At 29.1% G+C, this 115,343-nt stretch carries 104 protein-coding genes, 1 pseudogene, 1 riboswitch and 1 other annotated feature (2 of these 107 running past the window's edge); of the genes and pseudogenes, 54 read left to right on the top strand and 51 right to left on the bottom strand.

The window, feature by feature from the left end:
• The 13 genes from alsK to T434_RS0100665 all read left to right on the top strand — a co-directional run.
• Positions 1 to 624, top strand: partial view of an allose kinase gene (gene alsK, locus T434_RS0100610; RefSeq protein ID WP_162150557.1) — the 3' portion only. Its footprint begins 267 nt before the window's first position; only the last 624 of its 891 coding nucleotides appear in the window; its start codon lies beyond the left edge, outside the window; the stop codon is at positions 622 to 624.
• Between the two features lie 4 nt (positions 625 to 628).
• Positions 629 to 1,636 (top strand): processive diacylglycerol alpha-glucosyltransferase, encoded by a 1,008-nt coding sequence (dgs, locus tag T434_RS0100615; protein ID WP_026399461.1) that lies wholly within the window; start codon positions 629 to 631, stop codon positions 1,634 to 1,636.
• Positions 1,637 to 1,720: 84 nt separating this feature from the next.
• Positions 1,721 to 2,530, top strand: a complete 810-nt coding sequence (locus tag T434_RS0100620) for an aldo/keto reductase family protein (RefSeq protein ID WP_026399462.1) — start codon at positions 1,721 to 1,723, stop codon at positions 2,528 to 2,530.
• Positions 2,531 to 2,602: 72 nt separating this feature from the next.
• Complete coding sequence (gene tig, locus T434_RS0100625; protein WP_035357886.1) at positions 2,603 to 3,889, top strand: trigger factor; 1,287 nt, start codon at positions 2,603 to 2,605, stop codon at positions 3,887 to 3,889.
• Between the two features lie 156 nt (positions 3,890 to 4,045).
• Positions 4,046 to 6,364: an endopeptidase La gene (gene lon, locus T434_RS0100630; RefSeq protein WP_026399464.1), complete on the top strand. Its 2,319-nt coding sequence runs from the start codon at positions 4,046 to 4,048 to the stop codon at positions 6,362 to 6,364.
• 108 nt (positions 6,365 to 6,472) lie between these two features.
• Complete coding sequence (gene yihA, locus T434_RS0100635) at positions 6,473 to 7,051, top strand: ribosome biogenesis GTP-binding protein YihA/YsxC (protein WP_162150558.1); 579 nt, start codon at positions 6,473 to 6,475, stop codon at positions 7,049 to 7,051.
• The gene (locus T434_RS0100640) at positions 7,048 to 7,899 is read left to right on the top strand and encodes a DegV family protein (protein WP_026399466.1); all 852 of its coding nucleotides are present in this window, start codon (positions 7,048 to 7,050) and stop codon (positions 7,897 to 7,899) included. Before yihA ends, T434_RS0100640 begins: the two co-directional genes overlap by 4 nt.
• Before the next feature lie 27 nt (positions 7,900 to 7,926).
• Entirely contained in the window at positions 7,927 to 8,865 is a 939-nt protein-coding gene (locus T434_RS0100645) for an L-lactate dehydrogenase (RefSeq protein ID WP_162150559.1), read from the top strand.
• A complete protein-coding gene (locus T434_RS0100650) occupies positions 8,862 to 9,494 on the top strand; it encodes an NAD(P)-dependent oxidoreductase (RefSeq protein ID WP_026399468.1) in 633 nt (210 codons plus the stop codon). The genes T434_RS0100645 and T434_RS0100650 overlap by 4 nt, the downstream gene beginning before the upstream one ends.
• 21 nt (positions 9,495 to 9,515) lie before the next feature.
• Positions 9,516 to 9,735, top strand: a binding site (T-box leader).
• 44 nt (positions 9,736 to 9,779) lie between these two features.
• Positions 9,780 to 10,298, top strand: coding sequence for a GNAT family N-acetyltransferase (locus tag T434_RS07605; protein ID WP_162150560.1), 519 nt, complete (start codon positions 9,780 to 9,782; stop codon positions 10,296 to 10,298).
• Entirely contained in the window at positions 10,295 to 12,871 is a 2,577-nt protein-coding gene (locus tag T434_RS0100655; RefSeq protein ID WP_026399469.1) for a valine--tRNA ligase, read from the top strand. Before T434_RS07605 ends, T434_RS0100655 begins: the two co-directional genes overlap by 4 nt.
• Positions 12,864 to 14,087 (top strand): bifunctional folylpolyglutamate synthase/dihydrofolate synthase, encoded by a 1,224-nt coding sequence (locus T434_RS0100660; protein WP_026399470.1) that lies wholly within the window; start codon positions 12,864 to 12,866, stop codon positions 14,085 to 14,087. Before T434_RS0100655 ends, T434_RS0100660 begins: the two co-directional genes overlap by 8 nt.
• Positions 14,088 to 14,100: 13 nt before the next feature.
• Positions 14,101 to 14,877 (top strand): alpha/beta fold hydrolase, encoded by a 777-nt coding sequence (locus T434_RS0100665; protein WP_026399471.1) that lies wholly within the window; start codon positions 14,101 to 14,103, stop codon positions 14,875 to 14,877.
• A gap of 73 nt (positions 14,878 to 14,950) precedes the next feature.
• Here T434_RS0100665 and plsY read toward each other — a convergent pair whose 3' ends face one another.
• Positions 14,951 to 15,625, bottom strand: a complete 675-nt coding sequence (plsY, locus tag T434_RS0100670; protein ID WP_026399472.1) for a glycerol-3-phosphate 1-O-acyltransferase PlsY — start codon at positions 15,623 to 15,625, stop codon at positions 14,951 to 14,953.
• A 160-nt stretch (positions 15,626 to 15,785) separates the two neighbouring features.
• Between plsY and hrcA the strand changes: the two genes are divergently transcribed.
• The 8 genes from hrcA (at position 15,786) to rsmH (ending at position 23,060) form a co-directional block, all read left to right on the top strand.
• A complete protein-coding gene (hrcA, locus tag T434_RS0100675; RefSeq protein ID WP_162150561.1) occupies positions 15,786 to 16,805 on the top strand; it encodes a heat-inducible transcriptional repressor HrcA in 1,020 nt (339 codons plus the stop codon).
• A gap of 5 nt (positions 16,806 to 16,810) precedes the next feature.
• Positions 16,811 to 17,389 (top strand): nucleotide exchange factor GrpE, encoded by a 579-nt coding sequence (grpE, locus tag T434_RS0100680; protein ID WP_051614261.1) that lies wholly within the window; start codon positions 16,811 to 16,813, stop codon positions 17,387 to 17,389.
• On the top strand, positions 17,373 to 19,181 hold the full coding sequence (gene dnaK / locus T434_RS0100685; protein ID WP_026399475.1) for a molecular chaperone DnaK: 1,809 nt from the start codon (positions 17,373 to 17,375) through the stop codon (positions 19,179 to 19,181). The genes grpE and dnaK overlap by 17 nt, the downstream gene beginning before the upstream one ends.
• A gap of 47 nt (positions 19,182 to 19,228) precedes the next feature.
• Complete coding sequence (gene dnaJ, locus T434_RS0100690; protein WP_026399476.1) at positions 19,229 to 20,341, top strand: molecular chaperone DnaJ; 1,113 nt, start codon at positions 19,229 to 19,231, stop codon at positions 20,339 to 20,341.
• Between the two features lie 52 nt (positions 20,342 to 20,393).
• Positions 20,394 to 21,383, top strand: a complete 990-nt coding sequence (gene lplA / locus T434_RS0100695) for a lipoate--protein ligase (protein ID WP_026399477.1) — start codon at positions 20,394 to 20,396, stop codon at positions 21,381 to 21,383.
• 65 nt (positions 21,384 to 21,448) lie between these two features.
• Complete coding sequence (locus T434_RS0100700; protein WP_026399478.1) at positions 21,449 to 21,889, top strand: YceD family protein; 441 nt, start codon at positions 21,449 to 21,451, stop codon at positions 21,887 to 21,889.
• 15 nt (positions 21,890 to 21,904) lie between these two features.
• Positions 21,905 to 22,096 (top strand): 50S ribosomal protein L32, encoded by a 192-nt coding sequence (gene rpmF, locus T434_RS0100705; RefSeq protein ID WP_026399479.1) that lies wholly within the window; start codon positions 21,905 to 21,907, stop codon positions 22,094 to 22,096.
• Positions 22,097 to 22,163: 67 nt separating this feature from the next.
• Positions 22,164 to 23,060, top strand: coding sequence for a 16S rRNA (cytosine(1402)-N(4))-methyltransferase RsmH (rsmH, locus tag T434_RS0100710; RefSeq protein WP_026399480.1), 897 nt, complete (start codon positions 22,164 to 22,166; stop codon positions 23,058 to 23,060).
• Between the two features lie 19 nt (positions 23,061 to 23,079).
• Here the strand turns inward: rsmH and T434_RS0100715 are convergent, their stop codons facing one another.
• Both T434_RS0100715 and T434_RS0100720 read right to left on the bottom strand, forming a co-directional pair.
• Positions 23,080 to 23,484 carry a Fur family transcriptional regulator gene (locus T434_RS0100715; protein ID WP_026399481.1) on the bottom strand — a complete coding sequence of 135 codons (405 nt, stop codon included), beginning with the start codon at positions 23,482 to 23,484 and terminating at the stop codon, positions 23,080 to 23,082.
• Positions 23,474 to 24,244, bottom strand: coding sequence for a lysophospholipid acyltransferase family protein (locus tag T434_RS0100720; RefSeq protein WP_026399482.1), 771 nt, complete (start codon positions 24,242 to 24,244; stop codon positions 23,474 to 23,476). The genes T434_RS0100715 and T434_RS0100720 overlap by 11 nt, the downstream gene beginning before the upstream one ends.
• 138 nt (positions 24,245 to 24,382) lie before the next feature.
• On the opposite strand from T434_RS0100720, the gene nadD reads away from it, so the two are divergent.
• From nadD to recD2, 4 genes are read left to right on the top strand one after another with little or no spacing between them, the layout of a single operon-like run.
• Positions 24,383 to 24,955 carry a nicotinate (nicotinamide) nucleotide adenylyltransferase gene (gene nadD / locus T434_RS0100725; protein ID WP_162150562.1) on the top strand — a complete coding sequence of 191 codons (573 nt, stop codon included), beginning with the start codon at positions 24,383 to 24,385 and terminating at the stop codon, positions 24,953 to 24,955.
• Positions 24,952 to 26,790 (top strand): NAD(+) synthase, encoded by a 1,839-nt coding sequence (locus T434_RS0100730; RefSeq protein WP_026399484.1) that lies wholly within the window; start codon positions 24,952 to 24,954, stop codon positions 26,788 to 26,790. Before nadD ends, T434_RS0100730 begins: the two co-directional genes overlap by 4 nt.
• A gap of 9 nt (positions 26,791 to 26,799) precedes the next feature.
• A complete protein-coding gene (gene mnmA, locus T434_RS0100735; protein ID WP_026399485.1) occupies positions 26,800 to 27,927 on the top strand; it encodes a tRNA 2-thiouridine(34) synthase MnmA in 1,128 nt (375 codons plus the stop codon).
• Entirely contained in the window at positions 27,927 to 30,164 is a 2,238-nt protein-coding gene (gene recD2, locus T434_RS06290; protein ID WP_051614262.1) for an SF1B family DNA helicase RecD2, read from the top strand. The genes mnmA and recD2 overlap by 1 nt, the downstream gene beginning before the upstream one ends.
• 42 nt (positions 30,165 to 30,206) lie before the next feature.
• Here the strand turns inward: recD2 and T434_RS0100745 are convergent, their stop codons facing one another.
• A complete protein-coding gene (locus T434_RS0100745) occupies positions 30,207 to 30,932 on the bottom strand; it encodes a carboxylesterase family protein (protein WP_026399486.1) in 726 nt (241 codons plus the stop codon).
• Position 30,933: 1 nt separating this feature from the next.
• On the bottom strand, positions 30,934 to 31,731 hold the full coding sequence (locus T434_RS0100750) for a prephenate dehydratase (RefSeq protein WP_026399487.1): 798 nt from the start codon (positions 31,729 to 31,731) through the stop codon (positions 30,934 to 30,936).
• 147 nt (positions 31,732 to 31,878) lie between these two features.
• Between T434_RS0100750 and T434_RS0100755 the strand changes: the two genes are divergently transcribed.
• The 11 genes from T434_RS0100755 (at position 31,879) to T434_RS06310 (ending at position 41,264) form a co-directional block, all read left to right on the top strand.
• Positions 31,879 to 32,307: a MarR family winged helix-turn-helix transcriptional regulator gene (locus tag T434_RS0100755; RefSeq protein ID WP_162150563.1), complete on the top strand. Its 429-nt coding sequence runs from the start codon at positions 31,879 to 31,881 to the stop codon at positions 32,305 to 32,307.
• Positions 32,285 to 32,737 (top strand): bis(5'-nucleosyl)-tetraphosphatase, encoded by a 453-nt coding sequence (locus T434_RS06295; protein WP_051614264.1) that lies wholly within the window; start codon positions 32,285 to 32,287, stop codon positions 32,735 to 32,737. The genes T434_RS0100755 and T434_RS06295 overlap by 23 nt, the downstream gene beginning before the upstream one ends.
• Positions 32,721 to 33,887, top strand: coding sequence for a 23S rRNA (uracil(1939)-C(5))-methyltransferase RlmD (rlmD, locus tag T434_RS06300; protein WP_051614265.1), 1,167 nt, complete (start codon positions 32,721 to 32,723; stop codon positions 33,885 to 33,887). Before T434_RS06295 ends, rlmD begins: the two co-directional genes overlap by 17 nt.
• 184 nt (positions 33,888 to 34,071) lie before the next feature.
• Positions 34,072 to 34,437, top strand: a complete 366-nt coding sequence (locus T434_RS0100770) for an ArsR/SmtB family transcription factor (protein WP_025724738.1) — start codon at positions 34,072 to 34,074, stop codon at positions 34,435 to 34,437.
• Positions 34,438 to 34,451: 14 nt separating this feature from the next.
• Entirely contained in the window at positions 34,452 to 36,794 is a 2,343-nt protein-coding gene (locus T434_RS0100775) for a heavy metal translocating P-type ATPase (protein ID WP_026399489.1), read from the top strand.
• Positions 36,795 to 37,290: 496 nt separating this feature from the next.
• Positions 37,291 to 37,379: riboswitch (SAM riboswitch) on the top strand.
• 77 nt (positions 37,380 to 37,456) lie between these two features.
• Positions 37,457 to 37,747 (top strand): hypothetical protein, encoded by a 291-nt coding sequence (locus T434_RS0100780; protein WP_162150564.1) that lies wholly within the window; start codon positions 37,457 to 37,459, stop codon positions 37,745 to 37,747.
• Positions 37,748 to 37,824: 77 nt separating this feature from the next.
• The gene (locus T434_RS0100785; protein ID WP_026399491.1) at positions 37,825 to 38,241 is read left to right on the top strand and encodes an SRPBCC domain-containing protein; all 417 of its coding nucleotides are present in this window, start codon (positions 37,825 to 37,827) and stop codon (positions 38,239 to 38,241) included.
• An 87-nt stretch (positions 38,242 to 38,328) separates the two neighbouring features.
• Positions 38,329 to 38,880, top strand: coding sequence for a DEAD/DEAH box helicase family protein (locus T434_RS0100790; protein ID WP_026399492.1), 552 nt, complete (start codon positions 38,329 to 38,331; stop codon positions 38,878 to 38,880).
• Positions 38,881 to 39,118: 238 nt separating this feature from the next.
• The gene (locus T434_RS0100795) at positions 39,119 to 39,409 is read left to right on the top strand and encodes an HD-GYP domain-containing protein (RefSeq protein WP_245588307.1); all 291 of its coding nucleotides are present in this window, start codon (positions 39,119 to 39,121) and stop codon (positions 39,407 to 39,409) included.
• 72 nt (positions 39,410 to 39,481) lie between these two features.
• Positions 39,482 to 40,426 (top strand): alpha/beta hydrolase, encoded by a 945-nt coding sequence (locus tag T434_RS06305; RefSeq protein ID WP_162150565.1) that lies wholly within the window; start codon positions 39,482 to 39,484, stop codon positions 40,424 to 40,426.
• Between the two features lie 4 nt (positions 40,427 to 40,430).
• Positions 40,431 to 41,264 (top strand): RluA family pseudouridine synthase, encoded by an 834-nt coding sequence (locus T434_RS06310; protein ID WP_162150566.1) that lies wholly within the window; start codon positions 40,431 to 40,433, stop codon positions 41,262 to 41,264.
• Here T434_RS06310 and T434_RS0100810 read toward each other — a convergent pair whose 3' ends face one another.
• Positions 41,265 to 42,041, bottom strand: coding sequence for a pseudouridine synthase (locus T434_RS0100810; RefSeq protein WP_084300991.1), 777 nt, complete (start codon positions 42,039 to 42,041; stop codon positions 41,265 to 41,267).
• A gap of 175 nt (positions 42,042 to 42,216) precedes the next feature.
• Between T434_RS0100810 and T434_RS0100815 the strand changes: the two genes are divergently transcribed.
• Together T434_RS0100815 and T434_RS0100820 are read left to right on the top strand one after the other, a co-directional pair.
• Positions 42,217 to 42,846, top strand: coding sequence for a formate/nitrite transporter family protein (locus T434_RS0100815; protein ID WP_026399495.1), 630 nt, complete (start codon positions 42,217 to 42,219; stop codon positions 42,844 to 42,846).
• A gap of 59 nt (positions 42,847 to 42,905) precedes the next feature.
• Entirely contained in the window at positions 42,906 to 43,718 is an 813-nt protein-coding gene (locus T434_RS0100820) for an oxidoreductase (protein ID WP_026399496.1), read from the top strand.
• A 22-nt stretch (positions 43,719 to 43,740) separates the two neighbouring features.
• Here the strand turns inward: T434_RS0100820 and malQ are convergent, their stop codons facing one another.
• Both malQ and T434_RS06315 read right to left on the bottom strand, forming a co-directional pair.
• A complete protein-coding gene (malQ, locus tag T434_RS0100825; protein WP_026399497.1) occupies positions 43,741 to 45,213 on the bottom strand; it encodes a 4-alpha-glucanotransferase in 1,473 nt (490 codons plus the stop codon).
• A complete protein-coding gene (locus T434_RS06315; RefSeq protein ID WP_162150567.1) occupies positions 45,210 to 46,904 on the bottom strand; it encodes a glycoside hydrolase family 13 protein in 1,695 nt (564 codons plus the stop codon). Before T434_RS06315 ends, malQ begins: the two co-directional genes overlap by 4 nt.
• 126 nt (positions 46,905 to 47,030) lie before the next feature.
• Here T434_RS06315 and T434_RS0100835 point away from each other — a divergent pair, with 126 nt between their 5' ends.
• Positions 47,031 to 48,836 (top strand): glycoside hydrolase family 13 protein, encoded by a 1,806-nt coding sequence (locus tag T434_RS0100835; RefSeq protein ID WP_162150568.1) that lies wholly within the window; start codon positions 47,031 to 47,033, stop codon positions 48,834 to 48,836.
• A gap of 122 nt (positions 48,837 to 48,958) precedes the next feature.
• Here the strand turns inward: T434_RS0100835 and T434_RS0100840 are convergent, their stop codons facing one another.
• From T434_RS0100840 to T434_RS0100860, 5 genes are all read right to left on the bottom strand, one after another.
• Entirely contained in the window at positions 48,959 to 50,236 is a 1,278-nt protein-coding gene (locus tag T434_RS0100840) for an alpha-amylase family glycosyl hydrolase (protein ID WP_026399499.1), read from the bottom strand.
• Between the two features lie 3 nt (positions 50,237 to 50,239).
• Positions 50,240 to 51,625 carry a sugar ABC transporter permease gene (locus T434_RS07340; protein ID WP_051614268.1) on the bottom strand — a complete coding sequence of 462 codons (1,386 nt, stop codon included), beginning with the start codon at positions 51,623 to 51,625 and terminating at the stop codon, positions 50,240 to 50,242.
• Positions 51,626 to 51,628: 3 nt separating this feature from the next.
• A complete protein-coding gene (locus T434_RS07345) occupies positions 51,629 to 54,073 on the bottom strand; it encodes a carbohydrate ABC transporter permease (protein ID WP_051614269.1) in 2,445 nt (814 codons plus the stop codon).
• 84 nt (positions 54,074 to 54,157) lie between these two features.
• A complete protein-coding gene (locus T434_RS0100855; RefSeq protein ID WP_026399501.1) occupies positions 54,158 to 55,513 on the bottom strand; it encodes a sugar ABC transporter substrate-binding protein in 1,356 nt (451 codons plus the stop codon).
• 14 nt (positions 55,514 to 55,527) lie between these two features.
• Entirely contained in the window at positions 55,528 to 57,000 is a 1,473-nt protein-coding gene (locus tag T434_RS0100860; RefSeq protein WP_026399502.1) for a pullulanase-associated domain-containing protein, read from the bottom strand.
• Between the two features lie 183 nt (positions 57,001 to 57,183).
• Between T434_RS0100860 and pulA the strand changes: the two genes are divergently transcribed.
• Positions 57,184 to 60,135 carry a type I pullulanase gene (gene pulA / locus T434_RS0100865; RefSeq protein WP_026399503.1) on the top strand — a complete coding sequence of 984 codons (2,952 nt, stop codon included), beginning with the start codon at positions 57,184 to 57,186 and terminating at the stop codon, positions 60,133 to 60,135.
• A gap of 1 nt (position 60,136) precedes the next feature.
• Positions 60,137 to 60,505 (top strand): hypothetical protein, encoded by a 369-nt coding sequence (locus T434_RS0100870; protein ID WP_026399504.1) that lies wholly within the window; start codon positions 60,137 to 60,139, stop codon positions 60,503 to 60,505.
• Between the two features lie 33 nt (positions 60,506 to 60,538).
• On the opposite strand, the gene T434_RS0100875 is transcribed toward T434_RS0100870, so the two are convergent.
• The 3 genes from T434_RS0100875 to T434_RS0100885 are packed head-to-tail and all read right to left on the bottom strand — an operon-like array spanning position 60,539 to position 63,405.
• On the bottom strand, positions 60,539 to 62,083 hold the full coding sequence (locus T434_RS0100875; protein ID WP_026399505.1) for an alpha-amylase family glycosyl hydrolase: 1,545 nt from the start codon (positions 62,081 to 62,083) through the stop codon (positions 60,539 to 60,541).
• 19 nt (positions 62,084 to 62,102) lie between these two features.
• Positions 62,103 to 62,924 (bottom strand): DUF1189 family protein, encoded by an 822-nt coding sequence (locus tag T434_RS0100880; RefSeq protein WP_026399506.1) that lies wholly within the window; start codon positions 62,922 to 62,924, stop codon positions 62,103 to 62,105.
• Positions 62,925 to 62,934: 10 nt separating this feature from the next.
• Positions 62,935 to 63,405: an RDD family protein gene (locus tag T434_RS0100885; RefSeq protein ID WP_162150569.1), complete on the bottom strand. Its 471-nt coding sequence runs from the start codon at positions 63,403 to 63,405 to the stop codon at positions 62,935 to 62,937.
• A 160-nt stretch (positions 63,406 to 63,565) separates the two neighbouring features.
• On the opposite strand from T434_RS0100885, the gene T434_RS0100890 reads away from it, so the two are divergent.
• The 5 genes from T434_RS0100890 to T434_RS0100910 all read left to right on the top strand — a co-directional run bounded on the left by T434_RS0100890 (position 63,566) and on the right by T434_RS0100910 (position 69,499).
• On the top strand, positions 63,566 to 64,687 hold the full coding sequence (locus T434_RS0100890) for an ABC transporter ATP-binding protein (protein WP_026399508.1): 1,122 nt from the start codon (positions 63,566 to 63,568) through the stop codon (positions 64,685 to 64,687).
• Between the two features lie 68 nt (positions 64,688 to 64,755).
• The gene (locus T434_RS0100895; protein ID WP_026399509.1) at positions 64,756 to 65,262 is read left to right on the top strand and encodes a glutathione peroxidase; all 507 of its coding nucleotides are present in this window, start codon (positions 64,756 to 64,758) and stop codon (positions 65,260 to 65,262) included.
• A 179-nt stretch (positions 65,263 to 65,441) separates the two neighbouring features.
• Positions 65,442 to 66,782 (top strand): hemolysin family protein, encoded by a 1,341-nt coding sequence (locus T434_RS06325; protein ID WP_162150570.1) that lies wholly within the window; start codon positions 65,442 to 65,444, stop codon positions 66,780 to 66,782.
• A gap of 64 nt (positions 66,783 to 66,846) precedes the next feature.
• Positions 66,847 to 68,256 (top strand): glycogen synthase, encoded by a 1,410-nt coding sequence (locus T434_RS06330; RefSeq protein ID WP_162150571.1) that lies wholly within the window; start codon positions 66,847 to 66,849, stop codon positions 68,254 to 68,256.
• Positions 68,257 to 68,275: 19 nt separating this feature from the next.
• A complete protein-coding gene (locus T434_RS0100910) occupies positions 68,276 to 69,499 on the top strand; it encodes a glucose-1-phosphate adenylyltransferase (RefSeq protein WP_026399510.1) in 1,224 nt (407 codons plus the stop codon).
• A gap of 89 nt (positions 69,500 to 69,588) precedes the next feature.
• On the opposite strand, the gene T434_RS0100915 is transcribed toward T434_RS0100910, so the two are convergent.
• Positions 69,589 to 70,545 carry a hypothetical protein gene (locus T434_RS0100915; RefSeq protein ID WP_026399511.1) on the bottom strand — a complete coding sequence of 319 codons (957 nt, stop codon included), beginning with the start codon at positions 70,543 to 70,545 and terminating at the stop codon, positions 69,589 to 69,591.
• Between the two features lie 176 nt (positions 70,546 to 70,721).
• Between T434_RS0100915 and lepA the strand changes: the two genes are divergently transcribed.
• The 5 genes from lepA (at position 70,722) to deoB (ending at position 76,262) form a co-directional block, all read left to right on the top strand.
• Positions 70,722 to 72,545, top strand: a complete 1,824-nt coding sequence (gene lepA, locus T434_RS0100920) for a translation elongation factor 4 (RefSeq protein ID WP_035357891.1) — start codon at positions 70,722 to 70,724, stop codon at positions 72,543 to 72,545.
• Positions 72,546 to 72,805: 260 nt separating this feature from the next.
• Positions 72,806 to 72,970: a hypothetical protein gene (locus T434_RS07785; RefSeq protein WP_156934068.1), complete on the top strand. Its 165-nt coding sequence runs from the start codon at positions 72,806 to 72,808 to the stop codon at positions 72,968 to 72,970.
• A 105-nt stretch (positions 72,971 to 73,075) separates the two neighbouring features.
• Positions 73,076 to 74,167 carry a radical SAM family heme chaperone HemW gene (gene hemW, locus T434_RS0100930; RefSeq protein ID WP_162150572.1) on the top strand — a complete coding sequence of 364 codons (1,092 nt, stop codon included), beginning with the start codon at positions 73,076 to 73,078 and terminating at the stop codon, positions 74,165 to 74,167.
• Positions 74,164 to 75,069 carry a site-specific tyrosine recombinase XerD gene (gene xerD / locus T434_RS0100935; RefSeq protein WP_162150573.1) on the top strand — a complete coding sequence of 302 codons (906 nt, stop codon included), beginning with the start codon at positions 74,164 to 74,166 and terminating at the stop codon, positions 75,067 to 75,069. The genes hemW and xerD overlap by 4 nt, the downstream gene beginning before the upstream one ends.
• On the top strand, positions 75,066 to 76,262 hold the full coding sequence (gene deoB / locus T434_RS0100940; protein WP_026399514.1) for a phosphopentomutase: 1,197 nt from the start codon (positions 75,066 to 75,068) through the stop codon (positions 76,260 to 76,262). Before xerD ends, deoB begins: the two co-directional genes overlap by 4 nt.
• Positions 76,263 to 77,633: 1,371 nt before the next feature.
• Here deoB and T434_RS0100945 read toward each other — a convergent pair.
• The 4 genes from T434_RS0100945 to T434_RS07855 all read right to left on the bottom strand — a co-directional run bounded on the left by T434_RS0100945 (position 77,634) and on the right by T434_RS07855 (position 80,088).
• Positions 77,634 to 77,858, bottom strand: coding sequence for a YneF family protein (locus T434_RS0100945; protein WP_026399515.1), 225 nt, complete (start codon positions 77,856 to 77,858; stop codon positions 77,634 to 77,636).
• A 61-nt stretch (positions 77,859 to 77,919) separates the two neighbouring features.
• Positions 77,920 to 78,465: a 16S rRNA (guanine(966)-N(2))-methyltransferase RsmD gene (gene rsmD, locus T434_RS0100950; RefSeq protein WP_026399516.1), complete on the bottom strand. Its 546-nt coding sequence runs from the start codon at positions 78,463 to 78,465 to the stop codon at positions 77,920 to 77,922.
• Positions 78,462 to 79,763, bottom strand: a complete 1,302-nt coding sequence (locus T434_RS0100955; RefSeq protein WP_162150574.1) for a thymidine phosphorylase — start codon at positions 79,761 to 79,763, stop codon at positions 78,462 to 78,464. Before T434_RS0100955 ends, rsmD begins: the two co-directional genes overlap by 4 nt.
• A gap of 37 nt (positions 79,764 to 79,800) precedes the next feature.
• The gene (locus tag T434_RS07855) at positions 79,801 to 80,088 is read right to left on the bottom strand and encodes a hypothetical protein (protein ID WP_035357895.1); all 288 of its coding nucleotides are present in this window, start codon (positions 80,086 to 80,088) and stop codon (positions 79,801 to 79,803) included.
• A gap of 91 nt (positions 80,089 to 80,179) precedes the next feature.
• Here T434_RS07855 and T434_RS06335 point away from each other — a divergent pair, with 91 nt between their 5' ends.
• Positions 80,180 to 80,749, top strand: coding sequence for a histidine phosphatase family protein (locus tag T434_RS06335; RefSeq protein ID WP_051614273.1), 570 nt, complete (start codon positions 80,180 to 80,182; stop codon positions 80,747 to 80,749).
• A 135-nt stretch (positions 80,750 to 80,884) separates the two neighbouring features.
• On the opposite strand, the gene T434_RS0100970 is transcribed toward T434_RS06335, so the two are convergent.
• The 18 genes from T434_RS0100970 to tgt form a co-directional block, all read right to left on the bottom strand.
• Positions 80,885 to 81,670, bottom strand: coding sequence for a lysophospholipid acyltransferase family protein (locus T434_RS0100970; RefSeq protein ID WP_026399519.1), 786 nt, complete (start codon positions 81,668 to 81,670; stop codon positions 80,885 to 80,887).
• Positions 81,671 to 81,675: 5 nt separating this feature from the next.
• Complete coding sequence (locus tag T434_RS0100975) at positions 81,676 to 82,143, bottom strand: dihydrofolate reductase (protein WP_026399520.1); 468 nt, start codon at positions 82,141 to 82,143, stop codon at positions 81,676 to 81,678.
• Positions 82,140 to 83,006, bottom strand: coding sequence for a thymidylate synthase (gene thyA / locus T434_RS06340; protein WP_035358001.1), 867 nt, complete (start codon positions 83,004 to 83,006; stop codon positions 82,140 to 82,142). Before thyA ends, T434_RS0100975 begins: the two co-directional genes overlap by 4 nt.
• Positions 83,007 to 83,017: 11 nt before the next feature.
• The gene (gene pepV / locus T434_RS0100985; protein WP_051614275.1) at positions 83,018 to 84,391 is read right to left on the bottom strand and encodes a dipeptidase PepV; all 1,374 of its coding nucleotides are present in this window, start codon (positions 84,389 to 84,391) and stop codon (positions 83,018 to 83,020) included.
• Positions 84,392 to 84,437: 46 nt separating this feature from the next.
• A complete protein-coding gene (locus T434_RS0100990) occupies positions 84,438 to 85,163 on the bottom strand; it encodes a hypothetical protein (RefSeq protein WP_162150575.1) in 726 nt (241 codons plus the stop codon).
• A 171-nt stretch (positions 85,164 to 85,334) separates the two neighbouring features.
• The gene (locus T434_RS06345) at positions 85,335 to 85,679 is read right to left on the bottom strand and encodes a single-stranded DNA-binding protein (protein WP_035357896.1); all 345 of its coding nucleotides are present in this window, start codon (positions 85,677 to 85,679) and stop codon (positions 85,335 to 85,337) included.
• 147 nt (positions 85,680 to 85,826) lie between these two features.
• A complete protein-coding gene (locus T434_RS0101000) occupies positions 85,827 to 87,098 on the bottom strand; it encodes a M16 family metallopeptidase (RefSeq protein ID WP_026399523.1) in 1,272 nt (423 codons plus the stop codon).
• Position 87,099: 1 nt separating this feature from the next.
• Positions 87,100 to 88,290, bottom strand: coding sequence for a M16 family metallopeptidase (locus T434_RS0101005; RefSeq protein WP_026399524.1), 1,191 nt, complete (start codon positions 88,288 to 88,290; stop codon positions 87,100 to 87,102).
• A complete protein-coding gene (gene deoD, locus T434_RS0101010; RefSeq protein ID WP_162150576.1) occupies positions 88,287 to 89,000 on the bottom strand; it encodes a purine-nucleoside phosphorylase in 714 nt (237 codons plus the stop codon). Before deoD ends, T434_RS0101005 begins: the two co-directional genes overlap by 4 nt.
• Positions 88,978 to 89,643: a deoxyribose-phosphate aldolase gene (gene deoC / locus T434_RS0101015; protein ID WP_162150577.1), complete on the bottom strand. Its 666-nt coding sequence runs from the start codon at positions 89,641 to 89,643 to the stop codon at positions 88,978 to 88,980. Before deoC ends, deoD begins: the two co-directional genes overlap by 23 nt.
• Positions 89,644 to 89,668: 25 nt before the next feature.
• Positions 89,669 to 90,526 (bottom strand): hypothetical protein, encoded by an 858-nt coding sequence (locus T434_RS0101020; protein ID WP_026399527.1) that lies wholly within the window; start codon positions 90,524 to 90,526, stop codon positions 89,669 to 89,671.
• A 36-nt stretch (positions 90,527 to 90,562) separates the two neighbouring features.
• Positions 90,563 to 91,294, bottom strand: a complete 732-nt coding sequence (gene surE, locus T434_RS0101025; RefSeq protein ID WP_026399528.1) for a 5'/3'-nucleotidase SurE — start codon at positions 91,292 to 91,294, stop codon at positions 90,563 to 90,565.
• Positions 91,291 to 93,978: an isoleucine--tRNA ligase gene (gene ileS, locus T434_RS0101030; protein ID WP_162150578.1), complete on the bottom strand. Its 2,688-nt coding sequence runs from the start codon at positions 93,976 to 93,978 to the stop codon at positions 91,291 to 91,293. The genes surE and ileS overlap by 4 nt, the downstream gene beginning before the upstream one ends.
• A 228-nt stretch (positions 93,979 to 94,206) precedes the next feature.
• Positions 94,207 to 94,530, bottom strand: a complete 324-nt coding sequence (gene sepF, locus T434_RS0101035; protein WP_026399530.1) for a cell division protein SepF — start codon at positions 94,528 to 94,530, stop codon at positions 94,207 to 94,209.
• Between the two features lies 1 nt (position 94,531).
• Positions 94,532 to 95,122 (bottom strand): YggS family pyridoxal phosphate-dependent enzyme, encoded by a 591-nt coding sequence (locus T434_RS06350; protein ID WP_051614277.1) that lies wholly within the window; start codon positions 95,120 to 95,122, stop codon positions 94,532 to 94,534.
• Positions 95,123 to 96,220 carry a redox-regulated ATPase YchF gene (gene ychF / locus T434_RS0101045; RefSeq protein ID WP_026399531.1) on the bottom strand — a complete coding sequence of 366 codons (1,098 nt, stop codon included), beginning with the start codon at positions 96,218 to 96,220 and terminating at the stop codon, positions 95,123 to 95,125. It lies immediately after the preceding gene.
• A 36-nt stretch (positions 96,221 to 96,256) separates the two neighbouring features.
• Positions 96,257 to 97,372 (bottom strand): cell division protein FtsZ, encoded by a 1,116-nt coding sequence (ftsZ, locus tag T434_RS0101050; protein WP_425393896.1) that lies wholly within the window; start codon positions 97,370 to 97,372, stop codon positions 96,257 to 96,259.
• 50 nt (positions 97,373 to 97,422) lie between these two features.
• Positions 97,423 to 98,544, bottom strand: coding sequence for a tRNA guanosine(34) transglycosylase Tgt (gene tgt, locus T434_RS0101055; RefSeq protein WP_035358006.1), 1,122 nt, complete (start codon positions 98,542 to 98,544; stop codon positions 97,423 to 97,425).
• Between the two features lie 104 nt (positions 98,545 to 98,648).
• Between tgt and T434_RS0101060 the strand changes: the two genes are divergently transcribed.
• Complete coding sequence (locus T434_RS0101060; RefSeq protein ID WP_026399534.1) at positions 98,649 to 99,140, top strand: QueT transporter family protein; 492 nt, start codon at positions 98,649 to 98,651, stop codon at positions 99,138 to 99,140.
• Between the two features lie 22 nt (positions 99,141 to 99,162).
• Here the strand turns inward: T434_RS0101060 and mutY are convergent, their stop codons facing one another.
• Complete coding sequence (gene mutY, locus T434_RS0101065; RefSeq protein ID WP_035357899.1) at positions 99,163 to 100,173, bottom strand: A/G-specific adenine glycosylase; 1,011 nt, start codon at positions 100,171 to 100,173, stop codon at positions 99,163 to 99,165.
• Between the two features lie 87 nt (positions 100,174 to 100,260).
• On the opposite strand from mutY, the gene T434_RS0101070 reads away from it, so the two are divergent.
• Complete coding sequence (locus tag T434_RS0101070; RefSeq protein ID WP_026399536.1) at positions 100,261 to 100,866, top strand: nitroreductase family protein; 606 nt, start codon at positions 100,261 to 100,263, stop codon at positions 100,864 to 100,866.
• A 37-nt stretch (positions 100,867 to 100,903) separates the two neighbouring features.
• On the opposite strand, the gene T434_RS07350 is transcribed toward T434_RS0101070, so the two are convergent.
• The 11 genes and pseudogenes from T434_RS07350 to T434_RS0101130 form a co-directional block, all read right to left on the bottom strand.
• Positions 100,904 to 103,138 (bottom strand): ABC transporter ATP-binding protein/permease, encoded by a 2,235-nt coding sequence (locus T434_RS07350; protein ID WP_051614278.1) that lies wholly within the window; start codon positions 103,136 to 103,138, stop codon positions 100,904 to 100,906.
• Positions 103,135 to 105,234, bottom strand: coding sequence for an ABC transporter ATP-binding protein/permease (locus T434_RS07355; RefSeq protein ID WP_162150579.1), 2,100 nt, complete (start codon positions 105,232 to 105,234; stop codon positions 103,135 to 103,137). Before T434_RS07355 ends, T434_RS07350 begins: the two co-directional genes overlap by 4 nt.
• Positions 105,221 to 105,877 (bottom strand): HAD family hydrolase, encoded by a 657-nt coding sequence (locus tag T434_RS06365; RefSeq protein ID WP_051614279.1) that lies wholly within the window; start codon positions 105,875 to 105,877, stop codon positions 105,221 to 105,223. The genes T434_RS07355 and T434_RS06365 overlap by 14 nt, the downstream gene beginning before the upstream one ends.
• A gap of 81 nt (positions 105,878 to 105,958) precedes the next feature.
• On the bottom strand, positions 105,959 to 106,390 hold the full coding sequence (locus T434_RS0101090) for a hypothetical protein (protein ID WP_026399538.1): 432 nt from the start codon (positions 106,388 to 106,390) through the stop codon (positions 105,959 to 105,961).
• Positions 106,391 to 106,461: 71 nt separating this feature from the next.
• Positions 106,462 to 107,067: pseudogene (locus tag T434_RS07360) on the bottom strand (HD-GYP domain-containing protein).
• A 221-nt stretch (positions 107,068 to 107,288) separates the two neighbouring features.
• Positions 107,289 to 110,315, bottom strand: coding sequence for a UvrD-helicase domain-containing protein (locus T434_RS0101105; RefSeq protein ID WP_026399540.1), 3,027 nt, complete (start codon positions 110,313 to 110,315; stop codon positions 107,289 to 107,291).
• Positions 110,308 to 112,608: a PD-(D/E)XK nuclease family protein gene (locus T434_RS0101110; protein WP_026399541.1), complete on the bottom strand. Its 2,301-nt coding sequence runs from the start codon at positions 112,606 to 112,608 to the stop codon at positions 110,308 to 110,310. Before T434_RS0101110 ends, T434_RS0101105 begins: the two co-directional genes overlap by 8 nt.
• Before the next feature lie 71 nt (positions 112,609 to 112,679).
• Positions 112,680 to 113,948 (bottom strand): immunoglobulin-like domain-containing protein, encoded by a 1,269-nt coding sequence (locus tag T434_RS0101115; RefSeq protein ID WP_162150580.1) that lies wholly within the window; start codon positions 113,946 to 113,948, stop codon positions 112,680 to 112,682.
• A 50-nt stretch (positions 113,949 to 113,998) separates the two neighbouring features.
• Complete coding sequence (locus T434_RS0101120; protein ID WP_084301001.1) at positions 113,999 to 114,823, bottom strand: alpha/beta hydrolase fold domain-containing protein; 825 nt, start codon at positions 114,821 to 114,823, stop codon at positions 113,999 to 114,001.
• Between the two features lie 6 nt (positions 114,824 to 114,829).
• Complete coding sequence (locus T434_RS0101125) at positions 114,830 to 115,033, bottom strand: hypothetical protein (protein ID WP_026399544.1); 204 nt, start codon at positions 115,031 to 115,033, stop codon at positions 114,830 to 114,832.
• Positions 115,034 to 115,215: 182 nt separating this feature from the next.
• Positions 115,216 to 115,343: the 3' portion of a GNAT family N-acetyltransferase gene (locus T434_RS0101130; RefSeq protein WP_026399545.1), read on the bottom strand. The gene runs 313 nt beyond the window's last position; the window shows 128 of its 441 coding nt (coding positions 314-441); the start codon falls outside the window, past its right edge — the gene reads right to left on this strand; the stop codon is at positions 115,216 to 115,218.

Consider the following 115,343-nt stretch of genomic DNA (forward strand, 5'->3'; position numbering starts at 1 on the left):
TTGAAGTCATTACAGGATAAATTGAATATTCCAATTTATATTGGAAATGATGTTAATTACTTATTAATGTTTGATGCTAAGTACTTAAATATTCCTGAAGATAAATCAGTTTTAGGATTTTATTTAGGGACAGGTTTTGGTAATGCAATTCGAATAAAAGATACTTTATATGAAGGTGAATTTGGAGCAGCTGGAGAAATTGGACACGTTCCAATGTATTTGAATGGTATATCATATGAAAATAAGCAAAATGATTTAGAATCATTTGTGTCAGGATTTAATCTAATTAAAATTCACGATAAATATTTTAAAGATACACCATTTAATGATTTATTTATAAAACATTTTAATGATCCAATAATTCAAAATTACTTACATATTCTTGCATATTATATCGTAACTGAAATTACAATTTTAGATATATCAACAATAATTCTTGGTGGTGGAGTAATTATGAGTGAAAATTTTCCTAAAGCATATTTAGAAACACTCATTCATAAAAATTTATTCACACAAAAGGCTAAAGAAAATTTAAAAATATATTATGCGCCAAGTCATATAAATTCAGGTATTATAGGAGCAACAATTCAAGCGAAAGTTTTACTTAATAAAGTAAAGAGATGATGACATGAAAGTACTATTATATCGTGGTAGAGAAATATTCAGTAAACGCTCTGGTATTGGTCGAGCCTTTTTACATCAAAAAAAGGCATTAGAAAAAGTTGGAATTGAGTATACTACCGATCCGAAAGACACTTTTGATATTGTCCATGTAAATTTGGGTAATAGTAGTGTTATAAAAAAATTTAAGAAAAAATATCCTGTAATTGTACATGGCCATTCTACTGTAGAAGATTTTAGAAGAAGTTTTGCTTTATGGCGTTTTATTGCACCATTTTTTAGAAAACACCTTCAAAATATATATGGTGTTGCGGATATGATAATCACACCAACAAGATATTCCAAATTTTTAATTGAGTCAATGGCTGTTGTTGATTGTCCAGTCTTAGCTATTTCTAATGGAATTGATTTATCAGAATATGAATTTAAACAAGAACGTGTTGATAAGTTTAGAACATATTTTAATTTAAATGAAAATGATAAAGTCGTTATTGGTGTTGGATTACTTTTTGAACGAAAAGGATTACATGATTTTTTTGAAGTAGCAAGACGTTTACCGGATTATAAATTTATATGGTTTGGTTATTTACATCCTTTACTAAGAACGCATTTTATTAAAAAAGCAATTAAAAGAAAACCAAATAATGTAATAATGCCAGGGTATTTAGATGGTGAAATCATTAAAGGGGCATTTTTAAATGCAAACTGTGTATTTTTCCCAAGTTATGAAGAAACTGAAGGTATTGTTGTTTTAGAAGCTCTAGCAAGCAAAAGCCCATTAGTTATTCGTGATATTCCTGTTTATTATGATTGGTTAGAAGACCAAAAGCATGTTTTAAAGGGTAATAATAATAAGGAGTTTGCACAAATAATTGATTATATTGTAAATCATGATATGTCAAAAATGACAGAGGAAGGCTATAAGATTGCAGAAGCCAGATCAATTGATAAGGTAGCTCTTCAATTAAAAGATGCTTATGAAAAAGTTTTAAAAATTAAAGAAGAAAATAAGTAAGTTCCTGAAACTTACTTTTTTTTAAGTATTTTTCATGAAAATCATGTATAATTTGATTACTCTTTAATAAAGGTGGTACGATTGATGGAATATTTTAAATTAAATAATACATTTAGAATACCTAAAGTTGGTATGGGGACTAATACTTTTGGCAAAGAAAACAATCAATATGATGGTGCATTGAATATGGATATAGAACCATATAAATTAGCATATAAAAATGGATATCGATTATTTGATACAGCTAAAGGGTATAGAAATGAAAAGGTATTACATGCGTTTATTAAGCAAGAAAAAATTAATCGAAGTGAGCTTATCATTCAAACAAAAATTTCTTCTAAAAATGTCGATATAAATGATGAATATAAAGTAAAAGAAATGATTGAAGAATCCATCAATTACTTTTTAGGATATGTTGATGTATATTTTATTCATCACCCATCAACTGATGAAGAAAACTTAATTTTATGGAAATATTTAATTGAATACTATAAAACTGGTCATATTAAAGCATTAGGTGTTTCAAATTTTAGTGTTGAGCAGATTAATTATTTAATCGAAAATACTGGTTTCAAACCACAGATAAATCAAATTGTTTCAAATAATAGCAATTGGAATCATTCATTAATTTTTGATTTACAAAAAATGGATATTTTACCACAAGCTTGGTCTCCACTTCATGTAGATGAAGCATATATAAGTATGATAGAACCAATAGCATCCAAATATAAAAAAACATGGGCTCAAGTATTATTAAAAGCTCAAATATCACGTTATGTATCTGTAATACCTAAAAGTCATAACAACTTAAGACAACAAGAAAATATAGATATTTTTGATTTTCAATTAACTCATGAAGAAATTAACACAATTTTAAATATTATCGATAAATAGAGTGGTTTTTGATTGGTTTTTAATGCCTTCATGTTATAATAGTAAAGGTTAAACGTTTTTTAGGAGGAAATTATGAAATTTGAACGTATTGATAATAATCACGTGAAATTTACTTTTACTATTACACCTGATGAATTTGATCATGCATTACAACATGCTTATCATCATATTCAAGATGAGGTTGAATTAAAAGGCTTTAGAAAAGGTAAAGTATCTTTCAATGTTTATGCACAAAAAGTTGGCTTAGAAGGATTATATCCTGATGCATTAAATCATGCTATTGGACATAAATTTGATGAAGCTTTAATGATTGAAGAATTTGTTATTGTATCTGAACCTTCAAAAGTTGATGTTGATTTTTCAAAAGTATCAAGAACAAATCCATTTGAAGTATCATTTGTTGTAGCAATCAAACCAGAAGTTAAATTAGGACAATATAAAGGTATTGAAATTCCTAATGTAGATACTTTAGTATCTAATGAAGAAATTGATGAAGAAATTAATCGTTTATTAAGTATGAATGCTACAGTAGAACCAAAACAAGAAGGTAATCTTGAAAATGGAGATATTGCTATCTTTGATTTTGAAGGATTTAAAGATGGTGTTCCATTTGAAGGTGGAAAAGCTGAAAACTATGAATTAAAAATTGGATCTAAACAATTTATTCCTGGTTTTGAAGATGGTATGATTGGTATGGCAATGGGCGAAGAAAGAGAAATCAACGTTACATTCCCAGAGAATTATCATTCAGAAGAATTAGCTGGTCAACCTGCTGTATTCAAAGTTAAATTACATGAAATTAAAGTAACTAAGACAAGTGACTTAAATGATGCTTGGGTTGAGACTTTAAATCGTGACAATATTAAAACTGTTGATGAATTAAAAGAATCAATTAAAAACGATATTAAATCACGCAAAGAACAAAATGCTCGTAATGAAAAAATTGAAAATGCTTTAGCTAAAGTTGTTGAAACAGCTACAATTGATGTACCACAAGAAATGTTTGATCAAGAAATTGAAAACTTCAAACGTAGTGTTGAAAACCAAGCTAAACAATATCAATTAGATTTACAAACATTTATTACTTTATCAGGTTTAACTGAAGAAGAATTTGAAAAACAAGCTCAAGAAGCAAGTAAACGACGTGTATTACAATCATTAGTTATTGAAGAAATTGCTAAAGTTGAAGGATTCACTGCGACTGAAGAAGAAATTAACAACAAATATAATGAATTATCAGAAATGTACAAAATGCCAGTTGATGAAATTAAAAAATACATCAATGACCGTTTAGTAATCAATGACATTACATTTGAAAAAGCATTAAATTTTGTTGTTGATAATGCTAAGTTAGTTTAACAATCAATGTCCTAAAACCTCTAGTATGAGTAACTAGAGGTTTTTTTATAAAAATTAAAAATATGGAAAAAATTGGCACTCAAACATTATGATTGCTAATTGACAAAAAACATGTATAATATATAATAGAATTAATTAGAAAAGAGGGATGATTAAATGGAGTTACAAACTAGTTTACCCGCTGTAGTCGTTCGTGGCGTCGTACCAATTCCGAACAATGATTTTCGTATCGAGGTTGGTCGTAAAGTATCCCTAAGAGCAATCGAAGAATCAGAAAGAAGTTTTCAATCTAATTGTTTAATCTTAGTCCAAAAAAATCCGTTAATTGAAAATCCTACACAACAAGATATTGAAGAATATGGGGTTTTAGCTAAGGTTTCAATGAAGATTAAATTACCTAACGAAAATTATAAAGTTAAATTTACAATTTTAAATCGAGTTAAGGTAAAAGAATATTTCTTAACTGATCCATATTTTGTAGCAGATTATGAAGAAGTGAACGTTATTTCAGGTAATATTGATGAAGAAGCGACACTTTTAAAAATGATTACATCTGAAATTGTTCAAAATGGTAATCAATTACTACTAAATGCTCAGCAAGTATCTGATCAGATCCAAAGCGGCTTAACAGCAGAAAAAATTACAGATATTCTTGCATACAATTTACGTATCAATGAAATGGAAAAATATAAGTATCTAGCAGAGAGTAATCTTAATAAACGTTTAAGATTTATTCTTGAAGATATTCAAAGATTAAAGATGATTGCTGATTTGGAACAACGTATTAATGACGATGTTAAAAAAGCAATTGATGAAAATCAAAAAGAATATTATTTAAGAGAAAAAATGCGTGCTATTCAAAATGAATTAGGCGATAAAGCGAAAAAAGAAGAAGAAATTGATGAATTAAGAAATCAAATTAAAAAAGCTAAAATGCCTAAAAATATTGAAGAAAAAGCATTGCAAGAATTATCTAGATACCAATCAACACCAAGTGCAATGGCTGAAAGTCAAATTATTAAAACATATCTTGATTTCTTGGTAGCTTTACCATGGAAAAAAGCAAGTAAAGATAGTAAAGATTTACAACGTGTTCAAGAAGCTTTAGATAAAAACCATTATGGTCTAGAAAAAGTAAAAGAACGTATTATCGAATATCTAGCTGTTAAAATTATGACTGGTAGAAATCCACAAACTATTCTTTGTTTCGCTGGTCCTCCTGGAGTTGGGAAAACATCTTTAGCCATTTCTATTGCAGAGGCATTAGGAAGAAAATTTGTAAAGCAATCATTGGGTGGAGTTAAAGATGAATCTGAAATTCGAGGACATAGACGTACTTATGTTGGAGCAATGCCGGGTAGAATTCTAAAAGGTATGAAAGATGCTGGAACAATTAATCCTGTATTCTTACTTGATGAAATTGATAAGATGGCTTCTGACTATCGTGGAGACCCAGCAAGTGCCATGTTAGAAGTACTCGATCCAGAACAAAATACAAAATTCTCAGATCATTATTTAGAAGAACCATATGATTTAAGTCAAGTACTTTTCATCACAACAGCTAACTATCTTGAAAATGTTCCTGCTCCTTTACGTGATAGAATGGAAATTGTTGAACTTTCAAGTTATACTGAATTTGAAAAGTTACAAATTGCCAAATCACATTTACTACAAAAACAATTAGATGCTCATGGATTAGACCGAAATAAATTCTCAATAGATGATGATACAATTTATTACATTATTCGTCATTACACAAGAGAAGCTGGTGTCCGTGAATTAAACCGTATCATCGGATCACTAATTAGAAAAGCAATTAAAGAAATTCTTATTGAGAAAATTGATCGAATTGATATCAATCTATCAAATATCGAAAGTTATATTGGTAAACCTCGCTTCACACATAATCTTGTTGATGATAAAGAGCAAATTGGTGTTGTCAATGGTTTAGCATATACAGCATTTGGTGGAGATACATTATCAATAGAAGTTACTTTCTATAAAGGTAAAGGCCAATTAGTTTTAACAGGTAAACTTGGAGATGTGATGAAAGAATCTGCAATGACTGCATTGTCATTCCTAAAATCACATGCTTCAGAATATAACATTAATCCTAAAATCTTTGAGGAAAATGATTTCCACGTTCACGTACCAGAAGGGGCTGTTCCAAAAGATGGTCCTTCAGCAGGTGTTACACTTGCAACAGCAATTCTATCAGCAGCAACTAACCAATATGTAAGAAAAGATGTTGGTATGACAGGTGAAATTACATTAAGAGGTTATGTATTACCGATTGGTGGATTAAAAGAAAAAGCAATCGCAGCACATCGTAGTGGATTAAAAACAATTTTAATTCCAAAAGAAAATGCACGTGATATAGAAGATATTCCTGAAGAAGTTAGAAAAGAATTAAAAATTATTCCAGTTGAAACTGTTAAAGAAGTATTTAATGAAGCGATAATCTCTTCAATATAATCAAAAGCATCCCTAGCGGGATGCTTTTTTTGAATAAATTATGTGACATAATTCAAATCAATGTCGGATTAATATGAAAAAATGATACAATAGTTATGGAGGGTGTGTATGATTAAACAAGCTGAATTCGTAACATCAATTGTATCACATAAAAATATCCCAAATGATGGGCGCTCTCATATACTTTTGCTTGGACGTTCTAATGTTGGAAAATCTTCGATGATTAATGCAATAACAAATAGAAAAAGCCTAGCTCGTGTTTCACAAACACCAGGCAAAACAATTACACTGAATTTATATTTAATTAATCAAAGTATTTATTTAGTTGATGCTCCAGGTTATGGATATGCAAAACGTTCAAAAGTATTAACAAAAGATTTTTTAAAAATGATTCGTGATTATATTGAACATCATCAAGAATTGAAAAAAATTTTTTTATTAATGGATTATAATGTTGGTCCAACAGTTGATGATATAGCGGTTTATGATGAATTATTAATTGTTTGTCAACAATTAGGAATTGAGTTAATTGTTGTATTGACAAAATATGATAAATGTAAACCTAGTATGCGTTACAAAAGAGAAAAAGAAATTAAAGAGAAATTGTTACCTAATCAAAAAATATACATAACATCTAGTGAGAAGAAACTAGGTATTAATGAACTAATAAAAGAGGTGCTTGAATGAATAAAATAATTATTACAACAGATTCAACAGCAGATTTACCTAAAGAAATACTTGATTCTATGCAAATTAAAACAATACCATTATATGTTCGTTTTAATGAAGATGTTTATAAAGACGGTGTTGATTTAACTACGGAAATGCTTTACAAGAAAGTTGATGATTTAGGTTATTTACCTCAGACTCAAGCAGCATCACCTGGTGATTTTGTTGAATTTTTCGAACCATTTATAAAAGATGGATATGATGTAATTTATATTGGAATTGGAAGTACAATATCTGGTACACTAAAAAGTGCTATGATAGCGAAAGATATGCTTGAAACTGATAAAATTCATATTATCGATTCATTAAATTTATCAAGTGGTATTGGGTTATTGGTTTTACATGCAGCCAAACTTAGAGATGAAGGTTTAGATGTAAAGCAAATAGTTGAAAAAATTACTTCATATGTACCAATGGTTAGAAGTCAATTTGCAATTAAGACAATGGATTATTTGCATAAAGGTGGGCGTGCAACAGGTCTTCAAGCATTCATGGGGTCTATATTAAAGTTGAAAATAATTATTAAAGTTGAAGATGGTAAACTAGGAGTATATAAGAAAACTGTTGGTAAAATGTCAAAAGCTTTAGATGTTATGATTGATGATTTAAAAGCTATGATTGATCGTGTCGATAAAGAATTTTTATTTATTACACATTCACTTGCTGACAGTTCTTATGAATATATTTATGAACAAATTAAAGATTTAGGTTTTAAACATATTATTAATGGCCACGCGGGTTGTGTTATATCCTCACACTGTGGTGAAGGAACAATTGGTATTTTATACATTGAGAATAAAAACTAATTTAATATAAAAAGGGGATATTTGTAGATGAAAAGAAATAAGATTTCTGTTATTGGTGCTGGGAATGTTGGATCAGCAGTAGCTTTTCATTTAATGATTTCTAAAATTGCATCAGATATTGTATTATATGATATTGACAATAAGAAAGCATTAGGTGAGGCATTAGATATTTATCAAGGTACAAGTTTATTAGCTCCTGTGAATGTATATGCAGGAACGCTAGAAGATACTAAAAATTCAGATATTGTAGTTATTACAGCTGGAGCTAATCAAAAGGTTGGAGAAACGAGATTAGACTTAGTTAATAAAAACATTCAAATTTACCAAACACTTATAAAAGACATCGTAAAGTATAATCCTAATGCGATTTTACTTGTTGTTTCAAATCCGGTTGATATATTAACATATATAACATATAAGATATCAGGGTTTCCTAAATCAAGAGTTATTGGTTCAGGAACAGTGTTAGATACTTCACGTTTTAAAGCTGCATTAGCACGTCGTTTTAATTTAGATTCAAGAAATATTCATGGATATGTAATTGGAGAACATGGCGATTCAGAAATTGCTGTATTTTCCAATCTTCATATTGGTGGTATTACAATTGATGAGTTTTTAAAATTAAAACATATCGAAGACATTAATTTTAAAGAAGATATTGCAAGTGAAATTAAAAATGCAGCATATGAAATTATTAGTCGTAAAGGTTATACAAATTATGCAGTAGCAGTAGCTGTTACAAAAATATGTACTGCAATTTTAAGAGATGAACGTTCAATTATGACTGTTTCAAGTTTTTTAGATGGACAATATGGTGTTTCTGATGTTTATCTTTCTACACCTACAATTGTTGGACGTGAAGGTATCTTAGAAATTTTAGAATTAACTTTATCACATCAAGAACAAATGCGTTTTAGAAAATCAGCCGATGTGATTAAAAACATTATTAAGGAGTCTAATTTATGAATATAGCAGTCATTGGTGCATCAGGTTTTGTTGGGTATGCTGTTACAAAAGAGGCATTAGAAAAAAATCATCATGTAAAAGCAATCTATCGAAGAAATTCAATTCCTGAACATCAAAATTTAGAACAATTTAAAATGACTATTTTTGATCAAGAACAATTCAAACAAGTCATCAAAGATGTTGATGTTGTTATATCTGCATATAATCCAGGATATTATCACGTCGATCAAAAATCACGTTATTTAGACGCATATGAAGTTATTTTTAATACCGTAAAAGCACTGAATAAGAGAATTATTGTAGTTATTGGTGCAACAACTCTCATTCAATATGATGGTGAATTGGTCAAACATGGATTTTATCCAAAACCATGGTTACATGCATTAGAAGGGCCCGATGCTGTATTTGAAAAATATCGTTTTGATAAATCAATTAATGTAACATGGGTTTCACCAGCAGCAGAATTAATTGATGGAAATAAAACAATGAATTACCGATATGATACAGATCATTTAATATATGATCAAAACTTTGAATCAAGAATTTCTGTACAAGATTTAGCTCATGCAATTATTTTAGAAGCTGAATCACCTAAATATGAAAAAATGCGTTTTACAATTGCATATTAAAATAAATTCAATTATAATAAAACAAACGCGATGAAGTGAAGAGTAATTATATATGTTATTTTAGCGACAAGTTGGTTGGTGAAAAACTTGATATGTATATAATGAAGGTCATCATGGAGCGGGTTTAATGAACATTTAGTAGTTAAACACGGGGAATTTAACCTCGTTATAAAAGTCAGAGTGCTATAGTACAAAACTATAGAACTAAGGTGGTACCGCGGATTTTAAATTCGTCCTTAAGATTTTTATCTTAGGGACTTTTTTTATGGATGAGGATATAAAAATATGATTCAAACTTTAAAGGGTGAAAAAGTCATATTAAGACAACCACGTTATGATGATATTTTGAGTTATCATTATTATGCGAGTCATTCAATGGTAGGGCCAAATGCTGGATGGCTACCTCATGAAAATCTTGATGAATCAAAAGCTGCGTTAAAGTTTTTGATTATAGAAAAATTAACATGGGCAATTACAACAAAAGATGATGTTTTAATTGGAACTATCGGATTATATGATTTGAAATTAGATAAAGAAAAATCTTGTTATATTGGATTTTCTTTAAATTATGATTTTTGGAATCAAGGAATAATGACAGAAGCATTAAAGTTAGTTTTGGATTATTTGTTAAATCAACTTAAATTCAATAAAATTTATGCATCATGTTATGAAGATAATTTTAGAAGCCAAAGTTTATTAAAAAAATTTGGGTTCAGTAAAATTAATGAAAGATTAGAATATCAATTAATATTTGAAAAAGAAAAAATGGTATATGATTATATGATCGAAAGGGGTTTATTATGAAAAAAGAACTCGAATCAAAATACGATTTTAGGAAAGTAGAAGAAAATCGTTATAACACATGGTTGAATTTAGATTTGTTTAGAGCAGGAAAGGATAAATCTAGACAACCTTTTACAGTTGTTATACCACCACCAAATGTTACTGGAAAACTACATTTAGGACATGCATGGGATACAACTATTCAAGATATTATTATTCGTCGTAAAAGAATGCAAGGTTATGATGCACTTTATTTGCCAGGTATGGACCATGCTGGTATAGCAACTCAAGCAAAAGTTGATGAAAGACTAAGAGAACAAGGTATATCTCGCTATGATCTTGGAAGAGAAAAATATCTTGAACATGCTTGGGGTTGGAAAGAAGAATACGCTTCTATTATTCGCCAACAATGGGCTAAATTAGGATTATCATTAGATTATTCAAGAGAAAGATTCACACTTGATGATGATTTAAATAAAGCTGTTAATAAAGTGTTCATTACACTTTATAATAAAGGATGGATTTATAGAGGCAACCGTATTATCAATTGGGACCCTGAAGCTAAAACCGCTCTTTCAAATATTGAAGTTGAACATATTGAAACAAAAGGTAAATTATACTATTTTAATTATCCATTAGTTGATGGGAATGGATTTATGACAGTTGCAACAACACGTCCTGAAACGATGTTTGCAGACCAAGCATTAATGGTACATCCTGATGATAATCGTTATCAATCATTTATTGGGAAACACGTTTACATCCCTGGGACAGAAATTCAAATACCGATCATTGCTGATGATTATGTTGATCGTTCATTTGGTTCTGGTGTTGTTAAAGTAACACCTGCTCACGACCCTAATGACTATGAGGTTGCAATTAGACATCATTTAAATATGCCATTATGTATGAATGATGATGGCACAATGAATGAAATGGCTTTTGAATTTAACGGTATGGATCGTTTTGAATGTCGTAAATTATTAGTTGAAAAACTAAAAAATTTAGGATTAGTTCAAAAAATTGAAGAACATATTCATATGGTTGGATATAGTGAAAGAACAGGTGTTATGGTTGAACCAAGATTGTCTTTACAATGGTTTGTAAAGATGGATGGTTTAACAAAACAACTTCTTGAAAATAATCAAGTTGAATTTGTTCCTGAACGTTTCAAAAAGACATTTGAAAATTGGATGAATAATATTCAAGATTGGTGCATCTCACGTCAATTATGGTGGGGTCATCGTATTCCTGCATGGTTTAAGGGTGATGAAGTTAAAGTACAAGTAGAGTGTCCTGGTGAAGGATGGGTACAAGATGAAGATGTATTAGACACATGGTTTTCAAGTGCTTTATGGCCCTTTTCAACATTAGGTTGGCCAAATGAAGAACATCCTGACTTTAAACGATATTATCCAACTGATGTTTTAGTAACTGGATATGATATTATCTTTTTCTGGGTTTCACGTATGATGTTTCAAGGTTATGAATTTACACATAAAGACCCATTTAAAACGGTTTTATTACATGGATTAATCCGTGATAAGGAAGGCCGAAAAATGAGTAAATCTTTAGGTAATGGTGTTGATCCAATGGATGTTATCGATACTTACGGTGCAGATGCCTTAAGATATTTTGTTGTTTCAAACTCAGCACCAGGTATGGATACACGCTATGAAATTGAAAAAGTAGAATATTCATGGAATTTTATTAATAAATTATGGAATATTTCAAGATTTGTCTTCATGAATATTGATGATTATAACGTTGAGATTGATGAGGAAAAATTAACTATTTTTGATCAATGGATTTTAACACGTTTAAGTGAAACGATTGAAACTGTAGATAATTTTTATGATCGATATGAATTCAATGAAGCTTCTCAAACAATGACAAGTTTCATTTGGGATGAATTCGCAAACTGGTATCTTGAAATTTCAAAAGTATCACTACAAAATGAATCATTAAGAAAAAACACACAAGCTGTATTACTTTATGTATTAAAAGACATCATGAAATTATTGCATCCATTTATTCCTTTTGTAACAGAAAAGCTATTCTTAGAAATTTCAGATGAGCCATCTATCATGATTTCTGAATGGCCAAAGAAAAAATATAAATTTCATGATTCAAAACAATTATTTAAAACATTTGAAGATGTTGTTACAAAGATTCGTAATTTAAGAAATGAATATCAAGTTGCATTATCTAAGCCATTAGATATTGTTTTAGATATAGATAATAATGATGTTTTAAATTTTGTTAAAAAGTATGAAATTTACTTTATGAAATTTTTAAATGCTAAGACATTTAAAATCAATGAATATATCGAGAATGCGATTTTAATTACAACTTCATTTATCAATTTACATATTTTAAAGAGTGATTTAATTGATCCAAAAGCTGAATTAGAAGCTTTATTAAAGCAAAAAGATACATTAGAAAAAGAAATTATTCGTTCAAAAAATATGTTAGAAAACGAAAAGTTCTTACAAAAAGCACCAAAAGAAAAAGTATTAGAAGAACGTACAAAATACGATCAATACTTAAAGCAATATGAAGAAATTGTAAAGAGATTGGAAAAACATGTTTAAGAACTTGGATATGGCCATCAATTGGGTTCAATCTCAAACTCGATTTAGACCAAAAGCTAGCTTGACTCACATCGAGCAAGCATTCAAATTGATGAATTTAGATTTATCAGATATTAAAAAAATACATATTACAGGTACTAACGGTAAGGGCTCAGTTTCGATGAATATTACACAAATGCTCATGGAACAAGGCTTTACCGTGGGTACATTTACATCACCTTATTTAGTTAAATTTAATGAAAGAATACAAATTAATAGAAATCCGATTTCTGATGATGATTTGCTGAATTTAATCAATGATATTTATAACTTAAAGGAAGAATATTTAAATATTAGTAATGAATCATTATCTTTTTTTGAATTACTTACACTAGCTGCATTCAAATACTTTTCGTTAAAATATGTTGATTATATGGTTATAGAAGTTGGAATTGGAGGATTATTAGATTCAACCAATATTCTTAATTATGATGTTTCAGTGATTACAAATATTGGTATGGATCATATGAAGCAGTTAGGTGACACAAAAGAAAAAATAGCTATTCAAAAATTAGGTATTTTAAAAGAAAAAGGTGTACTTTTTACAACAGTTGACGAATCGCTTCATTCCTTATTTATAAATACTGCTCAAAAACTTCATGCAAAAATTAATATTATTGATTCTCATGCGATTAAAACAATTTCATATATTCCGCATATCGTAAAATATAAAAATTATACATTTGAATTACCTTTACTTGGTGTTTATCAAAAAGATAATGCTATATTAGCTTATGAAGTTGTTAAATATTTATTACCAAAAACTAAAGATGAAGAATTAATTGAATCTTTAAAACATGTTCAATATGCAGGCAGATTAGAAAATGTGAAAGATAATATATTTATTGATGGCGCGCATAATGAACATGCTATAAATGCTTTAATTGAGAGCATTAAATTATTATTTTCAAATAAAAAAGTGTATATTTTATTCAGTGCTTTAGCAGATAAAGAGCCTGAACATCTTATTGGTAAATTTGAAAATATAGCAGAAGGTATTATTGTAACATCATTTCCAGATGTTCGATTTAAACCATTAAATAATATTGGTTATTTATATATCGAAGATCCTAAAAAAGCATTAAATTTTATTCAAAGTAAAACAACAAAAGATGATGTTATTTTAATTACGGGAAGTATTCATTTTATTGGATATATGAAGGCTCATATATTATAAAAAGAGGTAATTTATGTTAGTAAATGGAATGATGATATTTACTGAATTATATTCGGTAGAAAATCCTAAAGGATTAATAATTTTAACACATGGTATCGCACTACATTCATCATACTATAAAAATTTAGTTAAAATGATTAGTGCTTCTGGATTTGATGTTTTAACATATGATGTTAGAGGACATGGAAAATCACAAGGTAAACGTGGTGATATTGATAACTTTAAAACATTTACGAGTGATTTACACAAAATTGTTGAAACTAATCGTGAAAAATACTCTAAGATTATTTTAATGGGGCATTCAATGGGTGGAATCATTACTAATGCATATAGTGTTCAATATGATGATTATGATGCTTCTATAGTATTATCAGCACCTACCGAACCACATAATTTTGGTATATTTAACTTATTACCATTATGGATGGTTGGTCAGTCCAAGGTAAAAACTAATTTTAAAGATTCAAGACTAAGCCATTTAACACCTTCTGATAATGTGGATCCTTATGCTTTAAAATATTTTACATTTAGATTAATATCTCAAATTACAAGAAAAGCACCACAATTCATAACTAAAAACATTATAAAAATTCAAAAACCAATATTGATACTTCATGGAACCGATGATAAATTAGTTCCGATCTCACAAAGTGATAATTTTTATCACAAGCTAAGTGTTAAAGATAAAACATTTATACCAATAGAAACAGGATATCATAATTTGCATGATGATACAGTTACACCAATTGTTGGAGAAGTAATTGTTGATTGGTTAAATCGTCATTTTTAAAAAGTTCGCCTAACAGCGAACTTTTTTATTGAAATAAAAAAGTTATGCTAATTTGCCAGCATAACTTTAATAATTATTTTTCTATATTTTGGTTTTTCTTTTGACCAATCTTGTTTTCAGTACCGTGATATAATCGAACAAAGTTTTTTCGATGCATAAAGATTATGAGTGATACCATAATTGACACACCGATAAGATTAACGATTTGAGTTAATAAATTATCTTCAATTATTGCAGTAACCCACATACCAACACCAACTAAGAATGTTGCAACTACAGAACCTATTGATACATACTTTGTTGTAAAAGCAACTAAGAAGAAGATAGCAATTCCTAGTAAACCAACGATAGGATTAAGTGCTAGTACTGCACCAACTCCTGTAGCGACAGCTTTACCACCTTTACCACCAATAAATATTGAAAATATATGTCCTATTCCAGCAGCTACACCATAAAGAATTGATATATCAAATGAATTAATATGTGATAATGTATCAGATATTGGTGTGCCAGCGAGTACATAACGCACAATAATGATTGGTAGTGCACCTTTTAAACAATCAAGAAAGAAAACAGGAATACCATATTTTTTTCCAAGTACACGTGTTACGTTTGTAGCACCAACATTTTTTGATCCATGTTCACGGATATCGATGCCTTTAAAAAGTTTAGGGATAACAAACCCATATGGTACTGCACCAAATAAATATGAAATTAATAATGCGATGAGAATATAAACATATTGCATAAAATCTACCTCTTGCAAAGATTATAACATACTTATATAAAATAAGTATGATAAAATTACGATATTTTTTAAAATAGCATTAAAATATTGACAGTGCCAATTCTTTGTTATACAATATATTTGGCACTAGGGAATACAGAGTGCTAAAAGGTGGGATTTGATGCTAACATCAAGACAAAAATTAATTTTAAAAGCAATTATAGATATTTATGCTGAAACTGCTGAACCTGTTGGTTCAAAGACATTGATGAATTTACCATATCTTAATTTTTCAAGTGCAACCTTACGTTATGACATGGCGGCATTAGAAGAATTAGGATATTTAGAAAAGACACACACTTCATCAGGTCGAATTCCATCTGAAAAAGGTTATAGATACTACGTAGAACATTTAGTGACAAGAGATTCAGATGTTCAAAATGTATATCCGCTTGTTGATGAAATTTTTGAAAGAAATCAATTAGCTCGTGAAAAAGCAATCGAAGAAGCGATTAAGTTATTAAGTGATTTAACTAATTACACGGCGGTTGCTGTTGGTCCTGACATTAATGATGCGCGTATTCAAAAAATAGATTTAATTCCGCTTGATGATAAAAATGCTGTCATATTAATAGTTACAGATAAAGGACATGTACAACATCAACAGATACATTTAATTGATGATTTAAGCATTCGCGATGTAAAAGAAGTTATATCAACACTTAATGATTTATTGACTAGTCGTTATTTGCATGATGCAATGCGTATTCTTAAAGAAGAATATGCTAAAAAAGAATTAGATCAATTCATGACTTTACAACGTCAACTAATCGATTCTTTCATCGAGGCATTTAGTAAATTCGCTAGTGAAACGTTTTACTTATCGGGTATAACAAATATCTTTGATCAACCTGAGTTTAGTAATGTATCACATATTAAAAAACTAATTGATATGATGGATCGTAGAGAAATTGTAAAATTAATTGGTTCTCCTGAAGGGTTATCAATTAAATTTAAATCTGATATTGAAGTAATTCCATCAAATCAAATGACAGTTATATCAATGCCTTATTTTATCAACGAAGATGAAAAGGGAACAATTGCATTACTAGGTCCAGCACGTATGAATTATAAAAAAGTTATTCCACTTTTAGAGTATATTGCAGCAAATCTTGCAAAACTATATAAGGATGAGGGGTGAATTTAGTGGAAGAAAAAGATATCATCAATGAAGAGATTAAAAACGAAGCAGTAGAAGAAAAATTAGAACCTCAACAAAAAGAAAATAAAAAGAAAAAAAATAAAAAAGAACAGGAAATTGAAAAATTGAATGAAGAAATTAAAGAGCTAAATGACAAATACTTAAGAACTTTAGCTGAAATGGAAAACTTCAAAAAACGAATTCAACAAGAAAGAATTCAAGAAAGAAAGTATGCATCAAGTCAATTTGCAACACAACTTTTAATACCGTTTGATCAACTAGATAAAATCGTTGATTATCCTACAGATAACGAATTATTAAAAAATTATCTTATTGGATTTAAAATGATTCGCGATCAATTTGTTCAAATTTTCGAACAAGAAGGAATTAAAGAAATTAAAGCACTTGGTGAGATGTTTGATGCAAACTTACATCATGCTGTTGAAAAAGGTAATGATTCTGAAAAACCTAATGGTGTGATATTAGAAGTGTTCCAAAAAGGATATCATTATAAAGATAGAATTTTAAGACCAGCCATGGTCAAAGTGAATGAATGGAGTGATAACAATGGCGAAAACAAATAAAATTATTGGTATTGACTTAGGAACTACAAACTCTGTTGTTTCTGTTATGGAAGGAAATGACGTTAAAGTCATTACAAATGCTGAAGGTGGACGTACAACGCCATCTATCGTTGCATTTAAAGGTGATGAAATTCTAGTTGGTGAAGTGGCAAAACGCCAAATGATCACTAATCCAAACACAATTTATAGTATTAAAAGACATATGGGTGATATGAACTACAAAGTTAAAGTAGATGATAAAGAATATACACCTCAGCAAATTTCTGCATATATCTTAAAAGCATTAAAGAAAACTGCAGAAGATTATTTAGGAGCAACAGTTACAGATGCTGTTATTACAGTACCTGCGTATTTCAATGATGCTCAACGTCAAGCAACAAAAGATGCTGGTGCAATCGCTGGTTTAAACGTTCGTCGTATTATTAATGAACCAACTGCCGCAGCATTAGCATATGGTCTTGATAAAACAGATAAAGAACAAACTATTTTAGTCTTTGACTTAGGTGGTGGTACATTCGACGTATCAGTACTACACTTAGCTGAAGGTACATTTGAAGTTATTTCTACAGCAGGTGATAACCGTCTTGGTGGAGATGACTTTGATGAAAGAATCTACAACTATTTAGCACAAGAATTTAAAAAAGAACATGGTATTGATATTCTAAAAGATAAAATGGCTTTACAACGCTTAAAAGATGCAGCTGAAAAAGCTAAGAAAGAATTATCAACATTAACTCAAACAACTGTATCATTACCATTTATTACAATGGGTCCTGCTGGTCCATTACATCTTGAAACAACTGTTACACGTGCAAAATTCAATGAATTAACAAAAGATTTAGTTGATCGAACAATGGGACCAGTACGTCGTGCATTATCAGATGCGAAATTAACTGCTAAAGATATTGATCAAATTTTATTAGTTGGTGGATCAACTCGTATCCCTGCAGTTCAAGAAGCAGTAACACGTGAACTTGGTAAAGAACCTAACAAGTCAGTTAACCCTGATGAAGTTGTTGCAATGGGTGCTGCAATTCAAGGCGCCGTATTATCAGGTGATGTGAAGGATGTATTATTACTTGATGTTACACCACTATCATTAGGTATTGAAACATTAGGTGGTGTATTTACTAAGTTAATTGAACGCAATACAACAATTCCAACATCAAAATCACAAATCTTCTCAACTGCTGCAGATAATCAACCTGCTGTGGATATTCATGTATTACAAGGTGAAAGACCGATGGCAGCGGACAATAAGACTTTAGGACGCTTCCAATTAACAGATATTCCACCTGCACCACGTGGTGTTCCTCAAATTGAAGTTACATTTGATATAGATGCAAATGGTATTGTTTCTGTTCGCGCTAAAGATTTAGGTACAAATAAAGAACAAAAAATTACAATCACAGGTAATGGTGGTCTATCACAAGAAGAAATTGATCGCATGGTTAAAGAAGCTGAAGAATTCGCTGAATCCGATAAAAAACGTAAAGAAGAAGCTGATTTACGAAACGAATCTGATAACTTTATTTTCTCAGCACGTAAAGCGTTAGAAGATCTTGGTGATGAAGCAACTCAAGAAGAAAAAGATAATGTTAATAAAGCAATTTCTGAATTAGAAGAAGCATTAAAAGGTACAGATTTAGATGTTATTCGTCAAAAGAAAGATGCTTTAGTATCAGCATCTCAAGCAATTGCTGTAAAAGCTTATGAAAAAGCTCAAAAAGCACAAGATAATAATAAAGATAACAATGATGGCACAGTAGATGCTGAATTTACTGATAAATAATCAAACAGGGATATTTTTTCCCTGTTTAGTTTAAGGAAATTAAAAATATGGCAAAAAGAGATTATTATGAAATCTTAGGCATTTCTAAAACTGCAAGTACAGAAGAAATTAAGAAAGCCTATAGATCTTTAGCAAAAAAATATCATCCAGACGTATCTACTGAGCCAGATGCAGAAGCCAAGTTTAAAGAAGTGCAAGAAGCGTACGACACATTAAGTGATCCACAAAAACGTGCTCAATATGATCAATTTGGGCATGCAGGTGCCAATGGCAATCCGTTTGGTGAAGGGTTTAGTGGTTTTGGCGGTTTTGGCGGATTTGAAGATATTTTCAGTTCGTTCTTTGGTGGAGGTAGTCGACCAAGACGTGAAAATAATGTCGGAGATGACATTAATATACGCATGACGATTGACTTCATGGAAGCTGTTTTAGGTACTGAAAAAGAAATTGAAGTCGAAATTACAGAAGATTGTCGTCATTGTCATGGTACTGGTGCAGAAAGTAATAAAGATATTGAAGTATGTTCTAGATGTCACGGCCAAGGATATGTCAATGTCGATCAACGAACAATATTTGGTAATGTGCGTACTCAAACAGTATGTCCTGTTTGTGGTGGACGTGGTCAGACAATTAAAAATAAATGTCATGTATGTTCTGGATCAGGACGTCAAAGAGTTAAGAAGAAAGTTAATGTTAAAATACCTGCAGGTGTTGATAGCGACATGACATTAAGGGTACCAGGTTATGGACATGGTGGTAAAAAAGGTGCTGAATCTGGCGATTTATTCATAACATTTAAAGTAAGACCTCATAAAGTATTTAAACGACAAGATATGGATATTATTCTTGAAGTACCAATTACATTCTCTCAAGCAGCTTTAGGCGATAAAGTTGTTGTTCCAACTATTTACGGTGATGTGGATCTAACAATTCCAGCTGGTATACAATCCGGTACAACCTTAAGGATGAGAGAAAAAGGTATTAAGGATGTTCGTTCAAACAGACGTGGTGATCAATTAGTTGTTATCCAAGTTGAGACACCTAAGAACTTATCAAGTGAAGAAAAGAAATTATTCGAACAGCTTAAAAACTTAGATACACCAAGAAAAGAGTCTATTTGGAAAAAATTTAAGAGTTTTTTTCAAAATCAAAACAATTAGAGGTAATGAATTACCTCTTTTGTTTTATAATAATAACTAAGTAGGTGATTAAATGATATTAGTTAAACATCATAATGAAGGTAATTTAGAACCATATTTTTACTACGCCTTAGAACATTATGTTTTAAATGAATTATTAAAAGAAGGGGAAACCTATTTTTTTACTTGGAAAATTAAAGGTGTCATTTGTGGTAAAAACCAAGTGATTGAAAATGAAGTTAATTTTCCATATGTTAAAGAACATCATATTAAAGTTTTTAGACGTCCAACAGGTGGTGGTGCAGTCTATTCTGATGAAAATAATACGATGTTTACAATTATTACAAAACGAGATAAAGAAGGTTTTACATTCAAAAAGTATTTACAACTTATCATCGATGCATTTAAAAAATTAGGTGTTAATTTAGAATTTACTGGAAGAAACGATATTACTTTAGATGGTAAAAAGGTAAGTGGTAATGCTTTCTTACAAAATAAAAATGGAATGCTCATGCATGGTACAATGATGTATGATTTAGATATTGAAACAATGGTTCGTGCGCTAACACCACCAGATGAAAAGTTAATCTCTAAAGGCATTGAATCAGTACGTTCAAGAGTGAACAACTTAAAACCATATTTAAATGGAATGAGTGAAAAAGAACTATTCGAATTCTTAGAAAAAGAATTATGTGATCAAGTTTATGAAATAAGCGACAAAGAGGTTGAAAAACTTTGGAATGATGCTAAATATTATCAAACAGATAAGTTCTTATATCAAGATCAACCGCCATTTACTCAAAAGTTAAAAAATCGCTTCCCATGGGGATACATCGAGGCTTTAATTGATGTTAAAGATGGTGTGATTCAAAATATAAAATTTAAAGGAGATTTCTTTAATTTAGACAGTTTAGATGCTTTTGAGGAAGCATTTAAAGGTGTGACTTATAGTTACCAAGATATAAAATCAGTTCTCGATCGATTTACATTAAGTAACATGATTCTAAATAGTCAAAATGAAGATTTCAACAAATTATTTAAAGATGCATTTTTAAATGTATAAATTTTGATTTATAATTGACTTATGATAACATTTTTTATATAATACATTAGGTTGAGGTGTTATTTATGAAAATATTAATTAAAGAATTAGAGCCAGTTACCTCAATTGATTATCAATTAGATTTAAATGATTATGTTCAAAATGTCGTTGATTTAGTTTCAATCGAAGATTGCAGAGTACAAGGTAAAATTTATAAAGAAATCGATTCAGTTCGATTAGAATTAAAAATTGATGCGAAAATTACTCAAAAATGTGCAATCACATTGAAACCAGTACCTTATAATCTATCATTTGAAACAGAAATAATTTATTCAAATGATAAAGATAATATGGATTATGCATTAGAAGATGAAATTCATCTTAGTGATATTGTTTTTGCTGAAATTCTTTTAGAAAAGGAAGTCAATGTTTATCACGAAACAGCTAATCCAGATCTTTTCAAAGATGATAGAGAAAAAGGTCATCCAGCGTTTGAAGCTTTAAAAGATTTAATGAAGAAAAATTAAGGGAGGTGACCTGGCATGGCAATACCTTTTAGAAGACACTCCAAGGGTGCTAAAAGACGTCGTCGTTCACATTACAAACTAAAGACTCCAACAATCGTTGTAGATCCTCAAACAGGTGAATTTACATTACCTCATAGAGTAACTCCAAACAGCGGTTATTATAAGGGACAATTAGTTTTAGAGAAGAAAAACAAAAAAGCTGAATAATTTTCTTCGAAAAGAAAAAGCACGAGAAGTGCTTTTTTCTTTGGTATAATATGTATGAGGTAAGCGTATGAAACATATTACAGTATTATTAAATGAAGCAGTTGAAGGATTGAATATAAAACCAAATGGAATCTATGTCGATGCGACATTAGGTGGTGCAGGACATTCAGAAGCTATATTAAAAAAATTGACAACAGGGCATTTATTTGCATTTGATCAAGATGATTATGCTATTATGCGTGCAAATGAACGCTTAAAAGAATATCCAAATAAAACAATTATTCATAGTAATTTTTCGAACATGAAAGAAAAACTTAGTGAATTAGGTATTCATCACGTGGATGGTATCTTATTTGATTTAGGTTTATCAAGTTTTCAAATAGATGATGAATCAAGAGGTTTTTCTTACTTAAAAGATCATAAACTAGATATGAGAATGGATTTAAGTCAACCAATTTCTGCGTATGAAATTGTTAATGAATATTCAAAAGAAGAGTTAGCTCGTATATTTAGAGTTTATGGTGATGAGAAAAATGCGTGGAAAATCGCATTAGAAATTGAAAAGCGACGTCCTATTCATACTACTTTAGAACTTGTTCAAATAACAGATAAAATCAACAAAGATGTCAAAGGACATTCTGCGAAAAGAGTTTTTCAAGCTTTGAGAATTGCAGTAAACAATGAATTAGAAGTATTAGAAAATGCATTAAAACAAGCACTTGAATTACTTAATCCATTAGGACGTTTATCAATTATTACTTTTCATTCGTTAGAAGATCGAATTGTTAAACATTTTTATAAGGATAATAGTGAATATCAATTACCGAAAAACATTGATGTTCGCAATTTTCCAAAACCGCCATTAAAAATTATAAATAGAAAGGCAATCACACCATCTATAGAAGAATTAAATGAAAATCCAAGAAGTCATAGTGCACAATTAAGAATTGCTGAAAAACAATAAAAAAGTAGGTTAGTTAAACCTACTTTTTACCTATTTTTTTACCTGATACTAGTATTCGAATATATTCTGTTTTAAAACCTTTTAATGCGGCATATGATTTAATGAGTTCATAAACATCGGGAACATCAAATTCTTCGATTACAGTTTCTTTTGTTTCTGGATTTTTATATACAAAATGTAAATGATTATCATTTTTATGATAAGGATTATCACTACCTAAATCATAATACTTTGTACCATCAATATCAAATTCGATAATCATTCCATTGTTCATAAAAAATTCTAAGTTATTATAAAGTGTGGAAACATTATGAAATCCTAATAATGTTAATTCTTTTTGAATTTCTTTGAAGGTTAAGTGTCTATCTTTTAAAACTTCTAACAAAGCTTTTCTAGCTTTTGTAAAACGATTTTTAGATTTCATATCCTTCCTCCTTTAAATCTGAATGTTTATTGAAATAATCACGCATGACTTGGTGGACTTTATCTTTTGTTAAATTGAGTGATTGGTGTTTTGTATCCCCAATGATGACTTTAACAGGTTCTAATATATGCATTTCAAGAAGTGGCTTTTTTCGATATAATTTTTGAATACCTTTAGGTTTTTTATAGACATAAACAAATGGAAGAATATCTGCATTTGCATCAACTGCAAATCTAAATGCTCCAGATAAAAATTTACGAATACCTACATGATATGGTTTAAGAGCAGCTTCTGGCATAACTAATATTGGTGTTTTCTTTTCTAATTGGTAATTTAATTCATCTAAAAACTGTAACATATGTTCCTTTGATTCAGGAATAGGAATACCACCCGCTAATCTTAAAATTTTACCAATTACAGGTAATCCTAAATTACTTTGAAGCATTGTTACATACATTCTACGCGGAAAAACAGCGGTACCAATCCATATAGCATCTAAAGGATGAATGTGGTTCGACACTAATACATGTTTATTTTTCTTTAGATATTTAAGGTGTTTCTGATTTTTAACGCGTAAGCCACGAATTAAAATGCCATAAATATAGTAAATTATAATTTTTATCAATAATACTAAAAGCGTACTAAAAAATAAAAATATTGGATTTTTAATAAAAAAACGATATCCCTTTTTTAGTTTTACGGGTTTAGCATTTATTGTTTTAAATTCGTGTTCGACCCTATTTGGATTATGCTCAGACATGAAATGACCCTTTCGTATTTATTTATAAAAATTATAACATTATTTATAAAAAATATCACACAAAGTATTAAAAAAACATCTCAATCTTTAAAGGAAAGCAGTTATTACATGTTATAATATTCTTTGAGGTAATGATATATGGTATTAGTTTATGGTGGATCATTTAATCCACCTACAAAAGCACATCAATTAATTATTGAATCACTTATCCAAAAGTATAAACCAAATCGGTTTATTATTTTACCTGTTGGACATAAATATACTTGGAAAGATAATTTGTTACCATTTGAGTACCGTTATGAAATGCTTCAATTAATATTTAAACATAATGATTTAATTGATATATCTGACATTGAAAATAGAGATGATTTTAAAGGAACATATCATTCATTAAAACAAGTTCAAAAAACACATCCTAAAGAGAAGATATTTTTTATCATAGGAACGGATCACTTAAAAACGATGCACCTTTGGAAAAACTATGAAGCCTTACTCAATGAGTTTTCATTTATTATCGTAAAACGACCAAAGTATGAATTATCATTTGAGATATTTAAACGTTTTAATACGTATTATGAGGTTTTTGAATTTGAAAGTGATATTTCAAGTTCAAGAATCAGAGATAATATAGAAAAATATAAAAACGATTTAGATGATAAAGTATACCAATATATCATTCAACATAAGTTGTATCAAGGAGAAAAACTATGAAACATAATTTTATTAAAATCGATTTAGTAAGTCCAAAAATTACAATTGGGAGCCCACTATTAAATGTAAATCCAATTTTAAAGATGTTGGATGAATCAAAAGCAGATATCATCTTATTTCCTGAGTTAACATTATCAGGTTATACTGCAGGTGATCTGTTTTACCAATCTTTCTTTTTAGATGAAGTTTATCAAAGTTTAGAGAAAATTGTAAATGAAACAACATATAAAGGCATATATATTTTAGGTTTACCTTACATGGTAAATGATGTTTTATATAACATTGCAGTTGTTATACAAAATAAAAAAATTATCGGTGCTATTCCTAAATATTTCTTACCAAATACAAAAGAGTTTTATGAAAAACGTTGGTTTAGAGAAGGTATTAAACATCAAACATTCGATATTGAAATTCTTGGACAAAAAGTACCTTTTGGACATATTGTATTTAAAGATGAAAAATCAAATATTTCATTTGGTGTTGAAATTTGTCAAGATATGTGGGGGATGTTTCCACCAAGTAATGAGTTAGTTTTACAAGGTGCACAAATGATCTTTAATTTATCATCGTCTCCTGAAAACATTTATAAACCAGAAACAAGAAGAAATATTGTTATTGAAAATTCAAGACGTCAAATTGGTGGTTATTTTTACACCTCAAGTGCATACGAATCTTCAACTGATTTAGTATTCTCTGATCATAAGATAGCAGCAGTTAATGGTGATCTAATTGATGAGTCAGATCCAAGTACTTTAACTGAAAGACTTACTATTGATATAAATATTGAATCTATTCGTCATCAAAGAAGAATGGATACCAATTTTAAAGATATTAAAGAAAATCTTCCTTATGTAAGGAAAGTATCTGTTGAATTTAAAGAAGATGAAAATTTTAAGTTTGCTAAAGCCATAGAAACTCAACCATTTTTACCTGGTGGAAAAGTTGAGGACTTTAGCTTCATACACACTTTACAGGTAAGAGCTTTAGTTCAAAAATTATCAAGTATTCCAACCAAAAGAGTAATTATTGGTATGAGCGGAGGACTTGATAGCACTTTGGCTATGCTCGTTCTATATGATGCATATAAAGCATTAAATCGTGATGTTAAAGATATTATTGGTGTTACATTACCTAGTGAAGTTACATCTCACGCAACGAAATCTGACGCATTAAGATTAATGGAATCTTTAGGAGTAACATCCTTGGAAATCCCAATTAAAGATGAGTTGAATGTTCATTTAATTCAAATTAATCATAAGAAACTAGAAGATGTAACATATGAAAATGCTCAAGCACGAATTCGAACACTTTATTTAATGAATTTATCAAATCAATATGATGGAATTGTATTAGGTACAGGAGATTTAAGTGAGATTGCATTAGGATGGATGACATTCAACGGAGATCATATGAGTATGTATAATCCGAATGGTGGTATTCCTAAAACAATTATTCGTGCACTAGTTTTATACCATGCAGAACACGGTTTCAAAATGTTGGAAAATGTGTTAAAAAATATAGCGAAACGACCTATTTCACCTGAACTTAAGTCAAATCAATCAACTGAGGATAGTATTGGTCGTTATGAGATAAATGATTTTATGCTATATTATCATTTGGTCGAAGGTGCTGATGAAAATACTTTAACTTTTTTAGTTAAAGAAGCTTTTATGCTTGATGATTTCGTTGTAGAACAATATGTTACAAGATTTTTCAAACGATTCTACACACAACAATTCAAACGTATTCCAATGCCTGAAGGACCTAAAATTTTTAAGGTGTCATTATCACCACGTGGTGATTTAAGATTACCAGCAGATATTAAAAGAAAGTAGTTTTGTACAATGAAAAAGAAAGTTTTAATTGGGTTATCCGGTGGTGTCGATTCATCTGTTGCAGCATTATTATTACTAAAAGCAGGTTATGATGTTGAAGGTGTTTTCATGCGTAACTGGGATTCAGCTGCAAATATGGATTTTAAAGGTAACCCCACACTGTATGATGAAACATGTGAACAAGAAAGAGATTATCAAGACGCGAAAATGGTTGCAGATAAACTAGGAATTGTTTTGCATAGAGTTGATTTTATCCATGAATATTGGGATAGAGTTTTTTCATATTTTATTGATGAATATAATAAAAATAGAACACCTAATCCAGATGTATTATGTAATAATGAAATTAAATTTAAAGCATTTGTTGATTACGCTCAAAAGTTCAATCCGGATTATATTGCAATGGGTCATTATGCAAATATTGATCATTCTGGCGAATATCCTCGTTTATTACGTGCATATGATAAAAATAAAGACCAAACATATTTTTTAAGTCAATTAAAGACTGAACAATTAAAAAATGTATTATTTCCAATTGGTCATCTAACAAAGTCTGAAGTTAGAAAACTTGCAAAAGAAGCAGACTTAATAACTGCTGAAAAGAAAGATTCAACAGGTATTTGTTTTATTGGAGAAAGACATTTTGCTGAATTTCTTTCAAATTATTTGCCAGCTAAAGAAGGTGATATGCGTCGTTTAGATGGTACATATATTAAAAAACACTTTGGATTAATGAATTATACAATAGGACAACGAAAAGGTTTGGGTATTGGTGGTTCTAAAGATACTCAAGATGCTTGGTTCGTTGTTGGGAAAGATTTAAAAACAAATACTTTATTTGTGGAACCGGGATTCCATCACCCATATTTATATTCTGATAATGCTATCATTACAGAAGTTAAATGGCGTGGTGAAAAGAAAAATGGCGAATATACTGCAAAATTTAGATATCGTCAAGATGATCAAAAAGTATTGATAGAATGGATTGATGATACAACATTAAAAGTATTATATCCACATAAAGTAAGAGCTGTAACACCCGGTCAAGTGTGTGCTATATATTCAGGTGATGAATGTGTAGGTTCAGGTTTTATTTCAGAAGTATTTATGAAGGATGAGAAAAGACTTTATAGCTAATGGAAAAGATTAAGGGATACGTACAATCAATTAAATATAAGAATGATGAGAATGGTTATACGATTGCTAAATTAGAAACGCCCGAAAAAGAAATAATTACTATTTTGGGCTTTTTTCCTATTTTAAATGAAGAAGTACTATATGAATTTCAAGGTTCATATGTCATTCATCCTACCTTTGGTAAACAATTTAAAGTTGAAACTTATGAAAGAATAGAAGATATCACTGAACCGGGATTAATTCGATATTTGTCAAGTGAGCAATTTACAGGTATTGGACCTAAAACAGCTATGAAAATCGTTGAATTATTAGGTGTTGATGCTATTGATAAGATTTTAGCGGATCCTAACGTTTTAAGCCCTATTTTAAAGCCTGAACGTCGACAATTATTATATGAACAATTAACATTAGATTTAATGATGCAAAAAACCTTTATTAAACTATTTGAATATGGTTTAAGCTATAAAGTATCAATGAATTTATATAAAATATATGGTTCCCAAACTGTTGAAAAAATAGAAGAAGATCCGTTCCGTTTGATGTATGAAGTGGATGGTTTTGGGTTTTTAAAATCACTTGAATTAGCAATCAGATTAGGTATTGAAAAAGATGATATAAGAACAATTAAAGCTGCAATTATTTATATTCTTAATCAAACATCTTTTCAACACGGTGATTTATATTTAGACAAAAAATCATTAAATGAAAAGGTTAATAAATTATTAAATATTGAAATCAATATTGATGATGGCTTAACACTTTTAGAAAAGGAAGCTAAGATTAAAGTTGAAAAGGATTTATATTTTTTAACTGAAATTTATTATTCTGAAATTCAACTTGCTAAATCATTATTAAGTTTAACGAATCAGCCAAAACGTAAACTTGATATAGATTATTTAGAGTTATTACTTAATCAGATATCTATTCAAAAAAACATAGAATATACAGAGAAACAAAAAGAAGCAATTATCCAATCGATTATAAATCCTTTAACAATTATTACAGGTGGCCCCGGTACAGGAAAAACAACGCTTATAGATGGTTTGCTTAATCTTTATGCAACTTATTATAAACTTAACCTGAAAGACCCTTATATAAGCGAAAAAATTGGTTTAATGGCTCCAACAGGGAGAGCTTCTAAGAGAATGAAAGAAATTTTAGGTTTAGAAGCAAGAACAATACATGCTCAATTAGGTTTTGATTTTGATCATTCATTTAAATTTGATAAATATAATCCTTTGCCACATCAACTTATTATTATTGATGAGGCATCAATGATAGACATCTTTTTAGCAAGACGACTATTTGATGCGATTTCTGAAAAAGCACAAGTAATTATCGTTGGTGATGAAGACCAATTACCTTCTGTAGGTCCCGGTAATGTTTTAGGTGACATGATTGCATCAAATGTCATACCAGTTATTCGTCTTAAAGAGATTCACCGTCAAGCTAAAGATTCACATATTATTTCACTTGCCAAAAGCATTAATGAACAAAAATTAACTTATGAAGATTTAATTAGTTCAAATGAGGTCATTTTATATCAAGGTGAACAGTCACAAATAAAAAAAGTAATTTTAGGTCAAATTGAAGGTGCAATCAAAAAAGGATATGATATTTATAATGATATTCAAGTATTAATTCCACAATATAAAGGTGAATTAGGAATTGATGCTATGAATGAAGCTATTCAAAAAATGGTTAATCCAAATGTCAATAGTTCAGTATTTATGTCATACGGTGATAAAAAATACTATAAAGGCGATAAAGTCATCCAATTAACAAATGATAAAGAACGTCAAGTAATGAATGGTGACATTGGATATGTTAAAAATATTTATTTAAACCAATATGATAAACTTCAAATGGAAATTTCATTTGATAGTAAACTTGTCTATTATGATCAAGCTGATTTAGAAAATATTAATTTAGCATATGTTATTTCAATTCATAAATCTCAAGGTTCAGAATACAAAATTGTATTCTTACCAATTATTAAAAGCTATTTGCATATGCTTAAAAAAGAACTTATTTATACAGCAATTACACGTGCTAAAGAGTATTTATTGATTTTAGGAGATATGAGATTACTTCAATATGCCTCAAATCAATTATCTGAAAAACGTAAAACAATGCTTAAATCTAGATTAACTTTAGATAATGAAAAAACATTATTTGATGAGTCTATCGAAGAAATCAATATTGATGATTTAAGCCCATATGATTTTATGAAATAAAAAAACCATACGAACTACAATTTTTAGTTCATATGGTTTTTTTTATCGACTAAATGAGAACAACCAATCCAATATACCTTTTTCTTCATAGGCTCTATTCCAAGAACCATGACTAGCATCTTGATAAAGCGTAAACCTATAGTTTTTATGATTTTGACTAAAAAATTTATTAGCTTCTATATAACTATTTGGATTAACTACTTGGTCATCAATAGAGTGGAACATCCAAATTGGGGTTTTTAGATATAAAGGTAGTATATTTAAATCGATTTTTCCACATATTAATATTGCGGATGCAAACTTTTCAGGGAATCTAGCAATTAAATCTGCTGTTTTACCAGCACCCATGGACAATCCGATTAAGTGAATGTGTTTTGGATCAATAGGAAATTTTTTTAGTAAATCATAATCCAAGAAACGATTCCATAAATGAGATACTGGAATGTAAGGTGTATTTTCAAAACTATAAATGCCATCTGCCAATAACTGAGATCGATCAATCCAGTACTCTGTTTCTTTAATTTGTGGAGCAATAATTATTGTATCATCTTTATATTTTGGATGATTGATAATGTATTCTAGTATTTTAGTATTAAATTGAATGTGTTTTAATCCATCATCTCCACGTTCACCAGCACCATGGAAAAATATGACAGCACGATAAGATTCTCTTTTAGTTTTTGGTATATAAATGCGATATAAAATTTTACCTTCATAAATGGATGGATTTTCGTAAGTTTCTAAATACATATAGTTTTCTAACTTCATTTTAATATACTCCTAATAATCGAATTTTTACATCGTAAATACTCATAAAATCATTTATGATTTCTTGAATATTTTTATGATTGATATCTAATTCTAAAAAGAAATGATGTAACCCAATTTTATCTATTATTGGGCGTGAAATAATGGACTTAAGATTAATATTGTGTTCTTTAAAAATATGTAATAAATCGTATAATAGACCGGGTCTATCGTCATTTGGTGTTATAACGATTAAAGCATTATTTGAATTTCGAATATGAAGTGTTTTTTCGATACATGCAAATCTAGTTTGATTGGGATTAATATCTTCAATATGATGTATCGTTAATTCAAATGGAAAATTAACAAGGTGATGCGGAATAATGGCTGCCCTTTTATCTAGATTTTCCATAAGTTTTTCTAAAGACTCAGTATTTGATTCTGTCTGTATAAACTTCAAATGCTTAAATTTTGATAGGAAACTTAAACATTGTTGAAGCGCTTTATATTGAACATATACTTCATCAACTGAATCTATACTTACCTCATTAGTTACAAACGAAAAAGTGACATCAACTCGTTCAATTGAAGAAATAAAATAATTGTCATACTTAACTAATAAGTCAAGTGTTCTTTGAACAAAGCCATCAATTGAATTTTCAAGTGGAAGTACTAAGATATCTTCTTTAAACGTATTAAAACATAAATCAATACTTGGTTCATATCGAATAACAGCTTTATTGTCTAACTTTTCAATTATTTTTTGACAGGCAATTTCTGAATAAGTTCCTTTTGGGCCTAATGTAAGTATTTTTATCATATGTCATCCCCTATGATTCAATATTTTAACATATTTAAATATTATAAGTATATCAATATAAGAAAATTCGATTTCGAAATATAATAAAGATACTGATTTGATGAACAAATGATAAAATAATATAGAATTATAAAGAGAGTGATAGCCTTGGAAAAGATCAAAAGTTATATCATCTTATCAAAAGCAAAGAATGCTTTAGAATCAATTATGAAACAAAATATTGAATCATATGGTTTGACTATGAATGAGTTTTCGGTTTTAGAAGTTCTTAATACATATGAACGATTAATGGTTAATGAAATCATTCAAAAGGTTTTAATACCAAATTCAAGCTTAACATATGTTCTTGAGCGATTAGAGTCAAAAGGATATATTTCTCGAATTCAATGTACATCAGATAAAAGAGCATTTTATATTTCTATAACTACAGAGGGTAAATCTTTAATGAATGAAATATTACCGAAACATTTTAAATTTATTCAAAATGTATACGGTGTACTTAGTGATAATGAAGTAGAGGAATTAAATCGATTACTTAAAAAAATAGGTTATCATGCTGAAAAATTTAACGATTGAAGGTAAAAATATGGTAAAAGAAGTTTCTGCAGGAGCAATTGTATACACTATCGAGAATAATAAACCACTTTTCTTATTAGTCCAACATAATCATGGGAATCATTTTTCATTTCCAAAAGGACATATAGAAAAGGGTGAGTCCATTATGGAAACAGCTAAAAGAGAAGTTTATGAAGAAACGGGGATTATGATTGAATTTACATCAGATAAGATGCAAGTCAATACATATCTTATGCCTAATGGCGTTTATAAAGATGTCTACTATTTTTTAGCTAAAGCGTCTAATCATATCATCAAGTTTCCAAAAGATGAAATTCGACATGCTGGTTGGTATAATTATGATCAAGTTTTACAATATCTCACATATGATAATGATAAAATCATTTTCCTAAAATTAGTAAAGGAATTAAAATATGAGAACAACCGATAAAGATATGGATTATATTGATTTATCCAAATCTAAGACATATGAAAAAATGCCATTTAAGGAGCAACTTAAAATAAAAAGTGATATGATACAATCACTTTTTAATATGCCAATTCGACCAATTATTCCAAATCCAAAACCTAAGAACTATCGACATAAAGCTGTTTTATCTGCCTATAATATTAAAGTAGGTCAACATTTTCAGATAAGACTTGGATTATATCAAGAAGGTAGTAAAAAAATATTACCAACAACCAAACATTATTTACATGATAAAGAAATAGATGCAATATTTATTACTATAGAAAAACTACTTATTAAATATAAATTTAGAGCTTATCACGAAAAATCTGGTGAAGGGATCATTAAGCATGTAGTTATAAGAAAATCATATGCATATAAAAATTTTTTAGTTACTATCGTTACTCAAGGTAATCTATTTCCAAATCGACCAAAATTTATAAAAGAACTTATTAGTTTACATCCAAACATCGTAACTATTGTTCAAAATATTCATGATAAAAATACACCAATCGTATTACTTGAAAACGAGAAAATTTTATATGGACCAGGATATATTATGGATAAAATTGGTGATTTAAGTTTCCAAATATCATCTAGGTCATTTTATCAAGTAAATCCGATGCAAATGATGAATTTATATGAAGAAGCATTTAGAATTGCAAATATTGACAAAAAAGAAACTGTGCTTGATACATACTCTGGAATTGGAACTATAACACTGCTAGCAGCTCAAAAAGCAAAATTTGTATACGGTATAGAAATTAATCATCAAGCACATCAAAATGCTTTACAAAATAAAAAAATCAATAAGATTTCAAATGTGCATTTCTTAAATGGTGATGTTGAAGAAATTATTGAATCGATTGATGTGCCAATTGATGTTTTAATTATGGATCCTACTCGTGATGGAGCAAGTATAAAGTTTATCGAAAGTATTAAAAAACTTAAACCTAAAAAGATACTTTATATTTCTTGTGAACCTAAGACACAATTTAGAGATGTTGTTCAATTAAGTGAGTTTTATAAAACAGAAGTTGTACAACCGGTTGATATGTTTAGTTATACAGCACACGTTGAAAACATCGTATTGCTTTCTCTAAAAAACCGCTTAAAAAAGCCATTCTTATAATAGAACAAAAAGCATTTACCCTTTAAAAACTGGGTTAAATGCTTCTTTTTTGCTTTTTGCCCAATGTGGAAATATATCGAAATCAATGTGGAAACATCTAAAGAAGTTGTTTTTATTGACTCCGTAGTTTGTTGTGATACAATATATCTATATGAATGAACGCTCATATAGATAGGAGATTAGTATGGATCAAAAAGATATAATAGAGTTTTGTGAATGTAATGTTCTTCACCCTGAAAAAATAGAAATAGCCCATAAAAACTTACTAGATAATGAATCTATTTCACTGCTAACTTTGTTCTTCAAAACATTTAGCGATCCCACAAGAATGAAAATCATATTGGCATTAAAAGAAACCGAGTTGTGTGTGTGCGATCTCTCTGCTGTGATCAATGTCAGTCAATCCGCTGTCTCACATCAATTGAAAACCTTAAGAGAGAATCGTTTGGTTAAATACCGAAAAGAGGGGAATGTTGTTTATTACTCGCTTGACGATGACCACGTCCACGTGTTAATAACTCAAGCAATGAATCATCTAAAACATAAGTAGAATTGAGAAAAATCATGAAAGAGATTAAATATAGTTTATCAGAAATTAGCTGTGCGAGTTGTGCAAATAAGATTGAACAAAAGATAAAGAAGTTAAACGGAGTTGAGGAAGGTTATTTAAACTTTGTTACAAAAGAAATCAAGGTACAAGTTGCGGATTCAACTGATACTGCAAGACTATTTGACACGATTAAAAAAATTGTGAAAGATGAAGAGGGTGATGTCGAGGTATGTGAACTAACCCCAAATGTCATTTATGCAATAGATGGTTTAGACTGTGCAAATTGTGCGGCTAAGATTGAAGAAAAATTAAACAAGACCGAAGGAATTTTAGGTGCCAACGTCGATTTTATAGCAAAAAAACTGACACTTCAATTTAAAAATTCGCTAGATCAAAAACGTATAGAAGAAAAGGTTCAAAAAATTATTGATAAAATTGAACCTGGCGTAACGATAGCACAATCAAATGTGAAGAATGAAGATCACGTGGATGAAGAATCATCAATGACGAAAGATTTAATCATCTTCGGTATAGGTATCTTACTATTTACTGGAGGATTATTGATTGCTGAAGGAATGATTTTTCGTTATGTATTACTTATACTAAGTTATTTCATCATCGGTGGAGAAGTTGTACTGAAGGCAGTCAATAACATATATCGAGGTAAGGTGTTCGATGAAAACTTCTTAATGACGATAGCAACTATGGGTGCATTTGCTATTGGAGAGCATCCTGAAGCAGTTGCAGTTATGATTTTTTATAAGGTCGGTGAATTTTTCCAAGACGTAGCAGTCAATCGATCCAGAAGATCCATAAAAAAATTGATGTCAATCAGACCTGATGTCGCAACGATTAAAAAAGGCAACACTTCTGTAGAAATGCGTGTTGAAGACGTTCAAACTGGAGAGATAATGATCATTAAACCAGGCGAAAGAATTCCGCTTGATGGTGAAGTGTTGTCAGGATCTTCCACAATTGACACAAAAATTCTAACAGGAGAATCTGTGCCTGTTAATGTTACAAAAGGTGAGATGGTACTCTCTGGTTGTATTAATATCAATGGTTTATTGACCGTTAAAGTTACCAAACTCGCAAGCGAATCAACTGTTTCTAAGGTACTTGAAATGGTTGAAAATGCAACCAGCAAAAAAGCACCAACCGAGAATTTTATCACTAAATTTGCACGAGTATATACTCCAATCGTCACTTCGTTGGCTGTTTTGATTGCGGTAATACCACCACTCGTTATACAAGGTGCAACTTTTGAGGAATGGATCTACAGAGCACTTATATTCTTAGTTATTTCGTGTCCATGTGCACTCGTTGTATCGATTCCGCTTGGTTTCTTTGGTGGTATTGGAGCTGCATCAAGAAATGGTATCTTAGTTAAAGGTGGAAACTACCTAGAAGCATTAAATAACATTGAGATTGCAGTTTTTGATAAGACTGGCACATTGACTGAAGGAACTTTTACAGTGACTGAAATTAATACAGCTAATGGTGCAACACAAGAAGAGTTACTTGAAAAAGCAGCGTATGTGGAAAGTTTTTCTAATCATCCTATCGCTGTCTCAGTCGTCAATAAATACAATAAAGAAATAGATCAAAGTTTAATAACTGATGTTGAAGAAATATCTGGACACGGTATAAAAGCAGCCTATCAAAATGATATCATTGCAATCGGGAATGCTAGATTGATGAAAAGAGAGGGTGTTGAATTCAAGGAATCTATTGCATTGGGTTCGATTATATACATCGCTATCAATGGAAAATATGTTGGAAATATTGTTGTCTCAGATCAGATAAAGAAAGACTCAAAAGCAGCTATCAAAATGTTGAAATCATTGGGCATTAAAAAAACTGTCATGCTAACTGGTGATAAGAAATTAGTTGCTGATACAGTTGGACAAGAGTTAGATATCGATGAAATTCATAGCGAATTGTTGCCTGAAGATAAGCTCAATATTGTAGAGAAGTTATTACTCCAAAAATCGAGCAGAGGGAAGCTGTTCTTTGTAGGTGATGGTATCAACGATACACCAGTATTAGCGAGAGCTGATATTGGAATTGCTATGGGTGGACTCGGTGCCGATGCAGCCATCGATGTAGCTGATGTCGTGATTATGAATGATGAACCTTCTAAGATAGGTGCTGCGGTCTTTGTGGCAAAAAGAACTAGAAAGATTGTATGGCAAAACATATACTTCGCATTAGGAGTTAAACTCTTGTTTCTAGCCTTAGGAGCTGTCGGAATCGCAACTATGTGGGAAGCCGTGATTGCTGATGTCGGGGTGTCATTATTAGCAGTACTAAATGCAATGAGAGTACTCAAATATAACTATAAAATAAAAAATTAACTTAAATTATACTAACTTAATAGAGTTTATTCAATTTACGGCTATGTTTTTTAACAAGTCTCTAATAAAAACAGCTTCATTAAGCCATAAATTAAGGGTTCTAGAAAATTACATATATATGACACTAGGGTGCTAAAATTTTTACACGATTTGAAGGATAGGGTGCTAAAGTTGTATTAAACCTCAAAACCTTAGACAGTAGAGTGACGGAGGACTTAAACCCTTTTGAATACTCTTTAGGTGATGAGATAAAATGAGTGTAGTTCGTATTGGCAATTTAGCATAAAAACCAAAAAATATGTTACTTTGGTACTTTAGCCATCAGTTCAACCATGTAAGAGGAAACATATTTTAGTTGATTTTGATGTTACTTCAATACACACAAGGTTGATTTTTTAAGCAATATGGTTTTTTCAACGCACATTGAGAATATTGGTTTCTTAAAACTTAAAAATCAAAAGTATTAACGACTGAATCATAAATTTTTATAATGAAATTACCATAAAGAGAAGGTGAGAGACAAGCTCTAAGACCCTTCAGCAACCTGCAAAAATTCGTAAGGTGCTAATGCTTGAATGATGGTGGTTTATAGGTCGACATATAAAAACACCGTCATCGATGGTGTTTTCTTTTTGGTAGAAAGGAAAATAATGAATTATATAATGGAATATTTGGTATATGTCGTACATAATGAGTTAAAAATAAAGGAATCATCTGTGAGTATATGTGTACCAATTAATCGTTTTCTAGATGTTGTAAGCAACTGTAATATTGATACTTTAACTATTGATGATAGAAGATATTTATACGTATATCTTCCTCACAAAGAGTTTGAACCAAAAACAAAAGTACTAGTTTCAAGAATAATTGATAATACAATTATGGATATGACAGAAGAAGATAAACCTTATATGCATAAGTTTTCAGATGCACTAAATATGATAAAAAAATAAAATAATGGTTATTTTAAAGTAAATTTAATAAAAAACACCTACTTTTATAATAAAATGTAAAAAAGGTAGGTGAAAAGATGTTAAAAGATCGCTTATTAGTACAAACTTTGGTTAAAAAAAATGTTGAATATGTTTGGGATGTTTATCATAATCCAAAACATATCATAAATTGGAATCATGCATCTGATGATTGGTATTGTCCAACAGCAATGAATGATTTAGTTGTTGGAGGAAAATTCACCTATAGAATGTCATCCAATGACGATAAATATTCATTTGATTTTGAAGGTATTTATACAAAAATAGAAAAACCATCATTTTTTGCCTATGTCATGACAGATGGACGAGAAGTAGACGTCTACTTTAGAAAACATCTTGAAGGTACTGAAATTTTTATTTTCTTTGATCCTGAAAAAGAAAATCCTAAAGAATTACAACAAATGGGTTGGCAATCGATTTTAGATAATTTCAAATTATATACTGAATCTTTATAAACACCTAAAATTTAGGTGTTTTTTTCTATATAATAATATATATATAATAAAAAACTTATAGCAAATTTATGAATGGATGTGAAGTTTATGAAATTTATTAATATATTTGGTCCAGGAGCAGTTGGGAAGATGTCTGTAGGTCAAGAATTAGCAAAACTTAAAGGATATAAACTCTTTCATAATCATATTACAATTGAATTTGTTATAGAAACACTTGGTTTTTATGAAAGTAACACAATAAATCAAATTAGGGATATCCTATTTGAATCTTTTGCAAAAAGTGAAATTGAAGGTGTTATATTTACTTTCATGTGGGCATTTGATTATATAAAGGACTGGGATTTTGTTTATAAATATAAAAATTTATTTGAGTCTCACGGATGGGAAACTTATTATATTGAGTTAGAAGCAAGTCAAGAAACAAGACTCTATCGAAATAAAACGGAGAATCGATTAAAACATAAACCTTCAAAGCGAGATATTGAATTAAGTGATAAACGTTTACTTGATGAAGACTCTAAATATAGATTAAACAGTTATGATGGGGAAATTCCATTCAAAAATTATTTAAAAATCAATAATGAAAATTTGTCACCTAGTGAAGTTGTTCAAAAGATAATAAAAATTTTCGATTTATAGCAATATCAAAGCGGTTTTACATCCTTCTATGTTAAAATGAATTTGAGTTTATAAAATGTAGAAAGGTAATTTTTATCAATAGAGTTTTCTAAAATAGAAAATGATGATGTTATATTTTTTGAATATTATGTTGTAACAAATACATTAAGAATTGATAATACATTATTCAAATTATTAGACGTCAATGAATCATTTGATCAAATAACCATAGAAGCATATCAAAAATATGTTCATCAAAATGGGGATTGAAATAGCTAAATATCACCATGAACGATATGATGGTAGTGGATATAATGAAGGTTTAAAGGGAGATGAAATACCTTTATCAGCTAGAATTATGGCGATAGTTGACGTTTACGACGCTCTACGTTCTGTAAGACCATATAAAAGAGCATTTTCTCATGATGAAACAGTATACATTATAACTAAAGAATCTGAAGGTCACTTTGATCCTAGAATTCTAAATTTATTTAGTCAAATTCATATGAATTTTGAATTAATTTATGATTCATCAAAAAATAAGAAGTAATTTTTAAGATGAAAACACCTAGCACTAAGGTGTTTTTTATTTTAAATCATATATAATAGTAGTAGGGTGAATATGAGTAAGAACAATGAAATACATAAGGAACTTAGAATACCTGCAGCGTTTTTTAAGTTTTTCCTACCAAGTTATCAATTAAATACATTGAAATTAGCCAAAGCTTATTTTAATCGTAAAAAAGGTAAATGTAATCTAGACCTTTTTTTTGAAGAACGATTCATTAAAAAAAATGATGGCAGTTTATTAAGAATTTGCATATATGCAAAAAAGGTAAGAAAATATAATGCACCTGGTATCCTTTGGATGCATGGTGGTGGTTATGGTCTTGGAACACCTGAAATGAATGAAAAATTATTTGAAACATTGATTGAAGAAACAAATGCTGTTATCATATCACCAGATTATACATTATCCATTGATAAACCATATCCTGAAGCTTTATATGATTGCTATGAAGCTTTAAAATTTATGTATCATTTTGGTAATATGTACATGATTGATAAAAACAAAATCATTGTTGGTGGTGATTCAGCAGGTGGTGGTTTAGCATGTGCATTGTCACTTTATGCAAGAGATAAAAATGAAATACCAATAATGCTTCAAATTCCATTATATCCAATGATTGATGACCGTATGATTACTGAATCTTCTAAAAACTTAATTGATCCAATATGGAATTCAAAATCAAATGAAATGGGATGGAAATTTTATTTAGGTGATTTATTTGGTGAAAATAATGTTCCTTATTATGCTGCACCAGCAAGAGCGACCGACTTATCAAATTTACCAACATTTATAAGTTATGTTGGCTCTGTTGAGCCTTTTAAAGATGAGGTAATTGATTATGTTAATCGATTACAGAAAACAGGGGTTAAAACATACTTTAAAATTTTTGAAGGTGGTTATCATGCCTTTGATCAGATGCATCCTAAATCTTCAATTGCTAAGGATGCAAAATTATTTCTTATAAATAGCATTAAAGACGTATTAGATAAAGGATGAAAATATGAATGATTATTTAACTATTTACATTACAAAAGAAAATTCAAATATAACAATTAAAGATTATTTATCAAATTTAGGAGTTGGTAAAAAGATTATTCATGAATATTCTCAATTAAGATTTTTTTTCGTAAATGGTATACCAACACATTCTATGTATCAATTAAAATTGCATGACATTCTAGAAATTTTATTAATAGATGAAAATGATGATGAAGTCAGTCCAAACTCAATTGAAATATTATATGAAAATAGTGATTATTTAGCTGTTAAAAAACCTAGAGGTTTATTAACACATTCAGATGGATTAAATAAAGATCATTTAACAAGTCGAGTAGCTTATTATATGCAAAAGAAGAACTATCAGCACAAAGTATTACCAGTTCATCGTTTGGATGTTGATACAGAAGGAATTGTTTTATTTGCAAAAAACTTTATAAGTTTATCCTATTTATCTAAACTTTTTGAAGAAAGAAAAATAATTAAAAAATATTACGCAATGGTGGAGGGTAAAATAAATCAAAGTGGCGTTATTGATAAACCTCTTTCTATGAATAAAAAACTAAATAAAATGATAGTTGATCCAAAAGGACAACCATCAAAAACAAGTTATAAATTAATTAAATATTCTAACGAAAATTCAATTTTAGACATTACTTTACACTCCGGTAGAACACATCAAATTCGTGCTCATTTTTCATCGATTTATCATCCTATTGTTGGTGATTCAATTTATGGCAACGGTGGAGAAAAACTTGAATTGTATGCTTATTATTTAGAATTCATAGACTATAAGACAAAAGAAAAAGTAATCATTAAGGATAATATACCTTATTGATTACTTTATTTTTTCGTTTAATTTCATTAATTCATCATCAGTTAAATGACGATAATATCCTGTTGGTAAATCTTTTAACTGAATATGCATAATGCGAATTCGTTTTAAATCTATAACATGATATCCTAATGCGTCTGCCATTCGACGAATTTGGCGATTTAAACCCTGTTTAATACAAAGTTTGAATACATAGTCGGAAACAACTGTAACTTTTGCAGGAAGCGTTTTTTGGTTGGCATGTCGGACGGGATTATAAATGTTTACACCGTTTTCCATATTATATTTGAATTCTTTTGTAATAGGTTTATCAACAGTTACAATATATTCTTTTTCATGACCGTTTTCAGCTCTTAAAATTTTATTGACGATATCACCATCATTTGTTAATAGGATTAGGCCTTCGGTATCTTTATCTAATCTTCCTATCGGAAAAATCTTGTAAGGAAGATTCATAAATGTCACCATATTACCATTAATACTTGTATCTGTAGTTGATACAATACCCTTTGGTTTATTTAACGCTAAATAAACTTTTTTTTGTAGGAGCGTTATAACTTGATTATCTAGGGTTACAACGTCATTATCGGTGATTTTCATTCCTAAAGTTGCAGTAACACCATTTACTTTAACTCTTCCAAACTGAATCATTTCATCAGCCTCTCTACGAGATGCTACGCCGCAATCAGAGATGAATTTATTTAATCGATATAATTCACGTGACTGATGTTGAATATTTACTTGACTTTTTGAATTTTTATTATAGAGTTTTGCAAACATAATATCACCTCAATTAACCGATTTATTTTATCAAAAAATCACATTCTTTACAATGTAAAATCAATTCAATGCTCATCTTTTTATATGAACCGTTTTAATTTACTCATTTTTTTATAACTTTACTTGAGTATTTTAAGTAAATATTTATAATAATATGTGGAAAGAAGGATACAACATGAAACATTATATAGAAACCCTTATTAAAGCGATACTAGCAGGATTAATGATTGGTATTGGATCTGCAATATATTTAAGTTTAAAATCAATAAACCCAATTATGGGCGCATTATTATTTAGTTTTGGATTATTAGTTATATGTAATTTTGATTACAAACTATATACAGGTAGAGTAGCATATATCATTGATGAAAAACCTTCATATTTGATTGATATACTTATTATATTGATTGGTAACACATTAGGTGGTATATTTATTGCATTATGTCTATACTTTGGTGATATGTCCAATTTAATTGAAACTGCACAAGCACTTGTAAGTCATAAATTTGAATCAACATATATTAATATGTTATTTAAAGCGATACTATGTGGTATGATGATGTATTTAGGAGTTGAGGGATTCAAACGTGCTAAAAATCCAATTAGTGCTAACGTTATTTTATCATTTGCAGTTATAATTTTTATTTTAAGTGGATTTGAACACTCTATCGCAAATATTATTTATGTTGTTATATCAGGTCAAATTTCATTACATATCTTAATATCATTATTAGTTATGGCACTAGGTAATTTGATTGGAGCAGTCATTTTAAACTTTTTAGAACAAAAAGCACATCTTAAGTAAGCGTTGCATATTAAATAGCATCGCTTTTTTTTATGTTAAAATTGTTTTGAGGTGGAGATATGGAAAAAGTTGTTTTAATTACAGGTGCATCAAGTGGAATTGGCATGAATGCTGCAATCTACTTGGCTCAAAAAGGTATGAAAGTTTATGCAGCTGCAAGACGTATTGAACGATTAGAGTCGTTAAAACAATATGGAATTATACCAATTCAAATGGATATAACTAAAGAAGAAGATCGCTTAAATGCAGTTAATTTAATTTTAAGGACTGAAGGTAGAATCGATGTGTTATTTAATAATGCAGGTTTCGGATTATTTGGACCACTTGAGGATATTTCAATTGAAGATGCAAAATATCAATTTGATGTAAATCTTTTTTCGCTTGCAAGATTAACTCAAATGGTACTTCCTTATATGAGAAATCAAAAAAGTGGAAGAATCATTAACACATCATCGATTGGTGGTAAAATCACATCACTTTTAGGTGGCTGGTATCACGCATCAAAGTTTGCTTTAGAAGCATATAGTGATTGTTTAAGATTAGAGGTTAAACAATATGGTATTAAAGTTGTCTTAATTGAACCTGGATTAATTAAGAGTGAATTTGCACAAAAAACATATCAAGATGCAAAGAAGTTTGAGAATTCACCTTATAGTAATCTATTAGAAAGAGTTAAAAAGCAAGCTGAAAATGACTATATTAAACGTCATGTTGGTTCAGATCCGATAGTTGTATCTAAAGTTCTTTTTAAGGCAATTACACGTAAAAAACCAAAAACAAGATATTTGTGTGGTAAGCTATCTAAAACTGCAGTTTTTGCAAGATGGATATTACCAGATAAAGTATTAGATTGGATACTATTAAAAAGATAAAAAGAAGCCAAATTTGGCTTCTTTACTTATTATCTCTACCGTATAAATGAGTAAAACTCTTTATTTTATTTAAAATTTTAGTATTGAATTGATCTTTTTTCATACGCCATGTCCAGTTATGATTGCCTAAAGTCGATGGTAAATTAAATCTACCTTCAGCACCTAAATTTAAATAATCTTGCATAGGAATTATAGCAGTATCAGCTATTGATTTTAAAGTTTCTTTGATTAAGGAATCAACTTTAGATCCTTTTTGATGATTAATATAATTTAAGCAATATTTATAATCACTTTTATTCAAAGTTTTAAACCATTCTTTAGTGGTTGGATTATCATGTGTTCCAGTGTATGCGAAAATATTTTTTGAATATAAATGTGGAATATAGTCAGATTCTTCGCGAGAATCAAATGCAAATTGTAGAAGCTTCATTCCTGGGAAATTTGTATAGCGTAATAGTTCTCTAACTTCATCAGTTACAGCACCTAGATCTTCTGCAATAATTGGTAAATCACCCAATTGTCGTTTAATTTCATCGAATAACTTGCGTCCTGGGCCTTTTTTCCATTCACCATTTCGAGCAGTTGTATCAGTATATGGTATAGAAAAGTAATTTACAAAACCAATAAAGTGGTCAATTCTAATCATATCAAACAATTTAACATTTGATTTAACGCGATCAATCCACCAATCAAAATGGTTTTCTTCTAATACATCCCAACGATATAATGGATTCCCCCAAAGTTGACCATCTACTGAGTAGTTATCAGGTGGAACACCTGCAACATGTGTTGGAATTCTTCGTTCATCAAGTTGGAAAATATGTGGTTTAGTCCAAACATCAGATGAATCAAGTGCAACATAAATAGGCATATCACCAATAATTTTAATACCGTGATGATTTGCATAGTTTTTTAATTTATTCCATTGTTCATAAGCTTTGTATTGAATAAAATATTGAAATTCAATTTCTGTATTTAAGATTTCCTTAAAATTATTAATGACATTTTCATTTCTTAATCTTAATTCCTCAGGCCATTCAATCCAACTACGTCCGTTTTGTTCGGATTTAATACTCATAAATAAAGCATAGTCTTCTAGCCAATATTTTTCGTTTTGTATAAAGTTTAAGTAGTCAGGATGAGTTTGATCAAAATTTTGAAATGCTTTTCTTAATACGACAAATCGTTCGTGATATAGTTTTTCAAAATCTACTCTAAAATTTTCTGTTTCAGAGTCAATGATATCTTTTTTTGATAAAAGACCATCACTAATTAGCATATCAAGATCAATAAAATAAGGGTTTAATGCAAACGCACTAAAAGTTTGATATGGTGAATCACCATAAGAAGTGGGACCTAATGGTAAGATTTGCCAGTAGGTTTGATTCGCTTTTTTAAGTTTGTCTACAAATTTATAAGCTTCCTTACCAAATGTTCCGATACCGTAAGGGCTTGGTAACGCAGAAATATGTAATAATATACCTGAAGTTCTCATTTTTTCTCCTTTACTTCGATAGCTAACGCTTCGAAAGGTCTTAATATTATTTTATTATTTTCTATTAGTATATCGTTATAATTATGTATAACAAAATTTACAATTTCATAATTTGTCATATCAAAATATTCGGTTTCTTTTGAAAAACTATTGATTGAAAGAAGTATTTGGTTTTCATTAGAACGTTTATATGTAAATACTTTTTCATTTTCATAATCAATAATTTCATAATCACCAAAAATAATTAAATCTTTATATATTGACTGACGTCTTAAATTAATCAATTGACGATAATAATTTAGAATTGAATTTGGGTCATTGATTTGACTTTCAACGTTAATTGATTCATAATTTGGATTGACTAAAAACCAAGGTTTAACCTTAGAAAATCCTGCGTAAGGTTTATTACTCCATTGCATCATTGTTCTTGGATTGTCTCTTGAGGTCATACCAATTTTTTTAGCTAATTTTAATTCATCAACATTTGGATCATTAAATTTATCTTTATGTTGATTGATAGTAGAAATATCATTAAATTCTTTAAATTTAGTGAATGGATAATTTGTCATTCCAATCTCTTCACCTTGATAAATAAACGGTGTACCACGCTTTAAATACAATAAATTTGCTAGCATTTTGGCTGACTCTTTATGATATTCTAATGAACCGTAATGAGAAACGACTCTAGGTTGATCATGGTTTAACCAGTTTAGTGGCAACCAACCAATTCTTTTAAATGTGTTTTGCCAGCGGAAGAAGACATCTTTAAGTGCCTTCACATTAACTTTTAAATCTTTTAAATCATCAATATCATGAATATTATTACACCAATTATGATCGAAATTAAAAACCATAGAAAGTTCATTTGAATCAAATGATGCATATTTTATTGCTTCTTCAATACTTGCTGCACCGCCTACTTCACCAATAGTGTATGCATGATATGGTTTAAATAAACGTTCATTTAAAATTTTTAAATATTCATGAACTTTTGGAAGATTTGAAAACTTATTCCAATCAAGTACGATATCTTTACTGTGAGTAGAATCGACAAATTCAGCTCTATCTAAATGACTAACAGCATCTATTCTAAAACCATCAATACCTAAATCTAACCACCATTTACCAACCTCAATCATTGCATCGATTACTTTTGGATTTTTCCAATTCAAATCAGGCATTTTATCAGAAAATATTTTCATGTAATATTCATCTGTGTTTTCATCATATTTCCATGCAGAACCACCAAAGAATGACCCCCAATTGGTTGGTTCTTTACGAATACCATTTTCATATCGTGGTTTTTGCCAAATGTAAAAATCTCGATATGGATTATCTTTAGATTTTCTTGATTCTATAAACCAAGTATGTTCATCACTTGTATGATTTAATACAAAATCTAATATAACGTGAATACCGAGCGATTTTGCTTTTTTGAGCATGGATTTAAAATCTTCAATTGTACCATACTCTTTAGCGACCTTAAAATAGTCACGGACATCGTAACCATTATCATCCATAGGAGAATCATAAAAAGGTGTAATCCAAATTAAATTTACACCTAAATCATGTAAGTAATCTAATTTTTCTTCGATACCTTTTAAATCTCCAATACCATCGCCATTAGCATCGAAAAAGCTCTTAATATAAATTTGATAACCAACGGCACTCATCCACCATTTTTCAGTCATGATGAAACCTTCTTTCTACAATATAATTTTATCAAATTATAAATGACCATAAAATATGATAGCGGTTACATATTTTTTATATGATGTAATATAAAATGATATAATGAAATTGGAGGTAAACAAAGCATGAATAAACACGCATTATTCCATCAACCAAAATCTGAATACGCATATGCATATGATGAAAAACGTATTCATATTTTATTCCGTACAGCTAAAAATGATATTGATCAAGTATATATAAATTTTGGTGATCCATTCGACTGGACTTATCATAATGGAAAAGCTCAGTGGAATCATGAAATGAAAGAAATGGTTAAAAGATATCAAACAAATGATTTTGACTATTATTTTGTTGAAATTGAACCTAAAGATTACAGAATGAAATATGCATTTGTTTTAGTAAAACAAAATGTGACATATTTTTATGGTTCAAAAAGACTACATGAAGTTTATCAAGTTCAAAAAAATGAATTTAAAGAAGGAAGTTTTTATGATCTTTCAAATTATTTTAACTTCCCATATTTAAATAAAGAAGATTTGCCTCAAACCCCAGAATGGGTTAAAAATACAATATGGTATCAAATTTTTCCTGATAGATTCTATTCAAAAAATAAGAAATCAGATTTAACGTGGGGGAACTTACCTGTTAAAAATAATGAATTATATGGTGGTGACATCGAAGGAGTTAAGGAAAAATTACCATATCTCAAAGACTTAGGCATTACTGGGATATATTTTACACCGATATTTTTATCACCAAGTGCGCACAAATATGATACAACAGATTATTATCAAATAGATCCTCAATTTGGATCGAATGAAACATTCAAAGAGTTTGTAAAAGCTGCACATGAACAAGATATTAAAGTTGTTTTAGATGCTGTATTCAACCATTGCGGATGGTTTCACCCTTGGTGGCAAGATGTTGTAAAAAACGGTCGTAAATCCAAATATGCCGATTGTTTCTTTTTAGATAAAGACCCAATAATTAATTTTGATATTGATCAAAACGGTCAACCTATAGTAACACGTGATTTAAGACCTAATTATAGAACTTTCGCATATACACCATTTATGCCTAAATGGAACACAGATAATCCATTAGTTCAAGAACACTTATTAGGTGTTGTTAAGTATTGGATTGAAGAATACGATATTGATGGATGGAGACTTGATGTAAGTAATGAAATCAGTCATGATTTTTTAAGAAAAATTAAAGAAACATCAAGAAAAGCAAATCCAAATACATTTATTTTTGGAGAAAATTGGGATTCATCATTACCGTGGTTACGTGGCGATCAGATGGATAGTGTCATGAATTACGATTTAACAATTCCAATATGGCAATATTTTGAACGTAAAATAGATGCTTCAGAATTTCAATCTGAAATTCAGAAGTATTTAGCTTTAACACCTAAAAACGTTATGGAAAATATGTTTAATTTATTAGATACACATGATACAGTACGTATGTTAAGACGTCTAGATGACAATGTAAATAGATTAAAAATAGCATATACAATCATGTTTTTATCAGCTGGTGCACCAAACATATATTATGGTTCAGAAATTGGTCTAACAGGTGATCATGATCCGGATAATCGTCGTTGTTTCATATGGGATGAAAAAGAATGGAATCATGAGTTAAGAAATTATATAAAACGTTTAATTGAATTAAGACGTAATCATGAAACATTTGCTGATTATGATTATCATTTTATGGATCCTAATAATATTTCATTTTATAAACGTAAAAATGATGAATTGATTTTAGTGTTATTAAATGATGAACCACATGATTATAAGTTAAAAATTAATCCACTAGCAACAGGAGAATATTTAGATTTAGTTAAAGAACGAACAATTTCTATACATGAGGAAATTACATTATATCCATACGAAATATTATTACTTAAAAAATTATATTGAAAATAAAGGCCCTTTAAAAAATTGTGTGGTATACCACACTATAATGGATAGGTATATTGTTACCACACAATAATTTATATATCTAAAATAAAAAGTTGATAGATAACTATCAACTTTTTTAATTATTTAACTTTGAAAATGATAGGATTTTGATTAAGTTTAATTTTTTGATTACGTACTTCAATGTTTTCATCATTAATTAAATTAAGATATGAGCCATCTTTAATATTAAGGTCTATTTCATTAATATTTTCTAAATTGAATATACCATACATAGTTTCTTTATCGTTTTTGTATGAAAGTACTGCAACATCCTTTGATTTAACGACTTCAAATATTCCATTAATAAAGAGTGGGTCTTTTTTTATTTGAGCTAATTTTTGTATTAGTGGTTCAATTGAATTTTCTTTATTCCATTGAATTGGATCAATTTCAAATAAATCAGGACGTTTACTAATTTTATGTTCTTGACCTGCATAAATCATTGGCATACCACGTAAGAAGAACTGTAAAGCAGTCATATGGATTAATTGATTTTCATCTTTAGTTTTACTTGCAAGACGTTCTTGGTCATGGTTTTCAAATGAACGAAGTTTTACATAATTTTTTGGATATACTGCTTCTTGACGCCATATTTCGTATAAGTAACGCTCTAATGAATTTGAATGATTTAAATATCCATTCATGAATGAATAAATATCATAATCATAACATACATCAAATGCTTCATACATTTGAGAATCTGTACTAGCATCGAATCCTATATCTCTTAAATATTTTATAAATCCTAATTCAACAGATTCAGTAAGCCATATTAAATTTGGATTAATGACGCTCACTTTTTCTCTTGCTTCAATCCAGAAATCAATTGGAAGTAATGGCGCTACATCACAACGAAATCCATCAACATATTGAGCCCAATATTTAAGTACTGTAATCAAATATTCCCAAACATCGCGATTGTTAAAATCAAGATCCGTAATATCGCTCCAATCACCAACTCTATTTTTAAATGTACCATCAGGGTTACGATAGAACCACTCAGGATGTGTTTGAGTTAAAATTGAATCTCTTGATGTGTGATTAAATACGATATCTATCATTAGTTTCATATCTCTTTTATGAATTTCTTCTTTTAATTTTATGAAATCATCAAGCGTTCCATAATCCGGATCAATTGAATAATAATCATAAATTGAATAAGGGCTTCCCTTAGAACCTTTTCTATCTTTTTGTCCAATTTTATGGAATGGTAAAAGATAAACAATATCAACACCTAAAGAATTAATTCGATCTAAATCATCGATAAGTCCTTGAAAATTACCAGTTTTTGAATGTTGACGAACAAATACTTGATATACAATTTGATTTCTAAGTTTAATATCTGTATTTTTAGCCATAAATTATCCTTTTGTAGCTCCTGCCATAATTCCTTCAATTAAGTAACGTTGGAAGATTAAATAAATTAATGCTATTGGTAATCCGACGATTAAAGCTGCAACAGCAAACGCTGGATAGTTAAGATCATATTGACCATTAATAAATGAGAATATACCTACAGCAAGTGTCCATTGATTTTGAATATTGTCAAGTGATGTTCCAGGTGCTGGTTGATTAAGTAAGTAACCCGGTAACATATAATCCATCCATGGTGCCATGAACATATTAACTGCAACAAATGTTAATATTGGGATAGATAATGGAAGTATAATATGCACAAAGATTTTTAATTTAGAAGCACCATCAATCTCAGCAGATTCATCTAAATCCTTTGGTATTTGACTTAGGAATCCTTTAATTAGCCAAATATTACCTGGAATAGATCCTCCAATATATAAAATTGAAAGATATATTGGTTGTCCAAGTAAACCAAACTTCCAGAATAGAACGTAAGTTGCAACTAATCCTAAAAATGAAGGGAACGCTTGTAAAACTAAAATTGTTAATAATCCTGCTTTTTTACCTTTGAATGAGAATCTAGCAAATACATAACTTGCACCAGTAATAATAATAGTACCAATAAACATATTAATGACTGCGATGATTAATGTATTTAAATACCATGTTCCAAATTTTGAATCAGGACCAAATATATATTTTATACCATTTAATGATGGTGTTTCTGGCCATATTGTATTTGGAATATCAGATAGGGTTTCGCTAAATGCCATACCGAAAATGTAAATGATTGGAACTAAAATAATGACAGCTAAAAAAGTTAATTCAGCATTGATTAAAGCTTTTTTACCAATGTTTTTAATACTAAATGTAGAACGAATCGTCTCTTTAGCAGTGTTTCTACGTTTAGGTAATTGAATATAATAAATGAAACCATAAACTGGAATTAACCCAATTAACCCTGGTGTGATTCCTTCATACCCTTTTTTCTCAGCATATTCAACTACTAGTCCTTGGTGGATTAAGAATATAAGTATGACTGTAAATGTAATAATTAAGGATGATGTAAAATTGCTCTTAAATGATAAATAAATTAGTAATGAAACGGGAATGATGATTAAAGTTGCTGCAATTAATAAAACTGCGACTAATCCAAGTTTTTTGAGTATCATTTCAATACTAAATAGATAGTCAAATTCTTCCTTAGTAACATTTGATTTTAAATTTGGTAAAGCATGAACATATTTATTTCCATATATTGGAATTAATGAAATCCATTTTACTTTTGAATTATGTTCGTATCCTTTTTTATGTGCATAGTCTAAAAGTAAACCAAAATTAGTAAATAGTGCTAGTAGAAAAATAAATATAATAATGTAAGCTAATAACATAGACTAATCCTCCTGGAACGCTTTCGTTTTTGATAGGTTCCATGCAGTAATACTACCAACTAATAAGAAGATTAATACTGAAAACACTGAAGCTAAGTTATAAATTTGATGATCTGTTGTTAATCGATACATCCATGAAATTAAAATATCTGTCTCTCCAGCAAAACCTCTTAATGGGTCAGTTAAATCACCTGGTCCGCCACCCGTAATAAAGTAAATGACACCAAAGTTATTAAAGTTTCCGCTAAATGTCATAATTAATATTGGTGCAGTTGAATATAATACAAGCGGCATTGTAATTTTGGTGAGTTTTTGGAATCCTGATGCTCCATCTATATCAGCTGCTTCATAAAGCGATTTGTCAATAGCAGTCATGATACCTGTCATTAATGCCATGAAATAAGGGAATCCTAACCAAATGTTAATAACAATTAGTGTCACTCTAACAAAGTTAGGATTATGGAAGTTCTTAAACCACAAGATATTATCATGACCTAACCAGAAGTATTTAGCAATACCGCTAGCTTCATTAAATGGAATACCTAATATACCCCAACTTCTAAATAAGTCATATGCTCCCATATTTTGTAATAATTGGTTAACTAAACCATATTCATTAAATATAACACTGAAAATCATTTGACTTAGTAAAGCTGGAATTGCCCAAGGAAGAATTAAAATTGTTCGCCATACTTTTCTAAAGACAACAGATTCAGAGTTTAATATTAATGCTTGGAAGAATCCTCCAAAGAATACTGTTAATGTTGAGAAAATTGCCCAAACAACAGTCCAACCTAATACACGCCAGAAGGCAATGCTAAATCCTGAACCAATACTCGAGTTTGGATCAAATATTGATATAAAGTTTTGAAATCCAACCCAGTCGAATAGTGCAGTCATTGATAATGTTCCACGGATTGAAGTGAATGAAATCACAAATCCAAAAATAATAGGCATGATTGTAATAAACGCTAATACAAAAAGCGCAGGTGATAATATGATGTATTCAAAACCATTATCCCAAACAGATTTAAAGTATGTTTTAGTGTTTTTTGTTGTGCCTTCTAATCTTAATTCTTCACTAGTTTTATAAGCATCAATTGCACTCCATATACCAAAAATCATAAGGAATAGGAATAAAATTGTTGAAATTAAACCGTCTAATAATAGCAATGTTGATACATGACCTCTAACTATAACTTCTTCGTAAATAGTTCCAGATCCTAAAAAAGGTGCAACGTTTGTTGCGATAGGTTCACCTGTTGGTTTACCAATCATTGCTTCTCGTAATGCTTGATGTTGAGTAAAACGGACATCTCCAGATTGGCCTAGAGTAATGATTTCCCAAAAACCGCGAATAAACATCCCAGCTCGATCATAGAAGAAGTTATTGAAATTTTCCATATAAGCTTCTTTAAGTGTTGGGTTAAGTTCTAGATATACTCGAATCATTAATTTTTGATAATCTTCAATAGCAATCGGATCTTGTAAAATGTCACGATTATAGTAAAGCTGCATAGCTTTTCTAAACAAATTAGAAAATTCAGTTTGCTTATATTGTTGACGATATCCATTAAATATTAAACCTGGTTCATAATATTCATAGACAATATTATCTGATAAAACAATTGGACCATTAACTTGTGATAAACGTAATGGTGTAAAAACTGAAGTTTGTTCACGTAGGTCAAAATCATCTAGTGTTAGTCTTAAAAATCTATTTTCTCCATTTACAGTTACGCGAACATATAAATTGTCACTTTCTTTATATAATTCGCCAGTCTTATTAAATGTAATGAGTCCATCTTTATTATTTCTTATAGATGGATTATCCTTTAATGTAAACAAATTAGTTTCTACATATTCTTTTTTAGCGTTTCCGCCTGCATCGGTCGTTGTATTTTCAAAATAGAAAATATGATTATCTTCATCGTATAGTAAGTCACGTTTTGTAATTAAAAATGTTGCGTTTGCTAAATCAAATTCTTCATAAGCAATCTCTTCATTTGTAATTAAGTTTGTGTAACGAAGTTGAGACGCTTTCTTTATATCGTTAGCAAAATACTCTATAAAACGTTCTTCATTAAATAATTTAGCTGTTGTATTACTTGAAACTGAATAGCGACCGTTTACCTTTTGAACTCCTAAATCTGCTAAATAAGCATCAAATTCAGGAATAGCACGATTTTGTTGAATTTCTACATCATAAACTTGAAAAAACCAAGTATAATACCATGATCCTAATGAATCACCTTGAATTTTTGACAATGCAATTTCATCATTTGATTTTGGATCATCAAAATATCTTGATGTTGCTAATTCAACAGTAATCATCAAAGCGAAAAAGAAGAAAAAGAATAAAGACTTGATGAATTGTTTGTTAAAAAGTTGACCTAGCCCCCAAATTATACTTGATGCGATTGCTTTTAAAACACTCTTTATCTTCATTGAGTAACTACCTTTCTACTAAAAAATAACCAAATGCAGGCGATAGTAAAACCTATCGCCTACATCATGGTTACGATTAAGTTATTATGAATTTCCTAAACCACGTTGAGCAATATAAGCTTGTTCAGCATCTTCAACTGCTTTATCAATTGATGATTCTGTACCATTCCATACTTTTTGAATCATTGATTCACCCGGACCCCAATAATATTGGACTTCAGGAATTGTAGGCATTGGAATAGCATTTTTTAATTGATTAGAAATTGCTGGCATATATGGATCTGATAAGAAACCAGGAATATCTTTTAATAATTCTTCTTTTAATGCAGGTAATTTATATTTATCTCTTAACATAATTTCCATAGCAGTGTCACTTGCTAAGAATTCTAAGAATTTAGTAGCTGCTTCTTTCTTAGTTGAGTGTTTGTAAATTGCAACCATTTGGGCCCCAGCGAATGGTTTAGTTTCTTTACCATCTATGGTTGGAAGTGGAGCAATTCCTAAATCAACATTAGTAGCAGACTGATATTCTTGAATATTCCATGGACCAGCAATAATGTAAGGAATTTTACCAGCTACGAAGTTTGCATTAGCACCAATTGAGTTATGATCACTATTACCTGTAGTAACAGGTTTTAATTCATCTCTCATCCAAGTTAAAGCTTCTTTAGCATTAACAAATCCAACAGCAGATGCATCATCTAAATTTGGACCAAATGGGAAGAATCCAAATGCTGAATAGATGTGTTGAATGAAATATGAATCTGCCCAGTGAGAAGAAGTACCTAAGTAGTAAAGACCTTGTTCAGCATTTGTACGATCTGATGAGTCTTTAATAGCATTCCATGCAGTAGCTTCTTCAATTAATTGTTCATAAGTTGTAGCAGGTTCAGAAACTAATTTTTTATTGTAATATAATCCAACAGTTTCTAATGAAATTGGTAAAGCATATAATCTTTCAACAGCATCAGTACCAGGACCAAACTTACCAGTTTTTTCATCATAAAGTAATGTAGCAATATCTAATCCTAATGGATGAATACGATCTTTCATTCTGTTTGCAAAATCAACTGGTAATGCATAAACTAAATCTTCAAGAATAGCAGGTGCTAAATGGTCATGAGGGAATTGGAAAATATCCGCACCATTACCTGTTAAACCGAATGTCTTAAGTCTTTCACGAGCATCAACTGTACCCATATGTTGGAATTGAACAACAATGTCTTTACCTTCAGGAGTAGCATTGAATGCTTCGATAACAGCTTTCATGTATTTACCGTCAGTGTCATCCATCCAAACAGTAATAACTTCTTTTTCTTTATAAATAGTAGAGAAATCATATTCTTTACCATTATTTGGACCGTCATTATCTTGACATGCAACTAAGATAGCCGCAAACATTAACATTAAAATTGATAAATAAATCTTCTTCATTTTCATAGTGGGCTACCTCCTTATTTCACATTTTTAGTGACTCTGAAGATAAATATTTCTTCAGACACGTTACCCCATGTATCTTCTACACGAAGCATAATTTCATAATCGCCTTCAACAGCAGTGTTTAATTTTGATTTTTCACCAGCTGGAACATAAACACGATTTGTTAAGTTACCATCTCTGTCATCAACAGCTTCGAATAATGGGAATAAGTTAAAGTCGAATTCTTTACCCCAAGCTACTTCAATAACACGATCTTCACCTAAAATAGGGAATGAAATAACTGGTTTTTCTTTATCTAATGCTAATTCAATTTCAGCATCAACTGAACCATTATCAAATGATAAAATGTATGATTTAGTATTATCTAATTTATTAGCATCTGATAAAACGATAACGAAGTCAGAAATTGTTTCATTTCTTAGCGCAAAGTCAACACGTTCAATCGGAATAACAGTAGAAGTTCCTTTTACTGTTAGTTTGAACCAACCTTGTACAGTTGCTAAAGCTGCTGTTTGATCTGCTTCAGTTTCAGCTTCAGCATAAGGGTTAGTAACTAAAGCACTAGTTTTAACGATAATGTTAGTAGGTCTAACAGCAAATGTTCCTTCGCCTTGACCAGTATTAGTATTTTGCTTATATGGCATTAATTTGAATGAGAACGCTTCATCAACGAATTGATCATAACCGTCTTTACCATAGAATATGTTATCACCAGCAGTATATCCGTTTCCTTTTGAAACGATATAAGCCATACCAGTGGTACCTAATTCAGCTTCTTCTCCAATAGCACTACGTAATTTAACATCCCCAGTTTTCTTAGAGTTGTCACCATCACCAAAATATACTAAGAATCCAGCATCAGGTACAGAACCTTCATTTTGGTTTGCATGTAACATAGCTACTTTAACAGCAACACCTGCAGTAGTTTCACCACCAGTTGAGAACACTTTTAATGGCTCGTTCCAAGTAATAGCTTCTTCTGTCCAACCACTCCAGTTATGAATACCAAGATTTTCTTCATAAGAACCAGATGGATCGAAGTAAACAACTAATAAATTATATTTACTGTTGTCAGCAACGAAATATCTTGGGTTTTCTTCTGAAGATTTTTGTGTTCCTTGGAATACATAAATGTGAACTGTTTCGTCAGCTTTTACAACAGATGGATCAATTAAAATATCATCTGTTAATTTACCATTATTCCAGTCAGGGTTACCTTCTTTATATCTAACTGCAATAAATCCTATAGGTTCATCCCCACCGACTGCGATATCATTGAATTCAAAATATGCACCGAAATCATCTAATCCAGTGTATGTAGATTTCGAATCAAAGCCACCCCAACCCCAGTTTCCAAGATTTTCGTAATTTCCGTCCCATGCTTTAAAGTGAACAATAACTGTTCCCTTTTGTGAGTCTGCAAAAAGCATAGGAAGAGTTACTAAAGTTGTTGCTAGGATTAGTAAGCCTAATAAAACTTTTTTCATTTTACCCTCCTAATTTTTATGATTGTTATCATATTACGCTTAAAGTATATCACAAAATTCAATTACTATGTAAACGCTTTAGTGTTTGTTTTATTATGCAAACGGTTTCTTATTGTAATCGCTATCATTTTTAATTTTAGAACACCCGTGTATATGATATTATTCATGTGTAGGAGGATAAAAATGAAAAAAATATTTATAACATTACTTATGTTCGTGTTTGCAGCAACTACAGCACTTGGCTTTGTTTATGCAAACGAAAAACCACATACGCTTGTTATTCATTATTATCGTTTTGATGGTAATTACAATAATAAATGGTTCCATTTTTGGGAAAAATTACCACAAGATAAAAGCGGAAAGGATTATCAATTTAATTCTGAAACAGTAGATGAATACGGTGTTAAATATGAAATGGATTTAACTGATGAATACATCTCATCTACTAGAGTTGGTATTATTATTAAAACAGCTAAATCTGCGGGCGACTGGTCAGGAGAAAGAGAGCCCGGTGGAGATCGTTTTATTGATATTTCTGAACTTGAAGTTATTAATGGTGTTGCACATGTTTATTTTGTGCAAGGACAAGTTCAATTTGGAAAATCAAATGATGATTTAGCAAATCACATACCTGATTATCGTTCTAACATTATAAATGTATTTTTCACAGTTCAAAAAAATGTATCTTTAGAACTTACAAACGATGCTATATCATATAAGGTTTATGAAAATAGTGTTGTTATTAAAGAAAATACATTAGGAAATGGTGTGAAGCACACAATTACTGGTATAAATGTTGATTTAACTAAAACCTATGAGATTGAAGTAACTTTTGAAGACACTATAAGACGTCAACCAATTTCTCTTCATAAATTGTACGATACAGTAGAATTTGAAGAGGCATTTACATATGAAGGAGAACTTGGAGCAATTTATTCAAAATCTAAAACAACATTTAGATTATGGGCTCCAATTAGTTCTGATGTTAAGTTAAATATCTATAATCAAGGGCATCCGAATTATGATCGCTTGGGTCAAAAGAAAGATGAATTAACACCAGTTGAAGTTCATCAAATGTATAAAATTGAAAATGGTGTTTGGGAAGTCGTTTTAGAAGGTGATTACGACTCAAAATACTATACTTTTAGTGTTACAAATGGCCAAGAAACAAATGAAGTAACTGATCCTTATAGCTATTCAACAGGTGCCAATGGATTAAGAAGTATGGTCGTTGATTTTAATAAAAATAAACCTTTATATTGGGATTTAATCGAAAGACCACAAACTATTCGAAATATGACAGATTACATTATTTATGAATTACATGTAAGAGATTTAACATCTCATAGTTCATGGAACGGAAATAATGCATATCGTGGCAAATTTTTAGGTTTAAGTCAAACTGGAACAAATTATACTCAAGGTAATATAACTGTTACAACTGGATTAGATCATATCGAAGAACTAGGTGTTAATGCAGTACACTTATTACCAGTATTTGATTTTGGATATTTAGATGAAGTTGAGATTTTCCATAATCCTAATACAAAAAATGTATTCAACTGGGGATATATGCCATATCATTTTAATACATTAGAAGGTTCATATTCCACAAATCCATTTGATGGTAACGTAAGAATTTATGAATTTAGAGAAGTAATCAAAGCATTTAGCCAAAAAAATATACGAGTGATTATGGATGTCGTCTATAATCATACTGGCGAATCTGAAAATTCTAATTTTCATAAGATATTACCTGGTTATTATCATAGATTGACTAATGACGGTGCATTTTCAAATGGTTCTGGAACAGGAAATGAAACTGCATCAGAAAGAACAATGGTAAGAAAGTTTATTGTTGATTCTGTTAAATATTTTGCAAATGAATTTAAAATTTCAGGATTTAGATTTGATTTAATGTCAATTCATGACATTGAAACAATGAATTCAGTTAGAAATGCATTAAATGAAATTGATCCAACGATAATTGTTTATGGTGAGCCATGGAGTGCGGCAAGTACACTGGTTGATCCAAAAGAAGCAGCAGGAATGACACCAGAAAACAATTGGGATAGGACACAAATTAGAAAATTAGATAATCATATTGCTGCATTCAATGATTTATTTAGAAATGCAGTAAAAGGATCGCCCGATGGTAATGATGGTGGATTTTTACAAGGTGTTATGGATCAAGGTAAGATGAATGATATTAAGAAATCTATTTTAGGTGGAACTGATCTTTATACGAACGGTCCAACTCAACAAATTACTTATATTGAAGCACACGATAATTTAACTTTACATGACAAATTAAGAACATCAGGTGTATCTATTAACGATGTTAAATTTGCACAAACACAGGCAAATGCAATGGTATTAACATCACTAGGAATTCCTTTCTTACATGCTGGAACTGAGTTTTTAAGAAGTAAACCTAAAGATGGTGGTGGTTATGACCACAACTCTTATGAATCCCCAGATGAAGTAAACCAACTTCGATGGGATAGAAAAGTTGAATATTTAGACGTATTTGAATATACAAAAGCTTTAATTCATATTAGAAACACTTATTCACACTTTAAAATGACAGATCTTAATGAAATTAATCAAAGATTTGAGTTTTTACCAACATCACAAGATAATAATTTATCTGCAATTGCATATAGAGTTAAAGGTATTAATGGTGAACCTGACATTGTTGTCGTACATAACGGTCGAGCAACCACTACAACAGTAGCTTTAAATGATGGTAAAACATATAATTTATTAACCTCAAAAGCTGCATCTAGTTTATTATTTGATACACAAAAAGGATTAGCTAAAAGATCAAATCAACTCACAGTAACTTCAATGAACACAACAAACATTCTAGTTGAGATGTTAGAAACTGGAGAAATTATTGTACAAAAACCGCATATTAACGTAGCACTTAATTCATCATTTAATCCACTATCAAACATTAGTATTCCAAGTTCTATGAAGGTTTATACAACACCAATTGATACATCAAAACCTGGATTTAGTGTTGTCACAATAATGAGTGTTGACTATTTAGGTAACAAAAATGTTGCTTACTATACTGTATTTGTTAATGGTGGATTATTTGCACCAACTGTGACATTTAGAGGTGTATAACATGAAAAAAATAATATTATTAATTGTTTTTATATTTATGTTAGGTTTAGTAGCTTGTAATGATCATGATGCTATTCCTAAAGGAGATCCAATCGCAGAAGTTATTGAATTTAAATTAGAAGATAAAACTGTTATTTCAACAATTAAAATATTAGTTGAAATTTCATCAAAAGAGGCATTAGATGAAGCTATTCATTCAACAGCACATCGAATCTATGAAGAACATAAAACAACCTTTGGTAGTCAAACATATACATTCTTTTTAAATGTTGAGTTAAATAATGAATTGATAGGTACAGTAAGCTATAAAATTAATTCATCAATTTCTCAACCAGGATTAATTTATGTAGCAGAATCACTAAATTATTAAATTATAAGAGGTTCCTAACCGGAACCTCTTTTTTTATTTTATGTATTCATTTAATTTAGTAGGATCTATTTCTAAAATAACTGTTGAATAACCTTCTAAGTTTAAACTGCCATACAAAATATTTTGATGTTCAACATCTAACTCGATTGAATCTGTATAAAGATTATGAATAATTAATAGGGCTTGTTCGAAATCTTCATGTTTAAAATAACGAATATATCCTTGGTATAAGTCTTTACTATCTTTCCAAAGTTCAAAATAATTACCATATCTTAAAGCAGGTGTATTTTTTCTTAAATTCATTAGTGTTCTATAGTGATTATATAATGAATTCTCATCATCCTTTTGGTCTTTCAGTGACTTTGATGAGTGACTATTTCCATAAGGATTTAACCACGTCGTCTGATAAGTTGAATCTCCCCATAAGAATGGACTTCTTCGATATTGGTCATATATTGGACCTTGACCAGTTAGATTATCACCCTCATAACGAATGCCATACATACCAATTTCATCGCCATAGTAAACATATGGGCTTCCAGGTAGTGTAAGCATTAATGATGCTGAAACTTTCAATTTACCTAATGAATTAAAACCAGTATATCCTTCTTTTGAAGCAATACGATCGATATCGTGATTACTTAAGAAAACAGCTGGTATATAATCGGGATTATATTTTTGATAAGAGTCAAATGCACGTTTTATATTACTTGTAAGTTGATAGATCGATGTACCTTTGCCAATTTTTGACCATATTTGATCAGCAGTATAAAAGTCAAATAATGAATCTAATCCAATGTAATATTGATTATAGGCTAAATAATCATATTCAAACATTTCACCTACAAAATATATGTTTGGATTAATTGTTTTAGCATAATTTTGAAGCTCGCGTAAAAAAGTATAGTTTTTTATTAAACCAGCTGATGGATGTGTTCCAGGATCTCCAATAAAAAAGTGTTTAACAGCATCAAATCTAAAACCTTCAATTCCCTTTTCGATCCAAAACTTTATAATATTCTTGATTTCTTCAACTACTTTAGTATTATTTAAATTTAAATCTTTCATTCCACCTGCGAATGACTCGAATGCAGTTGAATCATTTAACCAAATATAATAATCTCTGAATGGAGAATTTGATTTTTTAGCATCTATAAACCAAGGATGTGTGTCAGCAGTATGATTGATAACGAAATCCATCACAATTTTAATACCTTTTGATTTAGCAGTTTGAATTAAGTTTTCTAAGTCTTCCATCGTACCATATTCAGAATTTACTTCATAATAATTTTTCACTCTGTAACCATGATAGCTATTCCAATCAGTATCTGTATCATTATATGGAAGTAACCATATCGCTGTTACACCTAAATCTTCAAGATAATCAAGATTTTCAGTAATCCCGTTAAAATCTCCAATACCATCTCCATCTGAATCTGCAAAAGAACGTATAAAAATTTGATAGTATATATCATATTTTGGATAGAGTTCCTCAAAATCTATATTTTTACTGTTATCACATGAAACAATAAATAAAGAAATAAAAACTAATAATAATGCAACTATTTTTTTCTTCATATATCCCCCTATATTTAGATTAATAAAACACTTTTCTTGAGTAAATTAATAATACAAAGACAACAATCATTCCTAAAGCCAAATTGTATACAACAGGTTGGAATCCTGGAAGAATTAATCCTGCAATTAAACTTAATATTGAAGGTATGGTCGCAGCTAACATAACAAAATTCATACCATCTTTATATGAAAAGAAATTTTTATATCGAATTCGATATATTTGGATAAGTCCAGCCATCAGTAAAACAAATAAAATACTGGATAATATAGAAATACCTTGATTAGTTAGTAGTGAATATAAAATTAACTGTGGACCAAATGATTTTTCGATTTGATGTCCAAATTGCTTAAATAGTTCAACTCTATTCATAGAAGATCCATTAAGTTCATTTAGATTAATTTCAGATTTAAAACCTTCATAACCGTGAGAAGTCCAATTAAAACCTGATTTGTCATAAAACTTAATATATGATTTTGTAAATATTATAATGTTATAGTTTGTATAATTGGATAAATCAATTTCTTCATCATCAACATTAAAGATATAAACATAATCAGCATTATAATAAACACTAACATCGTTAGAATAAGAAACGAATCCTTCTAATGAATTCATTCGACCACCTGGCAAGTTTGTCCAATTGGGTGTATTTCTAGATAGATTAGTTTCAACAAAATTCATTTGTGAACCTTGATTTTCAATAACTAAGTAAGATAACGGAAAATTTGCAATAAAGGTCAGAATTATAAAATAAATTAAAACTTTCCATAATTTTTCTCCGCGAATTTCAAGGATTTTAGGTAAATTGAAACTTTTTTTGAAATATTGTACTAAAAACATGACATTAACCTCATAATCTTGTATCTTTCATTGTTCTAGTTTGAACTGGATCTTTGTAATCTCTATCTTGATGTAGCGGATCAATATCAATCATTTTAGTTTTGAAAATGTAATCATGAATCGTACGAGAAGAATATTTTTCGGTTAAAGCAAAAAAAGCAATAATTAAATATAATCCACCTGTTATAAATGAGAGCCCATATTTTGTCAATTCTCTTAAAATGAGTTTAATTCTTGATGGTTCTGTATCATTAAAATTGACCACTCTTATTTTTTGTAATCTTTGACCAAATGTAGACTTACTCTTTGAAAAAATAGGTAAGATAACAATTAAAAGATAAGCAAATAAAATTATAGCTATTCTAACAAAATCAGATCCTACAAAATTTGGTATTCCATAAGAAGCAATTAATAATGCAATCGTCACGCCAGATACATCCGCAGCGAAAGCCCTAACTCGTCTTTCAAATTTTGGTACCATATTTTAACATCCTCTTTCACATAAAGATTTTACTAAACATATTATAACATTATTTTTACATGAAACCGTTTGCAATCGTAATAAGATTATTGTATAATACCAATTGATAGAAATCTTGCGTCTATCAAAAAAATCAAATATAATTCCTAGGGGGAAAATCATGGCAACAGTGAAATTAAAAGACGTCAATAAAATCTATCCGAATGGTGTTCAAGCAGTATTTAACTTTAACTTAGACATCAAGGATAAAGAATTTATTGTTTTCGTCGGACCATCAGGTTGTGGAAAATCAACCACCCTCCGTATGATCGCGGGCCTTGAGGACATTAGTTCAGGCGAATTATACATTGATGACGAATACAAGAACGATACAGCTCCAAAAGATAGAGATATCGCAATGGTATTCCAAAGCTATGCATTATATCCACACATGACTGTGTATGATAATATTGCATTTGGACTTAAATTACGTAAAGTTCCAAAAGCTACCATCGATGCAAAAGTTAAAGCGGCAGCGGAAATTTTAGGTCTAACTCCTTATTTAGACCGTAAACCAAAGAACTTATCTGGGGGGCAAAGACAACGTGTTGCGTTAGGTCGTTCTATCGTTCGTGACGCAAAAGTATTCTTAATGGACGAACCTCTATCAAACTTAGATGCTAAGTTACGTGTTCAAATGCGTGGTGAGTTGATTAAATTACATAAACAATTAGATACAACAACTATCTATGTAACTCACGACCAAATCGAAGCGATGACAATGGCAACTAGAATCGTTGTAATGAACAAAGGTTATATCATGCAAGTTGGTGAACCTAAAGAAATTTATGATAGACCAGCTAACATGTTCGTAGCAGGCTTCATTGGAACACCTCCAATGAACTTCATCAATGGTATAGTTTCAAAAGAAGGCGTATTTATCGCTGGACCTCATCGCATTAAATTACCATTAGATAAATTTGAAATTGTTAAACAAAACAAATTCATTGAAAAACCTATCGTATTAGGTATTAGAGCAGAAGACATTCATGACAATGGTGTAGTGTTTGAAACTTATCCAGAAGGTGTATTAGATTTAGTTGTTGACGTAGCTGAATTACTCGGCGCAGAAACAAACATTTACACTGATGTTAACGGTTCAAACGTTATCGCTAGTGTTAATGCTCGTACAAACGTCCATATGGGAGACAAGATTAAACTTGCTCTTGACTTAAACAAGATTCACTTCTTTGACCCAGAAACAGAAGTAAGATTAGTTTTAGATCCAAATAAATTAGATTAACTTATGATAAAATAGAGTAATCCAGCAAGAGGATTACTCTTTTTTTAAATTTAGAAAGGATAATTAAAATGAAATCAATTTATGATATTCAAGTAGAAAAAATGAATGGTGAAAAAATAAGTTTAGATGAGTTTAAAGACAATATCCTTTTAATTGTAAATACTGCAACAAAATGTGGTTTTACAAAGCAATATGAGGGGCTTGAAAAGTTATTCAAAAAATATCATGATAAAGGATTTTATATATTAGACTTTCCGTGTAATCAATTTTTTGGTCAAGCACCGGGAAAAATTGAAGATATTAAAACATTTTGCGAATTAAATTTCCAAACAACATTTCCTTTATTTAATAAAATATATGTTAATGGTACTAAGACTTCGGAACTATATCAATTTTTAAAAGATAATGGTCCAGATGAGATGGTAAAAGATGGTGAAATTAAACCTAAACGATCAAAAAGAATTCGCTGGAATTTCACTAAATTTTTAATTGATAGACAAGGAAATATTCTTTATAGATTTTCACCTAAATTTACACCAGAAGAAATCGAAAAATATATTGAAAAATTACTTTAATTTAAAGTACATACCATACTTAAAATTGACTATTTTATATAAATATGTTAAAATATTTAATCATTATACAACAGTATAAAAAATACGGAGGCATTAAAAAAACATATGGAAGATTCATGTAGTGGGCAGAGGACCTTATTAGACGATACAGAGGAGGATATATTCTCATGGGTGACAGCATGGTAGTACAAATTCTCTTGATTTTATTTGTTATCGTCTTAAATGGTATTTTTGCTTCGAGTGAAATTGCTTTAGTATCTGCTAATAGAAATAGAGTAGAAGCTGATACTGAGTTAGGTAACAAGAAAGCTAAAAAAGCTAAAAAGTTACTTAAATTTATGGAAAATCCAACAAGATTCTTATCTACAATTCAAATAGGAATTACAATGTTCGGATTTATTAACGGTGCGATTGCAGCAGGTTCTTTTGCACAAGGAATTACCGATCTTATAACAAGACAATGGACAAGTCTCGATAAAGGTATAGTATTTTCTGTCGTAACTGTATTAATTACATTATTATTAACTTATATTCAAGTTGTATTAGGTGAATTAGTACCAAAACGATTAGCAATGAAAGCACCAGAAGCAGTTGGATACTTCTTTATTGGTTTCTTAGGGCTAATTGCTACTATAATGAGACCATTCGTTAACTTACTAACAGGTACTGCAAACTTAATTGTTAAAATGTTTGGTGTAAATCCAGAAGATAACGATGATACCTTAAGTGAAGATGAATTACGTCTTGAACTAAACGCTTCACAAATGCGTGGTTTAATCGACCAGTCTGAAAATGAAATGATTCAAAACATTTTTGAATTTGATTCTACAACTGTTAGTGAAGTTATGACACACAGAACTGAAGTATCTGCAATTGATGTAAATTCATCGAAAGAAGATGTGCTAGCTTACGTTACAAATGAAAAGTTCACACGTTTTCCAGTTTATGAAGGATCAATTGACCAAATTATTGGTATATTACATGTAAAAGATTTATTAAAAACAATTGAAACTGAAAAAGAAGTTCCATTTGAATTAAGAAATATTATTCGTGAACCATTATATGTTCCAGAAAGCAAAAACACTCGTCAACTATTTGTTGAAATGCAAGAAAGTAAAACTCATATTGCAATTGTTATTGATGAGTACGGTGGAACAGCAGGAATTGTTACTTTAGAAGACTTAATCGAAGAAATAGTCGGTAATATCTTTGACGAATATGATGACGATGAAGATGAAATTTCAACAATTAAAGATAACGAATATGTTATTGATGGTTTAGCTGATATCGAGGAAGTTGAAGATATTTTAGATGCTAAACTTCCTGTTGAAGAGTATGATACTTTATCAGGATTTATTCTCGGTCAATTAGGACGATTCCCTGAAGAAGAAGAACATGTTGTTATTGTATATAATAACTATCGCTTTGAAGTATTAGAATTTAAAGATAAAGTTATTGAAAAAGTAAAAGTAACCCGAATTGAAACACCTAAAGAAGATGTTGAAGAAGACGAGGCATGATTTGCCTCGTTTTTGTTTATAAAGAGTCTTAATATGTGTTAAAATGAAATTAAGAGGTGATTAAGTGAATATACTCTATGTAACATCTGAAGTTTATCCCTTTTCAAAAACAGGGGGATTAGCTGATATTTCATATAGTTTACCAAAGGGTGTTTCGAACCATTATTCGATTACTGTTGTCACGCCTTTTTATAAACAAATTTTTAAATATTTTGATCATATGACATTTTTAGGTGAAAAAGAAGTTTTGATGTTTGATCATCATTCGATTGTTAAGTTTTATGAAATGCATTATGAAGGTGTAAGATTCATATTTGTTCAAAATATGCATTTCTTTGAAAGAGACAATTTATATGGATACGATGATGATGCCAAACGATTCACTAACTTTTCTTATGCTACTTTAGAGTTAATTAGTTTACTTGATAAAAAACCTGATATTATTCATATAAACGATTGGCCAACAGGCATAATACCATATCTATACCATACACACTATGTGTATAAAAAAGGTTACGAAAACATTAAATTTTTACTTACAATTCATAATTTAGAATATCAAGGTTCGTTTGATTATGATGTAGCCAAATATTTTAATAGTGATTTTAATTACATCTATACCCATTTTGGAAGAGTAAATTTCTTAAAAGCAGGTATTGCACTTTCAAATAAAATTAATACAGTATCTCCAAATTATAAAAATGAAATTTTAACAAAAGAATTCGGATTTACACTAGATGGTATATTAAATGATCGCCAAAATGATTTAGTAGGTATATTAAATGGTATTGATAGTGAAACATTTAATCCAGCTAAAGACAAATATATTATTAATTATGATATTAATGATTTTGAACAGGGCAAATTTAAAAACAAAAAATTAATTTTTGATCAATATCATTTATCAGATCCTAATTACCCATTAGTCTCATATATTGGACGTTATGCAAATCAAAAAGGTTTATGGATGATTAGAGAATCCATAGAAGATGTTATAAATCATACAAATGCTCGATTTTTCTTCTTGGGTTCAGGGGATAAATCTTACGAAATATTCTTTAAATATTTAACGGATAAATATCCACAAAGAGTAGCCAATTTTATTGGATATAACGAAGTATTAGCACATCAAATTTATGCTGCAAGTGACTTATTTATGATGCCTAGTGAATTTGAACCCTGTGGATTGGGACAGATGATTGCTATGACATATGGAACACTGCCAATTGTTAGAGAAACGGGTGGTTTAAAAGATACTGTTATACCATATAACCAATACACTGAAAAAGGAACAGGATTTAGTTTTTCAAATAAAAGTTCATATGAATTAAAAGATCGATTATATGAAGCAATTTATTTATATCAATCTAAACCTGCTACATTTAAAAAATTAATTGAACAAGCTATGAAAAAAGATTTTTCGAATCAAAGAATGACACAAAATTATATGGATTTATACAAGACTTTATTATGAAAACAAGGGGTAAGTAAATATGGAAACATTAGCACTAATATTAGCTGGGGGTAAAGGTTCAAGACTTGATTTATTAACAACAAAAAGAAGTAAACCTGCTTTACCGTTTGCTGGTAAGTATCGAATCATTGATTTTGCATTATCCAACTGTAGTCAATCAGGTATTTATGATATAGCGATTCTTACTCAATATTTACCATTATCATTAAATGAACATATTGCATCAGGTAAACCCTGGGATTTAGATAGATACAATTCTGGTGTTACATTATTACAACCACATAGTGAATGGTATACTGGTACTGCAGATGCAGTATTAAAAAACATTGAGTTTGTAGCTAAAAAGAAACCCAAATATGTACTTATATTAAGTGGTGATCACATCTATAAGATGGACTATCGAAAAATGATTAATTTACATGAATCAAATAAATCAAAATTAACTATTGCATGTCAAGAGGTGCCACTAGAAGATGTTAGTCGCTTTGGTATTATGACCATAAATGAAAAAAATCAAATTATTGAATTTAAAGAAAAACCAAAGACATCAACATCTAATCTTGCTAGTATGGGTATATATTTATTCGATTTAGACGTGTTAAAAGATGCAGTAGAACATATAAAACATGAGGACTTAGACTTTGGAAAGCATATTATACCTTATTTAATTGAAACACTAAAAAATGAAGTATATGCATATAAATTCCAAGGTTATTGGCAAGATGTTGGAACATATGACTCTTACTTAGAAACAAATCTTGATATGATTAAATCATATACAAAACTTGATTTATATGACCCAACTTGGAAAGTGTTCACAAAATCAGAAGAAAGGCCTCCTGTAAAAATTATTGGTAATGGTAAAGTTATAGATTCATTAGTTTCAAACGGTTGTATTATTGAAGGAACAGTAATCAATTCAGTATTATCGCCTGGAGTAAGGGTTGGAAAAGGAACGGTTATTAAAAATTCCGTTATTATGAACGATACAATTATTAGTGAAAATGTTGAAATTGATCAAACAATAATCGATAAACATGTCGTAATAGGACATGGTACAAAAATAGGTATAACTGATAATTTTACTCCAAATAAAAATCGACCAGATTTATTATCTAGTGGCATTACCGTAATTGAAAAGTCATCAATAATTCCTTCAAATATGAATATTGGTAAAAATGTTAGAATTCATAAAACAGCAGAATTCACATCAAAAATTATTCCATCCGGATCTACATTATAAATATTAAAACTGTAATCAATTGATTACAGTTTTTTTATAAAAAAAGCACTTGAATGATTCAAGTGCTTATGTGGTTCTAGCAAATATTATTAAGCTTTAGGTAATTGTTTTACGAAATCAACGAATTCAGCAACTTTAATTGTAACACCAGCAACATCATCTAAACCGTTATCTTCGTTAACTTCAGGTAATGTTTGGTTTTCAATTAAGTAGTCTCTTAAATTGTTCATTTGTTCGAAGAACTCGAAGCTACCAGGACCATTAGGTTTTTTCATAGCGTAAGAGAATCCTAATTGATTCTTAGTTGAATATAATTTTGGAGTCTTGTTAGCATCATAAGTTTCGATAACACTGTATGTATTTCCTTCTTCGTCAGTATGTTTAACAACTTTTCCAGCTTCATCCATTGCAAATCTATATTGTTTGAATGCAGCATCGAAGTATGCAAATACGATTCTACCATTTACAACAATAATTGAACCAAAGTTATAGTAATCAAATTCGCCAACTTCAATAACAGTTTCTTTTACTGGGTCCCAGTATTTCTTAGCAGCATTCTTAGTAGCTTGATCTTTAGCTGTGAAGAAGTAGTAACCATCTTTATATTCACCTTTTTCGATTGGGTCACTTGCTAATGCTTTTTCTACTAATACATAGAAGTTGTCAGTAGTAATAGTTACCCCTGCAGGTAATGGTTCACGATCATTATAATTTTGAGTTTCAATTAATTTAGCAGTAACTTTATCTGCTTGATCGTGCCACCAATTCTTTTCAGTTGAACCTGGGTGCATATCATATAATCCATCTTTTGAAGCTTGATATTTAGATTTACCAGCATATTTGTTAGTATCACCAAGAATACTTAAGCCGTCCCATTTAGCCTCAACGATTTTGTCGCCCTCTTTGACGATTTCTACCCAATATAACCATTCAGAATCTTGAGTAGGTGTTTCGATTGCAAAGTAATATGTTCTTTCAGCCTTACCACAAGCTGCAAGTGTCATTAATGCTAGAACTGATAACATAACGAAAAACACTTTTTTCATTTTTATATTTCCTCCTTAGTACTGTATCGTATGTTTACACACTAATTATATTTTAAAAGATTTTAGATGTCAAAGAAAGTTATAAAAGAAAATGTAAATTTTGTGAAAATATAAACATTGTTTACATGATAATAAATATGATATAATTTTATAGTTAGTGAAAGGGATTGAATCACGTGAAGTATAATACATTAAATGAACGTCAAAAACATATAAGAAACTTTTCCATCATTGCACATATTGATCATGGTAAATCAACATTAGCAGACAGAATATTAGAAATCACACAATCTGTTGATAAAAGAGTAATGAAGGAGCAAATGCTTGATTCTATGGATCTTGAAAAAGAACGTGGAATCACAATTAAATTAAATGCAGTACAACTAACTTATAAAGCAAAAGATGGAGAAGAATACATATTCCATCTTATCGATACTCCAGGCCATGTCGATTTTACATATGAAGTTTCAAGATCTCTAGCTGCTTGTGAAGGAGCAATTTTAGTCGTGGACGCTGCTCAAGGTATTCAAGCTCAAACACTTGCAAATGTATATTTAGCTTTAGATAATAATTTAGAAATCATTCCAGTATTAAATAAAATAGATTTACCCCAAGCAGAACCTGAGCGTGTTAGAAAAGAAATTGAAGATATCATAGGTATTGATGCAACTGATGCCGTAATGGCTTCTGGTAAAACAGGTTTAGGTGTGTTAGATATCTTAGAGAAAATAGTTAAGCAAGTTCCAGCACCTAATGGTGATGAAAATGAACCTTTACAAGCTTTAATATTCGACTCTTATTTTGATCAATATCGTGGTGTTATACCAACAGTTAGAGTTGTAAATGGTTCACTTAAAAAAGGTGATGTCATAGAATTCATGGCTTCTAAAGCTCAGTTTGAAGTTGTAGAAGTAGGTGTATATACGCCTTTACAAAAACCTGTTGATATTTTAGGTCCTGGTGATGTCGGATATGTTGTTGCATCAATTAAAACTATTGGAGATGTTCGTGTAGGTGATACAATCACTAAAGTTGATAAAAAAGCATCATCACCATTACCAGGTTATAGAACATTAAATCCTGTTGTTTTCTGTGGACTTTATCCAATTGATGCAGACCAATATGAGGATTTAAAAGAAGCATTAGAAAAATTAAAATTAAATGACGCTTCATTAATCTATGAACCTGAAAGTTCACAAGCACTTGGATTTGGATTTAGAACTGGTTTCCTGGGTTTATTACATATGGATATCATTCAAGAAAGAATTTCTAGAGAATTCAATATCGAATTAATTGCAACTGCTCCAAGTGTTATCTATCATGTATATAAAACTAATGGTGAAATGGTTTATGTAGATAATCCAAGTTTCTTACCTGATATGCAATATATTGACCATATTGAAGAACCATATGTTAAAGCAACCATTATGTGTCCAAAAGATTATGTAGGTGCTGTAATGGATATTAGCCAAAAGAAACGTGGAATTTTTAAAACAATGGAATACATAGATCAAACTCGTGTTATGTTAGTTTATGAATTGCCATTAGCAGAAATAGTTTATGACTTTTTTGATAAACTTAAATCAACTACTAAAGGATATGCATCATTTGATTATGAAATGTCAGGATATAAATCAAGCGATTTAAGAAAAATGGACATTTTACTAAATGGTGAAGTTGTTGATGCTCTATCTGTAATTGTTCATAGAGATTTTGCTTATCAACGTGGTAGAGCTATTGTTGAAAAATTAAAAGATCTTATTCCACGACAGATGTTTGAAATTCCAGTACAAGCAGCACTTGGAGGAAAAATAATCGCTAGAGAGACAATTAAAGCCTTAAGAAAAGATGTTTTAGCGAAATGTTACGGTGGAGACATATCACGTAAGAAAAAACTCCTAGAAAAACAAAAAGAAGGTAAAAAACGCATGAAGCAATTTGGTCGAGTAGAAATTCCTCAATCTGCATTCATGGCAATTTTATCTACTTCCGATGATTAATAAAAAGGACATGCTTTCTTAGCATGTTTTTTTGTCTAAATTATACAACATTAATGTTGACATGAAATCGCTTACATGATATCATATAGATGGAACAAAAGAATAAGTTAGAGGTGTTAGCATGACCCGCATAAATTCTTATTTCCAAGTTCATATTTTAAAGGATTCAACATGGATCAAACATGATTTTTCATATAACACGATAAAAGGGTAAGAATATAGCATATTCATACCCTTTTTTATTGAAATAGGAGGTCAATATGAAAAAAGATTTTTTAGTTAAAACTTCCGTCCCAAATATGATGTACTCAGCTGATTTTAATCCTCAGCTAATAACTCGACATATAGAAATTAGAAACGATAGAGCTACTGAGGATGTAACTGAGCGTGTATTAAAAGATAAAGATAAAGAATTAGCAAAGTAATGATTATGCCTTGAAGGCAATTTTCTCCTCTCTTTAAAGTGGTATCCGTTGGAGTGATGCCACTTTTTTTGATATAATATTTAATGTGTGAAGGTGGTATGCGATTTGAAAGGATTATATGTCCATATTCCTTTTTGTCAATATATATGTCATTACTGTGACTTTGTCAAAAGGGTACCAAAAAGTCAAGATATGATTGATGAATATTTAATTCGTCTACGTGATGAAATTAATTCGTATTCAAATCATTTTGACTCTATAGAAACAATTTATATTGGTGGCGGAACACCAAGTATGTTAACAATTGATCAATTAACATTTTTATTTGATTCATTAAGACGAATAAATCCGATTGAGTATACAATTGAAGTAAATCCAGAATCATATACACATGAAAAAGGATTATTGTTTAAAAAATATGGTATTAATCGCATTTCAATGGGTGTTCAATCATTTGATGATAATGTTCTTGCATACTTAAATCGTGGACATAAAACAGAAACTGTTGAATTAATTGTTAAAGATTTACAATCAATTGGTATTCCCTATATTTCTATTGATTTAATCTTCGCAATACCTGGTCAAACTTTAGATCATATCAAAAAAGACTTAGATGAGTTTTTAAAGTTAGGTATTACACATTTATCATATTATTCACTTATATTGGAAGATAAAACATATTTTTATCACCAATACCTTAAAGGAAAATTCAAACCAATTGAAGAAGATTTAGAAGCTCAAATGTATGAGTACATTATAGATAGACTTGAAAAAAATGGTTATGAACACTACGAAATAAGTAACTTTGCAAAAAATAATCACTATTCATTACATAATACAATTTATTGGTCACTAGGAGAATATATTGGTGTAGGAATGGGAGCTCATGGATTTATCGATAATCATAGAACTTATAATGAACGGGGCTTACCACAGTATTTAGACCATTTTACAAAAGAACGTGTTTTACAAACTCAAGAAGACTTATTACAAGATGACCTTATTTTCGGATTAAGAAAGAGAAAAGGTATATTCATTGATGATATAGAAAAGAAATACAACATAAAATTACTAGAAAAATATCCAAAACTACTTGAACAAGAATCATATGGACTTGTTGAATTCAAAGATGGATATCTTAGATTAACAAGAAAAGGTATGATGCTTGGCAATCAAGTGTTCATGTTATTTATATGAAATATTTACTTAACGATTTTCTATATCATCTAAAAAACGAAAGAGGATTATCTAAAAATACAATTTTTGCATATGAAACAGATTTAGCACATTATATTGAATTTTTAGAAAAATATCATCATATTAAAAAACCTGATCAAATCAATGAGCGAATGCTTGAAGGATATTTAAAAAGTATTAGGAATAAGGGGTTATCTGCCAAAACACAAGCAAGACGACTTACATCAATTAAAGCTTTTCACGCATTTTTACTTTTAGAACGTGAAGTTGATGAGAATATCTCGTTGAATGTTAAAAGTCCTAAAATAGAGAGAAATTTGCCTTCTGTATTAAGTATTGATGAAGTTATCAAATTGTTAGAAGCTATTGATACAACAAAACCATTAGGGTTACGAAATATGGCACTTTTAGAATTAATATATGGTTCTGGATTACGTGTTAGCGAACTTTTAAGTCTTAAAGTTTCTGATTTGCACATTAATCAAAAATATTTAACAGTTATTGGAAAAGGTAACAAAGAAAGAATTGTGCCGATATCGGATATGGCAGTTATAGCATTAAGAAACTATTTGGTTAAAGCTAGAGAAGAACTTGTAAAAGAAAAAACACCATACTTATTTTTAAATCTTAACGGTGATGTCTTGTCAAGAGTTGGATTCTTTAAAGTGTTAAAAAAACTTGCACAAGATGCAGGTTTAAATCCAGATTTAATTTCTCCACACACATTAAGACACTCATTTGCAACTCATCTTTTAGAAAATGGAATGGATTTAAGAACTTTACAAAGTTTATTAGGACATGAAGATATATCAACCACACAAATTTATACACACATATCTCAAAAAAGAATTAAAGAAGTATATAATAAAACTCACCCAAGAGCAATGGAGGATAAAAAATGAGATTTAATAGAGTATTTTTAATCGTTATGGATTCATTAGGAATTGGTGCTGCACCAGATAGTGATAAATATTTTAACGCAGGAGTTCCAGATGTAAATGCAAATACAATTGGTCATATTGCAGAAAATATGGATTTAAATATTCCAACATTACAAAAACTAGGATATGGTAATATTGCACCTATACGTAATGTGGCTCCAAATCCAAATTTAAAAAATGTATATGTTACTAAAATGATGGAAAAATCACTTGGTAAAGATACAATGACCGGGCACTGGGAAATCATGGGTCTATATATTACAGAACCATTCCAAACATTCACAGATACAGGATTTCCAAAAGAATTAATCGATGAATTAGAAAAAAGAACTGGTCGAAAAGTTGTTGGAAATAAATCTGCTTCAGGTACTGAAATTATTAAAGAACTCGGTGAACATCATATGAAAACCGGTGACTTAATTGTCTATACATCAGCTGACTCAGTATTACAAATTGCAATGCATGAAGAAATTATTCCAATTGAGGAGCAATATAAAATTTGTGAGATTGCAAGAGAACTTACAATGAAACCTGAATGGATGGTTGGACGAGTAATTGCAAGACCATTCTTAGGGACAAATAAAGATAACTTCACACGAACTTCAAATAGACATGATTATGCATTAAAACCATTTGCTAAGACAACTCTAAATTTCTTGTCTGAAAATGGTTATGAAACAATTGCATTAGGAAAGATAAATGATATATATGATGGCTATGGAATTACTAAATTTGAGAAGACAAAATCAAATGATGATGGTATGCAAAAAATCATCAAATGGAGTAAAGAAAATTTCAAAGGATTATGCTTCTTAAACCTTGTTGATTTCGATGCATTATACGGTCATAGAAGAGATGTAATCGGTTATGGAAAAGCTATTGAAGCAATGGATAAACAACTACCAGAATTGATCTTAAATCTTAATGAAAATGACTTGCTCATTTTAACTGCAGATCATGGTAATGACCCTACTTATGCTGGTACTGATCATACAAGAGAATATGTACCTCTAATTGTATATTCTAAAGGATTTAAAGAAGCAGGAATATTAGATGTCAGAGATACATTTGCAGATATAGCAGCAACGATTTCTGATAACTTTAATGTAGATAAAACCGATTTAGGTACAAGTTTCCTAAAAAAATTAAAATAATGTATGTTTACTATTTATAAACTTTTCTTAATATTGATTAACTTAGTAAAATAGTATAAAAACATAGTTTATAAACCAGATTATAGTAATCTGGTTTTTTTTATTTTTTAAGTGCTAAATCCAAATTAACATTTAAATATTTTTTCAAGATGAACTATCTAGAGAAATGACTTTTAAAATCGATAAAAATACTTAATAAAAAATTAGACAATAAAAAAACAAGAAAAATATATGTTTACTATTTATAATCATTGATTACTATTTGTAAACATTAGTTTTATTATAAAAAATCATTTTATTAATACAAATAAAGAATATTTAAGATTCTAAAAAACATACAAGTGTAGTAATTCACTACTTAAATTTATCTGAAAATTAAAGAGGGAAATAAGACATTATTTAAATTGGAAATATTAATTATAACCTTTAAAAAGAAGTAATATGAGTAAACTAACAATCACGATATATAATTATTTCATGTTTATTAAATATAAACTTTTTTAAACTAAACTATGATAATAAAACAAAAGAATAAAAGAAAAGTATCACGCATTTTTAGCAATCGAAATTTTATAAGGTATATTATTTTAGGTTTTGATTGCTGTAAATGAATGCTAAGATTTAAGACTTTTAAGATCAAATTTAAGATAAATTAAATTAATTAAAGCTTAAAGTCGTCCATCCTAAGAAGACCATATTTATCATACTCAAATTTATATTAATATACATGGTTTATATAACATTAAAAGACAGAAGGCACATTTTTATTCCATTCCACATTTCAACTTATCCACATAAAACCTATTATACGCTCCATTAGGCTCACAATAAAAGGTTAACATAATATACATTATAGGAAGTAATATCGAAATAAAATATATACTTCTAGCGGTTTTTATCATATCACTTAATACATAATGAGTATGTTTATGTATTATTTTTATATCTTTAAATGCAATTATATATAATCATATAATTATAATGAGTATATTTAGATATATTGATAGATATTTTTAAGCAATCAAACCCACTATTAACATATAAACATGTGTATTAGTCACTGATAGTGTATATTGACGTTTTAACTCAATAAATAAAATAATTTATGGATTAGATTCTCTTCTTCTACTAACCATCTACATAGAGTCTCTTCTTTTCTTTTTCTTTCGGATCTATATATAAATAAAAACGCATTTTAAGAAATCGAAAGATTAATATCCATATATCCATCAATCTTAATCTCTAAAAATGCGTTTATTAATTTTAAACTTTTATAGAAATGTATGTTTAGTAATTATAAATTGTGTTTATATTTAGTATACATATATTTTTATAATTAACACAAAAAAAATGAGCTTTCGCTCACTTTTATTATTTCCCTTTACTTTGTTTCATTGATGCTAGAACTTGTCTAACTTGTTTTTCAGATGGTGTTCTTCCCATTTGTCTGAACATTTCTCGGATCATTGTTTCATCAATCGGAGGGTTCTTTTCTAGAGTTCTTTTAAACCAAGAACGTGCAATGAAGAATCCTGCAACTCCACCTATTAGTAACGTACCAACAGCAAGTAATATTGCTTGCCACACTTCCATCATGTTGTTCAACTCCTTTACTATACGCTATCATTTTACATCTTTTATATGTAAATTACAACTATTAAATTTTTTGATAATATTCTACTTTTTTACTACCATAAATCTTTTCTTTAATGAATTTATATTGTGATATTTTAGCCTGATCTAATACTCTTTTTTTATCCATTTCACATATGACAATACCATCTGGATTTATTAGATTGACTAAACCATTCATCACTTCTTCATAAATATTAAGCTTATATGGCGGGTCTATAAATACTAAATCAAAGTTTATATTTAGTAAGTTTAGTTTTGCAATTAATTTTTTATAATCTAATTGAAAAACCTGATAATTATTCTCTTCTATAATTTTTAAGTTGTCTTTAATTGTTCTTATACTTATTGAATTTATATCATTAAAAATAACACTTTTTGCACCTCTACTTATCGCTTCTATACCATAAGATCCAGAGCCTGCAAATAGGTCTAAAACACTACTATTAATTACATAATCTTGAAGTGTATTAAATACTGCACCTCGTACTTTATCTTGGGTTTCTCTCGTACGTTCATCAGGTACCATTTTAAGTAATCGACTACGATACTTTCCCGCTATAATTCTCATCCATTAATCGTCTCTTCTATAAGTTTTAATTCACGTTTTTTAGGACCGATAACATATGATTTTTGAATTAAATCGATAGCTTCTTTTAATCCTTTTTCATGATGATAAAGTGTCACAATCTTATCACCTTTTTCAACTTTATCTCCGATCTTTTTATGTAAGTCTAAACCTACAAATAAATCAATAACATCATCTTTTGTTTCTCTTCCAGCGCCTAATCTACATGCAGCTAAACCAAAGTTTAATGCATCCAATGTTTCAAGATATCCAGACTCTTCTGCATATATCACATGTATTTTAGTTGTACCGTAAAGGTTCTTTTTATCTTTTAGGAATTCAACATCTCCACCTTGTTCCTTAACGAATTCATAGAACTTAGGTAATGCTTTTCCTTCTTTTAATGTTTGATAACTTAGTTTGTATCCTTCTTCAAAATTCTTAACAATACCAGCGTGTTTGAGTAAATGACCTGTTACAACAGAAACCACTTCAGTTAAATCTTCAGGTCCATTTCCTTCTAATGTTTCTATTGCTTCTAAAACTTCTAATGAATTACCAATTTTATGTCCTAATGGTTCTTCCATTGAAGTTAAAATTGCTGTTACTTTTTTGCCTGCTTTCTCTCCAATTTGAACCATTAATTTTGATAGTTCTTCAGCATCTTTTACAGTCTTCATGAATGCTCCACTACCAACTTTAACATCCAACACAATCGCATCCGCACCACTTGCAAGTTTTTTACTCATAATAGATGAAGCGATAAGTGGCATTGAATCTACTGTAGCTGTAACATCTCTTAATGCATACATTTTCTTATCAGCTGGAGCAATATCTCCACTTTGACCAACAATTGAACATCCTATTTTATTAACTTGATCTTTAAATTTTTGTAGCGGTAATTCTACTTTAAAACCTGGGATTGATTCTAATTTATCAATTGTTCCACCGGTATGTCCTAGTCCACGTCCACTCATTTTAGCAAGTTTTGCACCTAAATATGCAGCTAAAGGAGCTAAGACTAATGACACTTTATCGCCAACACCACCAGTTGAATGCTTATCAACCTTAGTACCAATGATATCTGTTAAATCAACAACATCACCAGAATCACGCATTGCTAGTGCTAAATATGTAGATTCTTCTGCTGACATACCTTTAAAGTAAACAGCCATTAAGAATGAACTCATTTGATAATCAGGTATTCTACCTTTTGTATATCCATCTACAATATATTCAATTTCTTCTTTAGATAGTTCTAAACCACGTTTTTTCTTTTCAATTAATTCTAATATTGTCATATTTTCCCTCCTAGAATAAAAAGGCTATTCATATAGCCTATCCATTTAAAATCATAATTATTAGTACTACGATAAGTATTGTAATAACAAGTTTTAGCGATTTTTTTATAAGTGAGAAAAGCCCTAAAACCAATAATAAAATACCAAACCCTACAATTACTAATTGTAATAGTCCCGGAAAACTATTAAAATAGTCAAATGCTCCTTGCCACCAAGGATCTGTAATAGGTTTGATGATGTTGTCTAACCAACCTGTACTATTTTCAAACCAACTTAATATAGTTTCCCAAATTGATTTTAAAACATCCATAAAATTTTGATCCAATGTATATCACCACACTTATAAATATATTTTACCAAAAGTTATCATTGTTTTAAAGTGTTCAAAATGTTATAATCACATTTGGGTGATTAAAATGATATTAGCCGTTGTAAGACACGGAGAAACAGACTATAACAAATCTCGTTTGGTTCAAGGAAGAATGGATAATCCACTTAACGAGACAGGTCGTGAACAAGCTCGAAACTTATCAAAAATACTTATTCAAATGAATGAAAAATTTGATGTTATTATTTCTTCGCCATTAAAAAGAGCATACGAAACTGCGTGTATTATTAGTGATACTTTGAATGTTAAAGTTGATAAAACAGATAGTAATTTCTTAGAAAGAGACTTTGGGCCATTCGAAGGAAAACTTGTAAAAGATGTTATGTCAACAATTACTCAAGATGATTTTTATGTTGAGGGTTATGAAACAAATGCTCAATTAATGAATCGTATTAATGATGCAGTAAATCAACTTTATCAAAAATATTCTAATGATAAAGTATTAATCGTTGCACATGCTCATGTTATTCGTGCATTATTACTTCTTTCAGATCCAAATCGATTTAATTGGAATGAATATTATATAGGAAATTTAAGTACTGTTTATTTCAATGTAAATGATAATAAAATAACTTTTATTAAACAAATCGATTTATAAATCGTGTTTAGCCTTTTTTAGTGTGTTTTATCAAATGTGAGTGGATTTAATTAACAAGAATTAAAAGCCTTTAAAATAGGCTTTTTTTATTGATTTTTTTAATATAAAAAACATATCCAATGAGGATATGTCTTATTATTTTATAATACCTAAATTGATCTTTTGTTGAACTATATCAGCAATTTCTGATGTGTTTAGATCTTTATATGTTTCATAATCTATAGGATCATGGACTACCACTTTAACTCTTGTAGGTAAAAATGGTGCACGTTTGGCAATTAATGAATTTCCATTAATCGTCATAGGCAAAATGGTTGCTTTTGATTTGTAGGCTAATTTAAACGCTCCTGCTCTTGTTTGAATCACTTTATCCTGTTCACGATTTTTTCTTCCCCCTTCAGGGAATACAAACATAACATGTCCATCCTCAACACGTTTGATAGCTTCAACAAGTGCAATTGCTGTTTTTCTTGTATCGTCTCTATAAACAGGCATGCAACCTAATGACTCTAAAATTCGTCTAATCACCGGTAACCTAAAAAGAGTAGATTTTGGAGTAAATCCTGATGGACGAGAAATCGCTTGAATCAAAATCAATGGATCAGCATATGATTTATGGTTAGCATAAATAACTAAAGGACCATCTTTTGGTATTTTTTCTTTATTTATAACTTTAACATGTACATTACAAGTTAAAGTCAATGCAGCATTTGCAGCTGATCGATAAAAAGCATTTTTAAATTTTGAACTAATTGAGAGTGGATATGTAATATATATAAGTAAAACTATTAAAATTGCAGTAGCTAAATACGCAGCAATAATTCCTATTGCAATCCATAATAGAATCCACCAACCACTCATCCATAAACTCATTAGAACAATAAAACTAATCATTACAATGAAAAATATTAAAATAAACATATAAACTACTTCCTTTGATAAACAGCAAATATGAGTTGATTACTCATTGTTTTTTCTTTTAACTTGTAATCACTTAACTTAAATGATGGAAAATATACATTGCCTTCATAAATACCTAAAACATGTGTAATATATAGTTCATCTGCATAAGGTAATGTTAGTTGATAAATTGACTTCCCACCAATTACCCATATATCTTCTTTAAGGTTTTTAACAAAACTCACAACATCTTTAACACATATTGCATCTGAATATACTTTATCTACTAAATTAGCAACATATATTTTTCCGTAAGGGAAAGGTTTATCTTTATAATATCCCTTTAATGATTGATAAGTTAAATCCCCCATCAGCACTGTTTGATTTTTTGTTTTTTCTTTGAAATAGACTAAATCTTCTTTAAAATGCCATGGAAGAATATTATCTTTGCCTATCAACCAATTTGAATCCATCGCCCAAATGAGTCGAATCATACTGCTACCTCACCTTTAATAGGTGGATACGGATCATACTCAACAAGTTCAAAATCTTCAAATTTAAAATCAAAAATACTCTTTACATTTGGATTAATTTTCATTTTAGGTAAAGCTTTTGGTGTTCTAGTTAATTGTAAATTAATTTGATCAAAGTGATTTGAATATATGTGTGCATCACCAATCGTATGAACAAATTCACCTAATTCTTTACCAGTAACTTGAGCTAGCATCATTGTAAATAATGCATAAGATGCAATATTAAAAGGTATTCCTAAAAAGACATCACCACTTCTTTGATAAAGTTGAAGTGATAGTTTATTATCTGCTACATACACTTGAATTAATGTATGACAAGGTGGCAACATCATATCTTTAATATCAATAGGGTTCCAGGCAGATAAAATCATACGTCTAGAATCAGGACGATTTTTGATTTCATCAATCAAATATTGTAGTTGATCGACACCATTAAAGTTGCGCCATTGAGCACCATAAACAGGACCTAAATCACCCCATTTTTGAGCAAATTCGTCTAATGTTTTAATTTTTTCTTGGAACTCTTTCATTGTCTCGCCTTGATAATCGCTTGATTCTTTATATGCTTTATATGGCCAATCCGTCCAAATATTAACACCATGATCAACTAAATATTTTATATTTGTATCCCCTTTAATAAACCACAGCAATTCATGAATAATACCTTTCATAAATGTTTTTTTCGTGGTTAATAAAGGAAATCCTTCATTTAGATCAAAACGCATTTGATAACCGAAAATAGACTTTGTACCAGTACCAGTACGGTCTGACTTATAGACTCCTTCTTCCATGATGCGTCTTGCTAAATCTAAGTACTGTTTCATATTTCCCCCTATTATTTTGCTAATTCGTATAAACTTTCTGTATAAATAACTAATGCTTTCATTAAATCGTCGATATCAATGTATTCATCTTTTTGATGAATATAGCTTGGTTTATCCATAAAATGTGGACCAAATGCTACAACATTATCTGTTGCACGAGCAAAAGTACCACCACCAATTGAAATTGCTTCTCGCATGTCTCCTGTATGTTTACGATAAACCTTTAATAAAGTTTGAACTAAATCAGATTTTGGATCTTTATATAATAATTTTTGATGATGTTCAACTGATAGCTTATAATCTCCAATTAATAATTTTTCAATTTTTTCAAATACATCTTTTTGATAGTTTACACCATTTGGATATCTAAGATTTAAAATAATCTCAAATTGGTTATTAACTGTCTTAAATGTGCCTAAGTTAACAGTTAAATCACCCATTTCTTCATCCTTATAATTGATACCTAATTTAATGCCTAATGTGTCATTTGTTAGGTATTTATCCATAAATTCTGTAAGTTCATTTGAAATGCCAAGCACCTTAAATCCATTAAATAATAAATGAACAGCATTTACACCTAATTCTGGTGTAGAACCATGAGCTGATTTACCTTTAACTTCAATTTCATAGTAATTAGCTTCTTCTTTAATATAACCATCTAATTGATTATCTTTTAAATATTTATTCCATAATTCAACGTATTTAACGTCTTTAACAATATATGCAATAGCATTTTCAGGAACCATATTTGGTCTTAAACCACCATCAATCTTTAAGATTTTTGATTGATCAAATGTTCCGCGAATAATCGTTGATGTAATACCTTTTTCTGCATAAATTAATGGAAAATCAGCATCTGGAATAAATCCGGCAATTGGAGCTTGTGGGTATTTTTTAAAATAATAATCAACACATCTCCATCCAGATTCTTCATCTAAACCTAAAATTAATTTAATACGTTTAGATAACTGAACATTTTCTTTTTTAAGAATTTTCATTGCATAATATAAAGCCATTGTTGGACCTTTATCATCTTCTGCCCCACGAGCATAGATCTTATTGTCGTGAATTTCAGCTCCATATGGTGGATATGTCCATCCAGTTCCAGCAGGAACGACATCTAAATGTCCGATTGAACCAATATATTCTTCTGAATCACCAAATTCAATATGACCAGCATATCCATCAACATCTTCTGTCACAAATCCGTCTTTTTTAGCTAAATTTAGCATAAAATCTAATGCATCTTTAGTACCTTGACCAAATGGAGCATTAGAATTTGGGTTAAATTCTGTTAATTCAGAATTGATTTTTAATAAATCTTGAGTATCCTTAATAAACTCATCTTTATACTTCATAACTAATTTTTCAAAATCGATTGCCATAATTTTCACTCCTTCAATTCATTGTAACACTATTACAAAAAAAACTCTATATAATAGAGCTTTTCTCAATAAATTCTGTGTATTTTTCTTCAAGTAATTCGTGCGAAGCAATACCTGATTTTATATATTCAAATAACTCTGATTGATAAGGTTTAAAAGATGTATTTTCAAGAGAAAAATCAATATCCATGTAGTATAAATAAACAATTTCTTCATCATCTTGATAAATACCTCTAGGATATATAAATATATTCTCTCCAAATATTTTTTTTGTTTTTAATCGCGATTTCTTAGTGACAAATCGATATACTTTTAAATCTCTTGTAATAATGATATATGAAAATTGCTTTTTATATCTTATTTTAAAATCAATGACCAATAATGAAATTATGACAAGCATAGATATTGAAATACTCCAAATATTCTCTGCTTTTAATCCACTTTGTAAAATATCAATAACTGACAATATAATTCCAAAGCTTAATACTGATATAATTAACCATAAAATATTCGAAACTCTATTATACACTGCAACAAATTCATTTGCTTGATAATTATCATCAGTTAATACATAGTGTTTAAGTAAATATCTTGTCGATAAATCTAAAGGTACTAATACTAAATATGGTATTCCTAATGCAATCAAATCCAATTCATAAAGTTCTTCATACCAAAAATATATAATTAAACCTATGACTGAAGCTAATATACCATAAATGATTGCTGTTAGCCACATTTTCTTATATCCGCTTAGAATATAAATTGTTGACATACAAAATAATCCTGATATTAATAATGTCCAAAACACCATATGTATCACCTTTTCTTTTACATTATTATATCACACACAATCATTTGTATTTCTTTAAAACCCAAAATATATATGTTTATTTAATATAAACAAAGTTTATTTTTAGTAAGAATATATTTTTGCTTTTTCTATTTAAATTTCAGGTTCTAATTGATTTGAATCTACATCTTTTGGTAAAAATATAAGCCTTTCAACAACAATATCCACCGTATGTCTTTGTTCTTCATTTCCGTCTTTCCATTTATGAACTTCTAATCTTCCTTTAATCGCTATGCCCATACCCTTATGAAAATAACTTTGAGCTTTTTTATGATGGTGATCAAATAAATTAATTTTAAAATAATCGGTTTCATAGTAACCATCATAGTTTTTATATGGTCTCATTACAGCTAATCTTAAATCAGTATATTCTACACCATTATCCGAAATTCTTTTTTCAAAACTATGTACTCTTCCTATAATATTCACAAATGTCATAATACAACATCCTTTCTAACAAAATTAAATCAAATTATTTAATATATTAAAAACACCAAAATTCATTTTAATTCGCATGATTTAGTGATTTTTTAGTTAAAAACGTAAAAAAGTTGTCTATTAAAAGACAACTTTATAATTTTTTATCTAATCTAATATGTTTTCATGTTTTTTAGAATGTGCATATAAAACACTATAAGGCATTTGATTAAATGTTTCAAAAAGTTTAATCATTTCATCATATGTAATACTTTGAATAAGTTCTACCATCTGTTCCATTAAAATGCCATCTTTATAAAATTTTGTGAGTATATGAAGTCTTGTTTCAAAATCATCATTTACAACGATTAAAGTTCCTAAATAAGATTTTTTTAATGTATCTAATCTTTCTTCTGAAATCTCCTTTATAGCATCATTGGATAAATATTTATGTAACCTTTGAAACAATAATTCGGAATTAATTGTTTGATTATATATAAGTACAGTTAAATATTCACCTTCAACAACATGCTCAAAATCAAATCCATCAAATATTAACTCATTTTTGATGAGGTTATCAACAAATTCAATATGATTGCCCAATATTAGCTGTGTCAATATAATAAACATAACTTCAAGCTTAATTCGCTCTTTCATATTTAAATGGCTAATATTATATTTATAACCCACAAATAAAAGTGGTACTTCTATATCAAATTCTTTAGTTAAAATAGAATTTTTAACTACTTTTGGTTCATCAATTGATAGTCGTTTTATATCGTAATAATCTTTTGGTAAATTAACATTTTCTAATATTTCAATCATATTATTAATATCAATGTCACCCATGATAAAAAGTGTTGTATTATTTAAATGATAAAAATGTTTATAAACTCTTTCTATATCTTGAAGTGATATATCATATAAGTCATTTTCATCACCTAAAATATCATTTTTAAGGGGGTAATTATAATAAAGTTGTCCATATATTGTTTGATACATTTGATTTAATGGATCATCATTAACACCATGAATTTCTTCTAAAATTATCTTTTTTTCTGTTTCAACATGTTCTTTTGAAAAGTATGGAGTATGAACCATTTTCAGTAAATAAACAATAGCCTTTTCGATATTTTCTTTTCCCTCTAATGTATAGCTTGTTTTAGCATACGTTGTAAACGCATTTGATGCTACACCTATTTTACTGAAATATGAGAATGCATCACCTTCAGGCATTGCAAACATCAAATGTTCTATCATGTGCGCTGTTCCAGGAGTTATGTAGTAGATATTATCTTGAACACCGTATTTTTGATCAAATGATCCTAATCCAACGTCATAAGATACATAAACTTGATGAGACTGAAGCTTAATAAAGTGCACTTTTAAACCATTTTTTAGTGAATATTCTTCTACATAATCATTTATCTTAATTTTCATTTTATTTTCCCTTTAATTCATATTTTAAAAATAATTTAAAATATTTAAGTGCATCATTCATTGTTTCAACAGTAACCTTGTCTAATAATTCATCAAGTGTGTCCATCTTAATATCTAAAATTGAATGTATAAATAATCTTGGATTATAAGACTGCGGGTCATCTAACATACTTGAATATTCCGTCTTAAAAAATGTTTTCACTTCACGAACCATTTCTTCTGTTATACCATCAAGTATAAAATTATTTACTAAATCAATTAATATGTCTGCTGCATTTTGATTATTTCTGTCAACTAAAGCGTAGATATAAAAATCACCTTTGTCATATTCATAAAAAGATTCAACTTCATATGCTAAATGTAATGTTTCTCTAAATGTTTTAAATAGATAACTATTTGGGTATTGTGCCAACAATTTACTAATTAACTGAACATCCATATATCGTGGATGATATCGATTGATACCTAAACTATATCCTAAAAATATGAAATTTTGATAATTTGAAAACTTATCACTTTTTTCAATTATTTTTTCATGATTAATTACTTTATCATCATATTTTATTGATATATTTTCATATCGCTCAAAACGCATGAGTTTTGAAATAAACATATCATCCAGTTTACCATTTACGATAATACGTATATCATTGTTTAGAAAGACATTTTTATAATAATTTAATAATTCATTAGGTTCAATTTTTATAAGTTCTTCCTTAGTACCCGTAAGTGAGAATTGATGAATCGTATTTTTATATGCAGTTTCAAATAATTTATCCTTAGCATATTCAAATTTACGTTCTGATTTTGTTTCGATATTTTTAATTAAAATTCTCTTTGAACTTAAAAAGTTTTCATTATCAAATGATATTTTCTTAAATATCATATCTTCCACAATATCGAATAACTCATCAACAAAATCATAATCTCCAATAAAAATTGGATTTGGTATGGTTAGATTAATTTTAGTTATATGATACTCACCAAACGTAAAGACTTGAGATTGAACATGTGCTCCATACAATTTCAAAAAAGCATCTGTTAATGCTCTTTTGTTTGGATATCGATTACTGTATGAAATTAATAAATTCGATAATAAAAAACGATACGATATCGTTTCTTTATTTAACTTTTCAGAAAAATAAATTGATAACTGTATCGTTTTAAATGGTTCTGTATGACTTAAAATCATAATTTTGTATTTAATGCAATCTCCATCATTTTAGTAAATGCTTTTTGTCTTTCTTCTGAACTTGTAGCTTCATGTGTTACAAGTGAGTCAGAAATTGTTAATAAGCAGGCAGCATTTTTACCTGTTGCAAGTGCATTAGCGAATAAGGCAAAAGATTCCATTTCAACACAAACAGCACCGTGTTTTGCAAAAATATCTTTATACTCATCGCTATTTATGCGATAGAATACATCACTAGAATGAATTACTGATTCATGTAAAGGTATACCTAATTTTTTAGCTGATGCTTTAATTTTCTTGTTTACTGCAGGTGTTGCTTTTAATAATTTTTTATTAGAAACACCCATAGTTTTAGCATAAGTTGATTCACTCCAAGCAGCTTTTGCTAAAACAACGTCATATAATTTTAAATCTGGTGAATAAGCTCCAGCAGATCCGATACGAATGATTGTATCAACATCATAGAATTTAAATAATTCATATGAGTAAATACCAATACTTGGCATACCCATACCTGAACCCATAACTGTAATTTTCTTACCCTTATAAGTTCCAGTATAACCAAACATATTACGAACGCTGTTAATTTCAACAACGTCTTTCAAATATGTTTCTGCAATAAATTTAGCACGGAGTGGATCTCCAGGCATTAAAACTGTTTTTGCAATTAAATCTTTATCTTTTAATTCAATATGAGGTGTTGGTATCATGTGTATCTCCTTCCATTAATTTTACGCCACCTGACGTACCTAATCTTGAAGCTCCAGCTTCTATCATTTTTAATGCATCTTCTTTTGTTCTAATTCCACCACTAGCTTTGATAAAACCAGTGTCACCAATTGCTTTTTTAATAATTTTAACATCTTCAACACTCGCTCCTCGAGAAGCATATCCTGTTGAAGTTTTAACAAATTGTGCCCCTGCTTTTATAGCTAACTTTGAAACATATGCAATTTCCTTATTATCTAGATATGCAGTTTCAATAATGACTTTAACTGTTTTTCCTTGAGCTGCTTTAACAACCGCTTTGATATCTTTTAATATTGCTTTACGATCACGAGCTTTTACATTAGCAACGTGAATCACCATGTCAATTTCATCTGCACCATCTTTTACTGCTTCTTTTGTCTCAAATGCTTTCACTTTTGGTATATGTGTACCATGTGGAAAACCTACTACTGTACAAACCAATACATTTGAACCTTGTAGTTTTTCTTTAGCATACTTAACCCAGACTGGAGCCACACAGATGCTTTTGAATTGATACTTAACAGCTTCTTCAATTAACTTATCAACATCCGCTTGACTTACGATTGGTCCAAGTTTTGTATGATCAATCATAGTATTTAACATGATTCTTCTCCTTTTTTATATATTTTTAATCCATTAATTCATGTAAATGATATTTAGCAAATTTCTTTGTAACTGGTGTGAATTTCCCCTTTTTTACACTTTTTACTAATTTTTTATAGAATTTTTTTGTTATCACTTTAGTGCCTTGTAAAAAACCTGGTACATCAAGTAATATTTTTTGATTTCTTTCTAAATATTCATCATAATCAACAATCTTAACCGTATTCTTTTGATCTTTAAAGAAAATATAGTCAATATAAGGAGGTAAAACAGATAAGTCGCCCTCTTTCCATTCACATGCAAAATAAGGTTTATTATCTTCGTCCTTTACAAATAAATATTTAGGAACAACAGTGTTTAAATCTTCATAATAATGAATTAATGAGTCCTGTTCATCAATATATCTTAAAATAGAGCTCAATTTTTCTTCTCTAACAAAGAAATAATCCTCTGCTTTTTCAGGATATTTTTCAATATATGCTTTTTTAACCATATTAAAGACTTTTAATATGCGCTCTAGATTAAAGTTTTGAACATCTTGAAACATTTCGGATAATACAAATAAATCAAATTTTTCGCATATTTTTTTTACAATTTGTAATACATCTTTTACAAAGTAAGTTGGACTAAAAATCGGAATTTCAACATGGAAATTAACCTCTAAATATTGAGGTGAAATTCGTTGAATGTTTGGAAATACACTTTTAGGTGTCATATAGAAGTTAGCTTCATAACCCAATTTTGGATGTGTATATTTGAAGGTAGCCAATTTATCTGTAAAATCGATTTCAAACGCATCATTTTCACTAAAGAAGTAAACCACTTCCTCTTTATCTATTGTGCGCGATTTTTCTTTAAAGAAATGTAATAGAAAATGGCTCATAAAATCCCCCTTACTTCTTATTTTAACATGAAATAATTACTCTTGGTACATTCTTTTGATTGCATCAAAGTCTGTACGATCAAATTTTAATGGTGTAATTGAGACATAACCTTGATTAAATGCTTCAATATCTGAATCATCATCTTCTTTATAATTAATCATTGAATATGAGAAATTATAAATGTTAGGTTTATCAGATTTTACATATTCAATATGTTGAATACGCATACCTAATTTAGTAATTTTAACACCTTGAACCTTTTTAAAAGATTTATGCGGGTAATTAATATTCAATACAAAAGCCTTTTTATAAACTTGACTTTCGATGATTTCATCTAAAATTTTCACAGTTTCATCATAAACATATTCTAAATTAATATCATGTGCTGAAAATGCTATTGCAGGTATTTGATTAATAGCTGCTTCATAAGCTGCTGCAACCGTACCTGAATAATGTACATCTGTTGCTAGATTAGGTCCATGATTAATTCCTGATAAAACCAAATCAAATTCTTGATCAAATACTTTTAATCCTGCTCTTAATGCATCAGCTGGAGTGCCTGTAACAACAACAGTACGTCTAGAACCATAAATAGGTGTTATTTCCTCAATTTCTATAGGTCCTTTAATGGTAATTGATGCAGACATTGCAGATTGTTGATATTTTGGAGCAGCAACATATACTTGTCCAAAATAACTTGCAGCTTTGACTAAAGTATTTAATCCCTCTTTTCCAATACCATCATCATTGACTATTAATATATTCATTTCAATCCCCCTATAACTTGTTGACAACGGTCACATAAATGATTTTCATTAACCTCTTCAAATACATTCCAGCAACGTTCACAAGTATGTCCGTTCATTTTTGAAACGGTTATATCTATCTTATCGCCTAATTTTATATTAACTTTTGATACAATTAAAATCTTGTGTAGTGATTTATCTATTTGAAGATATTTTAATGCTTCAAATATATTTTCTGGTATTACCAAATCAACTTGTGCTTCGAGTGATTTACCAATTAATTTTTGTGCTCTTGCTAATTCTAAATGACGATAAACGTCCTCTCTTAAATTTTCAAATAATTGGAATGCATCATGAATTTTTTGATCACGAATACCTGCTACATGTGGCATATTTTCTAAATAAATATCTTCAAATCTATGATTTGGTAAATGTTGATATGCTTCAGATGTTGTATGAGGCATTATTGGTGTAAGTAAACGCAATAAACCATATAAAATGTCAAAAATTGTTGATTGGATACTACGACGTTCAAAATCATTTTTATCATCACAGTATAAACTATCTTTAGTGTAATCTAAATAAAATGCTGATAAATCATTAACAACAAATGGCATTAATATTCGAGTAATTTCATGGAATTTATAGTTATCATATGCATTTAATATTTTTTCAGCAACCATATGATATTTATCAGTCATATAACGGTTCATTTGACCACGCATTGACCATCCGATATAATCCGTTTCATAATTAAAATCTGAAATAACACCTAACATAAAACGAACTGTATTTCTAATTTTTCGATAGTTTTCAGCTACTTGTTTCATTAAATCATTAGAAATACGAACATCTGCTTCATAATCAACAGAGGCAACCCATAAACGTAATACATCGGCACCTTGTTCACTCATGACCTTTAATGGATCTACAACGTTACCTAGTGATTTACTCATTTTACGTCCTTGTCCATCTAAAACGAACCCATGTGAAACAATCTCTTTATATGGTGCTACGCCATTAGTTGCAACACTACATGTTAAACTTGAATTAAACCAACCACGATATTGGTCTGAACCCTCTAAATACAAGTCTGCAGGATATGATAAACCACGACGTTTTAAGATATTATAAGATGTTCCTGAATCGAACCAAACATCCATAATATCCATTTCTTTTGTAAGTTTACCTTCAAGTTTATACCCTTTTGGTAATAAATCCTTAATTTCCCATTCATACCAAATATCAGAACCATGTTTTTCAAATAAATCAGCAAAATGATAAATTAAATTTGCATCAAGCACTGGCTCATCATCTTTATAAATAATTGGAATTGGAACACCCCAAGCTCTTTGACGTGAAATAACCCAGTCATCACGATCTTTTAACATGTTAGATAGGCGTAATTCTCCCCATGAAGTATGCCAATTAACTTCAGCAACAGCTTTTAATAAGTCTTCTTTGATCATATTAATAGATGCAAACCATTGTGGAGTTGCTCTAAAGATAACAGGTTTTTTTGTTCTCCAGTCATGTGGATATGAGTGTTTAATTGTAGATTCTTTTAATAAATGACCATTTGTTCGTAAATCTTCAATGATTTGTAAATTGGCTTTCTCATAGAATAAGCCTTCATATTGATAAGCTTCCTTTGTCATCATGCCACGTGCATCAACAGGTGATAATAATTCAAGATTATACTTACGTCCTACATTGTAGTCATCTTCCCCATGACCAGGAGCAGTATGAACTAACCCTGTACCATCTTCATCACTTACATGTTCTCCTAAAATAATCGGTGATACACGTTCAAATAATGGATGATGATATTGTTCAAATTCAAGTTCTTTGCCCTTAAATTCTTTAATGATTTTTACTTCTTCAAAATCTAAAATTTGTTTTAAATTTGACAATAAATTCTTACTTGCAATATATTTCTTACCGTTTGCTTCAAACCAAGCATATATAATATCAGGATGAGCACTTACGGCTAGGTTAGCAGGTAAAGTCCAAGGTGTTGTAGTCCAAACAAGTAATTGGGTGTCTTTAAATTTATCCGAAATCATATCAAATGCTACATATATAGATTTTGATTCTTTATCCATATATTCGATTTCAGCTTCAGCAAATGCTGATTCAGATGAAGGTGACCAATAAATAGGCTTTAATCCTTTATAAATTAATCCTCGTTCAACCATTTTACCAAACACTTTAACTTGGTCAGCGATGAAAGATTTATCTAAAGTTAAATATGGATGATCCCATTCACCTAAAATTCCAAGTCTCTTAAATTGTACTTTTTGCTTATTGACTTGCTCAATTGCAAATTCACGACAAATTTTTCTAAATTCAGCTCTTGATAGTGTTTTTCTATCAACACCTTTTTTAGTAACTTCATTTTCTATAGGTAAACCATGTGTATCCCAACCAGGAATGTATGGAACATAAAAACCAGCCATTGTTTTATATCTTAAAACAAAATCTTTTAAGGTTTTCTGGAACGCATGACCAATATGAATGTTACCATTAGCGTATGGAGGCCCATCATGTAATACAAATGGTGTATTATCTTTGTTTTTTTCTAAAACTTTTTTGTATAAATCAATTTCTTCCCATCTTTTTTGTATTAATGGTTCTCTTTGTCCTAAATTTGCACGCATTTCAAATTGCGTATTTGGCATAAGTAATGTATTTTTAAAATCCATATATGAACTCTCCTTTTGTGTCATGAAAATAAAAAAATCGTCCTTAAAAATCCTAAGGACGAATATAAATCCGTGGTACCACCTTAGTTCATAGTAAAAACTATGCACTCATTTATTCTTTATAATGCTCAGAGCTGATCAATAAACTGTGTTTGTTTGCAAGGCTTTCACCATCCCTTGCTCGCTATAAACCTTTACAGTTTATTACTGGTCTCATCATCGCATGATTTAATTTAAGTTTTCTTTTAACCAAGCTTCAATACTATTATCGGTATATAAATTTTTATCACCGAATAAGTAAGTTGTTTCATTAATTTCAACGATGTGACCTTCTATAGCAAATACTACACCACTAATGAATGAAATCACTTTATTAGCACTATCAACATGTAATTGATCAAAATTTAATATAAGTGGTGACCCTTCAATTAGTTTTCTAGCAAGTGATGTAATAAATTGATCATCGTCACGTTTTAGTTGTTCAAGAATTAATTTTTCTGAAGTTAATACTTGACTTTCTTTATTTTTATTCTTTTTTCGAAATAAGCCCATGTTAGATTACCCCTTTGAAAAGTGACCCAATTCTTAGAAAATCACTATGATACTTAATGGCAATCTCATAATCATCACTCATTCCCATTGAAACCATAGGTAATTGATATTTATGCTTTAATTCAACAAGCTTTGAGAAAATGTTTTCGGTTTCTGATAAATCATTATATTTACCCATTGCCATTAAACCGATTACTATTATTTTATCATAATTCTTTATTTCTTGAATCATTTGATTCAATTCTTCTTCAAAAATACCATGTTTTGATACATCACGTGATAAATTGAGTTCAATAAAACATTTCAAAGGTTCTTTTCGATATTTTTGAATCTCTTTTGCGAGCTTAATTGAATCTAATGCATGAAAGTATTCAATTTCATTAATCACTTGTTTTACTTTATTTCTTTGTAAGTGTCCTATTAAATGCCAAATAATATTTGTATCTTTTAGTTGATTTTTCTTATTAATTAAATCTTGTACATAGTTTTCACCAAAATGATTTATACCTAATTGATGAATTTTTATCATTTCATCAACAGTATAATATTTTGATGCACATATAATTTTATCTTTATATTCTAAAAAATTCATTTATACGTTGAATCTAAAGAGCATAACATCACCGTCTTGAACGATGTAATCTTTACCCTCTAAACGTACCTTCCCTTTTTCTTTTGCTGCTTGTTTTGAACCGGATTCTACCAAATCAACATAAGATACAGTTTCAGCACGAATGAAGCCTCTTTCAAAATCAGAATGGATAATTCCAGCACATTCTGGTGCCTTCATACCATCTTTAAATGTCCATGCTCTTGTCTCCATTGGACCACATGTAAAGTAAGTTTTTAATCCTAGTAATCGATAACCTTTTTTAATGATTGAGTCCAGTCCTGATTCAGTTAATCCATAACTATCTAAAAATATAGTTTGCTCTTCCGGATCTAGAGTTGATATTTCAAATTCAACTTGTGCAGATATAGGAACAACTTCAACATTTCTTTTCTCTGCTTCTTTACAAAGTGTTTGATAATGAATATTTGATTCAGGATTTTTTAAATCATTTTCTGATAAATTCGCAACAAACATCATTGGTTTTAATGAAAGTAAATTAAAACTTTTTATAACTTTTCTTTCTTCTTCGGTTAAATTAAGTGTTGAAGACGATTCATCTTTTTCAATCATTTCCTTAACTTTTTTTAGTGCTTGCTCTTCGACGATTGCTTCTTTAATGCCTGCTTTAACCTGTTTTTCTAAACGTGGTAATCTTTTATCTATAGATTCTAAATCTGCTAAACGTAATTCAGTTTCAATGATTTCCAAATCTCTTTTTGGATTAACTTTGCCTTCAACATGTGTAATATTTCCATCTTCAAAACAGCGAATGACATGTGCAATAGCATCAACTTGGCGAATATGACTTAAAAATTGATTCCCTAAACCTTCACCTTTTGAAGCTCCAGCAACTAATCCAGCAATATCAATGAACTCAATAGCTGTTGGAATGATTTTTTCTGAATTGAACATCTTAGCAAGAACTTCTAATCTTTCATCCTTAACATGTACGACACCAACATTTGGATCGATTGTTGCGAATGGGTAATTAGCCGCTAATACGCTTGATTTTGTGATTGCATTAAATAATGTTGATTTACCAACATTAGGTAAACCGACGATTCCTATACTTAACATTTACATGACTCCCGTTAAAAAAGGCGAAATCGCCTTTTATGATTTTTTCTTTAGCCAGTCAGGAATTTTTAAATTTTTCTTTTCCTGAACTATAGGTTCTTCATTTTTCTCAAATGATGTAATTGATACTTGCTCATTTGAAGTTTTCTTAAATATCTCGGTTGCTAAATTCTCAACAGTATTTTCTCTAGCACGTAATTCATAACCAGTTGCAATGATTGTTACAATCATTTCATCATCGAGATCGATATTGACTGTATGACCATAAATAATATTCAACTCGTTATCTGTTGCATTTCTAATTTCACCAATTGCATCGTTGATTTCAAACAAAGTGACTTGTTCACCAGTTGTAATATTAACAATCGCATCTGTAGCACCGTCAATAGATACTTCTAGGAGGCTTGAATGTATTGCTTTTCTAGCAGCTTGGATCGCTCTATTTTCACCGCTAGCCATACCAATACCCATTAATGCAGTCCCCTTGTTTTCCATAACTGTTCTAACATCTGCAAAGTCAACATTAATAATACCAGGGATTGTAATAATTTCTGCAATACCTTGTACACCTTGACGCAGTACTTTATCTGATTCTCTAAATGCTTCTAACAATTGCATATTTTCATCTGCAATCGTAAATAAACGTTCATTAGGAATAACAATTAAAGTATCAACATGTGGCTTTAATTCTTCTAATCCCATGATTGCATGTTGCATTCTTAAAGGACCTTCAAAATGGAAAGGTTTTGTAACAATTCCAATTGTTAAAATCCCCATTTCTTTAGCAATTTTAGCAACTACAGGCGCAGCACCAGTTCCGGTTCCACCTCCCATACCACAAGTGATAAAAACCATGTCAGTGTTTTGTAACAACTCACGAATATCTTCTTCGGACTCTAATGCAGCTTGTTTACCAATTTCTGGTTTCGCACCTGCTCCTAAACCTCGTGTTAATTTTCTTCCAAGTTGAAGTCTTTCTTCAGCTTTAGAAACCTTTAGCACTTGAGCATCAGTGTTCATTGCTACATAAGTAACACCTTTGACATCATTTTCAATCATTCGGTTAATGGCACTATTTCCACCACCACCGACACCGATGACTTTTATCACTGGTTTTTGATTATATTCATCTGAAAGTCCAAAAACCATGATACCCCTCCTATCATATCCATTGTATACTATTTTAGCTAAAAAATAAAGACTTAATACTCGTGTTTTGGATAATTCGTTTTACGATAAAATTCTTCTTTAAAATCTAAAAGTCTATCTTCTTTTATAGCTTTTCTAATTTCACTCATAAGATGTTTTAAATATGCGAGATTTTGAATTGTCAGAATTCTTTGACCCAACATTTCTTCTGCTTTAAATAGATGTCTTATATAACTTTTTGAATATTTTGAAATCAATGTTTCTAAATTTGGATCTAATGGTGTTAAATCAAATTCATATTGTTTATTTTTAATTTGAATTTTACCTAAAGTTGTAAGTGCTGTACCATGTCGTGCGTTACGTGTAGGTAAAACACAGTCAAACATATCCACGCCGTTGATCACATTTTCAATTAAATCTTCTGGTGCTCCAACCCCCATAAGATATCTTGGTTTATCTTTTGGTAATATGTTATTTAAAAAACGTGTCATATCATACATTTCTTCTTTTGTTTCACCAACTGATAATCCACCAATTGAGTATCCTGGGAAATCAATTTCAACTAACGCTTTGACAGCTTTTTCTCTTAAATCTTTATTTAAACCACCCTGAACAATACCGAAAAGTGCTTGGTCTGTTGTTAAAGCATTTTTCCCACGTTTAGCCCATCGAATTGTTCTTTCTAAAGATTGTTTTTGATAATCATAGGATTCATATGGTGGTGGACACTCATCAAATGACATAATAATATCGGCACCAATTGTTTCTTGAATGCGAATAGAATCCTCCGGAGACATAAATAATTGCTCTCCACTCTTATGATGTCTAAAATAGACACCTTCTTCTGTAATTTTTCTTATTTTTGATAAAGAAAAAACTTGGAAACCACCACTATCAGTAAGTAATGCTCCATCCCATTTCATAAATTTTTTAACATTTCCATGTGTTTTAATAACTGCTTCACCTGGTTGTAACCAAAGATGGTATGTATTTGCTAAAATTAATCCTTCAGAAATTTCTTTGACTTCTTCTGGTGTTAAAGATTTAACCGTAGCTTGTGTACCTACGGGCATAAACATTGGTGTTTCAAATACACCACTTGGAGTTGTTAAACGGCCAAGTCTTGCACCACTTTGTTTACAAATGTGTAGTATTTCATATTTAATCAAGAATATTCACCTTCCGTCTTGCAATTATATCATAAAATGTTAAAATTATATCGTTGTAAAAAGCGGTATCCTAGGATTAACCCGCTCTAAAAAAACAAGGAGATGAAAAAATGAATAAAATTACAATCCGCGATATAGCGACTCAAGCTATTATTGCAAGCATTTATGTTATTTTGGTTTTATTATTACCTTGGATATCATTTAGTGCTAGCATTCAAGCAAGAATCGCTGAAGTTTTATTGGTTTTAGTGTTTTTCTCAAAGAAAAATGCGATTGGTATCATCATTGGGACTTTCATTGCTAATTTATCAAGTCCTTATGGTATTATTGATGCAATATCAGGTACTACAGCAACATTAATTGTGTGTATCATCTTAATGTATACAAAAAAGATATGGATTATTACACTATTAATATTCCCACCAATAATTAATGGAATTATCGTTGCAGGTATGGATGCATATTTCACATCTACAATGGAAAATTTCTTTATATTTAGTTTATATGTTGCATTAGGTGAACTTATTGTTGTTGCATTATTAGGTATACCATTTAAACTCATGATTGAACGCATACCAACAATTAAAGAATATCTAAAATAAAAAATAGTTCTCATACAGAGAACTATTTTTTAACTTTATGATATATTTTTTTATGAACTGTTGATAAAGGTTTTTGATTAATATCTAAAACTAATTCGTAATCTTTTGGTACTTCTTTGACATAACCTTCATAAACATGAATATGCCATATAAGATGTGTAAAAACATGTTTAACATAACCTTTATATTCAGTATGTAGAATGTCAATACCTTGTGCACTAAGCTCATTTATTGCAGATTCTAAACTTTCCCCTTCAATTTCTATAAATTGATACATATTTTCTAGTAATTTATCTTTTCTTTTTTTCATTATAATGCAATCATCAAAATGTACGACAAATGAAAAAATTATAATTTCCTTTTTCTTATTTAAAGGACTTAAAAATGGATATTTTTCTTGTTCACTATTCAAATTAGCATAACAAAATTCATTTAATGGACAGTTTAAACAGTCTGGTTTTTTTGGTTTACATACAGTTGCTCCTAGTTCCATTAAAGATTGAGTATATGTATAAGGATCATTAGATTTTTCTATTAAAGATTGATTTTTTTGATTGAGTTTCTTTTTATTTTTATCTAATCTAAAATCATCATCTAAACCATAAAAACGCGATAACACACGAATAACATTACCATCTGTTGCTGCATGTGCTTTATTAAATGCAATTGAACTTATAGCTCCTGCTGTATATAATCCAATACCTGGAATTTTAATAATATCTTCATAGTCATCTGGAAACACACCATTAAAATTATCAACAATATATTTAGCACCTTTTTTTAATGCTTGAAATCTTTTATAGTATCCTATACCTTGAACACTATGCAAAATATCATCAATTGATGCTTCATTTAATGATTCAATTGTTGGAAATTTTATTAAAAAATCTTCATAATATTTTAGTACTGTGTCAACTTGCGTTTGTTGAAGCATAATTTCACTGACCCATATATAGTAAGGATTTATTGTTTTACGCCACGGAAGATTCCTTTTATTCTCATGATACCAATTGAAAAGTCTTAAAAAATCCATAATTCATTCTCCATAGTGTTTATTTTACCAAAATTCATTTTATATGGCGTAAAATGACTTTTAGATTACACTTAGAAAGGTTTTTATATGAAAGAATTAATTTTAAGTCGTCGTTCAATAAGAAAATACACAAATTATAAAATACCTAGAGATGAATTAGTAGAAATCATTGAGCTTGCTCAAAGAGCTCCATCTAGTAGAAACTTACAACCTTGGAGATTATTTGTTATCGAATCTGATGAAGCAAAAGAAAAGTTAAGAAAATCTATGACATTAAATCTTTTACAATTAGAAACTTCTTCTCATCTAATATTAGTAACTGTTGATCCAGATAAGTATCAATGGAGTGAAAAAATTTTCACGAAAGCATATCAAGAAGGTGTTATGCCTAAAGAAGTGATGGAAAAACAAATTCAAATGTCTAAAGATACAAAATATGATCCTAAAGATCCAAACTATATCAATACACTTTTCTTAGATGCTGGTTTATTTGCATTAAACTTCATGTATGCAGCAAAAATTTATGGATATGATACATGTCCAATTGCTGGTTTTAACAAATCAACTGTTAATGATAATTTAGGTATTCCAAAAAATTTAATTCCTACATTACTTATTTCTATCGGTAAGGCTGATGAAGAAGGTTATTCATCAATACGATTATCTTCAGATGAAACAACAAAATGGTTATAAAAAAACACCAAATGACAAAATTTGGTGTTTTTTCTTTTTACATATCGTATGTTGAAATAATTTGTGCAGGTGTTTTTCTTAATAACATGCTCATTGGCAAAGTACCAATAATTAAATTCGAACCATAAACTAACACTAAACTAATCATAAAAGTTATATAATCTGCTTTCATATCTACTAATCCGCTTAAGGGTGTTGAAGTTAATAAATCAAATATAAAATGTGTTACGACTAACCCAACAAAACTTGATACTGTCGTTAATAATAAAACTTCAACGCTGAATGATGCAATTAAATCAATTTTTCTAACACCTAATGCACGATAGACTGCAACTTCATATATACGAGATATCATGCTAGAACGCATAACAAAGTAGAATGATAATAGTGCACCTGCTACGAAAATACCAACACTTGTTATAGTTGTTACAAATGATTTATTTTTTTCGTTTTCTAATTGTTTATATGCTTCACGACTGGATAAATCAACATCATAATTCTTTATCCTTAATTGTTCGATAACATGATTTGGATCTAATTTTGTATATAGTAATACTTCATGATTGTTATTATTTAATGTTGAAAGGTTATATTCATCTATGTTATTAATAGATGGAACTGATTCAACAAAAGTTAATAATCCTTCATAATTGTAAAAATATATTGCAGGATATGTATGATAAGTTACACCAACAACTTCAAAAATATTTAAATCTTCTATTGGTGCAAAATAACTATTAATCATCTTTTCACCGATAATATCATGATAACTCCATATACCAATCTGTTGAAAATTATCTACTTGAATATTTTTTTGTTCGATTAAACCTCTTGAAACTACAATTTGTAATTTCTTTGTAGGTTTATTACCATGGATGACATCGCTATCTGATAATTGTTCAATAAATTCTAATGATGGTTTAGTTTCAATAGATAATGTTTTATTTGCACCCAAATAAATACTCGCAGCAAAAGGATAATTTACGGCTTTGAAAATATAATCTCCATTCGTTATGTCATCAACATCTTCAATTAATTTATTAATATCAGTTGTAGTTGTTGCATTTTTATAAACAACGATATAGTTTTGGTCTCTGCTTATGTAATTATCAATTGTACGCTGATAAATAGAATATATATTAATAACACTGATGGTTATTAATGCCCCTGATATTAAAAAAATTGTTAGCATCAATTTACCTTTGCGTCCAAAACTTAAAAATCTTCTAAATGCTATCCAAAATGAAGTCATAAATGAGATTGATAATCCGCGTTTTCTTTCAAGTTTACTATGATCTAAAATTGATTCATCAAAACTTGTTTCAAGTAATTCGTTTCTTGTTTTTTTCTTATAGTGTTCATTTTTAATTTCTACGTTTGAATTTTGATCAATTAATCTTAATTTTTGTAGTTTTGAATCTACCTTTATATATATTGTACCGTTCTTAAGAATCAGTTTAACATCCATATCTGGATATTCATCATCTTTATAAACTTCAATATTTACACCGTTATTATTCAACTTAGTTGTTTGATTTAAATCTTTTAAATATATAACACTTTCTTGTCCATAATTATGACTTAAAGCATGATCATTTAATCTATCATCAATAACTTTCCCATCTTTAAGTTCAATAATTCTATCTCCATAAAATTCAGCCAATTCTTTTTCATGAGTAACTAAAACAACAAGTTTATTTATTGAGATAGATTTAATAATATTCATAATTTCAAGCGTATTTTTACTATCTAAATTACCTGTTGGTTCATCAGCTATGATAATTTTTGGATTTTTAACTAATGCTCTGGCAATCGCTACTCTTTGTTGTTGACCACCAGATAGTTGGCTTGCTTTTTTCTTTCTAAAACGAAACATGCCAACTTGTTTTAAGATGTATTCAACACGAGTTTTTATTTCTTCTTCATCATGAATACCCATCATTTTAAGAACAAATGCAACATTATCAAAAACTGAAATTTGATTCATTAAATAATAGTTTTGAAAGATATAACCGATTTCTTCAGTTCTTAATTTATCCCAAACTCTCGCACGATATTTTGAGATTTTATGATTAAGAATATCAATTTCGCCTTTATCAACTTTATCTAATCCACCAATTACATTAAGCAGAGTTGTTTTACCGCTACCTGAAGGACCTAATAAAACTACTAACCCTTTTTCAGGAAAATCAATAGAAATATCATTGATTACATGAATACGATTTGATTTATGTTTATTAAAATGTTTATCAAGATTTTTAATTGTAATCATGACATTTCCTCCTTACTTTCCGTAATGTTTTCTATAATTGATAATTTGAATGTTTTCTTATTGAATTTTTGGGCTAATCTAGTAGATAAATAAGTGAAAGTAATAAATAAAATAATATAATCGATATATGTCAATGTCCTAATCATTGTATTGATATTAAAATTATAAATTGAAATAATTTGAGTTAGAATTACTGATGCAATAAACGCCATATTCATCATGAAAAATTGTTCAAATATTACAACCCATCCTAATTGTTTTTGAGTTGCCCCTATTGTTCTAAAAATAGCAAAATCTTTCTTTCGAGCGTGCATAATATTCTTAGTAACACTGTATAGAATAAAGTATAAGAATACTCCAATCACTAAAACAATGATATAGAAAAATAAACGGAATAGGAAAATTAGAGGTGCAACCAAAGAAGAAAGTGCGCTATCTTCTAATTTTGGACTTATAATGCGATAAATACTACGATCAATTTGATTATAAATTCTTTGTAATTCTATCTTTGACGTTGTTTGGATCATAAATGAATTACCATAATCTAAATTTTCATATGTATTATGATTTATATAGATTGCTTGACGATAATTATCTTTAAATATTCCTGTAACAATTAACTCCATAGGTGCAAATTCAGCATCCATATACAATACTTCAACATTGTTAATATCATCAGGATTCATACCATAATGCAGAGGATCAAATGGATAAATAATATTATAATCAATAAACTCTACACCATAATTCGTATAAACGTAATAATTTAAAACTTGATTTGATCCGATATTTACACCAGGTATGCTCCAATAATCGCCGTTCCTAACAAGATAAGAACTATAAATATCAGCAACTCTTTGATTAACTTTTACTTTATCACCAATTTTTAAATCCATACCTTCAGAAACTAAAATATCGTATGGATTTACTGGCATATTACCTTCAACAAATTGCACTCGATTGCCAACAGCAAAGGTTGTATCGATCATGATATCATATAAAACATAATTAGATTCATTTTGAAGTATAAGATTTTTATTCTCATCAATATTTAAAATATTTTTATAAACATAATGATCACCATTTAAACTATCAAAGTATGCATAATCTGTTGCAGTTAAATCTTTACCATCTTTTCTTGTTACATACATTCTTTGATCGGACATAAATTGCGTGTTAAAATCAAACAATGAACTATCATTACCACCCATTGAAAAACTGAAATTAATATTTTCTGCAGTTTGCATCATACTAATATAAGTTAATATAAAAACAGTTATTATTGTTATTTGTAATAATGTGAAAAATATAAGTCTTTTTGGCATTGATAATATATTTCTTAATGCAAATCGCATTAAAGTAAAATAAGAAGTTTTTGCTGTATCGATTTCTTTAACTTCTGTTTCTTCTTTTTTAACTAAAACTTTATCTTCTATAACCTCACCATCATGTAACTTAATTAGTCTAGTTCCAGTTGATTTTGCAATTAATGGATCATGAGTTACTAAAACAACTAATCGATCGCTCGATACTTCTTTCAGCAATTTAATAATTTGATCACTTGATTCAGAATCTAAGTTACCAGTTGGTTCATCAGCAATAATGATCGGTGTATCTTTTGCAAGTGCACGTGCGATTGCAACTCTTTGTTTCTGTCCACCTGAAAGTTTAGCAGCTTTATGATTTTTATGTGATAAAAGCCCTACTTTTTCAATGAGTTCTAAAGCACGTTTTTTTCTTAATTTTTTTGGATAATTTTGAATCTCCAAAGCTAAAATGACATTCTCATAAACAGTATATGAATCAATAATATTGTAGTTTTGAAAAATAAATCCAACATATTTAGAACGATAGTTTTCCCAATCTTTAGCAGTAAAGTGTGATGTTTCTTCACCTAAAATGTACATTTCTCCATCTTCATAAGTATCAATACCAGAAATAACATTTAGTAATGTTGATTTACCACTACCAGATTCCCCTGTTACAACAATAAACTCATTATTGTGAAATTCAAGAGAAATATTTTTCATTCCGACAGAAACGCCTTCACCGGATTTATAATATTTTGATACATTTTCTAGTTTAATAAGTGACATTTGCCATTCCCCTTAACAATTCTTTTAAATCTTTGACATTATGAACATATATTGCTGCATTTAATTTCTTGAGTTCATCATAACTACGAAAACCATATGTAACAATAATTGATTGCATATATGCATTTTTAGCTGTTAAATAGTCAACTTCTGTATCCCCTATATAAATTGATTCATTAATTTTTATTCCTAATCTTTCAATTGCTTTAATGAGCATTGCTTTATCTGGTTTTTTAGGAATACCATTTGATTCTCCAATAACAACATCAAAAACATTTGGGAAATGATATTCTATAACTTCATTTAAAGCTTTCTGATGTTTGTTTGATACAACACCTAGTTTATAAAATGGTTTGATTTCACTTAAAAGTTCCATTATATCATCGTAAGGTCTAGTTAAAATATTTGCATTTTTTTCATAATGAGAAATATATTCTTTATATATCACATCGCGATTTTCTATATTACCTTTAAGTGCTTTATCGACTAAAACACCTGCACCATAACCTAAAAAGGATTTAGTCTCATTTAAAGTAATAGGATTTATATGATGTTTGATTAATACTTGATTAAGAGCATTTTGAATATCTTTAGTTGTATCAAGTAACGTTCCATCTAGATCAAAAATTATAGCTTTAATCATTTTTTTTACCTTTTTCTTTTTTTATTACATATATTTTAACACAAAAGACTAACATAAAAAAAACGAACCCTAAAGTTCGTTTTAAAAAAATCGCTTAAGAACAAAACATGCAATCCAAGTTGCTCCAAATACGATGACTAAAGTAAGTGCTAAATCTTTTGTTGCTTGAGCATCTGTTGTTGTTATAAAAGTTAAATCATAATAATTATCTATGTTAAAATCATTAGGTGCTACTTCTTCAAAGTTTTCATTCGGAGGAAAATCTGTTTCTAAATAATAAGAAATCTCAAGTAGCTCTGTTTTAACAGATAATGCCGTTTTTGATACATCTTTTTTAATGTATAATCCCGTAATATTGATTTCAATTAATGGGTTACTGTCTTCGTATTTTTCTTCAACTTTATGAATTTCAGTTTGAATATATTGAAGTGCATAACCATATCCTAAATACAAAGCCGAACCAATTAATGCAAGAAAACTTAATAGTCCAATTAGTTTAAACAATAGTTTCAAAAATTTATCCCCCTTTATTTTATGGGTACATTATAATTTATATTTTTATAAAACATATAAATTTTACATTTTTATAAATCTGGATGATCATGAAGCACATCTAAAAATATTTCAACCAATGCAGGATCAAATTGAGTTCCTGAAGCTTTCATTATTTCATGTATTGCTTCATCTTTGGTGAATGCCTTTCGATATGGTCTATTAGAAGTCATTGCATCATAAGCGTCGGCAATTGCTACAATTCTAGCTCTTAATGGTATTTAATCTCCTTTTAGTCCTTGGGGATATCCTTTACCATCATAACGCTCATGATGTGAAAGAATATCATAAGCAATTTCTTGATATTCAGGAGATGTTGAAATAATTCGATATCCTATTTCAGGATGTCGTTTTATAATTGACCATTCTTCATCTGTTAATTTACCAGGTTTATTAAGAATTGCTTCATCAATTGTAGGAATGAAACCAAAAAAAGCACCAGATACACTGAAGATAATACTTCTTGTATCAATAATAATGCCTTCTTGAACTTGATATGGGAACATCATTAAAAAGATTGATGCTAGTCCAATAATAATACCTGCAATGCTTTGATGAATTTTATTACTGTTTCTAAATTTGTAACTTGTTATCGTATAAATTGAAACTAAAAGAAACAATAACATCGCATTGTTCATAATCCCTAAAACAGCATGAGCAAATTGTTCAAATGTCAGATTTATCCCCACTTTCTGTGATCTTAAATGATACTTGCCATCTTGTTGATCAATTTCCCCCAAAAATTTGATCAATAATATGTTTGTTTTCTAGTATTATTATTCTATTTAGTTATATTTCATAAATCAACGATAACGAAATGTTTTAGATCATTTTTAGCTATTTTTATGTATAAAATCACTTAAACAACCTCATATTTACCAAAAGTAATACTATATAGGAATGTTTTGATAGGTTTATTTAGATATATTTTTGATAGATAATTTTCATAAGATTTGAGTTGTTTTACATAATCTTCTTTATCAATATCTCTTGTTTTATAGTCAATGATATATACACAATCATCAAATTCAAGTATTAAATCTATAATACCTGATATTTGATTTTCTTCATCATAAAATGGATACTCTTGATAGATATGATGTGCATCTTTTATATAACGATTATCGAATGCAGTTGATATAAATTTTTGAATATATATATTATTAGAATTTATATCAAGTTTAGAGTCTTCAAATAGTAAATGCAACTTAGTTCCTTTAATTAAATTTTCTTTTGAATTATCATCAAACACTGCAAGTTCTTTTTGTGTAACATAATGTTCCTTTATCATATTTGGAGTCAAACTAAACGACTTATCCATTAAATTATCAATTAAGCTAGGATAGTAATATTTAGGTTCAAATAGAATTTTATGATAATTTTCATCTTTGAGTGATTCTTTAATTGAAATAATATTTTCACTTTCAATGTGATTCAATATTTTTCCTTTTTCGAATAAGAAATCTGTAAAACACTCCAATTTATCATATGATTCTTTTTCATCTAAAATTAAAAATAATGTTCGTTTAGCGCGAGTTAATGCAACATATAACAATCTTAATTCTTCTTTTAATTGAAATTTTGATATATTTTCTTTCGCTTCATTTCTATAATTTTCATAGACTGCTTGTAATTTGTTTTTATTATCAAACATTGTAAATCGATTAGGAAAAATTAACTTATGAATTGGATGATATGAGACAGACTTACCAAGTTTTGAATTGAATTTTTGATTTAAACCACCACAAAATAACACTGTGTATTCTAACCCTTTAGATTGATGAATGTTGGTTATTTTCACACTATTATGTGTTGGAAGATTTAAAATCTTCTTTTCTAATTTCCCATCACTATAAACTAATTCATATAAATAGTTAATAAAATCAGATCCTATTTTACCTATATCAGTTAATGATTGAGCGAGTTGATATAAATAATCTATTTCAATATCTATGACATCTGTTTGATATCCTAACAGTACTTTATCATATAAATTAAATGTTTTAATCAATGTATCTAAAATACTTTGATTTGTTCCGTCAAAAATTACATTTTTTAATTCATTTAATTTTTGATAAATGTCTAAATCAATATTAAAATTCTTATCTTTCAATGCATTGAATAAATCAAAATCAGAAATTTGAAACAATGGTGATTTAGCTAATGAATAGTACCAATACTTTTTCTTTTTGATATATTCTTGGTTCGTATCCTCAATATATAATGCTAACATTAAAGTGTTTGCAACTAACTTAAGAAAGTATGATTTATTTAAATGTACTGGAACCTCAATTGTAAGTGGAATATTTAAATAATCAAATACTTCTTTGTAAATTGGAAACTTCTTCTGATTTCGATGTAATATTGCAAAATCTTTATATTCAAGTTTTTCGTCTTTTTGCATTAATTCTAATATTTTTTTTCCAACCGTAAATGCCTCTTCATAAAAATCATAGGAACGCATATCTGGATTTTGGTATTTCTTTAAAAGATAAACACCAGCAAAAGGTAATGCATCAAGTGATTTATTACCTGCTTGCATTTCATGGCCTTTATTGTAATTAATATCATATTTTTTCTCATCATCTAAAATACCTTTAAATATTTTATTGATAAAATCAATAACTTTACCACTTGAACGGTAATTGATGGATAGGGGTAATTTTGTAATATTTTGATTATTTTGTTTTGCAACAAAATTTTCAGGTTTCGCATCTCTAAATTGATAAATACTTTGTTTGATATCCCCTACATATAAAACTTTTACATGTTCATTATCTTTAATTAATAAATCTAAAAATTCAGACTGTGTATCTGATGTATCTTGATACTCATCAACAAATATATATCGATAACGTTGACGCATTCTTTCTAAAATTTGTGGTGAGTTTTTTAGTATATATAAAAGAAATTTTTGAATATCATTGAATCCATATTTTTGAGCATTTTGCTTAAATGATTTAACCTTTTTATCAAAATCTCTTAAAATTTCTAAAACAATATCACCATAAATGAATAATATTTTATTAATTTTTTCATATGTATGATATGTTACTTCATTCTTATACAAATTTAAAATAGGCTTTAAAGATTCTTCAACATGGCTCTTCTCAATAGGATCTGAAATATTTTTAAAATTTCTTCTAGGTAATTTAATAAAGTCAAATGAATTATTTCCTTCATTCAAATATGAAATATAGTATTTCAAAAGTTCAATATATTGTTCATTGTCATTGATAAAGTTTGTATCAAAAGTATTAATCAATTGTTCAAATTCATCTAAACTTGGTTTTGATATTTCTTGAATAATGTCTGTGTTTGTTAAATGATTTATATCAAATTTATCCGATAACTTATCATAGACTTCAACCAAGGCATCAATGAGCTCACTATCAGATGATTTTGTAGTCACATGATATAAAAAGAACTCGTCATTTTCACGATATTTTTTGTTTTTATACGCTTCTAGCATTATTTCTTTCATGTATTCTCTTTTTATAGATTTAAATACAGCATCATCCAAAATTCCTATATTTGAATCTAAATTCATAAAACTAGCATTTTGAAGAACAAAATTTAATGCAAAACTATCAAATGTTTGAATATTTGAACCTTCAATTTGGCTTATAAGATGTTTTAATGAATCCTCTTTTTTAATCAGTTTTTTAACGCGCTCTTTCATTTCAAATGCAGCTTTTTCAGTAAATGTTAAAACTAAAAACGGTTCTAAGGAACCTTCAAGTTTTATAAGTTCAACAACCTTACTTACTAAAGTGTGTGTTTTACCACTTCCAGCTCCCGCGGGAACGATTGCTTCTTTTGAGCGATCTAAAACTATTTTTTCTTGATCATCATTAAGCCCATACTTATCTTTTAAACTATTCATCAATATCTTCATCCTCAGATTCAGTGTTATATTGTGTATAATACGCTAAAGCTTTATAGACATTTAAGTCTTTTTCGATTAATTCATCGCGTTTTTTTGTCTCTAATGTTCGATTTGGAAATTCTGCATTCATAATTTTATAGTATACATTATTGACAATTTGCTCATAATTTTTAATAATTTTTTCGCTTATACTGAATATTTCATCATCTTGATTTAAAGTTAATCGAATATTTTTGCTTGTTTTTTCACTTAAAAATGCGAAAAATTCAACAAAAATATCTTTATTATATCTTTTTAATCCTAAATAAGCATAAGCAATTAATTGAATAATCTGTAAATCACTTTTATCAATAGGGTTTTCATTTATAAGATTACAAAGCAACTCTTCAATTTTTTCGTATTTTAATGTTGATTGGTCACTACTCTTAAAGTCAATTATCTCAAATGATTCATCATTTTCAATTAATAAATCTAATCGTCCTTTAAGATTTATGGATTCAATGTCTGTTTCAACATATACTTTATTTGCTGAATTAGAACGTAAAATAATTTCGCTTAAAGATTGAATCATCAACTTTTTATTTTTTTGAATGAAAAATTCAGCTTGAATTATGAGTATTTCATCTAAAGTTAGATTATTAATTTCTTTTTCAAAAATATATCTCTTATCTTCGAAGTAAACATCAAAAAAATCATCAAAAAATATATTTTCATCAAATTCTTTTGCTTCAAATTCGATAATTAAATCATCAATTCTTTTATCTAAGTCGTTTTTGGATGATCTTTGATTGATTTTTTCAAAGTAACAAATTATTAAAGCAGTTTCAACAAGTTTATGAAAAAAATCTCCCATAAAAATTGGAATATTTACATCAAAGTTAGATATCTTTAATATGTTTTGAATATAAAAAATATACGGAGATTTTAAATAAGTTATGATTTGACTTGGTGATAACTTCAAGTCTAAACTTTGAATATATTGTTTTAAGATATTTAATTCAGATGCATTAAGTTTAAAATCATTGTTAAATGTTGTTAAAAGTTTATCTTCATTTGTGCTTTTGAAAAATGATTTGTATGTATTTAAAGAAAACTTATGTGTTAATATTTCTTTTGAAATTTTTCTAGGTTCAATATTATTAAACTGTTTAATAATATCACTCGGTACGTATTCTTGATAAATATCCTTTAAGGAGAATGATACATATTCAATACGTTTAGTTTGTAAAAGATAAGTAAATAATTTTTCATGGTATAAGTTTTCTTCATGACTTGTTGGATAACCTATTTGAAGTTTTTCTTCATTACTTAAAAATTCATTATCTTTCTTGATATTTGGAAAATAACTATAATTAGCATGGATGACGTATATTAAAGCATCTTCATTGAGCATTTGAACTTCTTCGAATTTAATTGCATGGATAACATTTGTTATACGATCTTTTCGTAATTTTGCTTCTTTAATATCTGATACAATGATTTTTTTTGTTGTTTCTTCATCATATTTATGTAGTGGATAACGATTTAATATTTGAACAATAAGTTCATTAATTCTTTGTTCGATTTGATTTTCTGTAGGTTCAACTATCTTTTTTATAAGTTCTTCAATCGATAATTTAATTAAATTTTGAGTATATTTAAAATTCCATAATTGAAGATCCTTAGCCATATCAATTGATATACCATAACTTAATGCTAATTTATTAATGACTCTTTCATTTTTATCATTTATTCCAGCAATGTATATTGAATCAGGACTTATACCTGACTCTAATTTATGAGAAATTGATTCAAATAAATAAAATATTTCTTCTTCCATCGTATCAAATTGATATACTTTTGGTATATATTTATTACTTTCTAAAATAACTTCATACTTTAATTGATGTTTATCTAAAAGTTTTTTTAAATAAATAGGTTGAGATAAAAATATAAATAATGAATCTTTATTTTTTTCAATAAAATCATGATGATAATGAAGCTGATTTATAAATGGATGAATGAATTCTTTTAAAGCATGTGTATCATCGACATAACTTAAAAACTTTAATTTTTCTTTAATAATTGATATTGGTTCATTTGTTTTAGCATAGATATCCAAAATAAGATGATTTTCATAAGAAAACGAAAGTTTAGTCAGTAATTCTTTATGAGACATTAACTTAAATTTAAAAAGATGATGATGTGTTAATTCATATTCTGATTTTAATTTTATAAAATTAGAATATATTGCATCATCAACAACAATAACATATTTAGAATCATTATATTTTAATAAAATATCTATCATAATTAACCCCACTTATTGATAGTTTCATTATAACATTTTTTAGATATAAAAAAGACGTATCGCTACGTCTTTTATCCTTTATATTCGCTCCATTCAATATAACTAATTGTTGCTCGATGTCCAGATGAAACTTCTAAAACAATTGTTATAATACCTGTTGTATTGATATTTTCTATAGTGAATACTTTACCTTTGCTTGCTTCTTTGTTATCTGCAAATTTATGTTTAGATTGATGTACTTCAAAACCATTTTGAATAACTGTAAATGTTAATATGACGTTATTTGCAGAATCACTTCCGCCACCTTTTGGATAGGTTGATTCTTTAGAATAAGGTAAACGAGCATGGAAACTAAAGTATCCAATACCGTTTGGAACGTCATGAACTGTAATTACACCTCTACCCGGTCCTAAACCATCTCCACGCCCAATTAATGTCACCGCTTTGGGACTATTTTCACTAATTCCTAAATCAGTACGATACCATTCAAAACTATATGAAAAATTATTAAGCATGTAATCAAATGTATTGATGTACTCACTTTTAGGAGAACCAAGTGAATCTCTATACTCAATAATACCTTGGAATGACTCTTTATGAATAACTGTTTGAGCAGAAATAATACGCCATTGTGCAATGACAGTTTTTGATTCTGTCATATTCACTGTATAAACTTTTTGATCTTCTAAAAACCAACCTAAAAATTCATAATTTGGTCTTGTTAAATTGGGAAGTAAATATTCAGTGTTTTCTTCCAAATGTAAAATTTCAACTTTAGAATCATAACCATAATTTAATGTCAATTCGTAAATTGTTACTATTTTCGTAAATCTTGCAATAATATCAATTGATTGTGTTAATATCATCGGAAGACTAATAAGTGAATCATTTATATAAAAACCTTTGAAATCGTATCCTTCAAATGATGGTTGGTTAAGTGTTGTAAGTTCACTATTTTGTAAAACTTCAAATGAATCAATAACCTCATTTGTAACACTATTCAAAATTCTTATAGTAACATAAACATCTTCTTCTTTTGATTCAACATGAATAACATTTAATTCAAAAGATTGTTTTAATTTATCTTGATGATTTATTAAAGTTGCAGTTAATGTGACTTTTATATCGATTTCTTCTGGTTGTGTTACTTTTGCTAAAGAACCTTTTATTTCAATAATATGAGGTGCAGAACTCATCCATTCAATGTCGTGATCATGCGTTTTAGTTGCTAACACAAAATCCTTTGAAATATGTTCAAAAGAATCGTTTTCACTAAATATAAATAAATTATTGAAATAGTCTACATTTTCATTTGTACAACTTACAATGAATAAACTCATTATAAACAAAAATGTTATATATATTTTCTTCATATGACTCCTTTTTTAGGTTACTTTATATTTTCTAAGAAAGATAATAACACATCAAAAGTTTCTTTTGCATAATTTCTATTATCACTAGAAATCGTACCTAAATTAAATTGATATTCATGAGTTAATACTGCTTCATAATAAACTTCTGTTACATCAACACCTAATGACTTTAAAGTTGCTCCTAGTTGTTTTCCATGATCTTCAAACGATAACGTATTCGCATCGGTAATAAATGCAGTTGGAAAGTCACTTGTAACATACTGATTTAATGTTAACATTTCCCAAGACTCATTTGACACCCAATTATAATCACCTAAAAAAGCATAACCTATGTTGTTAGCAAAAAACGGTATAATTTGATCGGTTAAGATATTTGAAACACTTCTTAATTTTGAGTCTTGTTCAACTAAATTTCTTAATTTGGTAAAATCATAAGGCCCACAAAAAAGAACAATACCTAATAGTTGATCTTTGTCAAGAACGGGTGTAATAGAAGTTAAAGTTGCATAATTTGGATTTGTTTGAATAAGTGTAAATTGAGCTGCTAAAAATGCACCAGCTGAATCACCACCTATAATGAATTCTTGATCATTAATGAATGGGTATTTTCCTTTGATGGTTTCCATATATTGAACCATTTCACCAATTTGGATAATTGGTGCTGGATAATGTGTTTCGTACCCTAAAGCATAATTCATATTAATAATTGCATAACCTTCATTTGCTAATACAATCATATAATTTTCAACTTCAGTCTTATCACCTGCAACAAAAGCTCCACCATGAATCCAAAGAATCGTTGGAACATTTGGCTGATTTTTTAAATCTTTTCTAACGATAATATCAAATTAATTTGAATTATATTCTGATGGATAATCCAAATCTTTTATGACTTCAACATTTTCTTTAATAGCACTTAAATTTTCGTGATCTGTATATGTAGTTTGGTTAAAGGCCCATCGAACAAACCAGATAGAAGGTGTTAAACTAGCTTTAAACCATACAAATACAATCATTAAAAGTGCGAAAATGCTTAACAAATAAATAAACATTGTACTTAATAAACGTTTTAAAAAAACATAAATCTTCCATGGTATAAAATTAAGTGCAATATTTTTAATCTAATACCATATATCATATAAAGTTAAAACAAATTAAACTTATAATCATTATATATGAATATATATAAAATAAAAAGGGGTTAGCGTAATTTGCTAAACCCAGTAGATTAAAACTACTTTTTATATACGAGTATAATTTCTCCGTTTATGTCTTTTCTATCTGTTTGTTTGAATCCAAGTTTATCATAAAACTTTAATCCAAAAGTATTATATTCGAAACATGATAAATATACTTCGTTCT

Source organism: Acholeplasma equifetale ATCC 29724 (genome assembly GCF_000687735.1).
In the GTDB taxonomy this organism is placed as follows: domain Bacteria; phylum Bacillota_I; class Bacilli_A; order Acholeplasmatales; family Acholeplasmataceae; genus Acholeplasma; species Acholeplasma equifetale.

What these genes read in the sequence shown, in the direction of transcription:
- T434_RS07345 (WP_051614269.1), bottom strand. Translation starts at nt 54,073, where the DNA reads ATGAAGATAAAGAGTGTTTTAAAAGCAATCGCATCAAGTATAATTTGG.
- recD2 (WP_051614262.1), top strand. Translation starts at nt 27,927, where the DNA reads ATGGAAAAGATTAAGGGATACGTACAATCAATTAAATATAAGAATGAT.
- pulA (WP_026399503.1), top strand. Translation starts at nt 57,184, where the DNA reads ATGAAAAAAATATTTATAACATTACTTATGTTCGTGTTTGCAGCAACT.
- tig (WP_035357886.1), top strand. Translation starts at nt 2,603, where the DNA reads ATGAAATTTGAACGTATTGATAATAATCACGTGAAATTTACTTTTACT.
- T434_RS0100620 (WP_026399462.1), top strand. Translation starts at nt 1,721, where the DNA reads ATGGAATATTTTAAATTAAATAATACATTTAGAATACCTAAAGTTGGT.
- T434_RS0101005 (WP_026399524.1), bottom strand. Translation starts at nt 88,290, where the DNA reads ATGATTTTAAGTCATACAGAACCATTTAAAACGATACAGTTATCAATT.
- T434_RS0100855 (WP_026399501.1), bottom strand. Translation starts at nt 55,513, where the DNA reads ATGAAAATGAAGAAGATTTATTTATCAATTTTAATGTTAATGTTTGCG.
- ileS (WP_162150578.1), bottom strand. Translation starts at nt 93,978, where the DNA reads ATGGATTTTAAAAATACATTACTTATGCCAAATACGCAATTTGAAATG.
- T434_RS0100890 (WP_026399508.1), top strand. Translation starts at nt 63,566, where the DNA reads ATGGCAACAGTGAAATTAAAAGACGTCAATAAAATCTATCCGAATGGT.
- T434_RS0100810 (WP_084300991.1), bottom strand. Translation starts at nt 42,041, where the DNA reads ATGTTTGCAAAACTCTATAATAAAAATTCAAAAAGTCAAGTAAATATT.
- T434_RS07350 (WP_051614278.1), bottom strand. Translation starts at nt 103,138, where the DNA reads ATGATTACAATTAAAAATCTTGATAAACATTTTAATAAACATAAATCA.
- hrcA (WP_162150561.1), top strand. Translation starts at nt 15,786, where the DNA reads ATGCTAACATCAAGACAAAAATTAATTTTAAAAGCAATTATAGATATT.
- T434_RS0101070 (WP_026399536.1), top strand. Translation starts at nt 100,261, where the DNA reads ATGAAAGAATTAATTTTAAGTCGTCGTTCAATAAGAAAATACACAAAT.
- T434_RS0100770 (WP_025724738.1), top strand. Translation starts at nt 34,072, where the DNA reads ATGGATCAAAAAGATATAATAGAGTTTTGTGAATGTAATGTTCTTCAC.
- T434_RS0101110 (WP_026399541.1), bottom strand. Translation starts at nt 112,608, where the DNA reads ATGATAGATATTTTATTAAAATATAATGATTCTAAATATGTTATTGTT.
- T434_RS0100915 (WP_026399511.1), bottom strand. Translation starts at nt 70,545, where the DNA reads ATGAAAAAAGTGTTTTTCGTTATGTTATCAGTTCTAGCATTAATGACA.
- T434_RS0100840 (WP_026399499.1), bottom strand. Translation starts at nt 50,236, where the DNA reads ATGGCTAAAAATACAGATATTAAACTTAGAAATCAAATTGTATATCAA.
- T434_RS0100875 (WP_026399505.1), bottom strand. Translation starts at nt 62,083, where the DNA reads ATGAAGAAAAAAATAGTTGCATTATTATTAGTTTTTATTTCTTTATTT.
- xerD (WP_162150573.1), top strand. Translation starts at nt 74,164, where the DNA reads ATGAAATATTTACTTAACGATTTTCTATATCATCTAAAAAACGAAAGA.
- T434_RS0100955 (WP_162150574.1), bottom strand. Translation starts at nt 79,763, where the DNA reads ATGACAATATTAGAATTAATTGAAAAGAAAAAACGTGGTTTAGAACTA.
- yihA (WP_162150558.1), top strand. Translation starts at nt 6,473, where the DNA reads ATGATTAAACAAGCTGAATTCGTAACATCAATTGTATCACATAAAAAT.
- T434_RS06310 (WP_162150566.1), top strand. Translation starts at nt 40,431, where the DNA reads ATGAATGATTATTTAACTATTTACATTACAAAAGAAAATTCAAATATA.
- T434_RS0101060 (WP_026399534.1), top strand. Translation starts at nt 98,649, where the DNA reads ATGAATAAAATTACAATCCGCGATATAGCGACTCAAGCTATTATTGCA.
- T434_RS0100790 (WP_026399492.1), top strand. Translation starts at nt 38,329, where the DNA reads ATGAAATTTATTAATATATTTGGTCCAGGAGCAGTTGGGAAGATGTCT.
- rpmF (WP_026399479.1), top strand. Translation starts at nt 21,905, where the DNA reads ATGGCAATACCTTTTAGAAGACACTCCAAGGGTGCTAAAAGACGTCGT.
- lplA (WP_026399477.1), top strand. Translation starts at nt 20,394, where the DNA reads ATGATATTAGTTAAACATCATAATGAAGGTAATTTAGAACCATATTTT.
- rsmD (WP_026399516.1), bottom strand. Translation starts at nt 78,465, where the DNA reads ATGAGAATTATAGCGGGAAAGTATCGTAGTCGATTACTTAAAATGGTA.
- T434_RS0100775 (WP_026399489.1), top strand. Translation starts at nt 34,452, where the DNA reads ATGAAAGAGATTAAATATAGTTTATCAGAAATTAGCTGTGCGAGTTGT.
- T434_RS0100880 (WP_026399506.1), bottom strand. Translation starts at nt 62,924, where the DNA reads ATGTTTTTAGTACAATATTTCAAAAAAAGTTTCAATTTACCTAAAATC.
- T434_RS06365 (WP_051614279.1), bottom strand. Translation starts at nt 105,877, where the DNA reads ATGATTAAAGCTATAATTTTTGATCTAGATGGAACGTTACTTGATACA.
- T434_RS0100975 (WP_026399520.1), bottom strand. Translation starts at nt 82,143, where the DNA reads ATGATTCGACTCATTTGGGCGATGGATTCAAATTGGTTGATAGGCAAA.
- T434_RS0100990 (WP_162150575.1), bottom strand. Translation starts at nt 85,163, where the DNA reads ATGTCAACAATTTATATTCTAAGCGGATATAAGAAAATGTGGCTAACA.
- pepV (WP_051614275.1), bottom strand. Translation starts at nt 84,391, where the DNA reads ATGGCAATCGATTTTGAAAAATTAGTTATGAAGTATAAAGATGAGTTT.
- T434_RS0101000 (WP_026399523.1), bottom strand. Translation starts at nt 87,098, where the DNA reads ATGAAAATTAAGATAAATGATTATGTAGAAGAATATTCACTAAAAAAT.
- T434_RS0100700 (WP_026399478.1), top strand. Translation starts at nt 21,449, where the DNA reads ATGAAAATATTAATTAAAGAATTAGAGCCAGTTACCTCAATTGATTAT.
- mnmA (WP_026399485.1), top strand. Translation starts at nt 26,800, where the DNA reads ATGAAAAAGAAAGTTTTAATTGGGTTATCCGGTGGTGTCGATTCATCT.
- T434_RS0100665 (WP_026399471.1), top strand. Translation starts at nt 14,101, where the DNA reads ATGTTAGTAAATGGAATGATGATATTTACTGAATTATATTCGGTAGAA.
- T434_RS0100885 (WP_162150569.1), bottom strand. Translation starts at nt 63,405, where the DNA reads ATGGTACCAAAATTTGAAAGACGAGTTAGGGCTTTCGCTGCGGATGTA.
- T434_RS0100750 (WP_026399487.1), bottom strand. Translation starts at nt 31,731, where the DNA reads ATGATAAAAATACTTACATTAGGCCCAAAAGGAACTTATTCAGAAATT.
- T434_RS07605 (WP_162150560.1), top strand. Translation starts at nt 9,780, where the DNA reads ATGATTCAAACTTTAAAGGGTGAAAAAGTCATATTAAGACAACCACGT.
- nadD (WP_162150562.1), top strand. Translation starts at nt 24,383, where the DNA reads ATGGTATTAGTTTATGGTGGATCATTTAATCCACCTACAAAAGCACAT.
- T434_RS0100945 (WP_026399515.1), bottom strand. Translation starts at nt 77,858, where the DNA reads ATGATGGAAGTGTGGCAAGCAATATTACTTGCTGTTGGTACGTTACTA.
- malQ (WP_026399497.1), bottom strand. Translation starts at nt 45,213, where the DNA reads ATGAGAACTTCAGGTATATTATTACATATTTCTGCGTTACCAAGCCCT.
- thyA (WP_035358001.1), bottom strand. Translation starts at nt 83,006, where the DNA reads ATGAAACAGTACTTAGATTTAGCAAGACGCATCATGGAAGAAGGAGTC.
- T434_RS06350 (WP_051614277.1), bottom strand. Translation starts at nt 95,122, where the DNA reads ATGAATTTTTTAGAATATAAAGATAAAATTATATGTGCATCAAAATAT.
- deoB (WP_026399514.1), top strand. Translation starts at nt 75,066, where the DNA reads ATGAGATTTAATAGAGTATTTTTAATCGTTATGGATTCATTAGGAATT.
- T434_RS0100720 (WP_026399482.1), bottom strand. Translation starts at nt 24,244, where the DNA reads ATGTCTGAGCATAATCCAAATAGGGTCGAACACGAATTTAAAACAATA.
- T434_RS07340 (WP_051614268.1), bottom strand. Translation starts at nt 51,625, where the DNA reads ATGTTATTAGCTTACATTATTATATTTATTTTTCTACTAGCACTATTT.
- T434_RS0100795 (WP_245588307.1), top strand. Translation starts at nt 39,119, where the DNA reads ATGGGGATTGAAATAGCTAAATATCACCATGAACGATATGATGGTAGT.
- T434_RS0100970 (WP_026399519.1), bottom strand. Translation starts at nt 81,670, where the DNA reads ATGTTTATTTTAATATTTTTCATTGTAATGATTAGTTTTATTGTTCTA.
- deoC (WP_162150577.1), bottom strand. Translation starts at nt 89,643, where the DNA reads ATGTTAAATACTATGATTGATCATACAAAACTTGGACCAATCGTAAGT.
- deoD (WP_162150576.1), bottom strand. Translation starts at nt 89,000, where the DNA reads ATGATACCAACACCTCATATTGAATTAAAAGATAAAGATTTAATTGCA.
- T434_RS0100835 (WP_162150568.1), top strand. Translation starts at nt 47,031, where the DNA reads ATGAATAAACACGCATTATTCCATCAACCAAAATCTGAATACGCATAT.
- T434_RS0100640 (WP_026399466.1), top strand. Translation starts at nt 7,048, where the DNA reads ATGAATAAAATAATTATTACAACAGATTCAACAGCAGATTTACCTAAA.
- T434_RS0100815 (WP_026399495.1), top strand. Translation starts at nt 42,217, where the DNA reads ATGAAACATTATATAGAAACCCTTATTAAAGCGATACTAGCAGGATTA.
- T434_RS0100860 (WP_026399502.1), bottom strand. Translation starts at nt 57,000, where the DNA reads ATGAAAAAAGTTTTATTAGGCTTACTAATCCTAGCAACAACTTTAGTA.
- T434_RS0100910 (WP_026399510.1), top strand. Translation starts at nt 68,276, where the DNA reads ATGGAAACATTAGCACTAATATTAGCTGGGGGTAAAGGTTCAAGACTT.
- dnaJ (WP_026399476.1), top strand. Translation starts at nt 19,229, where the DNA reads ATGGCAAAAAGAGATTATTATGAAATCTTAGGCATTTCTAAAACTGCA.
- ychF (WP_026399531.1), bottom strand. Translation starts at nt 96,220, where the DNA reads ATGTTAAGTATAGGAATCGTCGGTTTACCTAATGTTGGTAAATCAACA.
- surE (WP_026399528.1), bottom strand. Translation starts at nt 91,294, where the DNA reads ATGAATATATTAATAGTCAATGATGATGGTATTGGAAAAGAGGGATTA.
- sepF (WP_026399530.1), bottom strand. Translation starts at nt 94,530, where the DNA reads ATGGGCTTATTTCGAAAAAAGAATAAAAATAAAGAAAGTCAAGTATTA.
- mutY (WP_035357899.1), bottom strand. Translation starts at nt 100,173, where the DNA reads ATGGATTTTTTAAGACTTTTCAATTGGTATCATGAGAATAAAAGGAAT.
- T434_RS0100745 (WP_026399486.1), bottom strand. Translation starts at nt 30,932, where the DNA reads ATGAAGTTAGAAAACTATATGTATTTAGAAACTTACGAAAATCCATCC.
- T434_RS0100645 (WP_162150559.1), top strand. Translation starts at nt 7,927, where the DNA reads ATGAAAAGAAATAAGATTTCTGTTATTGGTGCTGGGAATGTTGGATCA.
- T434_RS0100650 (WP_026399468.1), top strand. Translation starts at nt 8,862, where the DNA reads ATGAATATAGCAGTCATTGGTGCATCAGGTTTTGTTGGGTATGCTGTT.
- T434_RS0101020 (WP_026399527.1), bottom strand. Translation starts at nt 90,526, where the DNA reads ATGAGCCATTTTCTATTACATTTCTTTAAAGAAAAATCGCGCACAATA.
- T434_RS06335 (WP_051614273.1), top strand. Translation starts at nt 80,180, where the DNA reads ATGATATTAGCCGTTGTAAGACACGGAGAAACAGACTATAACAAATCT.
- T434_RS0100785 (WP_026399491.1), top strand. Translation starts at nt 37,825, where the DNA reads ATGTTAAAAGATCGCTTATTAGTACAAACTTTGGTTAAAAAAAATGTT.
- T434_RS0100730 (WP_026399484.1), top strand. Translation starts at nt 24,952, where the DNA reads ATGAAACATAATTTTATTAAAATCGATTTAGTAAGTCCAAAAATTACA.
- T434_RS0101125 (WP_026399544.1), bottom strand. Translation starts at nt 115,033, where the DNA reads ATGTTTATTTATTTGTTAAGCATTTTCGCACTTTTAATGATTGTATTT.
- T434_RS0100780 (WP_162150564.1), top strand. Translation starts at nt 37,457, where the DNA reads ATGGAATATTTGGTATATGTCGTACATAATGAGTTAAAAATAAAGGAA.
- T434_RS0101115 (WP_162150580.1), bottom strand. Translation starts at nt 113,948, where the DNA reads ATGAGTTTATTCATTGTAAGTTGTACAAATGAAAATGTAGACTATTTC.
- T434_RS06295 (WP_051614264.1), top strand. Translation starts at nt 32,285, where the DNA reads ATGCTGAAAAATTTAACGATTGAAGGTAAAAATATGGTAAAAGAAGTT.
- T434_RS06345 (WP_035357896.1), bottom strand. Translation starts at nt 85,679, where the DNA reads ATGACATTTGTGAATATTATAGGAAGAGTACATAGTTTTGAAAAAAGA.
- T434_RS0100820 (WP_026399496.1), top strand. Translation starts at nt 42,906, where the DNA reads ATGGAAAAAGTTGTTTTAATTACAGGTGCATCAAGTGGAATTGGCATG.
- T434_RS07785 (WP_156934068.1), top strand. Translation starts at nt 72,806, where the DNA reads ATGAAAAAAGATTTTTTAGTTAAAACTTCCGTCCCAAATATGATGTAC.
- T434_RS0101105 (WP_026399540.1), bottom strand. Translation starts at nt 110,315, where the DNA reads ATGAATAGTTTAAAAGATAAGTATGGGCTTAATGATGATCAAGAAAAA.
- T434_RS07355 (WP_162150579.1), bottom strand. Translation starts at nt 105,234, where the DNA reads ATGTCACTTATTAAACTAGAAAATGTATCAAAATATTATAAATCCGGT.
- T434_RS0100660 (WP_026399470.1), top strand. Translation starts at nt 12,864, where the DNA reads ATGTTTAAGAACTTGGATATGGCCATCAATTGGGTTCAATCTCAAACT.
- rlmD (WP_051614265.1), top strand. Translation starts at nt 32,721, where the DNA reads ATGAGAACAACCGATAAAGATATGGATTATATTGATTTATCCAAATCT.
- dgs (WP_026399461.1), top strand. Translation starts at nt 629, where the DNA reads ATGAAAGTACTATTATATCGTGGTAGAGAAATATTCAGTAAACGCTCT.
- T434_RS06315 (WP_162150567.1), bottom strand. Translation starts at nt 46,904, where the DNA reads ATGACTGAAAAATGGTGGATGAGTGCCGTTGGTTATCAAATTTATATT.
- T434_RS06305 (WP_162150565.1), top strand. Translation starts at nt 39,482, where the DNA reads ATGAGTAAGAACAATGAAATACATAAGGAACTTAGAATACCTGCAGCG.
- dnaK (WP_026399475.1), top strand. Translation starts at nt 17,373, where the DNA reads ATGGCGAAAACAAATAAAATTATTGGTATTGACTTAGGAACTACAAAC.
- T434_RS0100715 (WP_026399481.1), bottom strand. Translation starts at nt 23,484, where the DNA reads ATGAAATCTAAAAATCGTTTTACAAAAGCTAGAAAAGCTTTGTTAGAA.
- plsY (WP_026399472.1), bottom strand. Translation starts at nt 15,625, where the DNA reads ATGCAATATGTTTATATTCTCATCGCATTATTAATTTCATATTTATTT.
- T434_RS0100870 (WP_026399504.1), top strand. Translation starts at nt 60,137, where the DNA reads ATGAAAAAAATAATATTATTAATTGTTTTTATATTTATGTTAGGTTTA.
- T434_RS0100655 (WP_026399469.1), top strand. Translation starts at nt 10,295, where the DNA reads ATGAAAAAAGAACTCGAATCAAAATACGATTTTAGGAAAGTAGAAGAA.
- lon (WP_026399464.1), top strand. Translation starts at nt 4,046, where the DNA reads ATGGAGTTACAAACTAGTTTACCCGCTGTAGTCGTTCGTGGCGTCGTA.
- T434_RS06325 (WP_162150570.1), top strand. Translation starts at nt 65,442, where the DNA reads ATGGTAGTACAAATTCTCTTGATTTTATTTGTTATCGTCTTAAATGGT.
- rsmH (WP_026399480.1), top strand. Translation starts at nt 22,164, where the DNA reads ATGAAACATATTACAGTATTATTAAATGAAGCAGTTGAAGGATTGAAT.
- T434_RS0100895 (WP_026399509.1), top strand. Translation starts at nt 64,756, where the DNA reads ATGAAATCAATTTATGATATTCAAGTAGAAAAAATGAATGGTGAAAAA.